The following is a 98,976-nucleotide window of genomic DNA, read 5'->3' as shown; positions in this document are numbered from 1 at the left end:
GCGCCTCATGTATCACTGTAGGGGGTAGAGCACTGTTTCGGCTAGGGGGTCATCCCGACTTACCAAACCGATGCAAACTCCGAATACCTACAAGTGCCGAGCATGGGAGACACACGGCGGGTGCTAACGTCCGTCGTGAAAAGGGAAACAACCCAGACCGTCAGCTAAGGTCCCAAAGTCATGGTTAAGTGGGAAACGATGTGGGAAGGCTTAGACAGCTAGGAGGTTGGCTTAGAAGCAGCCACCCTTTAAAGAAAGCGTAATAGCTCACTAGTCGAGTCGGCCTGCGCGGAAGATGTAACGGGGCTCAAACCATGCACCGAAGCTACGGGTATCATCTTTTGATGATGCGGTAGAGGAGCGTTCTGTAAGCCTGTGAAGGTGAGTTGAGAAGCTTGCTGGAGGTATCAGAAGTGCGAATGCTGACATGAGTAACGACAATGGGTGTGAAAAACACCCACGCCGAAAGACCAAGGTTTCCTGCGCAACGTTAATCGACGCAGGGTTAGTCGGTCCCTAAGGCGAGGCTGAAAAGCGTAGTCGATGGAAAACAGGTTAATATTCCTGTACTTCTGGTTATTGCGATGGAGGGACGGAGAAGGCTAGGCCAGCCTGGCGTTGGTTGTCCAGGTTTAAGGTGGTAGGCTGAGATCTTAGGTAAATCCGGGATCTTAAGGCCGAGAGCTGATGACGAGTGTTCTTTTAGAACACGAAGTGGTTGATGCCATGCTTCCAAGAAAAGCTTCTAAGCTTCAGGTAACCAGGAACCGTACCCCAAACCGACACAGGTGGTTGGGTAGAGAATACCAAGGCGCTTGAGAGAACTCGGGTGAAGGAACTAGGCAAAATGGCACCGTAACTTCGGGAGAAGGTGCGCCGGTGGAGGTGAAGCATTTACTGCGTAAGCCCCTGCCGGTCGAAGATACCAGGCCGCTGCGACTGTTTATTAAAAACACAGCACTCTGCAAACACGAAAGTGGACGTATAGGGTGTGACGCCTGCCCGGTGCCGGAAGGTTAATTGATGGGGTTAGCGCAAGCGAAGCTCTTGATCGAAGCCCCGGTAAACGGCGGCCGTAACTATAACGGTCCTAAGGTAGCGAAATTCCTTGTCGGGTAAGTTCCGACCTGCACGAATGGCGTAACGATGGCGGCGCTGTCTCCACCCGAGACTCAGTGAAATTGAAATCGCTGTGAAGATGCAGTGTATCCGCGGCTAGACGGAAAGACCCCGTGAACCTTTACTATAGCTTTGCACTGGACTTTGAATTTGCTTGTGTAGGATAGGTGGGAGGCTTTGAAGCGTGGACGCCAGTCTGCGTGGAGCCAACCTTGAAATACCACCCTGGCAACTTTGAGGTTCTAACTCAGGTCCGTTATCCGGATCGAGGACAGTGTATGGTGGGTAGTTTGACTGGGGCGGTCTCCTCCTAAAGAGTAACGGAGGAGTACGAAGGTGCGCTCAGACCGGTCGGAAATCGGTCGTAGAGTATAAAGGCAAAAGCGCGCTTGACTGCGAGACAGACACGTCGAGCAGGTACGAAAGTAGGTCTTAGTGATCCGGTGGTTCTGTATGGAAGGGCCATCGCTCAACGGATAAAAGGTACTCCGGGGATAACAGGCTGATACCGCCCAAGAGTTCATATCGACGGCGGTGTTTGGCACCTCGATGTCGGCTCATCACATCCTGGGGCTGAAGCCGGTCCCAAGGGTATGGCTGTTCGCCATTTAAAGTGGTACGCGAGCTGGGTTTAGAACGTCGTGAGACAGTTCGGTCCCTATCTGCCGTGGACGTTTGAGATTTGAGAGGGGCTGCTCCTAGTACGAGAGGACCGGAGTGGACGAACCTCTGGTGTTCCGGTTGTCACGCCAGTGGCATTGCCGGGTAGCTATGTTCGGAAAAGATAACCGCTGAAAGCATCTAAGCGGGAAACTTGCCTCAAGATGAGATCTCACTGGAACCTTGAGTTCCCTAAAGGGCCGTCGAAGACTACGACGTTGATAGGTTGGGTGTGTAAGCGCTGTGAGGCGTTGAGCTAACCAATACTAATTGCCCGTGAGGCTTGACCATATAACACCCAAGCAATTTGCGTCGAACGACCAGATTGCGGTGATTGTGAAGATGACACGAACCGAAAGTTTGCGTCACGAACGACACCTGAAACAGCTTGCTATCACATACCCTATTTGCTGAAGCGCGCCGTACGGCACGATTCGGTACCCGAATTTCTTGACGACCATAGAGCATTGGAACCACCTGATCCCATCCCGAACTCAGTAGTGAAACGATGTATCGCCGATGGTAGTGTGGGGTTTCCCCATGTGAGAGTAGGTCATCGTCAAGATTAAATTCCAGAAACCCTCATCGCTTACGCGTTGAGGGTTTTTGTTTAAGTAGAAGTCACCAAAATTCGCTGGAACGTTACCTGCTAACGGATCGGCAACAGAATTTCTTGACGACCATAGAGCATTGGAACCACCTGATCCCATCCCGAACTCAGCAGTGAAACGATGTATCGCCGATGGTAGTGTGGGGTTTCCCCATGTGAGAGTAGGTCATCGTCAAGATTGAATTCCGAAACCCCTCATCGCTTACGCGATGAGGGGTTTTGTCGTTATGGGTCATCAAATAAAGAAGCCCGCTCGGGCATTTGCTCCGAGCGGGCTGCTGTGATGCAGCGTCAATCAGCCAAACAGGCTGCGCACGTTACTCATTGCGCCATCTGCAAACCCCTGAAGAAACGCCTCGAATGCATCCCCCTCAGGCCCTCCCTCAACAGGGTCGGCAACAATCGTCCAGCTGGCGATGCAGGTATCGCCATCACCACTGGCTTCAACGGTCATTGCCGCCCACAGATTGCTGACTGGCAAGCTGGTGTGGATCAGTGACCAGGTCATATAAAGCGCCTGATCGTCCCTGGAGTTCAGTTGTTCGATGGCCACATTGCCATCCTTGAACAGCTTGTTGCGAACCGAGCCCGGACCTTCGCCAGTGACCTCAATGCTCTCCAGCGCCGGTATGAATGCCTGGAAGCCGCCGAAGTTGCCAACGACAGCCCACACGCTGGCCGCGTCACCGGAGACGTCCACGGTGGACACCACTCGGCACGCCACCGGGTTCTTGATAAGGGTGTCGGGTTTCAGATTGCTGTGAAGTGTGTTCATGTCGTTCTCCATTTATCTCAGTGGGTAATGGCTCAGATGAAGTCGATTTCTTTCAGGTAATCGCAGCCCCTGCGCAACAACGCCGGAGTTTTTTGCGGGTACTGTTCGCCCATGCGACGAATGCCGTTCAGGGTGTTGCGGTGCTCGATCATCGAGATGTCGCCGATGTCTTCTTCAAACCCGTCGAGGTAGAACCCCAGCACGCCAAACAGCGCGTTCTGGCTGTCGACGCGCCGGAGTTGCGCCTGCCATTGCTCGACGCTGACCAACTCGAACTGACGCCCTGCCTCGCGGAAGGCGTACACGTAGTCGCTCCAGCTCAAGGGCTCGGGGTTATGCAGATTGAACACCGCGTGTTCTGGCTGATAACGGCTGGCATGGAAGCCGATGAAGCGCGCCAGAAAGTCCACCGGCATCAGGTCGAAGTTGATGGCGAATGCCGGAACCTGACCCAATTGCAGCGAACCCTTGAGCATCAGCATCAAGCGGTTTTTCTGTGGCTGACACACACCGGTAACGCTGTTGAAGGCGATGTTGCCGGGGCGATAGATGTTTACCCAGGCACCTTGGTCCCGGGCACATTGCAGGATGCGCTCAGCCACCCACTTGGAGAGGTTGTAGCCGTTCTTGATGTAGATCGGCGGGGTCGCGGCAGCGGGTTGTTCAAGCACATTGCCGGCGGCATCGATGGCACTGCAGGCTGACAGCGTCGAAACGAAATTGAAGACCTTTTTACGGCGCCCCTCACACAGCTTGAGGCATTCAAAAACCGGGGCCACATTGTCTTTGATCAGGGTTTCATAGTCCTGAACATGGTTCACATTGGCAGCGTTGTGCACCAATGCACCAAACTCGAGATCCAGTCGTTCATACACGGCTTCACTGAGCCCCAACCGAGGCTTGGTCAGGTCTGCGGGATAGACCTTCACGCGACTCAGGTCAAGGTGATCCAGGCGGTTTTGCCGCAGGGCATGTTCGAAGCGCTGCTGCGCGCTTTGTCCAGAAGTCTCGCGCACCAGGCAGGTGATCTCGGTTGCCCCCCAGTCGAGCAGCGCTTCGACGATATGCACACCCAGGAAGCCGTTGGCACCCGTGACAATCACCTTATGAACATCACCCATTCTGCTGACAGGCAATGTAGCCAGCTGAAAGTCCGGGTTCGCATCCCGCAGGGCCTGAGCACTGAGGACTCCGGTAGAAGTGCCGTCACTGTCGATCAGGCTGGCGAGTGTCAGCACGGTAGGTGCTTCGATAAAACGATTGATGGGAATACTGCGCCCGAAGCGTTCACGAACGCCCAGCAACAGGCGCGACAGCAGGATCGAGTGGCCTCCGAGATTGAAAAAGCTTTCATCAGTCGAGATGTCGTCTGGCGGCAGTTCCAACAGCTCGCCCCATAGCTCCAGCAGCGCCCGTTCCTGCTCAGTCTCGGGTTGGCGACGAGTGTGCTGCCCGATAAAGCTCAGTGGTATTTCCAGAAGCGCTTTGCGATCGACCTTGCCGTTGCTGGCGAACGGCATGCCGGGCAACATCGTGTAGACGGCGGGATGCATGTAATCAGGCAACAGGCGTTGTACATGCGCCTTTAACGCCTGTTCGTCATGCTCAAGATACGGTTGAGCGAGAAACGCCAGAATTCGCCGCTGCCTGTCGATCACCACGGCGACCTGTCGATACAGCCCGCTGTCGCGCAGGCAATGCTCGATCTCTTCCGGCTCGACCCGAAAACCGCGAATCTTCACCTGATTATCACGGCGTCCGCTGAGGACGATGCCGTCAGCCGTCCACTTGGCCATGTCGCCGGTACGGTAGGCACGCATCAGTTGCCCATCCGGTTTCGTCAGCCACACATAACGCTCGGCGGTAAGCTCGGGGTTGTTTACATAGCCCAGGCACACACCGGGTCCGACGATGTACAGCTCCCCTTGAGTCTGCTCGGCCACGGGCTGCAGTTGCTCGTCCAGAATCCACGCCTGGCTGTTAGCGATCGGTCGGCCCAGATGCCGGTTGCTGCTGGACGAAGCGAACTCGCAGGCGGTAACCAACACTGTGGCTTCGGTGGGGCCGTACAGGTTGTGGAAATGACATTGGCCGGTGAGTTGCGCAATCACATGCGGCTCACAGACGTCGCCTCCGGTCATGACATGCTCAAGCCCCAGCGGCTGATCCAGCGGCAGGATGCTCAACAGCGCCGGAGGCAGGAATGCATGGGTGATGCCTTGTTGCAGCACGCGGACCAACTGCAACGGATCACGCCGCTGGTCTTCATCGGGCACCACCAGTTCGGCGCCACTGAGCCAGGTGGGAAAAATGTCGATGATCGACGAGTCGAAACTCAGCGTAGAGAATTGCAGCACCCGGCTGTGTTCGTTCAGGCTCACATGCTCGGCATACCAGGCGGTGAAGTGGCTGAGATTACGCTGGCTGAGCAATACGCCTTTCGGCTGCCCGGTGGTGCCCGACGTGTACAGCGCCATGCAGGGCGCATCCTGATCGGCAGCGGCGCATGTATGCGCTGAAGCTACGTCCTCGACAGGCACCGCCGCGATATCCAGCGCCGGAAACTCCGCAGCCGCCAGCGGGTGCGTGCCATCGTGCAGCAACAGCATCGCCCCCGAGTTTTCCAGAATGTACTGCTGACGCTGCACAGGCTGGCCGGGATCAAGCGGCAGGTACACCGCACCGCAACCCAGAATCGCGAGGATGCCGGCATACAGCTCGGCTGACTTGCGCAGGCAGATACCAATCACCGGAGGTGCGTCGGCTTTCGCGTGCGCCAGCAATGGCCGCAGCAAGCGCTGGATAGCCAGGCTGTGCGCGTGCAGTTGCCGATAGCTGAGCGTCTGGTTGCGAATGGTCAATGCAGGGCGTTCGGCAAACGTCAGCAGCGCCTGCTCCAGCCGCTCGGTGATGGGTGTTTCGGCCAGTTTCAGCAGGTGCGGTTGATCCGTCTGATTCAGGCGATGCTCGAACAGCAATTGATCAATCGCCTGCAAGCCATGCTGTCGATCACTCTGGGCCGATGTGACGCTTGTCAGACCGTTGAAATAGTCGTCTTCTCTGGATAACCGGCTGATCTGCAATGTCGCCAGATCCACCATGGCTGCGACAGTGGCATCCCGCAGTACGCGCCCGTTGCCTGATTCCTCGACCGGCAGCCACTCACGAACGATCAAGCGTCGAGCCTGGGCAGCGCCATGCCAGCACAGCAGCTCCAGCCGAGGTAACCCGTACTCCAGCGCATTGCCGAAACCGACCCGAAGGCGCAGATGCGTGCAGTGGCCGAACGCACTCAGGTGTTCCTGGGACAGGTACAGGCTGCCGTCTTCGATCAGCACGCCGCCATCAGGCATCGTCACCGCGTCCAGCGCCTGCTGATCAGACAGATGCCGCACGCCATGCCCGTGGTCCAGCAGCTCGGCATTCAGTTCACTCAAGGTCAGGCTGTGACCGATGAGCACAATCTCCAGGCGCTTCATTGCAGCGTCCCCTGCGCAGGCAGATAGTCCGCCAGCGCACGCTGTACACAAGGATCGTCCAGCATCGAGCTGTTCTTGAAGAAACGCACGATGTTGGCCACCAGTGGGTGATGGCGGTTGACTGGAAAACTCACTGCCCTGGTCTCTTCCCTGAGCGCGTGCTTGATGGTGTCCGGCACCTGCAGATGGTCGATCAGGGTGAAGTCGAAGCCATTCTGAATATCGTTGGTCAGGTATTGAGCGATGAAAACCGGCATGATGCGGGCGATGGATTCCCGGTCCTGTTGGGGAGCGGTGTGCCAGTAGATGCGTACCAGCCGCGCCCAGAAGCCCGAGTGACGCCCCTCGTCCAGCAAGTGGTCGGCCATCAGCCCCTTGACCGATTGCTTGACCGATTCGTCCTTGGCGAACGCCGCCACGTCATTGGTCACGGTGTTCTCCGCGATGGCGACACAGATCAGCTCCACTGCGCTGCGTAGATGCTCGGGGGCCAGAGCCAGTGCGGCGGGAATGGCCCGGCTGAGTTCAATCTCGTCCGGCAACTGGATAGGTTCTATGCCCGTCAGGGCGATGGTCTGTTGCATGAAGTCCATCGCGACCAGTGCGTGATAGTCCTCATCGACCACCACCGTCATCGCGTCATAGCGACAGGCAAACGGGAAGCGAATCGTGAAGTGGTCCTTGGCGATACTGCGCGCGGTCCTGTCAACGATCTCGGTCTCGAAGATCACCACATCATTGATGAACTTGTAGAGGCTCTGCACCAGCGCGTAATCGCGCAAATGCGCACACTCGCGGGTGAACGTGTCGCTGAGCACCAGCGGTTGGCGGCTGAGGGGGTAGATCAGTTTGTCATCGTTCTCGACCATCCTGCGTGGGCGAGTCCGAATGGTGGCGCGACCTTCCCACGCATCGATGAACGACATGTAGTCTTCTGCTTTCATGATGGCTTCCTTGTAAAGGCTTCAGGGTGTTGCGGGCGGGTCTTACGCGCTGGCCTGCACGAGCGGCGTTCGCATGCTCAGGCGCAGCGTGTCCCATAGCTGGACCCTGCTTTCCACAGCGGCGATGGCTGTCTGATAAACCTCTCGCTCGCGCTGCGCGTCGTCGGCAACCAGACGAGCCAGCAACTGCTCTGCTGCCGGACCGTGGTCCTCGGCGTCCACTTCGATGTGGCGTTCCAGGTAGTAGCGGAAGGTGGGTGCCTGGTGGGCGGTGATGCCCCAGTCATCGAGTATGGTCTGGAACATCTGCGGGATGACGCTCTCGCGTCCATGCAGAAAGGCCGCAGCAACGCTGTGTGCCGGCGCATGCAGGGCGATATCGAGCGTGTGTGTCACGAATGCCGTCGCCGCTTGCCCCGCGTCGACGTGTTGCAGTGCGGTTGTGTAACGCATGCCCTGTCTCTGCAGTTCGATGAAGCGCTCGATCTGTACCGTGCTCGCGCCAATCTCGCGCATCGCATCCAGGTACAGTTCGAAATGGCTGTAATGACCCGCGCCCAGTCGGTCATCGGACTCCTCACCCAGTACGATCTCGTTGATCAGGCGGGCAGCGGAAGCGTCTGTCGGCGGCAGCCACGGCAATTGGGTGCAGGTCAGCTCCTGTTGCAGGCGCTTGGTCAGCGACATGAAATCCCAGACGGCGAATACATGGGTCTCCATAAAGCGCCGGAGTACATCCAATGTCGTGATTTCTGCAAAGATCGGATGACGACCAAGTTCAACTTTCTTATGTGCGAGTCGTGTTTTTTCACAAGGCATAGTGACGGTCCTATTGAAAGAGGGCGGTAAGTAGCGCTGCAGTTTTCTACGATATAAACGTGTCGACAGTGCCGCGATAAAACGCAATGAAATGCCGGGTTAGAGGCGAACTCAGGCCTGAGTGTGAGGGGCCTGTTCGCCGCAAACACGCATCGGTTATTTCAATTCGAGACACCCTGTCGCGTTGGCTTTCCGAGCGCTGGCCCTTGTATATCGAGAGGTCTAGCCCGGTAAGCCGCGACATCACTGACGACGAAGAAAACTTAAAACAAACTTATCAAGGGCTGCAATCATTTTTTTAATAATATTTAATGAGCCGTTTTTTAAGCATGTAAGTTGCCATATAAAACGTGGTGAATACGTTTTACAGGCGCGCAGACAACCCTCCCGACTGATTAAGCCAGAATTATTAATAATGAGCGAATGCCTCGCCCAGCGTTGCCGATGTGCTGAATAATCAGGGTTCTGGTTTTTTTAATGGGCGAAGTTGGAAATGACTTCCAATGTCTGTGTGCCCCGTTCAACAACTCCTTATCCATTGAGTTCAGATGAACAGAGAACCGCTCCGATCCTGCGCGAGCCGTTCAGCCGTAGCCAGGGAACATCCTCCGGTTGGTTTCCTCAGCGCCACGGTCGAGTTTGCCTTATTCCGACGTTGGGCCATCCGGCAGATCAGGAAAATAGCGATAAAAACGCCATGCCGAGGTTGAGCCTGGCAATGTATCGAGGAGGTGTGAAGAGGAGGGCGGGAGGTGCAAGCGGCCAATCCGCAGACGTTGAGTCATCGCCTGCTGGATAGACCGTCTTGATGATTCAGGCGGGGTTTTTCTTCGCTGTGCGGGTCGGCTTGGCCTTGGTGGCCTTTTTGCTGGTCAGGTATTGAGTGACGGCTTGAACACCACGGTTGAGGTGATGCTGCAGTGCTTCGACACAGGGTTCGATCGCCTTCTGCTCGGCGAGCCGCAACAGCTGCCAATGGTCATCCTGAGAGAGCTTCCCCAGGCCCATGTCAGAAAGATTGAAACGCAGGAAGCGTTCTTCTTCGTTCAGGCCTTCTTCAACCAGACGCATGAGACGCTTGTTGTGGGTCTTGGCATACAGCGAGAGGTGGAACATCCGATTGAGTCTGCCGATCTGGCCGAAATCCGTCTCGACCTCAAGCTGCTCGATATAGCCCTTCGCCGTCGCCAGATCATCGGCGTCCAGCAATGGTATAGAAAGGCGCAACGCCTCGGACTCCAGGAGAATGCGCAAGGCATAGGCATCCACCGCGTCTTCGGTGATCAACGGTGCGACCACCGCGCCCTTGTGCGTCTCGACACGCAGCAGCGACTGCGCCTCGAGCTGGCGCAGTGCTTCGCGCACAGGCATGCGGCTGACGCCAAACAGCGTTGCCAGTTCCTGTTGGCGCAATGCCGTGCCGCTTGGCAGGCTGCCATCGATAATGGCGTTTCGCAGCTTTTCTTCAATCACGGTTCTGGCAAGGTGCGCCGGAGGCTGCTCATTGCCCAGTACGGAGCCCAGAAAGGCTTCTCTATCTGATTTGCGCATTGACCTACTTCTTCATCAACCCTGGCTGGACAACGTCCAATTAATCGCTTTGTTGCCGACAGACTAGCCAAGACTTGGCAGTCCGTCGCGAAAATACAAACATCATTATGTTTAGCGGCGAGCGCAGGACCGCGCTGCAGCCCGGCGAGCTCGACAAAATACGCGTCTATCTTAGCGCTCATCGACCTTACGTACCGAGTTCGCATTCATAGGTAACAGGAGTTTCACGTATTGTTTTTATGACATTGCGCTCTGAAACGACCGTTCCAGAGCGCAACAGTGACATGCTCGCGGCATAAGGCCGCAGGCGTGATCGTCTCAGCGCGTCAGGCGGCCGGAGACGAAGTGCTGAACGTCATTGAAGCCTGGCGTCGATGCATGGCCGGGTGTCACCAGCGAATCGATGAACGCTTCGTCTTCAGCGGTGATCTCCACCGTGAGTGCCTTGGTATAACCGTCCCACTGCTGCTCGGTCCTTGGTCCGACGATGGCTGAGGTCACGGCCTGATTGTTGAGCACCCAGGCAATGGCGAACTCGACAATGCCAACGCCTTTGTCCTGCACATACGCCTGAATTCGCTGCGCGATACGCAACGACTCCGTGCGCCATTCGGTTTCCAGCAGCCGCTTGTCCTGACGTCCGGCACGGCTCTCGCTGTCGGGAGCGATGTCCGGGGCGTACTTACCGCTGAGCACACCGCGGGCGAGCGGGCTGTAGGGCACGACGCCCAGGCCATGGTGTGTGGCAGCGGTGATCTGCTCGACCTCAGCCTGGCGGTTGACGATGTTGTACAGCGGCTGGCTGATGACTGGCTTGTCGACGCCCAGGCGTTGCGCGACGTTGACGATTTCGGCAATTCGCCAGCCGCGGAAGTTCGACACGCCCCAGTAGCGGATCTTGCCCTGCCGGATCAGATCGCCAATCGCCGACACCGTCACTTCCAGCGGCGTGTCGTGATCTTCCTAGTGCAGGTAATAGATATCCACATAGTCGGTATCCAGTCGCCGCAGGCTGTTCTCGATGGCATTGAACATGTGCTTGCGATTCAGGCCGGCCCGGTTGGGCACGCCGTCGGCCGGGCCGATGGCGACCTTGGTGGCCAGCACCCAGTCACTGCGCTGTGCCGCGATGGCCCGACCGACGATTTCCTCCGAGCGCCCGGCGTTGTAGACATCCGCCGTGTCGATGAAATTGATGCCCTGATCCCTGGCCTTGTCGATGATACGCAGCGACTCTTCGGCGCCGGTCTGCTCACCGAACATCATCGAGCCGAGTGTCAGTGCGGAAACCTTGAGGCCGGACTGGCCAAGGGTTCGATAATTCATGCTCAGCATCTCCTTGTTATTCAGGCGAGCTCAGGCAACCCCCACGCCGTGAGCGGGAAGTCGGCCAGCGAGCCCAGCAGCAGGTCCGCATGCTCGTACTGCTCGACCGGCATGTGCGAGTCCGGCACGGCCACGGCGTACATCCCGGCAGCCTTGGCAGCGGTCACACCGAACGGCGAGTCTTCGAAGACCAGGCAGTCGGCGGGCGAGACGCCAAGACGGCGGGCGGCGACCAGAAAGATGTCCGGGGCCGGCTTGGCAGCACCGACTTCCGGGTCGTCGGCGGTGACGACGGTGTCGAACAGTTCGAACCATGCGCGGTGCAGGGTGGTCTTGGCCTTGAAGTAATGCACCGACGAGCTGGTGCCCACGGCGATCGGAATATTATGCGCAGCCAGATGGCGGACCAGCGCTTCGGCACCGGGCATGGCTGCGGCGCGCGGGAAACGCTCTTCAAGCATGGGCTCCCTGACTTCGAGAAACTCGTCGATCGACATTGGCAGCTCCAGCGCCTTGATCACGTAGTCCGAGAAGTCCCGGGCACCACGGCCAATGGTGTGCTGCTTGACCGACCAATCGAAGGTGCGACCGTGGCGACTGGCAATCAAGTGGGTGACTTCGGTGTAAACGCCCTCGGTGTCCAGCAACAGGCCATCCATGTCGAAAATGACGGCCTTGATCGGACCTCGTTGTTTTTGCTGCTCGCTCATGTGATCACGTCCTGTTCGCAAATTCGTTTCAGCCTAACGTTTCCGGGAAGGCTGTGGCTAGGGTCTGTTTCAAAACCTTTCCACAGGATTGGCGTGCGCAACAAAAGGCACAAGGCCATGTCCAACGCGCCTACGGAACGGCGACGCGCCCACAGAAATGGCCATGAAGGCTGGGCTCACGGGATCCGCCGATGATAGTCTCTCGCGGCTTTCAATCGGCGCTGCCGGTCCCGGTACGACTTTCCCATCATCAGAACGGATATCTTTACGTCACTATGAATAAATCAGCAGGTATAGCGATTGGCGTCATCGTCGTAGCGGGCGCACTGGCTACGGCCGGTGCCTGGTACACCGGCAATCAACTGGAAGGCGCGCTGAACGACTCGATCAGCAAGACCAATCAGGAACTGGCCAAGTCGTTCAAAGGCACGGACACCAGCGTCAAGCTGGAAATGCTCTCGCTCGACAAGCACTTCTTCAGCAGCACGGCGCACTACCGCGTCGACATCCAGAACCTGTCCGATAGCACCCAGGGCGGCCAGTTTCTGTTCGTCGACCATATCGAGCACGGCCCCATTCCGCTGTCGCATCTGAAGACCCTGAACCTGCTGCCGGTCATGGCCCTGAGCAATTTCCAGATGGAAAAAAGCCCCAGCGCCGAGAAATGGTTCGCCATGAGCAAGGATGTGCCACCGCTCACGGGCCAGGCCAGCATCGGCTATGACCGCGCCACCAAAGGCACGCTGCAGATGGCCCCGCTGGAAATGACCGACGTCGACGGCACGTTCCGTTTTTCAGGTCTGGACCTGAATGCCGAGTCCTCGGCCAATGCGGAAAAATTCACCCTTGCGGGCAACATGGACAATCTGCAACTCAATGTCGCGTCGCCTGACGGCCCGGTCAGTATCGAAATCAAAGGCATGACCTTCGACACGGGTGGTACCAAAGGCAAGTCCGGTTTCTATCTGGGCCACACCAACATGAAAATCCAGAACGCGGGTTTCCAGGTGGTGGGCAAGCCACAGGTACAGATCCGCGATTTCACCAATACCAACCTGGTGCAGGAAGATGCCGGTAACCTGGCAGCCCAGATCAACTACGATGCCGGCATGATTGCCTACGCGGGCAAGGACGTCGGTTCTGCGCACATGGGCTTCAAGATCGCCAATTTCGATGTGCTGGCGACTCAGGCGCTGTATCAGTTGTATCAGGATAAAATCCTGCCTCAGCAGCAGGAGGCCGCGCAGGAGAAACGTCCGTTCCGCCTGGAGCTGAGCCCGGCTGATCAGGAGCTGATGAACACCCAGATGAAAACGCTGCTGGCAGCCAAACCGCACATCGAGCTGGAAAAACTCTCGCTCAAGACCAGCAACGGTGAAAGCCACATGCGTATCGCCGTGGACCTGGCCGATCCAGGCCCGCTCGATCAGCCTTCCGATGCGCTGCTCATGAAGAGCCTGGGCGAAGTCAACGCCAAGGTCGTCCTGTCCAAACCGATGATTCGCGATCTCGCGACCCAGCAAGCCATGCGTGAAGGCCAGACCGACCTCAAGGTCATCGCCGATCAGGCCAAGGCCGCTGGCGACATGGCCAGTGCCATGGCCGAGATGATGCAACTGGCCAAGGTCGACGGCGACAACATCGTCTCCGACCTGCATTACGCCAACCAGATGGTCGACTTCAATGGCCAGAAAATGACCGTGCAGCAGTTCATGAGCAACGTCATGGGCAAGGTCGGCGTGCTGGGTAACCAGTAAGCCGCCTGTAACACGGTCTGCTGTCAGGACGGGCCATTTGCCGTCCTGACAGCAGGCGCTGCTACTGAGTCAGGCCGCGCAGGGTGTCCGCCAGTTGCCGGGTACGCTGCGAGGTGCCCGCCGTCATGTCGCTGGAGCCTTCCAGTTCCGACAGCAGCCCCGTCAGCGTTCCGACCTCAAGGGACTGTTCCTCGATGTGCTGCGCCACCTTGCGAATTTCCTCGGCCAGACGCTCGATATCGGTGCCGATGTCGTTGGCGTTCTGCGACGTCTTCTGCGCAAGCTGGCGTACCTCATCGGCCACCACTGCAAAGCCACGTCCCATTTCGCCCGCCCGTGCAGCCTCGATGGCGGCGTTGAGCGCCAGCAGGTTGGTCTGCCCGGCGATCTGCTGGATCATCTGCACCACCGACTGAATGCGCAGGCTGGATTTGGCCAGCTCCCGCGAGCCCAGCACCACCTCGTCCGCCTGACTGACCAGGCTTTTGACGGTATTGCCCGCTTTGTCGATAACCGTTTCCTGCTGGGTGATGGTTTGCGACAGCTCGTCCATCGAAACATGCAGCTCGCCAGAGTAGTGGCGCAACTGAGCGGCGATTTCTTCCTGATCATGATGGGCCTTGACCAGCACATCGCCCAGGTCGCTCAGGCCACCGAACACCGGGCGGATCTGCTCGTCCAGACCGCTCGGGTCAATGGTTTGCACGAAGTTGCGCTGCTTAAACTGATCGATCTGCTTGACCACCACATGGCTCAGACCGGCCAGCTTCTTGATCTGCCGACGCAGAAAGAAGGCCTTGAACTCGCCGTAATAGGCGATGAAGTTATCGATGTAGTCGTCGCGGAACGGCTGCCCTTCGGGCACTTTGAAGAAGAACACGGCGGTGAGCGTCTGGTTGAGGTTCAACCCCAGAATCTCGCCAAAGGTCGAGAAGCCCACCACCGGCGTTGCACCGAACACGTCATTCATCCGGCCCAGTTCACTGCCGTTGTTCAGGCGCCGCAGGATGCAGTCGCTCAACAGGCCGAGCAGCGGCTTTCCGGACTTGCCCTGCAGAAAGCGCGCGAAGTCCTTGCGCGTGGTGTCGATCATGGATGTTCGTTTGACCATCACCAGCTCTTCGCCGGGCGCCACGTCGCAGAACAGGTGAACCCGCTCGCTTTCATAATCAATGCGCGCAATCGAACGCACAAACAGCTCCTCGCCTACCCGGATGGCGAACGAATACTGCGCCAGCTTGCCCTCCAGCTCATGCCGCTCGCACTTGAGCGCGTCACACAGCGCCGCAACCATCGTGGTGATCTCGCCTCTGGCATTGACCACCTGGCTGATGTAACGCTCCTCCAGGGAGGCCGTCAGCACGCTCAGGCTCAATGTCGTCGGCTCGAAGTTCTGGCTCTTGAAGACGCCGAAGCGCACGTTTTTCGCGCTCTTGAGAAACACCACCTGGGCATGATTTTCGTAGCTGCGTTTGCCGTCGTGAATCAAGGTCTTCTTGAAGTCGCCTTTGCCACCCGCAGAACCGCCGACGAACAGGCACGGAAAGCGCCCGGACTCATACAGCGCTTCCATGAAGAACGACTCCGACGCCGACAGCCCGTCGAACGTGACGTAGGCCAGCGTATCGCGGTGGTCGATGGGGGTGTTGATCTGCGTGCGCTTGATCGAATCGGTCAGGCGCGCAATGCGCTCACGCATCGACAGTCGCTTGCCCGCGCCGCGAATGTCTTCGCTGTGCAGCGGAATGTGCACCACCTCCGCACTCTTGATGACGCTTGAGTCGAACAGCGCGAGGACGATCCGGTCCCACTGGTTATCCGCCGCGCAGTACAGCGAATCATTGCCCGAGCACAGTTCGCCTGACGTTGTGCACAGGCTGATCTTCGCGTTGGGAAAGCGCGCAGCGACAGACTTGGCCACCTGATCGAAGTCGACGTGCGGCGAAACGAAACCGGTCAGATAGACCGGATCGAAGCTCAGCGCAGACAGCTTGGCGTTCAATTCTCGGGCGGACGTAATGACACTGATGGCGCCTTCGGTCCGCGATGTGCCGGCCCGAAAACGAGATAAAAGGCTCATGGTTAAACCCGTAAAGATAAAAAAGCAGAGGCCACGCGGAATATGGACCGATCCTTATTGATCGGCTGCCAACAGGTTCGGGTGAGCTTGAAGGGCGATGAATTTTGCCTATGCGTGCCGCTCAGGACAGGTGCAGCATCAACGCTCTGATGAGGGCAAGCGTCTGGCGATGCACTGAATCATAGTGATCATTGTGGCAATAGGGCCGTACTGACAAGGTGATGGAGTCGGCTGTCGCAGAGGACAGGTGCACATCGACCGCAGGGCTGCTCAGTACGTTGGGGAGGCGGGCTATCTGATCCTTGAGACGCGGGATGATCTTCTGCTCGTCGGCGCTGCCGGGCAATATCGCGGTCAGTTCGACACTGCGAAAGGCATTGCTGGAAAAATTGACGATCGTGTCAGAGAAGATCTTGTTGTTGCCCACCAGATTCAGCACGTTTTCCGGAGTGTTGATCGACGTAACGAACAAACCGATTTCGACCACAGTTCCGGTCACGCCCGCCGCCGATATCAGATCGCCGACCTTGAAGGGCCGCAGCACGATGATGAAACCACCCGCGGCCAGATTGGCCAGCAAACCCGACCAGGCCATGCCGATCGCCAGCGCCACGGCCGCCAGCAGTGCTGCGAAGCTGGTGGTCTCGATGCCGCAATAGCTCAGAATGGCGATCACCAGAATGATATTCAGCGTCACCGTGATGAACGAGCCGACATAGCGCAGGACCGTCGGATCAAACCGCTGCCGCGTCAGCGAGCGCTGCGCCATCCTGACCAGCACACCGATCAGCCAGCGGCCGACAATCCACAGCAACGCTGCGATCACCAACCTCAAAACAACAGTCGCTCCGTATTGCAGAACGATAGTGAACAGCGAGTTGATTCCGTCAGTGCCAATATTGATGACATTCAGCGCATCCATCACCGCTACTCCCGACTGCAGGGCTCGCCCGGCAGATGGCCTGACGAGCGGAGCCGTACATTGAAGGGCAAAGCGGGTTGGTGGCTACTGGTAGTTATGACTGGAGGCAAAGGGCCTTTACGGTGTCACGCGCAGCAGCGGCCAGCATCCACAGTGAATCGAGCGGGAGGCAAGGGCGGCGGTATTAAGCCTGATGAGTTATCGCTAAACTCGCCACCTCACAAGGACGACTCAAGGACCTGGTATGCCGCTCTCTTCTGACACCCTGCGCCGTACGCTGGTGACCTGGCTGTATGCCGTCGCAGTTGCGCATGTGCTGGGCAGTCTGGTGTTCACCTGGGCAGGCTTTTCCGGCTTGCTCGATGGCTATCTGACTAGCCTCGAGCAGGCGTTCTGGACCGAGGCGGTTCCCGCCGCTGCCCGCGCGCAACAGGTCTGGTGGATGGCGCTGTTTGGCGCAACCTTGCAAACGTACTCCGTGTACATGCTGGCGCTGGTGCACTTGGGCAATCGCCTGAAAAGCGCCATGCCCTGGGGTTGGCTGATTGCGGGCCTGCTGCTGTGGGCGCCTCAGGACATCCTGATTTCCGTACGTGGGGGCGTCTGGTCGCATGTGTGGCTCGATCTGGCAGCGCTGCTGGCCTTGTTGCCGCCGCTGATCTGGCTGTATCGCTATGATCGTCGCACTTCGGCTGTCCACTCGTCGAAGGAGCCTCGTCATGTCTGACCTGCCGCTGCTGTATCTGCTGGCGGGCAACGGCAGCAGTGCCGAATGGTGGGACGACGCGCTGCCGCATTTTCAGCAGCATCAGGTCGTGCCGCTGGAGCTGCCAGGCTTCGGCAACAATCCTCAGCCACCCTGCGAAGACCTCGCCGCCTACGCCGATGCGCTGTTGGCGGCGACCGTGAAGGGCAGCGCCATCGTCGCTGTGGGGGTCAATGCCTTGCTGGTCATGCATGCTTTGCAGCGCCAGCCCGGACACTTCTGCAGAAGCGTGCTGCTGGCCCCGGTGGGGGCTTTTCTGTGGCAGCGGCGCTTGCCTGCGCTGATGTCGCCGCTGCCCATTCGCAAGACCATTCACTGGCTGCTGGCCAACAAGCCCACACTGTTTGCGCACAAGTTTTCCAGGCAGAGCTGGCCTGCCGCGCACTACCAGCGCATGGGTTCCGGTTACGCTCGCTGCCGTGCTTTCGTGCCGTATTGGGACCTGTTGCGGGCCGACACCGCGCTGCCGCTGCTGGAGTGGGTGCAGGATCCGATAGAGCTGGTCTGGGGCGATCAGGACAAGGTCCTGGGCATCGAGCAGGCAGCCGCGTGGTCGGCCATTCTGGCGCGTGCCGACCTGACCATCAGCCTCAAACCGGGCTGGGGTCACTACCCGTGGATCGACGCACCGGCAGAGTTTGCGCAGTGGCTGGAGTCGGGCGAGCGTGGGTTCGTTGCGCACACCAAAGGCGGCCGTCTGCGTCTGGCGGCCATTGCCGGGCAACCGGTGCCCGAGGCACTGTCTCTGGAACAGGGCGGTGACTCGGCCTTGCCCGCGTTTCTGGCCCGTCAGCCTGACGCTATCTGGGCCGTGCGCTCGTCCAGCTTCGGTGAGGATCAGGCCGATGCGGCCAATGCCGGTCTGAGCAGCACTTTTCTTCGCGAGCCCAGCCAAAACGTACCCGCGCGTGTCGCAGAGCTACACAGCGCTGGCGTCGAAGAGGTGGTGGTACAGCGCTTCATCACGCCGGTGCTTTCCGGCATCGCTTTCGTGCGTCACCTGTCGGTCGAGCTGGAGTGGGTGGAAGGGCACCTGGAGTCGCTGGCCGACGGTCAGGCAAGCCCTGAGCGAGCGATCGTTTCCCGCCTCGGCGCGGCCTGGAGCAGCGGCGACTTCACGCCATCCCACGGTTTGACTGAGGAGGCGCTCTGGGACTTCCTGCAGGGCGTTCTGCGCGTATTCCACTACGTGCCGGGCGACGTCGAGTGGGCCTGGGATGGCCGCCAGCTGTGGCTGCTGCAGTACCGCCCGATCAGTGACTACGGCTGGCGCCGTCACCTGACCGCCGCCAATATTGCGGAGATCCTGCCGCCACAGCCCAGCAGACTGGTCGAGTACGCACAGCGGCGTGCCGCAGGCAGCATCCCGGCGATCATGGCGCGTTGGGATTCACGCGTGTTGCAGGACAACGAGCCATTTTCCGCACTGTTTGGCGCAGCTTCCTACATCAACAACGACCTGTTTCTCGCACGTCTGGCTGACTGGGGCATCGCCTCCAGCAGCTACGCCGATGAGGTCGGCGGCGCGACCCCGCATCTGCCGTGGCGCCCGCTGCGTCTGCTGCGCTCGTTACCCGTGTTTCTGCGGATGCAGCGTGTCGCGCGCGGCCACTTGTTGACCCTTGAAAAGCAACTGCACCGCTTCGACCGAGAGCTGCATGCCCTTACGGCCCAAGGTGCTGACGGCCAGCAATTGGCTGACTGGTTCACCCGTTTCTACGTATTCGTCGTGCAAGGCAACCTGTGCATCGCCACCTCGCTGGCCAGCAGCGGCGGAGACCTGCTGGGACGTCCGCCGACCGCTTACGACGATCTGGAGCACTGCCCGCACCGGCTGCCTTGGGAAACCGATCCCGCGACCCCGCGCCCTGCCGCCACTGACCTGCCTTTACAGGCCTTCCCGACCTGGCCGTGTTTCATTCGCATCGCCCACCGCGCAGGCCTGCCGGGCATGCGCGGCTACTACCTGCAAGTGCGCGAGTGGTATCGCGACAACCTGATGCGCCTGTTCTTCCGCCTGCATCACGCCATGCCCGGCGCCGACCGGGAACACTGGTTTGCGCCCCATCCAGACATTCGCAGCCGTGCCGGCAGCTTCTGGCAGGACGGCCGCGAAGGCACCGAGCAGGCCACCGGCTTCATGATTTATCCTGGCCAGGTCCAGGGCATTCTGGGTGACGACATCCTGCTGGAAGACACCCTCGACCCCGGACGCCACGCGCACTACCAGAACGCCCGCGCGGTGATCGCGCGCATGGGCGGACGTCTCTCGCATGGCTCGACATTGCTGCGTGAACTGCGCAAACCCTCGGCCGTGCTGCCGCAGGTTGATCTGGCGTGGGTGGGGCGCGAAGTGCTGTATGTGGATGGGGAGTTGAGGCTGGTGGAAGGGAGGGCATAAAGCCCGAGGGGAGTTATCCACAGCCAACCCGCACGCTTATTGAGCGGTGCGGGTGCTCAGCTGGCTACATCTGCGGGTCAGAGGCGCATGCCTTTGAACGGGTTCCAGCCTTGCTCGCCTTTCACTTCCTTGAGGTAGTAGGAGTAGTTGGCCGTCAGGGCGTACATCAGAGAAAACACGACGTTCAAGCCGGTGCCCAATGCTGCCGGAACCTCCATTCCGAGGATCCCGAAAAGCAGCGCTATAACGATGTTGACCGCGATAATGACGCCGATCAGCGCCAGATTTTTCTTCCACAGACCCAGCACGAAGAAGTAAATCGGACCGAAGAAAAACGCGATGATGTTAGCGCAGACAAGCAACTTCTTCTTGAAGTCAGGCAGCGCGTTCACTGCCGGCTTGAAGCGTGGATCGTTCGGCGCACCATACGTCTCGAAAAAATTGAAACGCTCTTGCCACTTGGCGCTGTGCTGGCCAGTGCTTTGGGTCTGATCTGTCGTGCTCATGGTTCTATTCCTTGTGTTCCGTGGGGTGACGTTTTCTTCCGGGAAATCCTGTATCTCTGACGTTGCTGCTTTTGTGATCGGCGAGCGATTGTATGAAGTTTCCAGGTGGCGTACTACGCAATTGCGCCCCGAGCTCTTCATGCCCGCCTCGACAAGGTATAGCCAAACGCTTACACGCGGTGGAGGGATTTGGCCATTTCCGATCTGGTCCTTCCTCCGTAGTATTGGATCCATCAAGTGGTGAACAGGAGTTCACCAGGATCAAGGATGATCGACCATCGCCTCGGAGGCAGCCGACAGGGAGTCGGGATGGTCTTGGAAAAACCCGCTTCGGCGGGTTTTTTGTTGGGCGCGATAAAGTCCTCGTTGAGCCCGGGCTATTTGCGTAGCGTCTTTCTCTTGCGCAGGCTTTCACGATGCACCTCGAGATCCTTGCGCCGCCGCATCTCCTGACGGATCTCCTTGCGTTCGGATCGAATAATCCTCCATTGCATGCGCAACTCCCGGCCGCGCTCGCTGTTGAGCGATAAAAGGCCCAGCAACGGGAAAAGCAGCCCCAGCACGTAAAGCATCAACTCAAAACGCCGCCAGTGCGCAGGGGCAGTGGGCAACACGGCAAAAAAGCAGCTCACCAGAATGGCCGCCAATATCCACATTCCGCAGGCATGCCCACGACTCATCATGATGCCGCCGAAACTCAAGACCAGTGATACGCCCATCATGAGCATCATTGACTGGCCCGTTCTCTCCGGCTCATTTGGAAAGTACGCATCGACCATCGCGCCTGCGGTAATGGCGAGAGAAAATATGCCCATGAAGATCGGAGTCAGAAAGGACAGCAGATAACGCGAGCGGAAAGCGGCAATGTGACTGCGGTAAATCACCATAGGCTCCGGCGAGGCCCGCTTGCTGCGAGATTGTTTACCCATTTTTCTTCCTTGGTTGGGTTCGGTGGTCAGTTGTCTTTGCTGATGGACTTACTCTCTGGTTTCAATAGGGACATATCGAAATGCCAGAGTGTCGGATTCGACGAAACCGATTGTGCTGGATGGCTATATGAATGCCGGAATACTTGAAAGTACGCAGACAAACAACATCAGTGCGGTCATGCCAGAAGTCACAAAGCTTCTGGCTCTGAGTTAGTCAGGTGATGTTCGTCACCTGCGTGTCCCGCCCCATACTGCGCAAGAACTTTCGCTGCTGCCTGAGCAACTCACGGTAGTCGATGCAGCGATAGTGCAGACCGTGGCGGGGTGCCAGGTCGGCGATGATGTTTGCCAGCGCCGGGTAGTGTCGATGACTCCAGCCAGGGAACAGGTGGTGAGTCAGATGAAAGTTCAGCCCGCCCACGGCATGGTGCAGCCAGCGTGGAGAGGTTTGCCAATCGCAGGTTGTCGCGAAGTTATGTCGATACCAGCCGTGTGGCATCAACGGGCTGCCTGATGGCTGATAGAACTCTGCTTCTGCCCAGTGCGTACCGAGCAGCAGAAATACCACCCAGAGAGAGGCGAGCATCTGGCTCACAAAGTACGCGATCAGCACCGTCGTCCAGCTGCCCTCGAATATCACCAGCGGCACTATCAGTACCAGCAGCAGATGGCATGCCTTACTGGCCAGAAATACCGCCCAGCCTTTGTTTCCCGGAAGTATTCTTTTGGCTTTGAGCGGCGTCTTTCCAAGACGGTCCGACCAGTCGAATATCCATGAGATGTAGGGCAGCGACAACGCTGCGACCATGGGCCAGTAAAGATGTTGATAACGCATGTGCTTACGCCAGCCCTGGAAGGGCGATTGTCGCAGGACGCCATTCTCCTCGGTGTCCAGATCGTAATGTTCAACGTTGGCATAGGCATGATGAAACTGCACATGCCTGACTCGCCAATAATCCGGATCAATCCCGAGCGGCAAGGTCATCAACCTCCCCACCAGCCGGTTTGCCCAGGCGGCTCGGAAAAAAGCATTGTGGGTGGCGTCGTGAAACACCATTACGTTGAGTAGCATGCCTGTCAGGACAAACAGGAAATAGCAGCCCACGAATGCCCACGCATTGTGTTGCATAAGGCTCGAGGCATAAAAACCGCCGCACAGCAGGATAAGGAGCAATGCCGTCACCTTTTGCCGAATGCTTGCGTAGCGATGGTCGTCTGCCAGGTAGGCGTGGGCCGCCTGCTTGAGGGCGTGATGAAACGGCTGTTCGCCATCGGCAGGAAATGACAGGGGGGCAAGTGACTCAGCCATGATGTTTTTCCACCGGATTTGCGGCTGGAAGGTTGTAGCCGCGAGAAGACACGGCCACCCATGCGCCGTGCAGGGCGAGGGCGACCATCGGCAATTGCCAGTAAGCCTGCGACCAGCCGTAATAACCCAGAAACAGCAACGCCAGCCCCAGGCTGACTATCAGCCAGACAGGAACACTCCAGGTCCTCGCTTCGGTCATTCCTCCCAGCGCCACCGAGCCCACCACAAGAAAGACGAACAGGACGACCTGCGGCCAGGTAATGTCGCTGTAGCCATAGCCGTATTGATAGATATAGCCCACCACCAGCGCGAAGAGCAGCAACGCGCCGCTGAAAATGCTCAAATCCGAAACGCGCGAGCGGGTCGGTTCGTTCGATTTTATCGACAGTCGCAGGTAATGCAGAAAAGGTACGTTGCTGGCCCAGAACGGGTTCGCGGAAGAGCGAGGCCCTCCGATTCCAAACGTGTAAGGCACATCGGGCAGCCTGGAAAATGTGCCGAACAGCTTGTCCCAGAAAATGAAAGTACCGCCGAAGTTCTTGTCTGAGTAGGCCCGGTCTTTGACGTGATGCACGCGATGATGGGTCGGAGTAACGAAAATCTTCTCCAGCACGCCCAGCCTGGGTGTCAGCGCATTATGGTTAAAGAACTGCATCGAGTAATGCAGGATCGACACTGCGACAAACACATGCAGGGGCACCCCCAGCACGGCCAGCGGAATGAAGAACGGAATCGAGGTGAGTGACGAATACCAAGAGTTACGCACGCCCAAGGACAGGTTGAAGTGCTCGCCCTGATGATGCACCACATGCACGGCCCAGAGTACGCCAACGTGGTGATGCAGGCGGTGCAACCAGTAAAAACAGAAATCCCAGGCCAGCAACGCGAACGCCCAGACCCATAGTGGCGGCCATGTATCCAGCAGGCCAAGGCTCAAGTACGTGGCGACAAATCCGTAACAGATGACTTCCAGGCCACGGAACAGCCACAGCATGAGGTGGCCGGAATTCAGATTGAACACCACGTCATGCCAGTCAACCGGCTTGCGCTGCATCCACTGCAGAATGACGGCCTCGCCTGTTACGGCCAGCAGCATGATGATGATCGGAATGGCCAGATCGCTCATTGCATATTCCCGTTGAGTGCGACTTGCCTGCTTCGGCCGAGCGCATCGACCAGCATACCCGCCACCAGTGCGAGCACGGCGCCACTGACCACGTCGATGAACAGATGACGGCGCAATTGCAGGATCGAATAGGCAATGGCGGCCACCCATAAGACAAACACTGCAGTACGCGCGCTACGCCTTGCTGCACTGATCCCCCAGACTGCCAGCACCATCAGGGCCATGTGCAGGGATGGCAGGCAATTCTGGGTCGAGTCCACATAGGTCAGTGCTGCCAGCAGTGTAGAGCTTAACGTTGTGCCCTCATCGACCGGGTAAACCATCGTTGTCGGCCACAGTAGATAGACCGTTCCGGCACCCAGTGCGGTAAGACGCATGGCGCGAGACAGCCAGCGCACCCGATCAAGCGGGGTCATCAGATAGCCCAGTGGAACAACCACGAAGAACGACAGGTACAGCCAGATTGCGTGGGGCGTGAATGCGATCATTCGGTCGAGCGGCGAGGGTGTCATGACCTGGCCGGTGCTCTGCAAATGGTCGGTCAGCGTATAGATCAGACCGACCGAACCCCAGCCAAGCAGCATGTGCCACAACCGAAACATCATTGGGTTGTTCATGCTTTTGCCTGCCGGACAATACGGCGTCGTTTTCGATCGAAGTTCGGCATCACGTTCTGCACCGTCAGTTGCCATTCAAGTTTGTCAGTGGCAATACCCTGTTGTGTGAACAGGGCGACAAGTTGTCTACGGCTGTGCTCCAGTTCGGTTTGCGTACAGTCTGCAATCAGCTGCAGCCGGGTTTTCGAAAGCTGAATCAAGCGGTAGTCACTGGTCAGTGGCAGTGCATTGGCAATTGCCCGACTGCACAGGTCGGCAAAGATAATCTGCATCTCACCGTGCTGGTCGGGCAGCGAAAGCTGATCGTCGCGGCGACCTTCTATTCGGGAAATTGCCATCGAATGCTGACCGCACGGGCAGGGCTCGGATTGCCTGACCAGTACATCATCCAGTCGGTAGCGTACGATAGGTTGGGTGCTGCGAGTGAAGTCGGTGATCAACGGCGTGAAGCGCTGCTCATCAAGCCACTGGGGCTCGATATGCACGAACTCTTCGTTCAAATGCAGTGTGCCATGAGAGCACGTGGCCGCCAGAAAACCTTCGGTTGCCTGATACACCTCGCCGACCTCGCGGAACACCGTGTTCAGCAACTGGCGATCCTGCGCATCCAGGACTTCGGCGACGGAGATCACTTTCTTTACTTCGAGTTGGATCTGCCCGTCCAGAACGGCCAGGGCCAGGGCGCGCAGCACCTGTGCTGGCGCAACGATAATGGTCGGCGCCTGTGCTTGTAAGCGAGGAAACTGCTCAGTGAACGGCGCGAACAGGTCATAAAAGGCCAGGCTCAGCCAGCGATTGTCGACGCTGTGGTACAGGTTATTGTCCGCACGTAAAAACAGCGCGACTCGCTCACCCGCGAAAATACCGTCTGGCAGCATCTTGGCAAGCATCCCGCCCGCCCAGATCTGCTGTTCCTGCGGGCTCACGACGAAAACGCTGCGCTGCCCTGACGTGCCCGAGGACAGCCCGACGCTAAAGCGGCCGATGCGTGGCGTGAAGTCGCGTTCGGCTTCGCCGCGCCTTGCGCAGGCCAGCAACTGATCACGTTGCAGACCTGCCGTGTTCATCTGGTCGAACTGCGTCATCATCAGCGCTTTGTCCATCAGCGGCCATTCGTTGAATGGCAGAGCGCTGTAAGCCCGAAAATAGGGACTTTTGGCCAGCACCCTATGTGCAAAGCGTTTCAGTTGCCTGTCCTGAAAATGCTCCAGTGCCTGGCGACTGGAAAAGCGCAGGCGACGCGCTCGCCAGTAGTGCCAGAGCGTCATCACCGGGATCATAAATCGCCCTCGTGGCACAATCGGATATCCACATGGCCTGCTGCCCACAACAGGTTCAGACGGTTCAGCGTCTGGTAGTAGGCCTTGCTGTCGTCCATCAGCACGTTGGCAAGCACAGAAGGCCCGCGCAATTCTTGATAGCTCAGCGGCGACCATGCGGAATCACTGGCCAGCAGTGTCCAGCCCTCGTCAGTGAGAATAAATGCCCCCAGGTGTCCGGCGGCATGACCTGGTAGCGGCACCAGAACAATCTGCCCGTCACTGCCCGGCAGTTCGTAGCCATGTGTAAACGGTGCCAGTTGCTCGGTCAGGCTGACCTGCTCAAAGCCCTCGACGAACTGCAACGCTGCCTCGAAACCTTCCGGAATCAGTCCCGGTACGAAGGCGCGCTTGAGTGCGGCGATGCCACGTAATGAGCGGGTTTTCTGCCAGCCTTCGCCCGAGCAGATAAAGTCGAAATGACTGAAGTCCCGCAGGCCGGCAATGTGATCGGCATGAAAGTGGGAAATGATCAGCGCCTGAATATCGTTGGCCGCGTAACCCGCATTACGCAGCTGATCCAGCAGCGTTTCACCCGCATCCAGGTATACCGGGGTAACCTGGCTGTAGATGCGGAACACCCCCGACCGGGTATGCTCCTGAAAATGGTTGGCGTAGCCGGTATCCCATAACCATCGGCGATCGCCGACCTCCAGCAGATACGCTCTGGACGGAAATTTGCAGACCCGCAGGCCGGCACCCTGCAATGCCATACAACCGATATGCGTGCAGTAACCCACTTCAAAGGTGGTAATGCTAGCCATGGGGCTTCACCGCATGAGACTTAAGCCACTCTCCCGTGAGCTGAACGCCTTCTTCCATCGAGTACCGAGGCCGGTAGCCCAGTTCTTCAATGGCTCGCGTCTGGCTCAGGGTCATATCGAAGTTCACCGCCGCCACACTGTATCGGGTCAGCACGGGTTCCTTGCGCGTTATACAGGCCAGAAGCTCGAGTGCCGTCGCCAGTGAGTGCAGCAATCGGTAAGGCACGCGCTGCACACGATAACGAATGCCGAGTTGTTCGTGCAGTAACAACTGCAAGGTATCCACCAGTCGCATGGGCTGATGATTGGTGACGTTGTAGGCGGCACCTGAAGACAAAGAATTGTTATGGCTGGCCAGATCCATGGCGTGCACAACGTTCAGTACAAACGTCAGGTCCAGTACCGCCTCACCACCGCCGGGCAAACGCAGCACGCCGCGGTCGCGTTCTATCTGGCCCAGAATCCGGGGCAGAATCACCCGGTCATACGGGCCGAACAAGCCACGGGGCCGCAGGATAATAAACGTGGTCTGTGGATAAAGCGGCACCAGCGCCTGTATGGATTGTTCTGCCTGGTACTTGCTGCTGGCGTAGTGATTGGCGAATCGTCGGGCACGGTATTGCTCGTCAATACACTCATGGTCTTGAAAGTCGAAATAGATCGCAGGCGTGGATATGTGCACGAAGCGCGAAACGCCGCAGCGGCCAGCTGCCTCGGCCAGCTTTTCTGTGACGACTACATTGGCCTCATGAAACTCGGCCTCGCTACCCCAGGGAGAAGACTTTGCCGCGCAGTGCCAGACCACGTCATTGCCGAGCATCAATTGCTCACATTGCTGTGCTGTAGCCCGGGTCAGATCCAGGGCGGTGAACGCCGCTCCTTGTTCTCGCAGCAGATTCCCCACTGCCGAGCCACGTCCGGTGGCATGTACCCTATGGCCTGCGTTCAATAGCCACTCTGCCGCATTGCGTCCGAGGCCACTGGTGGCGCCGGTCAGCATAACCTTCATGGCAGCAGCACCATGCCCGCCAATGTCAAACCGGCAGCGGTACCGATCAGCATCACGGGTTTGCCGGGTGTAAAGCGGCCGGTGGTAAAAGCAGTATGCAGCGCCGTCGGAATCGATGCCGAGACCTGATTACCGTGATAGCGATAAATATCCACCAGTACCTCAGGCCGTACTCCAAGCCTTTTCCGCATGTGCTCAAGCGAAAGATGGCTGGCCTGATGGGGGACCACGGTGGCGATCTCGGCAAGCGTCAATCCGCTCCTTTCCAACAGGCGTGCGAGGTAGCCCTCGATCAACGCGGCAGCCTGACGAAACAGCTGCTTGCCCTTCATATGGAACAGAAAGTCGCTGTCAGTCATGCCTGCACGTGGATTGCGGCGTGTACCGCCTGCTTGAATCTCACACAGGTCGCTGCCCTGTGGATAAGTCTCGGACAGGCTGCTCAGAATGCCGCTGCTGCCGTCACCGCGTTCGACAATGGCGCAGGCTGCTCCGTCGCCGAGGATCAGCGAGCTTTCCTCGTCATCCCAGTCGATACCGCGCGAAACGAGATCTGCCGACACGACCGCAATGCGTTTGTAGATCCCGGCATTGAGCAAGCCGGCAGCGACCTGTAGCGCCGTAATGAAGCCGACGCAACTGCTGTTGATATCAAAACCGGGCGTACCCGATGGCAGGTGGGCCGCTTTGAGAATCAATGCTGCCGTGCAGGGTAAGGCCTGCATGGGTACTGCCGAGGCCGAGATCAACAGATCAATCGAACCCGCCGGGATCTGCTCTCTTCTCAAGGCATCCTGAAGTGCTTGCGCTGCAAGTTCGGCCTGGCTGGCATCGAGTGTTGCGTGAAAACGGCAATGTACGCCGGAGCGCTTTTCGACATAACCCGCAGGCTTGTTCAATAACGTGTCCAGCGCAGACGAGTCCACTCGATTTGCGGGCACCGTTACGCCAGTCGCAATAATTTTCAGTGGCAGCAAGGCTGCGGGGGAGGAGGGCGCTGTCATTGGAGTCCTGGCTTCGCATCCATGTGGCAATTACCTGAATGACTGATTCAAATATAACGCTGGCTGAACACGGCATGGGTCGATGCACCGCGAACCCTCATGCTCGGCAAGAGGACGGTGTCATCGGTTATCTTTTCGGGTTAAAGACGCATGCCTTTGAACGGATTCCAGCCTTGCTCGCCTTTTACTTCTTTGAGGTAGTACGAATAATTGACGGTCAAGGCATACATCAGCGAGAAGGCCACATTCAAACCTCCCCCCAACGCGTAAGGAACCTCGGTTCCCAAAAGCGTGCATACCAGAAGGATCAAGGCGTTGGTCGCGAGCATTATGCCAATCAACGCAATGCCTTTTTTCCACAGGCCCAGCACGAAGAAGTAAATGGGGCCAAAGAAATACGCGATGACGTTGAAATTGATCCGCATTTTCTTCCTGAAGCCAGGAAGTGATTTGAGGCCGGCCTTGAACCGCGGGTCGTTCGGCGCACCATACGTCTCGAAGAAATTGAAGCGCTCCTGCCACTTGGCGCTGTACGTGCCAGTGCTGCGCGTCTGATCTGCTGTGCTCATGGTGCTGCTCCTGATGTTCCATTGGGGTGACGTCTTTCTTCCGGGAAATCCTGTGTTCTGGTGTTTTTCTGATCAGGGTGCTGAGTGTATGGAGTTTTCGGGTGGTGTACTACGCCGATGCCACTCGATTCTTCCGCTCTACACCGGCTAGGTATAGTGAAAGTCTTACACGGGGTGGAGTGATTTGGCTGTTTCCGACCTGACCCTTACTCGGTAGCATTGGATCCATCAAGTGGTGAACAGGAGTTCACCAGGATCAGGGATGATCGACCATCGCCTAGGAGGCAGCCGACAGGGAGTCGGAATGGTCTTGGGAAAACCCGCTTCGGCGGGTTTTTTGTTGGGGGTGAGAAAGTGTCCGTGGGCTTAGGCTATGTCCGGCGCGGGTGCCCCTGTGCAGGCGCCTTGGCTGATCGGCCTACCGCCTGGTTGCCCATTTTAAAAGCCTTCCCAGCCACCAGCGGCTGCGTGCCTTGCGAATCTCGTCTATATATTCGAAGGTGTAAGAGCGTTTGTGCTTCTTTTCCAGTGCCAGGATTTTTTTTAACATTCGGATAGAGTTTCTATACCAGTAAAGTAGATAAAGATTGATTAGCGCGATCCAAACACTGACCACAATAATATGTTGAACATGTCCCCAGATCATCGCAGCGATTCCGACTGCAAGGATAGCTCCACATAGTAAGTTCCCGCTTCTCGTACTGACATAGCTGTGCGTTATGCAAACTTTATTATTCTTGATCTCTAGATATAACTGGCTTGATGTTGCTTTTGTAAAGTAAATAAATAGAAATGTAACGAGCATCAGTAGGGCTGGAATCATTGCCCACGATAAAGCGTCCGTTGTGGATGTTCCGTATTCAGATTTTGCTATCAGATAAATAACGCTTGCGTTCATGAATAAGAGTGAAGAGAAAAGCCCCGTGAAAGAATGAATTGAAATCGCCGTAAAGCTTTCGCTCAGATAAACCAAGTATGTTGTGCGTATGAATAGAATAAAAAGACCCAGAGCTACTAGCCAGCAAACGCTAGATTTAAAAGTTGAAATTGTGACAAAAAAGGTGATCAAGGCGAACGAACTATAAAGTCCTTTTTTGATTAGCTCGGGTTGTGGAGTGATCATGTATTACTTCTCAGGTATTTGAGGTGTGGATACTCAGCTAGAGTTTTGACCTTTCCCCCTCTAACAGAAAGGAGAAAAAGCTGGCGTAATCTTCCCAATAATCAGGGAGTGTGGCAAATGCATTTGTGCTCAAATGCTCAACGTCGCCTGCATCACACCAGAACACTTTGATAAATTCAGAATAATGAGGCTTGCTGCAGGCTCGTCTAGTAAAATATAGTCTTTTCCCAGATTTATCGCTTTTCTAAGACGCGGTGTCTCTGCGATTATATTCAATGAATGAGTTTTGCTGAAAAAAGTCATGTTGACTAATTCCACCCAGTAACTTTCCACTATAAAATGCAGCTATTTTTTAAAGTCTTCAGGTAGCCTCACGGCCAGTGACCTTCTGTAGGCAGGTTCAGTGTAGTCAGGTTGCTCAGTGGATCGTAGTCGTAGGCCAGCGCGCCTTGCGGCGTGGTCTCTGTGATCAGCCGCCCCAGCAGGTCGTAGGCAAATTCCAGTTTCTCGGCGGCAACACCTAGTTTTCTGCCGGTGTCCGTCGGCTTGCGCTCGATTGACAGCAGTCGGTCGCCGTCATCGTAGGCGTAGTCCTGACGCGCATCGTCGTTGAGTTTGGCCAGCAGGCGACCAATCGGGTCGCGCTCCAGATGGGTGCTGCGCCGTGGCTGTTCGCCTTTCTCGCCGTAGCCGATTTCCTCAACCTGTGTCAGGTGCCCGCCGAGGTTGTAGCTGAAACGGCGGGTCAGGTTATCGATGCGTTTTTCTTCGATCAGGCGGTCGGCGTCGTCGTAGGCAAAGCGGTAGGTCGCATCGTTTTCGTTGGTCAGGGCGACGAGGCGAATGGCCTTGTCGTATTCGTAAGTGATGGTCTGGCCTTTGGCATCCTGACGCCATTTGGGCAGGCCACGGCCGTTGCGCAGCAGTTGGGTGGTCTGGCCTTTGCCATCGGTGTGGGTCAGGACCTGGCCCAGTTCGTTGTAGGTAAAGGTCTCGCTGGTGCCATCCGGATGGTTGATGCGCAGCACTTCGCCGTCGGGTTTGCGTTCCAGCGTGGTGGTGTTGTTCAGGGCATCGGTGACGGCCACCAGATGGTGGCGTTCGTCATAGCGGTAATAAGTGCTTTTACCCGAACAATCCTGAAAGCGCTGCACTTGCGCCAGGTTGTTCCACCACAGGTATTTGGACTTGAGCGTCGGATCGACGATGGTGTGCGGCAGGCCGTCCTCACCGTTGAGGTATTTGGTCTTGTGGCCCAGCGCATCGATCTCGGCCACGAGGTTGCCTTTGGCATCGTAGTTGGCCTTCCAGGTACTGCCATCCGGGTAATCGACCTGAGTGATCAGCGTCGTCAGGTGGTGGTACTGGTAGCGAATACTGCGGCCCAGCGGATCGGTCTCCTTGAGCAACCGGGCGAACTCGTCGTACTCGAACGCCAACTGGTTGCCATCGGGCAGGGTCAGCCCGGTCATGTTGCCGGTGTCGTCGATCTCGATGACGTAGTGATCGCCGTCGCTGGTCCAGTGCTCGACCACGCGAGGCTGGTCATCAATGGTTTCCCAGCGGTAGTAACAGTTCAGGCCCAAGGCGTTGCTGTGGCGGGTCATCACGCCGTCGGTATAGGAAAAGCTGCGAATGGAATAATGATTTCGGTGATGCAATAGGGTGGGAAGGAGGCTGAAGTAATATCAGCAGCCTCTCTTTCGACTTGATTTTTAAAGAGCTTTAACTTATATCTAAAAACTGCACTTTAAGAAGTTAATCTACTAACTAAAAGCTCTACTTTGATTTCTTCAAAATAAAAATCAGTTGGATCTTTTAGTATTTTTCAGTTTATAGCTCGCGAACTATTCGTAAACCCCGGCATCTTGTGCTTTTCCAATGAAAATATCAGCAAGACTACCCTGAATCTCTTTGCCGTCGCAAAGAAGCAAAAAGTCTCCATCTAAATCATCGGGAAAATGTACGCCATCCAAAGTTCCTAAAATCACAGATGCACTATCAAACATCACCACTTTAAAAAAATTTATTACATGAGATCTTTCAGTTTCATCCAGCAATGCTAGAGCGTTTCTAGCTCTAGCAAAGGAGTCTTTGCCATCATCGATAGGCTGGTTTAAAACCTCCTTATAACGGTTGAAATTCTCCTCGAACAGCTCATCATATATAGCACGCACAAAATTTTCATCTAACGACATAAGGACTCCGGCTAACGCATTTCTGGATACATGGATTTATTGAGTTGAATAAGTTCTTGTAGCTTTGTATTAGGCACTTCTGGGTAAACTCGTCTGAGTTCTTTAATGTCACGCGCCAAAACATCTTTTGCGCTCGTGAATGGTAGCCTTGTTGTAGGGTTTATTTTGCTGCGAGAGACTACTCCAAGGTTACCTTTTAAACTAGTGTGTCCGACTTTCGGCACCAGCATTGCTGGCCCAGTTGCAGGATCATAACCTTCGACCAAATCCTTCATCAAGTCTTTCTGACCCACATGATGAGAATCCAAGCCAAGTTTTTTGCCTTTCACAGCGCTTTTATTTGCTTTATGTGAACTGACTGTCCATTTATCACACGCTAGCCCTAGAGCATCAATCCAAGATTGCGTGTTTGGAGCATATTGGTAAAGATTTTCCCCGCCCAACAACCCAATCGGATCCTGCGTTATAAACCGCCCAATCTCCGGATCATAATATCTAAACGTGTTGTAATGCAGCCCCGTCTCGACATCAAAATACTGCCCCTGAAATCTCAGGTTTTGCTCGACCTCGTTCACCACTAGCTTTTCAACCGCACCCCACGCCCGGTACTTGGCCTGCCAGACGATCTGCCCTTCGGCGTCGGTCATTTCCAGCGGTGTACCAATCTGGTCGGTGTGGAAGTAGTAGACCTTGTTCTCTACCTCGCCTTCTTTTTCATCCACGCGTGCCAGCGGCGCATAGCTGCCGGGCTCGTAGAGGTACAGGCTGCTCTGTCCCGGACTTTCCTCACGCAGCATGCGCAAGCCTTGCCAGAGGAAGCGTTTGTGGTCGGTGTGGCCTTTGATCTCGGACTGTTTGGCGACGCGTCGACCCAGACTGTCGTACTGGTAGCTGCTGGTGCTTTCCACCTGCGTGTCAGCCATGGTCTCGGTTTTGACCAGGCGGTTTTCGCAGTCGTAGGTGAAGGTCTGCCAGCGCACGATGCCGACGACTTTTTCGATCAGGTTGCCCCAGGCGTCGTATTTGTATTCATGGTTCGCCCATTGTCTGAGGCGGTTGTCTTTGACGTGATCGAAGCGGCTGGTGTTGAAGTTGAGGCGGTTGGCCGCGGCGTCATAGCGGAATTCTTCGCCGTCGACCACGCGGCCGGTGTTGCGCGCCAGCAACTGGCCGTTGGCTTCGTATTCGTACTGGGTTTCACCACGCAGTTTGTCGAGGGTGCGGCTCAATTCGCCAGCCGGGTCGTATTCGTAGCGGCGGTGAATCGGGTTGTAGGCGTGTTCGACGTAACGCTCCGGCTTTATGAGCGGGTTCTGGATCTGTGACAGCTTTTCGGCGGGCAGGGTGGTTGCATACTGCCAGGCCTTGCGACCCATGCTGTCGTAACCGAAGCAACTGGTGAGCTTGCCTTGGGCGCGATAGATCTCGCGATGGAGATCGTCGCGCTCCATGTCGCTGATCAGCTGGCCTACAACAAGAGACATGTAGCACAGGTTCGCTCAGACACCGCTTCTTAAAGCTTCTGGCCTCGTTCTTTAAGAAGCGGCAGCCGAGCTCAACTGTAAAACCACCAAGTTTTTAAAAAGCAGTAATCCGACATACACGTCTAGCCGGATAGTACCCATTCACTACTGCCTAACAATTAATCATGCTGTATGCACAAAAAACAGCCCACTGCCTGAGCCATCTTTTTTCAAAAGAAGACATCCAACGGCATCAGTCAAATAAAATATATCTTTAAATGGCTCTGGGAAGTCTGAGGAGTACAGCTGCATTACAAACTCATACTCTTTCTGCAAGTCTGGAGGTAAAACTATTCCATTAGGTGGGGTATTCGTAAGCATTGAGAATACTGGATACTCATCATGGCCTACTTCTCTTTCTTTAAATTCCGTATGTGCTTTTGGAATTGATTCATTCGGACTGACTATTTCAGAATCAGAATTCCCCATAATTACTAGGGTATATCCACTCAATATCAGCTCTAGCTCAGAAGTATCGCCACTGTACGTAACGTTATCGAGAAAATAATCAGAGCGACTGTAAGTTGAAAAGATATACAGTACACCTTCCTTGGGGATCGAGCTGAAGCCAGAAATTTTTTTGAGGTTAGCGCACTCTATAGTGGCAACTAACACAAGACTTTCTCCGTCTGGATTGGTCGGCCAGGCATTTAATTTTACTGAGCCGCCACCTATGATAATGCTAGAGCGCTCAGCGTTATCTGATGAAATAATTTCTTTAACCAGAACCATATTTGATTACCCACACCCATTGAGACTGCTATGAAACTTCTTGGCCATTCTTCTTAACTCTTTCACTCTAGACTTAGGAACCCCACTCTTCCGTAGCGCGCCTGAAGTGATGTCTAGCTCACGCTTTACAGATGATGCAAATTCATTCCTACCCAAACCTTGGCTCTCACGTATTTGCGCCTCATGCCAATGAGTGCCACCAATACCTCTTGTATCTTTCATTGGGCCTCTAGTGTGATGATCTAGATCCAGCGCAATAGATGGATTTCCTGGAAGCCTGGTACTCTTCTCCGCAAGATTCTGCTGGACTAGATATTCGTGACGGAGGAGTTCGTGAGCTTGTAAACCATCTCCAACGTGAGTTGACCCGTTAAGTCCTCCATAGGTACCTAATTCAAAAAGCGTAGCTAAACCTTGCGGATCAATCCAGCCGATTGCACTTGGAGCATATTGGTAAAGGTTAAACCCACCCAACAACCCAATCGGATCCTGCGTAGTAAACCGCCCAATCTCCGGGTCATAATACCGAAACGTGTTGTAATGCAGCCCCGTCTCGACATCAAAATACTGCCCCTGAAACCGCAGGTTCTGCTCAACCTCGTTCACCACCAGCTTCTCAACCGCTCCCCATGCCCGGTACTTCGCCTGCCAGACGATCTGCCCTTCGGCATCGGTCATTTCAAGCGGTGTACCAATCTGGTCGGTGTGGAAGTAGTAAACCTTGTTTTCTGCCTCGCCTTCTTTCTCATCCACACGGGCCAGCGGCGCATAGCTGCCGGGCTCGTAGATATACACGCTGCTCTGGCCCGGACTTTCCTCACGCAGCATCCGCAGACCTTGCCAGAGAAAGCGTTTGTGGTCGGTGTGGCCTTTGATCTCGGACTGTTTGGCGACTCGCCTGCCCAAACTATCGTATTGGTAGCTGCTGGTGCTTTCCACCTGTGTGTCGGCCATGGTCTCGGTTTTGACCAGGCGGTTTTCACAGTCGTAGGTGAAGGTCTGCCAGCGTACGATGCCGACCGTTTTCTCTATCAGGTTGCCCCAGGCGTCGTATTTGTATTCGTGGTTCGCCCACTGTTTGAGGCGGTTGTCTTTGACGTGATCGAACCGGCTGGTGTTGAAGTTGAGGCGGTTGGCCGCGGCGTCATAGCGGAATTCTTCGCCGTCGACCACGCGGCCGGTGTTGCGCGCCAGCAACTGGCCGTTGGCTTCGTATTCGTATTGGGTTTCGCCGCGCAGCTTGTCGAGGGTGCGGCTCAGTTCACCGGCCGGGTCGTATTCATAACGGCGGTGAATCGGGTTGTAGGCGTGTTCGACGTAGCGCTCTGGCTTTATGAGCGGGTTCTGGATCTGCGAGAGTTTTTCCGCGGGCAGGGTGGTTGCGTACTGCCAGGCCTTGCGACCCATGCTGTCGTAACCGAAGCAACTGGTGAGCTTGCCTTGGGTGCGATAGATCTCGCGATGGAGATCGTCGCGTTCCATGTCGCTGATCAACTGGCCATCGAGGTTGAGCTGATGCAGGTGGCCGCTGCCGTAATACAGATGATTCAGATGCTGGCCTGTCGGAAGGGTCAGCGTGGTCAGGTTGCTCAGTGGATCGTAGTCGTAGGCCAGCGCGCCTTGGGGTGTGGTCTCTTTGACGAGGCGGCCGAGCAGGTCGTAGGCAAATTCCAGTTTCTCGGCGGCAACACCTAGTTTTCTGCCGGTGTCCGTCGGCTTGCGCTCGATTGACAGCAGTCGGTCGCCGTCATCGTAGGCGTAGTCCTGGCGCGCATCGTCGTTGAGCTTGGCCAGCAAACGGCCTATCGGGTCGCGCTCAAGATGGGTACTGCGCCGTGGTTGTTCGCCTTTATCGCCGTAGCCGATTTCCTCGACCTGTGTCAGGTGCCCGCCGAGGTTGTAGCTGAAACGGCGAGTGAGGTTGTCGATGCGTTTTTCTTCGATCAGACGGTCTGCGTTGTCGTACACGAAGTTGTAGGTGGCGTTGTTTTCGTTGGTCAGTGCCGTTAGGCGAATGGCCTTGTCGTACTGGTAGACAACGGCTTTGCCCTTGGCGTCCTCGCGTCGGGTTTGCAGGCCACGGGCGTTGCGGGACAACCGCGTTATCTGGCCTTTGCCGTCGGTGTGCGAAAGCACCTGGCCGAGCGCGTTATAGGTGAAGGACTCAACGCTGCCATCGGGATGGTTGATGCGCAGCACTTCGCCGTCGGGTTTGCGTTCCAGCGTGGTGGTGTTGTTCAGGGCATCGGTGACGGCGATCAGATGACCGCGATCGTCATAGCGGTAATAAGTGTCTTTGCCTGAACAGTCCTGAAAGTGCACAACCTGAGCGAGGCTGTTCCACCACAAGTATTTGGATTTGTAGGTCGCATCAATGATGGTGTGTGGCAGGCCATCTTCACTGTTGAGGTATTCGGTCTTGTTCCCCAGTGCGTCGGTTTCGACCAGAAGATTGCCTCTGGAATCGTAACGGGCCTTCCACGTGCTGCCATCAGGGAAAGTCGTCTGGGTCACCAGCGTGGTCGCCAGATGATGCTTGTAGGTGATCTTGCGCCCTAGCGGGTCGGTTTCTTCGATCAGTCGTGAGAGGTGGTCGTACTTGAGTGCCAGCCAATTATCGTCGGGCAACGTAACAGGAAAGGTGCTGAAAATATCAGCACTCTCCTATAGTCTAGATTTTTAAATGGCGTATAACTAATTTACGTAAGGTTTTAAGAGAGGCTTTAAATATGCAATATATATTAGCGGGCCCCTGCCTGCTTGATTGTCGTGCAGTGCGTTGTAGAAACAGGATGTCATCACGTTTTTAATAATGCATGGCAACACCCGGTTAATATTAAATTGCTGGGCTCGACAAGGTTTTGTCGAGCATTTTTAAGTTATCAATTCATAGATAGATCTTAGTTGCTTAGCATAAAGTTTAGATTTGGGTATTCTGATTTTTTTTAAGTAAGAGTCGAGTGCTTCTGGATTTTCTTTAAGAATGTATAACTCAAGAAGATATATGTTCAGAAAATTTCTATAAAATGGAAGGGTTTCTACTAGAGTATCTTCTTCATCTTCCTCATGTTTACCCTCCTGCTGATTCTCGGTGCCTTCGATTTCTTTCAGTTTAGTAAGTATGTATAGTTCACATAAATGCTTGTCGTTAGCTATTTTTTTTAGATCTTCTATAGTTGCATTTGCGGCATTTATATTTTCAATATCATACTCCAAGAGTATATCAGACACCCTCTTCTCATTCACGGCCAGCCCTAGCTTAAGAGCAATGTGAGAAAGAAGACTCGAATAAGTTTCTCCCTCGACCCAATCCCGGACCTCCTGCAAGCTTATCATTTGACCCATGTGTCTAGCCCCTTAATCATATCTACCAACCTATATCCCGTATGCCTAAATGTATCGACTGACTCGTGGGCCCATGGAGTTAAAGCATCAAGATTTCCTGCCTGATGTACTCCGTCCCCTCCGACTCGCTGAGGTATATCTCTATGATGCAGTTCCATAGAAACGTCTTTAATTTCAGGTTTGCCGGTTTTTCTATTTATAACCTCAACCTTCATTCTTGGCGCTTGACCTTTTGTCATGCGCGCCATGTTAGCTGGTGAGTATGTTTGAGTTGGATTCTTTGCTTCGGCTTTCCAGTGGTTTTTACGAGCCGTGCTCCAACATTCCCATCCCCATGGATCTACCCATGTTGTTGGGTTTGGTACATATTTGTAAAGATTTTCCCCACCCAACAACCCAATCGGATCCTGCGTAGTAAACCGCCCAATCTCCGGGTCGTAATACCGAAACGTGTTGTAATGCAGCCCCGTCTCGACATCAAAATACTGCCCCTGAAACCGCAGGTTCTGCTCAACCTCGTTCACCACCACCTTTTCCACCGCGCCCCACGCCCGGTATTTGGCCTGCCAGACGATCTGCCCTTCGGCGTCGGTCATCTCCAGCGGCGTACCGATCTGGTCGGTGTGGAAGTAGTAAACCTTGTTCTCTACCTCGCCTTCTTTTTCATCCACACGGGCCAGCGGCGCATAGCTGCCGGGCTCGTAGAGGTACAGGCTGCTCTGGCCCGGACTTTCCTCACGCAGCATCCGCAGGCCTTGCCAGAGGAAGCGTTTTTGGCCGGTATGGCCTTTGATCTCGGACTGTTTGGCGACTCGCCTGCCCAAACTATCGTATTGGTAGCTACTGGTGCTTTCCACCTGCGTGTCAGCCATGGTCTCGGTTTTGACCAGGCGGTTTTCACAGTCGTAGGTGAAGGTCTGCCAGCGTACGATGCCGACCGTTTTCTCTATCAGGTTGCCCCAGGCGTCGTATTTGTATTCGTGGTTCGCCCACTGTTTGAGGCGGTTGTCTTTGACGTGGTCGAAGCGGCTGGTGTTGAAGTTGAGGCGGTTGGCCGCGGCGTCGTAGCGGAACTCTTCGCCGTCGACCACGCGACCGGTATTGCGCGCCAGCAGCTGGCCGTTGGCTTCGTATTCGTACTGGGTTTCGCCGCGCAGTTTGTCGAGGGTGCGGCTCAGTTCGCCGGCCGGGTCGTATTCGTAGCGGCGGTGAATCGGGTTGTAGACGTGTTCGACGTAACTGCCTGAGCAGTCCTGAAAGCGCACAACCTGAACGAGGCTGTTCCGCCACAGGTATTTGGACTTGAGCGTCGGGTCGACTATGGTTCCCCAGTAGCATGTTGCTGTGGCGGGTCACCACGTCTTCGGTGTAGGTGAGACGAAGCGCACTGAATCGCCATTACCATTGAACACCTCGCCGAGCTTGCTGTTGCTGTCGGTAGTACAGCTTGATGTGGTGTAAGCGATAGCACAGCGCTAATTCAAGAGAAAGTGGCAGCTGACTGAGACAAAGTTGGCAGTCATGCCGCGGTATACCTTATTAAAGAGCAATAGAGCTTTAGGTATATGTGGAGTATGTAGCAAACGCATCGTTACGACTAATAAATTATTTTTTACGCTTGCGGTATCTGTGCCTTTCGAGCTAATAACTAGCCATGCATAAAATGCTGGCTAGATTATTTTATTTTAAAGCTGCTTGTAATTTTCTAGATTTTAAAAATCTTAAATGCATCATTTTCATAATAAAACTTAAACGCATCAAAGTAATTCTCAACGCTTGGCTGAGATAATTGTTCATTAACATTTGATATTATATCTTCGATAATAGGTGTTTCTAGGGTTTCCTTCCAACCCTCACTTAATACTTGTGGAGGTAAGTAGTCTGTGGAGTCGGGCGGGAAATCGCGACTATCTAGTGAAAATGCCCCTTTGGTATCCAATGTCCACGGGGTGTCAGGAAGATAAAACCATGAGTCTGGCATCTCTGATATGTTTAAAATAACTTCTCTAATGCTATAAGTTTTCATCTTCACCTCAACATGCTGAGCTTTGCAGCTTTTTAAATCCACCCTGCTGGTTAGGGTGAAGGCTGTTCTGTACGGGGCCTGGAGCCTTATGTTGCGCTCTAGGCATCAATTCAATATCTTTAGGGCTTTGAGCATTATGATGCCACGAATGGTTTGGAGGGCTTCTATCACTGAAACCTCCTCTAGGACCAGGTTGAATGTGCTCTACTACTTCTGGAGGAAGAGCTGACTTCAGTTCGGGGTTTTTTAATGTTCTATTATATAGCTCCTCGTTAGCGTACTTGAAGTGCGTGCTACGTCCGGATCCATGAATTTCTGTAGGCATTTCTACGCTACTCCAAACGCTATATTGACTACTTGAAAGAGGGCGACCGCTTGCATCTAGCCCAGTCCATCCAAGCGGGTCAATCCATCCGTTGGTATTAGGGGCATACTGATAAAGATTAAACCCACCCAACAACCCAATCGGATCCTGCGTTATAAACCGCCCAATCTCCGGATCATAATACCGAAACGTGTTGTAATGCAGCCCTGTCTCGGCATCAAAATACTGCCCTTGAAACCTTAGGTTCTGCTCGACCTCGTTCACCACCAGCTTTTCAACCGCCCCCCACGCCCGGTACTTGGCCTGCCAGACGATCTGCCCTTCGGCGTCGGTCATTTCCAGCGGTGTGCCGATCTGGTCGGTGTGGAAGTAATAAACCTTGTTCTCTACCTCGCCTTCTTTTTCATCCACGCGGGCCAGCGGCGCATAGCTGCCGGGCTCGTAGAGGTACAGGCTGCTCTGTCCTGGACTATCCTCACGCAGCATGCGCAAGCCTTGCCAGAGGAAGCGTTTGTGGTCGGTCTGGCCTTTGATCTCGGACTGTTTGGCGACTCTTCGGCCCAGGCTGTCGTACTGGTAGCTGCTGGTGCTTTCAACCTGCGTGTCAGCCATGGTCTCGGTTTTGACCAGGCGGTTTTCGCAGTCGTAGGTGAAGGTTTGCCAGCGCACGATGCCGACAACTTTTTCGATCAGGTTGCCCCAGGCGTCGTATTTGTATTCGTGGTTCGCCCATTGTCTGAGGCGGTTGTCTTTGACGTGATCGAATCGGCTGGTGTTGAAGTTGAGGCGGTTGGCCGCAGCGTCGTAGCGGAATTCTTCGCCATCGACCACTCGGCCGGTGTTGCGCGCCAGCAGCTGGCCGTTGGCTTCGTATTCGTACTGGGTTTCGCCGCGCAGTTTGTCGAGGGTGCGGCTCAGTTCACCGGCCGGGTCGTATTCATAACGGCGGTGAATCGGGTTGTAGGCGTGTTCGACGTAACGCTCCGGCTTTATGAGCGGGTTCTGAATCTGTGACAGCTTTTCCGCAGGCAGGGTTGTGGCGTACTGCCAGGCCTTGCGACCCATGCTGTCGTAACCGAAGCAACTGGTGAGCTTGCCTTGGGTGCGATAAATCTCGCGATGCAGATCGTCGCGCTCCATGTCGCTGATCAACTGGCCATCGAGGTTCAACTGGTGCAGGTGACCGCTGCCGTAATACAGGTGGTTCAGATGCTGGCCTGTCGGAAGGGTCAGCGTGGTCAGGTTGCTGAGTGGATCGTAGTCGTAGGCCAGTGCGCCTTGCGGCGTGGTCTCTGTGGTCAGTCGCCCCAGCAGGTCGTAGGCAAATTCCAGTTTCTCGGCGGTGACGCCCAGTTTTCTGCCGGTGTCCGTCGGCTTGCGCTCGATTGAAAGCAGTCGGTCGCCGTCATCGTAGGCGTAGTCCTGACGCGCATCGTCGTTGAGTTTGGCCAGCAGGCGACCAATCGGGTCGCGCTCCAGATGAGTGCTGCGCCGTGGCTGTTCGCCTTTCTCGCCGTAGCCGATTTCCTCGACCTGTGTCAGGTGTCCGCCGAGGTTGTAGCTGAAACGGCGGGTCAGGTTATCAATGCGTTTTTCTTCGATCAGACGGTCTGCGTCGTCGTAGGCAAAGCGGTAGGTGGCGTCGTTCTCGTTGGTCAGGGCGACGAGGCGAATGGCCTTGTCGTATTCGTAGGTGATGGTCTGGCCTTTGGCATCCTGACGCCATTTGGGCAGGCCACGGCCGTTGCGCAGCAGTTGGGTGGTCTGGCCTTTGCCATCGGTGTGGGTCAGGACCTGGCCCAGTTCGTTGTAGGTAAAGGTCTCGCTGGTGCCATCCGGATGGTTGATGCGCAGCACTTCGCCGTCGGGTTTGCGTTCCAGCGTGGTGGTGTTGTTCAGGGCATCGGTGACGGCCACCAGGTGGTGACGTTCGTCATAGCGGTAATAAGTGCTTTTGCCCGAACAATCCTGAAAGCGCTGGACTTGGGCCAGGGTGTTCCACCACAGGTATTTGGACTTGAGCGTCGGGTCGACGATGGTGTGCGGCAGGCCGTCCTCACCGTTGAGGTACTCGGTCTTGTGGCCCAGCGCATCGATCTCGGCAACAAGATTGCCTTTGGCATCGTAGTTAGCCTTCCAGGTACTGCCATCCGGGTAATCGACCTGAGTGATCAGCGTCGTCAGGTGGTGGTACTGGTAGCGAATACTGCGGCCCAGCGGATCGGTCTCCTTGAGCAACCGGGCGAACTCGTCGTACTCGAATGCCAGCTGGTTGCCATCGGGCAGGGTCAGCCCGGTCATGTTGCCGGTGTCGTCGATCTCGATGACGTAGTGATCGCCACTGTAGTCGCGGCTCGAGGTGACGCGATGGTCCTTGTTGTAATGAATTTCCAGCTCGCGGCCCAGTACGTCGGTGACCCAGGTGGTGCGGGCCTCACGGTCGTAGCGGAAGTGGAAATGCTCACCATCGCTGGTCTGGTGTTCGACGACGCGTGGCTGGCCGTCGATGATTTCCCAGCGGTACTCGCAGGTCAGGCCCAGTGCGTTGCTGTGGCGGGTCATGACGCCATCGGTGTAACTGAAACGGCGCACGGAATCACCGTTGCGGTTGAACACCTCAGCGAGCTGGCCATTACTGTCGTAGTGGTATTGAACCAGCGTTTCGACTGCCTCGTTGTCGATGATGCGCTTGACCGAGGTCAGGCGCGTGGTCACTTCGTCGTAATGCAGGTGCACGCGGATCCCGCCCGTCGCGCTGATGTCGGTCAGCGTGCCTTGTTCGGTGCGGGTGAAATGCAGGAAGTGACCGAGGGCGTTTTCGATACGATCCAACGGAACCGGTTTGTTGTCGTCAGGCACTTCGCCGAAGTAGAAGAAGATGTTGTCCAGTGTCTGCAGCAGGTAGTGACCACCCTGTGTGCAGACCAGGTAAACCTGTTCGTGGGGGTTGTAGATGCGCTGGCCGGGCGCTATGTCCACGAACGGAACGGTGCGGCCCTGGTTGTCCGTAAGGTAGAGGAAGCTGCCGCGCTTGCGCAGGCTTTGCTCCCACGGCAGCACCCAGCCTTTGCCGAGTACGCTGTCGACATTCAGGTTGCTGGCGTAAAAACGCGACCATTCGATGGGCATCAGGCCGGGCAGGCTGAAGTCGATCTCATCCGGGATCAGCTTGCGGCCAGTCGTGGTATCGACCGGGTTGCCGCTCAGGCCGCCGATGGCACTGCGCATCACAGGCTCAACCACGTAGCGACTGCCCACTTCGCCGGCGACGAAACCTGCGGTGAACTTCAGGGCGCAGGGCAGCACTGCTTTCATGCCAGCCTGCGTTCCGGCCTTGAGCAACTGGGCGATACCACCTGCCGCACCCGCCACGGCCATCAGCACATCGACGGTAGTGCGCAACCAGCCTGGAATTTCGTCGTCCACTGGCAGATAGCGATACCTGCCGCCGCCGATGAATACGTTGTCGGAGCCGCCGGAGATGGTCGCGCCACAGGTCAGCTTGTCGCCTTTGCGCGCCGCCGCCACGCTGTTGATGAAGACGTTGGTCGAGCCCTCGGCAATCTTGACCGGCCCCGGATGTTTGTCGCAGGCACCAATGCTTTTTTCAACATGCGCTGCCTTGCGGTTGTTGATGTACACATTGGGTGAGGCCGTGATGATCGTGCCGGAAGGGGAGGAAAACATACTCCCTATCGCCTCTCCTGCGGCGGTGAGCAGGCTACCTCCGACGCCTGCTGCAAGTCCTGCCAGAAGAGCCACGCCGAACCCGCATGTGAAGGTTGCGATCGCCACCGTCGCAATGAGCGCAATACCGAGCACAGCCCCGATCAGGAAGCCCCCCAGGGCGCCGGTATGCGATATTTCGTCACCAAAGCGCGCGGCCTCGAACATGAGCGTTACTCCTGTTCGCTACCGTTGGCTGGAGAAGTGTCAGCCACGCGAGGCTGGAAACTGGCCAGCAAGTTTTCCCAGTCCTGGGTCTGCTCGGCACTGAAGTCCGTCTGGGACGTGGTCGAGAATACGATCGCTCGCTCAGGCTCGATCAGAAACGCCGCCTGACGTTGATAGTAAGGACGCCCTTCGGTCATGTAATACGCATCGATCTGGATACCTTCGAGAGGGGCCACGGTCGATAGCGAAACTGCTTTTCTGTTCAGCAGCGTGTAACCGCGCAGCTTGGACGAAAGCATCTTGACCTGGCGATCAACATAGGTTTTCAGGTGCTCGGAAGGTAGGAGAGTGTCTCTGGAGACCGTAATGCTCAGCGGGGCAGGCAGCGTCGAGCCCATCACGAACATGTTCACTGTGCGGTCCTGAAATCCCTCTGGCAGCTTGATACTGCCTTCGTGCAACTCGTAGTCCATGTGATAAGAATTCCTGAAATCAAAAAAGAAACAATCACTGTGCGGCGAGACCGCCCAGCATGCTATCGAAATCCGCCAGCCAGAGGCTGAGGTCCGGTTTGGTCGGATCGATCAGGCAAGAAATTTCCAACCACTGCAGCACATCCTTTCCGGCAAGGGGAACAAGCGCACCTACCAGACGTGCGTGTTGTTCTGCGCTGCCTTCTTTGAAGTGGAAATCCAGCGCTTTCGCAGTACAGCCCACCAGGGTGCAGTCCCGCCGACGAATAATACGGAGTTGAGGGTCGCGCTCACGAAAGGTCTGCACCGAGCTTTCGAAAAGTGCTTCCAGTGCCTCACCCTGCATTACGTCCCTGCGTTTGACAGACAACATGAGCGGCTCGCCTTTGTACTCAAGCATAACCTGGACATCACGAAACAGGGCGCCCTCAGGAAAGGCCAGATTAAAGCCACCAAAATTGAAACTGCTGGGCACGTCCTGCAATGGCGTGATCGGTTCTGGCTCAGGCTCGGGGACAGCTTCAACGACCGGAGCTTCCAGCGCCGCCTTGCGTGCTGCCTCCTCATCCGCAATACGTTTTGCGGAAATACGGTCGTAGAGACTTGTTCGTTCCATGCCCTGCGTTCTCACTTGTTGATGTCGACTCGGTCACCTTTGACGAAGGTGCTCTCGCCAAGAACATTGATCACTTTGCCTTTTATCTGAATGCCTTCCGGAGTGATCGAGATGCTGCTGTCGCCCACTTTGAGAAGGATGTACTGCTTGGCATCCACCTGAATGAATTGGTTGTCGACCTTTAGCGTAAACGATCCCTGCTGCACGTTCGTCACAGTATCTTTCTGGATGATTTCCGTATTTGTGCCGCCGACCGTCACCTTGCGGTTATTGCCCACCTCGTGCTTTTCATCCAGCTCGATCTCGGTGTCCATGTTGCGCTCGGCATGCATGATCACCTGTTCGGCACCGGCCTTGTCTTCAAAGCGGAAGAAGTTGGCTGTACCGCCATCCCCCTTGGCCGAACGCGTCAGGAAACCACTCTGGGTCTTGTTGGCAGGCAGCGACCACGGCGGCGTGTTCTGGCTGTTGTACAGACTGCCCATGACGAGCGGACGGTCAGGGTTGCCATCAAGGAAAACGACCACCACCTCGTCACCAACGCGCGGGATCTGGATACTGCCAAAACCGCCACTTGCGCCGGATTGAGCGACGCGGACCCAGCAGGAGCTTTTGTCGTTGTGCTCGCCTTTGCGGTCCCAGTGGAACTGAATCTTCACGCGACCCAGTTCGTCTGTGAAGATTTCTTCTCCGGGCGGGCCCACAACGATAGCGGTATGCGGACCGGAAATGACAGAGCGGTTGGTGGTGAGCTGTGGGCGGAAAACTATCTTCTTGCGTACGCAGGAGAAGGTGTTCCGGTAACTGGCTTGCTGGCCGTTGAGGTAATTGTTGTGGCCTTCGCTATCAATAAGAACGAGCAGAAACTGACGATCTTCAGGCGAGCCCTGATCGTGGTCGTAATGCTGCAGCAGTTCAAAGGTATAGCCAGGCTTCATGGCGCGACAGTTACTGGCCCCTCGAAAGCTCTTGCCCCTCAACTCAAGCGCTTCAACGCGCAAGCGCAACAACGCCTCACCTTCATCATAAGTGCCATGGGTGTACTGGCCGGGGAAGTCGTACACCTCGAAGTTCTCAACGTCACCCTGCTGGTTCAGACTGTTCATGGTCACTGGCAGCCTGTTGTTAGGCTGACGATAGTCGAACGTCTGAACCGCCATTTTTCCTGATTGCAGCCTGCGGTCGCCGTTCCAATCGGTGATGGAGTCGGCTGTCTCGGTAACAGATGCCGAATGGAAGCGTATCTGAGGCTGTTCCGGCAACGGCACCAGCGTGGTGGAGTCGTCGCAGATGATCATGGTGTGGCCTTCGGCGGTATGCTCGAAGTAATAGAACATCCCTTCTTCTTCCAGCAGGCGCTGGACGAAGTTGAAGTCGGATTCGCGGTATTGGGTGATGTAGGTATAGCGCTTGAGAGGCTTGCTCAGGCGAAACTCATGCTTGGAGAACGCGGTACACATCGCGAACACTTGGGTAACGACTTCCTCAACCGTATTCCCCTGGAAGATACGTGTGTCGAAGCGGTTCTTCAGCATCGAGAACCAGGGGTTGAGCGTTGCCGTGTATTTGGCCATGCCGCCGTCACTGCCACCGCTAGCAAAGCGCGTGAGATAGCCAGCGATGTAGCGTGGCGAGCCATCGGCCAGCTCGATCTCGATGACGACATGTTGGCCCATCATCGACTTCAGCTCGACTCCGGAGTCCTGGCACACCAATAGCAGATCAAATTGGTACGCACGCGAAAGACCTTCAGTCCCTCGGAAGGACTCCAGCAGCAGTTCCTGCTCAGGATTGGCGAGGTTCTTGAACTTGAAAAGGCGCCGGTTCTGCGGCGAAAGCATCGCGGCAAGGTCCATCAACATGTATATCTCCTTGAGGGCAGGGAGGCCAGCACCGCCGGGTTTAGCGGCTAACGATTACGAACTGACAAGTCACGGCTTAGGTCTGGTGCTTAAGTATCAATCATTTAGGGCATTGGATTGACATTAACCACGGGTGTGCAACGCGCCCTAAACCTCTGAAAATCTCGTAGGACCAGGGCTACAGACGCATTCCACATCTCGCAAATACTGCAGCGTGCGACCATAAATTAGTGTGAAAGTGCCACTAGCTCAGTAAAAATACCCTACATCTCTCACAAAACCGTTACAGTTCTTATCTTAAAGTATGAAAGGAAACACCGTGGTGCTGCGCCGTGTCAACCACAACCATGCGGCTCAGGCGTTGGCTGTGGTTCTGATGAAGACACGCTATCTATAGGCGTTTTGATTCCACCGAGCTCAGATACTTTTTAATGGGTAAATACTCAGTATTCACAATGGTTTAAGTGAAGACTCGACTGGTTGATGGCTTAACGGCATCATTGCGGTCTGTTTGGCAGATGAGAAAAATGAGCTTGCCTTGAAATTCAGCTCAAATATTCAGGTCTGACAGGCGACATACGCGCTGCCCAGACTACGCTGATTCGTGGTCACGCAAGGCACCGGTGCTAGCTTCCTTCAACCCAGGACTGTGATGTGTAAATGGACCTATTAGCCAATGTTCCTAGCTGGGATGACATCGAGCGAAACCTCGATGATAAATTCAATACGCTAAACCAAGGCTACAGCGATGGGCTGCAGAGCGCTCATGACAGCTGGAATGGCTTCACTCGGCGCGTCAGTACCGCCGCGACTCAAGCATTCGGCTACATGGGCAGCAATCGCATCGATTCGGTGAAAGCAGCCATGAGGCTCTCCCGCGATATTGTCGAGTCAGACCTCAAGCGCAAGTGGGCGTCTATCGAGATCGAACAGATCCTCCCGGTACTGCTGCAACTGGTCAAAGAAGTGGCGATGATTCTGGGCGGCAGCGTTGCGGTCGGCACCATTGCTGGCGGCGTTGCCGGGTCGTTTTTCTTTGGTGTAGGCGCCGTGCCGGTAGCAGCAGCGGGGGCGGGTATCGGGCTACAGGTTGGCAATCTGATCCTGTTGACGCTAGGCCTTGCATCTATCGCTGAGTATTTCTACCAAGGCCTACCCGCTTGCCTTGCAACACTGCAGGAAGGCTTTGCTACCGCCTGGCATGCTGACGAAGGCCTGAAACCCGAGGGCCTCGACCCTACCGGGGGTTCGGCATACGTAATGCAGGAGCGCATTGATCGTGCCGCTCAGCAACTGGCTAAAGGTCAGGAACAACTCGTACTGCTGCTCTTCACTGCCATCGTGACGTACTGGACACGTGGACAGGTCAAGGCAGGCCTTATGGGCAGCATGGATAGCATCGCAGCGCGCAGTACCAAGCTTCAGGCAGAGATTTCGAACAAGCAGTTTGCGAATTGGTTGGCGCGCAATCAGCAGGAGTTGTTGACTCTGCCTGAGTTGCAGGTTAATGGGCCGGCTCCGCTAAAGAACGTAGAACTCGATAATATGCGCGAGTACTATGCCAAACAAGATTCTGATTTTGTATCTCATGATACTAAACTTGAAAAAGCAAAAACGTTTGAGACGCAAGGTCTTTCTCAAAAAGAAATAACGGATTATCTTTCTACAGGAGATGGACAGCTTTACTTGGATAAGTTGCGAGCTGCAGCGCCAGACGCAACTACTGAAGAGATATTCAAACGTGCTGTTGGCCAAATTGGATCTGGAAGCACAATACCAAAAACAGTGGTGATGGATTCACCACTGGTCAAAATCGTGCCTGTAGGGAAAGAAGTTACCGACTACTCACCTTTTTTCACCACGATGGAAGAATTACAGAAAGCCAGTCAAAGCAAGTCTACACTTGCGGATTTTTTTGGCCTTCCCCTCACCAGTGAAGCATCGAAATATTCCGTATTCGAAATAACGCCAATAAAGCCGACCGAGGTTTTTGTTAACAAAGTCGCACCGACTACGGAATTTAGTGGAAGTATCGCAAGGTCTGGCAATGCTGTTCAAAGTATAGTAACGAATCGTGGTGAATGGTCCGCGCCTAGGTTAATTGGTGCAATAGATAATTAAGGGGTATACAAGTATGAATATTAATGCCTTGAAGTCGGCGGCTATAAAGCTTAGAGAGAAGCTTGATTTCTATAAGATTCATGACCCTGATGCTTCAATTTTATTATTGGATCTTGAAGATTTGCTTTTCCGAGCGGAACGAGGCCAAATAACAGAAATGGTAGAGCCACGAGATATCCCAGGTTACAAGCTTTTCACTGAAACACGTTTACAGTCATATAAAGATTTGGAGGCTGCTTACACAGATTTCTATATAGAGCTCATAGAGGCGCGAGAAACGGAAGCTTACAAAATGTTGGCGGCCAAGATGGCTAAGGACTGAAAGTTTCATGATTAGATAATTTTACAGCGTGGTTTCTAAGTGGTTACACAGTGAGGCGAAGATGTTTTTGTGCTTTCCGATGAATCACGCTCTTTTAATTGCTAAGGATCGGCGCGCGCGTAACCCCCAGTTTCCAATTTATATATCGGTAATTAATCAACTCATCTATGTCAAGGCGGTTTTCGAGGGTGTTGAGAAAGAAAAGTCGACGCTTCACGATTTGTCACTTGGCGCTCTAGGAGCTAATGAGTTTGAAGATACGGACTACGAGCTAGCTCGAGCCATTGTGGATGTGAGCTATATAGCGTCTCAATCAGCTAATGGGCTAAAAGTAAAGTTGCCCACAGGCATCTTATACCAAGATCCATTCGTTAAGCGATGATTCAGATGGGGGGAGGCTCTATGTCACCTGCACTGTTCAGATTTGGAGCGGCGGTATTCGTTTTCTTCATGACATTGGTCGGTGTTTTTTCAGTTTACTGGATGTGGGAACATGTACTTCCTCTGTATGGGCGTATATATAGAAATGCACCTGTCGTAGAAACTCCTTATCTTGCGTTCTGCCTACTCATGGTTCCGCCCGCCGTGCTGCTAATTATAATTGGAGGCTCTATAGCCGTATGGACAGGGAAGAAATTTGATACTCCAAATAATTCTTTTTTGGGGGCTTTCCAAAGTTTGATGCTCAAGATTTCTGTCAAGACAATAATCTATATTGTGCCCTCCATAGCTGTATTGACTACTATTGTGTTGCATGCTAGAGACTATACGCCGTGTCCAAAATTGCTTATTTCTGGTTCGGCATGGCAATTATTTTGGGTGAACGATGAGCGAGTTTGTTTTAAGCCGACGCGTTACATTAACGATGGCTGGCCCTGCAAGATGGTGGGCGACCAAGAATATTGTATGCAGGTAGACGGGAAGTGAACTTTAAATTGCAGCGGCCTTACATTTATTTTTCTTTGACAGCTAATGCTTTGATTTTTGGGCATAGTCTATTAAGTGGTGACGTCCATAATGATTTTATCTTTATAGTTAATTGTTCGTAAGAATGGCAGAAAATGAAGCTTGTTGTAGGCGCTTTTTGCACAAATTGATAGGCTTTATCTATGAGGTTGAATGGCTAAGGCTCTAAGGCAGTCATATGAAATTTAACGACACTTTTTTCAATCGCGACCTCATGCTCTCCTTGGGCACTGAGGAAACCTCCGGCCGTTTTTATTTATCGTTCCCGGTGAGCAATGGCTTGATCGATTACGAGGAGTATTACAAGATCGACAAAGCCAGCTTCGATCTTTTCCACACAGATCTCATTGCTGCAGATGCTTTCGCCACGACATGCCGCAGGAGAGAGCGGGATGATTTTTTGATCCAGAAGCCAGGAGCAAAGCGGGGAACGGCTATTTGGCCGTTAACAAGCGGTATAGACTCGGGCAACAGGTAGCAGCTTCCATACTGTTCTGCACCTTGAAAGATTATCCTGGAAGGACCCATGATCGACTTGAGAAGCCCCAACGACATGCTCGACCACTATGTTGAGCGCTACGATCATCTGCTGCCCGCACCTTCCGCGCAGCTACTTCAACGCATGGATTACATGCTGAAGCCTGATGCACCCAGGCTGCCGAGGGGCAAGCCCGATTGGATAGCATCACGGACGTGTACCCTCAGCGAAGAACAGGCGCTGGACCGTGCGAAGGGGTGCTTGCTCGGTATGGCCATTGGCGACGCGGTGGGCACAACACTGGAGTTTTTGCCTCGTGATCGTAGCCACGTTTTTGACATGGTCGGTGGCGGCCCTTTCAAGCTCAATCCCGGTGAGTGGACCGATGACACCAGCATGGCTCTCTGCCTTGCGGACACCTACCTTGCTAAAGGTGATTTCGATTTTTCTGATTACGCCGATAGGCTATGTCGTTGGTATAAGCAGGGCGAGAACAGTCATAACGGTAAGTGCTTCGATATCGGAAACGCTACTCGTGCTGCTCTGGAAGGACACTTGGCAAGCAAAGATGGCTGGTATGGCAACGACGATCCATCTACTGCCGGTAATGGGTCGATAATAAGATTGGCACCCACTGCAATATTTCGCAGGCACTCGCTATTCGCTACGTGGCGGCAAAGCGCCGCACAAAGCAGATGCACACACAGAGCAATGGAGGCTATAAGTTGCTGCGAGCTGCTCGGCGCCCAGTTGCATCTCGCCCTTAACGGCGCAGACAAAGAAGAAACCCTTTTTCCGATGATTCGCCCGTTACGACCGCGAGCATTGATCATCAACGCTGGCGAATACAAAGAAAAAACCCGCGACCAGATCCGCTCCTCCGGCTATGTCATCGACACACTCGAAGCAGCTCTGTGGGCTGTATGGAATACCGATAATTTCAAAGACGCCATCTTGCTGGCTGCCAACCTGGCTGATGATGCCGACAGCGTAGCCGCCACTGCCGGACAAATCGCAGGCGCGCTTTATGGGGTGTCAGGCATGCCGGAGGAATGGGTCAAGAACGTCGCATGGTCCGAGCACATTCACGGTCTGGCTCAGCAGTTGTTTGAGCGTGCGCCGCTGCATGATCCTTTGGGCGAGTCTATCGGCGACTGATAGGGAAACGCGCGTACTCTCTCCGAGGATCAGCTCACAGCTCCTGACTTATATCGCGTCTCAAGGAATCTGACCCAAATGCCCAAATCATGCCCGCAACACCTCTACAACAAAGCCTGGCTATTCGCATCCCATGCCCACGTCGGCCAAAAAATGACCGGTTCGGACCTTCCTTACACCACCCACGTGGCGATGGTCGCCAACGAGTTGATCTTCGCCCATCGCGAAGAATCTGTGGGCGCGCTTGAAATCGCCTTGCCCACAGCGTTGCTGCACGACGTGCTGGAGGATACGCCGGTAACTCAGGATGAGTTGGCTGAAGCTTTCGGTATGGAGGTCGCCTCAGCCGTGGCGTGCCTGAGCAAGAACCTGATCGTGCCGTTTTCCGAAGCGCTTTATTTCGCCGGGATCGCCAGTCATTCCAAAGAAGCTGCGTCGGTCAAGTTGTGTGATCGCATCACCAATCTGCAGTCAGCGCCGTCCACCTGGAAGAAGGCAAAGCGAGCGTCTTATCTGGTGGAGTCGGCGCAGATCCTGGCTGCCTTGGGGCATGCGAACGGGTATCTACGGCAACGGCTCATCGATACGATGGCGCGTTATCAGGCGCTTTATGTTGATGGCTTTGAAGGCTGAGTTATGAGCTCTCATCATTGTCGGATCGAGAACGGGAATCTCTGGATAGAGAGTCAGCGAGTCTGCCTTCCTTACCCGGCGGACACGTTTCTGCTGTTTAAGGGGATAGTGCTAATCAGGCTTGAATCCCCACCGGGCGAGGTCTTCAACCGGAACATCTTCGCTTTCTCGATGGCTGGCGAGGTGCTCTGGCAGATCGAGGAAAGCCCGCACGGTACGCAGGCGGACAAGCCGTTTATGAGTATTCACTGCGATGACAACGCTCATGTCATCGCAGATTGCTGGAATGGTGTGACCTACTCGGTGAATGCGGAGAATGGGAAGATTCAAGTTATCCAGTTCAACAAATAGCCGCGCTTCCGGCGTTTACCCTTTAGCTGACGCGCTTCGCGCCTCACCAACGCAACCCCTCAAACGGATTCCAGCCCTGCTCGCCTTTCACTTCCTTCAGGTAATACGCGTAATTGGTCAACTGGCCATACAGCGAATTAAACGCAAACCCCAGCGCAGAACTCGCCTCCTTGGCGTAGCGGAACTCAAACATGTCCATCACGATGTTCAGCGCGACAGAAACCACTATCATGATTGCGATAATGCACAGGTTCTTCTTCCACAGCCCCAGAATGAACAGGTAAACCGGCCCAAAAAAGAACGCGAAGAAGTTGAAGTTGATTTTCACTTTTTTCAAAAAGGGCAGTTGCTTGAGCGCAGGTCTGAACCCCGGTGCGCTTGGGCCGCCATGCGCATCAAAAAAGGCGAAGCGTTCTTTCCATTTGTCGCTGTAATGGCCTGATGCGTTTACCGGGTCTGACGTGTTCATTCTCTAATCCCTGATGTGTGTGAATCACGTGAATGGTCGTCCCCTGTTGCCGCGCTGGGTACGACGCAAAATACGGGTAAATCATGGGCACGTCAGTCGTAAAGACAGACTCGCCCTGTGGTGCATTTCCTGATGGTCTGTACGCATGTTCATACAGACCATCCTACGAACTGCCCTTACTGCTTAGGCTCTTTCGTACCGAGCACATCGCGAATGCTGTCCACGACGTTGCTGTCCTTGATGACGTCGTTCAGCCAGCCTTCCAGCGGCATGTTGCCCCACTTGATGGCGCGCTCGATGAGGTACGGGACGGGGCTTTGCGGTTCGGTGTTTTTGAAGAACTGTGCGATGCCGGCGAGCATGGTGAAGGCTTCGTCGCGTGTGGTCGGGGTGGTGCGCAGTGGTGCGGACGCGCTGTCCTGGCTGGCCTGGGTCATTACGGCACCTGCGGGTTGGTCGACGACGGTTTCGGGGGCGGCCTGAGCGGCGGCGGGGGCAGGGCTCAGTTCGATGCCGCGGTCCTTGAGCAGCTTTTCGGTCAGTTGCCCGGCGCGTTGCAGGATGTCGCTGAGGGTGACGAGGCTCGGCGCGTCGCGGCCGAACAGGGTGTCGGCAGTGGCCTGGAGCTGCTGGCAGGCGTACAGGCTGGCGGCGATTTCGCTGGCCTTGAGGCGCAAGTGGTCCGAGTCGGTGAGGACCACCGAGCGCTGGAAGATTTCGGCGTTGATCTTGCCTTCTTCAACAGCGGACTGCATGGCCTTGGGGTTTTGCAGCGCGAGGTTTTCAACGTGGCGCGACTCGTCGTAGCGCAACAGGCCAAAATTCTGCCCCTGCGTGATCGGCAGCCCGCCGACGACTTCGGTCAGCGTGGTTTTCAGCCAGGCCAGGCGGGCGGCACGTTCTTCTACGCCATCCTCTAAGGATGGGTACAGATCGTCCCAGAAATTTTGCAGGATCCGCTCGGCCACGGTCAGGCCAAAGGTGATGCCGACAAAGTGGTATTTGTGCGCCAGGGCTTCGCTGAGCCAGGCGACGAGCATCAGGTCCTTGCTTTGTTCGGCAAGGCCCTGTGCGGCCAACGTGATGGTCTGCTCCCAGTCCGAGGACTTGAGATCGGTTTGCCAGTCACCTTGGGTGAGGTAGTCGGGGTCTGCTCGACGAGCTTCCTTGACCTGATCGAACAGGGTGGAAAAGCTCAGGTCCTCGCCACTTCCCCCGTTGATGGGTGCCGTCAGATCGGCAAGCGAAAGGTCGTTGAGAAATTCAGACATAGTCAACTCTGATCAGAGGATAAAAGAACACCGTGCCTGGGCAGACACGGTGTTGAAGACGGGCCGCTTGCGCGACCCGATGTGTCACGGACTTATGCGAATACTTTGTTCGCAGTGCGGTCCCAGCCGCCAGTGACGTTACCGCCACCCTGGCCATCGGAACGGCTCTGCTGGGTGTAGGTGGTCTTGATGCGAGCGAAGTTGAAGCTGATTTCTTCAATCGGCAGATCGCTGACTGCGTTGTCTTCGCCTTTCTGGCTACCGCCAGCAACCGCCTTCACGGAAGACACAACCACTTCTTCCAGGTTGATGGTCAGGTAGGTCAGCTTGTCGCCGCCTGCACGGTTGACGTTCAGCTGGATCTTGGCGATGTGAGTGCCCTTGCAGCACGCTTCGAACAGCTTGGCGGAAGCCTTGTCCACAGACTTGCGGATGCTGAAGTCGCTCAGTGCAACGCGCTCGGACGAAGCACCGCCCGAAGAGCTTGCGGTCGCCGAGGTGGCCTGGGTAGCGCCGAACTCGTAGCCCAACACTTCGATCCAGTCCTTGTGCTTGTCGTCCAGAACTTCGCCTGGGATGCCATCGATTTGGATGTATGCGTCAAATGCCATTTTCTGCTTCTCCTTCTTCATTTAAAGCCGTGGCGTCTGCGGACAGAACACGGCCCTTTTGATTAACCTTCCTGAAACGATCAAGAAAGGTTCTCTTGCCACGGCCAAGGTTTCATAGGGACAACCCGGGCTTCGGTCTGCTTGCCAACGCGCGATCAATTGAGCGCGCGTACTTCGATCTCCACGCGTCGATTCGGCTCAAGGCACTGAATCAACTGCGCCCTTGGTTGCTGCATGTCGCATTTGACCAGAGGCTTCTCGCTGCCTTCACCGACCGCGTCCACCAGCTCGGCGGGCACGCCCTTGCCGACCAGGTAGGTCTTGATGGTCTGCGCACGCTGTTTGGACACCTGCATGTTGCTTTGCGGGTCGCCCAACTGGTCGGCGTGACCTGCAATCACGATCTTGCCGATGTTCGGTGTATTCAACAGCTTGCCGGCGATCGCGCTCAGCTGATTTTGACCTTCGGTTTTAAGGCTCTGGAAATCGGCACGACCAAAGGCAAACAGCGTGTCCGATTCCAGCGTGATCGTTTCGATAGCCTTCAACGACTGCGTCAACAGGCTGTTGATGTAATTACGCGAACTGGATGTCAGAAATGCGTTGTCGAGAATCCGCGGCACGTCCAGTTCGTGAATCTGATCGCTGTAGAAGTTGATCTGTCGGCTGGCGTACTCGTAATCCTGATTGGAGCCTGCCTCGGCATTCGCGGTGATGGTCTTGCCGGTCTGACGCGCAATGGCCGGATACCAGTAATCAGGCATCTTCGCTTTCAGGAACGCCGGGTCAGCCTTTTCACGTTGGGCGCGCGACAACATCACGTAAGTGTCCAGCGTGGCCTTGCCGAAGGCAGCGATGGATTGTGCGCGGTTATCCGGCGGCAGCGCCTTGGGCTCGACACTGTCCACACCGGTGACTGGCATCAGGTCCTTGGCATTACGCTGATAGACCTTGATCGTGGTCAGCAGGTAAAGCGAGCGCGTCAGGTTGTCTGCGGTCGGTTTGAGCATCACCGTTTCCAGACGGTTGAAGTAACGCGTGCGCAGCAGCGGCTCGACGTCATAGCCCCGGTAGAGACCCAGACGCAAGCGCAGTGGTACGCCTTCGTCGTGATGACGGTCGTAGTAAAGCGAGGTCCAGAAGCGCATGCGATCCAGCGTTTGCCACTCGGTGTACTGCCCGGTGGCCTTGCTGTCCTCGGCTGCGGCCTGAGCGAGTTCGCTGGAGATGGACTGGATGTTGTCCTTGTTGTTCCAGTACGACCAGCCCCACAGACTGCACAGCAGCAACGCCACAAGGCTTGCGCCACCGATCCAGGCGGCCTTGCGGCGACGCTCTCGGTGGTTGGTGGTGTACAGCGCCACCAGATGCTGATCGGGGATGATCACCTTGCGGAACAGGCTGTTGATGAACAGCGGGTGCGGCTGGACATTGCCATCGACAGCTTCCTGCTCGCTTTCCAGCTGGAATCGTTCGGTGACCTGGCGGGTGTGTCCGCCCATCTCGGGCTGATCGGCGTCCAGTGCGCTGGTGAAGTAGAAACCGCGCAGCATCTCGGCGCTTTGATACGGGTTGGCGCGCAGCAGAGCATCGACGAAAAGGAGCAGGCGCGGTTTCAGGGCTTCCAGCTCCAGCGGGAAGCGATACACCGCAGTGTCCTGACGAGTGACCTGGATGTCCTGAAGCACCAATTGCTGGTTGGCGATCTGTTTCCAGTAATTGATCAGTTCTTCCATCGCCACACCGAAGCGCTGGCCCCAGTCGGCTTGCTCGAAGCCCTTGTGCGGGAAGGTCTTGCCCATCACTTCGCCACGCGCCACATCGTCGAGCTGGCGATAGAACGGCACGAAGCCCGGGACCAGGTCGCACTTGGTGAACACCAGATACACCGGCAGACGCACTTCCAGCAGCGCGTGGGTTTCCTGAATGCGCTCGCGCAGACGCTTGGCGATGCGCTCCTGGTCCTCCACCGAGGACTGCAGGATGTCATGAATGCTGACGGTGACAATCAGGCCGTTGAGCGGTCTGCGCTGGCGATGCTGACGCAGCAATTGCAGAAAAGCGCGCCATTTGCCGGCTTCTTCCTGATCGTTCATGTAGCGACCGGCAGTGTCCAGCAGCACGGCTTCGGAGCTGAAGAACCAGTCACAATTGCGCGTGCCACCCAACCCGGCCACGCGTGCGCCTTCGCGCTCTGCGTAGGGGAAGTTGAGGCCCGACTGATAGAGCATGGTGCTTTTGCCCGCTGCGGGCTGACCGACCACCAGATACCAGGGCAGGGCATAGAGCGCGTCCTTGGAGTTGCTGCCGTTCGGCTTGTTGCTCTGCAGGCGCTCGAGGCTTTGCAGCAGGCGCTCGCGCAGCAGGCTGACTTCTTCACGGTCTGCCGGGCTGGCGTTGAGCACCGCCTGATCGGCGTCGTCACGCAGCAGGCCTTCCAGGTTCTGGTGCTGTGATACGCCTCGGTACAGCAACAGCACATAGGCTGCCGACAACAGCAGAAACAGGCCGATCCCCGTCAGCAGGCTGTTCATCGAGCTGAAGCCCAGGGCACGGCCGATGCTCCAGACGATAAAGATCGCCAGGAAAAAGCAGACCCCTAGAACGTAGGGCTGGTAGCGCAAAAAGTAGTATTTGATCTTGTTCATACGGGCTTCAAATCCAGCACATCGACAAAGCGGTCGATAACGTCATAAAGAGGGCGGTCAATGTCTGGAAACACATGGCCTCGGTGGTGTTCGTCGAACGCGTCGAAGGGTGCCAGTACGTCATAACTCTCCGAATGCTCACTCACGCCCGTCACCACCCGGTACACGCCGGAGGTGTTGCGGGATGCGAAGCAGAACAGCCGGGGGCGCATGAAATCATCCGCCAGAATGCTGATCTGCGGCACCGCCATGTTCGGCTCGATGCGTGTCAGCCAGTTGACCCACAGATCGGCTGTCGGGTTCTTCAAGCCTCGTTCTGCCGGCAGTGGCAGCGAAATACCAACGGGTGCCTTGGACGACGGGCGGCTCAGCGCCTGCAGCCGGGTGAGCACGGCGTTGCTGATGAACTCCGGGTAGGAGCTTTCCAGCGAGGTCGCGATGTCACGCAGGGTGAAGTTCACCAAAAACTTCTCATGCACACGCCTGAACAGCTCGAAGTCCTGCCCTTGCAAGGGTCGCAAGGCCCTGATGCGTTCGAACAGCACCGCCGTACTTTCGCCTTGCGCGGCCATGTGCAGCAACGGTTTGATCTGCCCGGCGAACAGTTCGCTCAGGGTGAACGGGTTCACAAACAGCCCGGCGTCACTGGACTTCACCGTTTGAAAGATGAAGAACGGATAACGCCGAGCGCTTGAGTCCCGGGAGCTGATCAAACCGCCCACCAGCCAGTTGCCGCTGCGTGCCCGGTAGCTGAAAAAGCACACGGGCAATCGGTCGAACAGCGTGCGCCAGTCTTCGCGGTGCTGCATGTCGGCGAGTGCGCCCTGCAGCCATGCATCGAACTCGCAGACATCGTCGCTGGCACCATGCAGGCTGACGAAATCTGCGCTCGCGGGCACTTTTCCGAAGCAGCCAATCATCGACCGCCCTCCAGATCCAGCATGTGCATCCTCACTTGGTCCGCCCATCGGTTGCGTTAAGCGCGCTCAGCGCCTTGACGTTTGCCAGGTCGGTCAGCTTCACGCCGCCATAGTTGCGTACCACCAGACTGACCGGCCCTTTGGCCGTGTTCCAGCTGAATCGCTGCTGGATGCCGTCGAGGTCAGCGACGCGTGCGCTGTCGTTCATGCGCAGCAGGCCCCAGCGGCCGGTGTAGTCGAACACGGTAATGCGTTCGCCGGACAGGGTGACCACATCCAGGCGTGCGCCTGGCGCTGTGGTAGTGCCAGGCCACGAGAAGCGGCTCCAGCTGGTCTTGCCGTTGCGGTAGTGCTGCTCCTGGCCATCCAGCGTGAAGATGATATCGGTGAAGTAGGCCGACGGCTCAAGCATGATCTCGAAACCGTTGTCGCGGTCCGAGAGGCTGGCGATGACTTCGCCCAGCGAACTGGCCTTGTCGATGTTGCTGACCATTTTCGGGTTGACCAGCGGCGCCGCCTTAGCCCCGCTGCCCATGCCGAGCCCTTCGCCATCGGACAGATTGCCGATTTCATTGCGTTTGAAGTTGGGCAGCAGGCCCGACTCCGGGTCGACGAAGCGCTGCAGGTCTTTCACCGAGGCCTCGTTGCGGCTGTCTGCAGCAATCGGGTACCGGTGAGCCATGACCTGCTCCCAGGGCTTGGCGACCTGTTTGGCCCAGGCTTTGGCGATCTGTTCGCCAGCCGGATCACGCAGCGTTTCCCAAGCGAACTGAATCGGCAGGCTGAACAGGCTTTGCAGCGAAGTGGAAAGCCCGCCCTGGCTGGTATCGACCGTGGTTTCAACGTAGTTACGCACGTTGGTGACTTCGCTCGGCTGCCCTTCGAGGGTTTCGCTGATCAACTGCTTGCTGCTCTTGCCGACATCCTGCGAGCGCTGGATGTTGTTCATCCGCACTTTGAGCTTGCGCAGCGCTGCCAGGTAGCGATCCATGATGGTGCTGTCGGCGCCTTCGGCGTTCTGTGTGGCGAAAACCCGCGATACAGGCTCGAAACGCTTGGCCAGACTGCCGTCATCCACCGCAGGCAGCGGCGAGACCAGTACGCTGGCCGCCGCTTCCTTGTTGTCGAAGATGCCGGTGACCTTGCCCCAGAAGCCATCGTCGCGCTTGACCCCGGTCTGTTGCGCCTCGCGAACTGCAGGGACGTCCCATTGCGTGTTGTCGTTGACTGAGGCCAGCAGCAGCTTGACCGGCGAATTGCGCACGTCACTGAGCAATGACAACTGCTGTGTGGCGTTGGCCATGTCGCTGAAGCGACGCACGCCCACGCTGTCGATCATGGTGTACCAGACCTTCGTGTAGTCACGCTTGTAACGGGACATGAACTCTCGGACGAAGTTGGCTTTCTGCACCACGCTGTCGCCGCCTTCACCGTCGAGCACCCAGTCCGATTCGTTACGCAGGTTGCCGGACACCAGCTTGATCAGCTCGGGCTTCACGAACTCTTCCCAGCCCTGACGGGTGAAAATCGCAGGCACAGCTTCCGAACCGTACAGCAACTGACGACCCGGCATCGGCACCAGATCATTCAGGCCGATAGCGGGGAACTGACGGCTGGACTCCAGTTGCAGGCGCAGGTATTCACGGTCCACCAGCGAGCTGGAGATCATGAAAAACTTCAGGCTCTTGCGGGTCTCGTCGATCAACTGCTCATTGCGCGGCATGGCAGGCGCGTCGCCGTTCTTGAGCAACTGTACGTAGACCGGCGAGTTATCCTCGATGACGTCGTCGCTGATCGGATTGGCCTCGCTGGAAATATCCGCCCAGGCCACCGGCAACGCCGCGTTGACGAACTCGGTTTCCGGGTGCGTGGTCGGCTGAGTCAGAATCAGATAAAGCTTGAGAGCGTTGTATGACTCGATGATGGATGCCACCTGCCGTTCATCGAGTCGTCCGAGCATTTCCTCCGACAGCGACAGACCGCCCGTGGTGGCCGACAATTCGGCCGCATCGTTTGCGGTGGCCGGGTTACGCAGTGCGGCGATGGCCTCGCTGCGTGTCTGGCTGGCCGTGTTTCTCGCGGCGCCGGTCAGGCGATTGGTAACGTCGCCGGTGCTGCGCGGAATGCTGCTCAGGCTGGTCGGACGGCCTGCAGCGACGTTGCGAGCGCCACGGTCCAGCAGTTTCCGGCCTTGCGCACGCGCCTTGCCGGTTTTGCTGTCGGAACCTGCGGGGGCGGCCCCGAAGCCATACTGCGGGTCCATGGTTTTGGCGAACTCGTTGAATTCACGCATCTGCAATTGCAGTTTCAGCGTGATCGGCTCCAGCGCCTGGGTACGCATTTGCTGCAAGTAGGCGGTCTGGGTAGCGAAGTAGATATCGTCACCACGGTACAGGCCGCCGCTGAGTTGCAGCGGTACGCCCTTGGTGCGGTATTTCTCGATGGTTGCCAGCTGATTGCGCAGCAGCTCCAGGCCCTGGCCCGAGGCAAGGCGTTGTGCCCGGTCCGGGGACTGCTCCAGTTCGTGCAACTGCTGGCTGATGTTGGCCAGCCACTCGCGGTTTTTCTGGAACGACAGGGCTTGCCAGCCGATGAAGGCCAGCCCGGCGAACAGCGCCGCAGCGATGACAATCGGGCCAATCGAGCGGTCGCGGCCATGCCGTGACTGGTACAGGGTCAGGTCACGGTCAGGGAAAATGACGCGGCGGAAGGTATCGGTGATGAAGTAACTGCGATCACTGATTTTCCGGTGTTCTTCTTCCTCTTCCTCCACTGCACCGTATGGCTTCGCCGGCCGCAGGACGAACGACTCTGAAAGCTCGTCTTCATACACCGGTGTCAGTTGCTTGTCGGTTTGCAGGGCGCTGGTGAAATACAGGCCGCGCAGCAACAACTGAGTACCGTTGACGTTACTGCGCGCGAAATGCTGCAGGAACTGCTCGAGTATCGTCGACAGCTCGGCAAAGTAGTTGGGGAAGTTCAGCAAAGCGCTGTTGGCGTCTGCACCCAGCGCGATGATCTGTGCATCGACGTGGCGGCTGACGTGCGCCTGCAGGTTTGCCAGCTTGCGATCGAGCACCGTACGCAGGCTTTCGGTGTTGATCTCGTTCAGCCCGAACGTCATGCCCAGCGGCTGCTGGCGCTCGTTCAGGTCCATGCCGTCGAAGGCCTGGTTGAAGCCGGGCAGTTGGTCGGTCTTGGTCAGCATCAGGTAGATCGGTGGATTGGCGTCCAGGCAATCGGTGTATTCCTCGATGCGCGTGACCAGGCGCGCACCCATTTCGTTACGTTCTGCGGAAGAGGCGGCCAACAGCTCCGGCAGGCTGACCACCAGCACCAGACCATTGACGGCGGCCTTGCTGCGCTGCTTTTTGAGCATGCGCAGGAACGCCGCGAATTCGCTGGCGGACTGATCATCGCGAAGGTAGCGGCCAGCGGTGTCGATCATCACGGCTTCAGGGCTGAAGTACCAGTCGCAGTGCTGGGTGCCGCTTTCCGTGTCATTGGCGCTGCTGGCAATGCTGGCCGACAGGCCGGAGCGGGTCAGCAACGAGGTCTTGCCCGCTGCGGACATGCCGATGACCAGATACCAGGGCAGATCGTAGAGCGCCGAGGAGCCGCCACCGCCTGCCGAGCGATCGGTGCGCAGCATGGCAATGGCATGCTTGAGGCGGTCGCGCAGCACTTGCTGATCACGGAACTCGCCGGTGGACTTCAGCGAGCGGTCAACTTCGATCTGAACCAGATTCTCGAGGTTGTGTTCGGTGCGAATCCGCCGGTATTGGCGCAGTACGATCAGCAACAGGTAGAAGGCGCTGATGATCGCCATCGCTTCGAGCGTGTAGCCTTGCAGCCAACTGATCCTTGGGGCGAAAAACCAGCAGACAGCCAGGCTGATCAGCCACAGTATCGGGACCAGGAACCAGAAACTTTTTAACAGGCGCAGTAATGTCTTCATGTCTTCCTGACTCGGTTACCTGATCGGGACTCAAGCATTGAACAGTTGGCTGATTTGTTCGGCCAACGCGGCCACGTCTTTGCCCAGCAACCAGTCAAGCGTCAGATAGACACCCAGGCATACGAGGGCGATGAGCACCAGGTAAAGCCATACCGGAACTTCATGGCGCAGCATTTGCGACACCTGGTCAGGCAATGCCCAGTCAGGCGACAGCGCCTTTGGCGTCTTGCGGTAGCGTGCGATGTCCTGGCCCAGCGTGTTGGCCAGGTAGCGCAACTGGTCCTTCTGACCCAGCCCGAATTTGCCTTCGAAACCCAGTGCCAGGCACAGGTGATACACCTCAAGCACATCCAGATTCTTTTTCACGTCGGCGCGCAGCAGTTCGATTTTCTCGAAGAAGCCTTCGCCGGCCAGGTGAACCCCGAAATAACGGAACTGCAACGGCTCCATTTCGAAGTGGCGACGCATGTCGTTGTCGCCCGAACGCAGCACGCTTTCATCAAGAAATGCGCACAGTGCGTACTGGGCGTCCTTGACCTGTTCGACGCTGTAGTTGGCGCTGCGCGCCTGACGCTCCAGGTTGGCGAAAAAGGTATCGACGCTGGATTCGAAGGCAGTGACCGAGATCGCCTGGCGGCCGCGACGGACAATCAGCGCCATGGTGATGAAGTCACGTACCAGGTCTTTGAGCGTAGGTTTTTCGGTTGCGGCCGTAGCGGCACCTTGCATCACGGCTTCAGTCATTTAAGCACCGCCAACAGTTCGAGCTTGAGATTGGTAAACGCGCTGGGCGCGTAGAAGGAAATGGCCTGGGCTTCCATCATGCGTTCGTACACCCGGCCATGCGGCTCGATGGAGAAGTAGTGGTTGTCCAGACGCACCGGAATGGCGTTTGGCAGGCGCGTCGAGTGGTTCAGCGTGACGCCCGGCATGGCGCTGTTGACGACCACTTCGATGTCTTCCGGTGACCCGACCTTGAACGCACGCGGTACCAGTTCCAGCAGGCTGGAGCCGGGCATGTCGGCATGCACCGAGATGTAAAAATCGGCTTCGGTAAGACGCGGGTCCAGCAACTGGCCCTGCCAGTACGAAGGCCGTACCTGACTCAGGTTGATGACGATGCACTGGTTCGGAATCACGTTTTCAAGCAGCAGACGAACCAGTTCGTCGAGCTTGACCAACGAGGCGGCCGGGTCCTGATGATCGTAATCGGGAATGTCGGTGAGCTGAGTGTCCAGCGAGAAGGTCAGCAAACCACCCGCCAGCTCCGCCAGAAACAGATACAGGCGCTCTGGGTGCAGGCGTGGGTGCGCCAGCAGGTGAGCCAGTTGCGGGTAGGCGCGGTTGACCGTATTCAGCAGCCAGAACAAGGTGACGTCGCTGGAGCCAAACTCGGCGATCTGGTCAGCACGCTCGCGGCGGCGGCCTGAAAGCGCCTTGCTCTTGGCTTGCAGCACGCTGATCAAACGCCTGCCGAGGCCGACCAGCGTCTCGTGGGTGCCCACGTGCAGCGTCGGGTGCACAAAATGCGCATCCAGGTTGAAGCCGCCGATGCTGTTGCGTGCCAGTCGGGCAATCGGGCAGTAGCTGTAGCCATCCAGACTGTCGCCATCGACCAGCATCACCACGTTCAGGCGCAGGCTGGTGATTTCGTTTTCCAGATCGCCTTCGTTGAGGTCCGGCAGGGTGTCGAACTGTTTGCGAAAGCGTCGCGCGCTCTTCTGTTCCTGGCCGTCTTCAACGTAATTCAGGCCAAAGGGCTCAGGCAGTTTGAGCGCCGCGTAGACCTTGATTTCTCCGCCTTTGAGCAGGTTTTTCAGGTCACGGGCGGCAGGCAGCGGGTCGTGCTGCGGCGCGTCGTAAAGGCTGCCGTCCGGGAACACCAGCTTCAGACGCTTCAGTTGCAGGGAGCCGGTCGCCAGCGCTTCGACGTCGACTTCCAGCGTTTGCACGCCCCAGTGAAAGGGCGTGGAGCGCAGCGTCGACTCAGCAAGCTGATGTTGATGAAACTCATCCTGATATTGGAAATGTTGCGGCAAAAGGAACATGCCTTCCGACCACATCACGCGGCTTTGTTTACTCATTTGGCGCCTTCCAACAGAGAATTGAATTGTGAGTCAGCCGCCTTTTTGGCAGCACTGCCGGCCGAGTCCTGAACCTGCTGGACAGCTGCGTCCTGCGCGCGCTCGGTCATACTTTTACTGGCGGGTTGTTCGGGAATCGAATTGGATTTGTTGAACTGCTCTTCAGTCTTGAGTTTGTTCAGCACGTCCACACCACGCACCGCGAGGATGTAGTTGTTATCCACCAGCACACGCACGCCGTCGGACGAGAACCAGATACCGTCCTTGCGCAGCGTGTTGGCGTCGAACGCGACCTTCCAGCGGCTGTCGACGTCGGTGCGGAAGAACGCCGCGATGCCCACATACGAGGCATTCGGGTTCAGCGGCCATTGATCGGTCTGGCCCATGCCAGGCAACAGAATCAGCTCTCGGCTTTCGACCAGCGTGTTGCCCAGAGCCTTTTGCGGATCATCCCAGAGGGTGTCGGCGTTGATCGACTCGAAGCGCTCCAGAGAGGACAGCTGATAAACGCGCACCACCACCGATAGCGGTTTGCCGTACTCATCAGGGTTGAGCTGGTTGCCGCCGTCAGTCGTCAGGATGACCTTTTCGTTGTCACCAAACATCATGTCGCCAGCCCAGGTGTCATCCATGCGCTTGGCGACACGGTCTGTCACGCCGCAGGCGGACAGAGCCATCATCATTGCCAGAACAGCCAGGCACCTTGCCAAGGCTGGCTTCGAGGAACAATTGCCTTGAAGTCTTTTATTCATTACGTCTTACCTATGGGGTGATCGATCAGGTCAGGGTGTAAGCGAAGTCGCCATCGCTGCCCAGGTCGATGGTCAGGCTCTGAATCGGCTTGTCCTGCGCCATCCGCTCCAGCACCCGCTGAGCGAGCTCCGGCATGAGGGTCTTGGACAGAATGTTGTCGATATTGCGTGCGCCGCTGTCGACTTCCGTGCAGCGCGACGCGATAGCCTTGATCAGCGCCTCGTCGTAACGCAGCACCGCCTGATGATTGCGCTCGAAACGCTTGCGAATGCGCTCCAGCTTCAGGCCGACGATGCGTTCCAGAATCGCGTCCTGCACCGGGTAATACGGCACGATGGTCAGGCGCCCCAGGAAGGCCGGTTTGAACACCTGATTCAGCTCGTCGCGCAGGCCTTCCACGATGTCATCGGGGGTCGGCTTCTGCTCGGTGTTCAGGCACCACTGCATGATGCGATCAGTACCGGTGTTGGAGGTGAGGATGATCACGGTATTGCGGAAGTTGATCTCGCGACCTTCGCCATCGTCCAGCACGCCTTTGTCGAAGACCTGGAAAAACAGCTCGAGCACATCCGGGTGGGCTTTCTCCACCTCGTCGAGCAGCACCACGCTGTAAGGCTTGCGGCGTACGGCTTCGGTGAGCACGCCACCTTCGCCGTAACCGACGTAGCCAGGCGGTGAGCCTTTCAGGCTGGAGACGGTGTGGGCTTCCTGGTATTCGGACATGTTGATGGTGATGACGTTGCGTTCGCCGCCATACAGCGTGTCAGCCAGGGCCAGTGCCGTTTCGGTCTTGCCGACACCGCTCGGGCCCAGCAGCAGGAACACACCGATCGGCTTGTTCGGGTCTTCCATGCGGGCACGGGAAATCTTGATGCGCTTGCCGATCTCTTCGAGCGCGTGGTCCTGCCCCAGCACGCGTTCGCCCAGCAGCGCAGGCAGGCTTTGCACGGTGTCGATTTCGTCGCGCAGCATCTTGCCCAGCGGGATGCCGGTCCAGCCGGAAATCACTTCGCCAATCGTGCCGCCATCGACCAGTGCGTGGACCAGCGGTTGCTCGCCCTGCACGCTGGCCAGTTCGGCGCGTACAGCGGCAATCTGCCCGGCATCAGGCTCGCCGCTTTGCGGAACGCTGAGTGCGCCAAGCTTTTCGACTAGCTCCAGCTCGCGCTTCCACTGTTGCTCCAGCGACTCGCGGGTCTCCTGTTCGGCTTTCAGCTCTTCATGCAGCGCTGTCAGACGGCGAGCGTGGTCGCTGCCCTTGGCGGTTTCCTGCTCCAGTACGGCGATTTCTGCGTTCAGGTTGTCGATGTGACGCTTGCAGTCCTCCAGCGCTCCCGGCTGTGCCGATTGGCCCAAGGCAACACGTGCGCAAGCGGTGTCGAGCACGCTGACCGCCTTGTCCGGCAGCTGGCGGCCAGTGATATAGCGGTTAGACAGGCGCACGGCCTGTACCAGCGCTTCGTCCATCACGGTGACCTTGTGGTGTTCCTGCATCTTTGCCAGCAACCCGCGAAGCATGTGGATGGCCTTGTCTTCGTCAGGCTCTTCGACTTTCACGACCTGGAAGCGTCGAGCCAGTGCGGCATCCTTCTCGAAATACTTTTTGTACTCGGCCCAGGTGGTGGCGGCGATGGTGCGCAGCTCACCGCGTGCCAAGGCAGGCTTGAGCAGGTTGGCGGCATCGTTCTGCCCGGCTTGCCCGCCCGAACCGATCAGCGTGTGGGCTTCATCGATAAACAGAATGATCGGGTGCAGGCTGCGTTTGGTTTCTTCGATGACCGACTTGAGGCGGTTTTCGAACTCGCCCTTGACCCCGGCACCGGCCTGCAACAGGCCCAGATCCAGCGTGTGAATGGCGACGCCCTTGAGCACCGACGGCACGTCGCCCTGCACGATGCGCAGCGCCAGGCCCTCCACCACGGCTGTTTTACCGACGCCAGCTTCACCGGTCAGGATCGGGTTGTTCTGGCGGCGGCGGGTCAGGATGTCGACCATCTGCCGCACTTCGAATTCGCGTCCCAGCACCGGGTCAATGCGACCATCGCGAGCGCTCTGGGTCAGGTTGACGGTGTACTGGTCCAGGGCTGGCGTCTTGCCGTTGCCTTTGGTGGTGGCGCCCGTGCTGGCGTCCGCGTTCGCCAGTGGCTTGCTCAGCTTGGTCTCGGGGCTGCCCTCGACCAGCGCGCTCATGTTAAGGCGCAGGTCGTCAGCGTTGATCTTTTCCAGCTCCGGCGCCGAGCCGATGACCACGCGACGCAGTGCATCGTCATCCAGCAAGGCCTGCACAAGATGGCCGGTACGGATCTGCGACTGACCGAATTCGATCGATGCCAGCACCCAGGCCTGCTCGATCATGCGCGTGATGTGCGGCGAGAGCGCAGGTGTCCGCGTGTTGCCTTTCTTGAACGTCCCCAGCGCGGCGACCAACTGTGCCTGCAGGCGGTCAGGCACCACATCGTAGTGGCGCAGGATCACTGGCAGATCGTTGTCGTTGTTATCGAGCAATTGCAGCAGCAAGTGCTCGACTTCAACGTCGTAATGGTTCTCCGACAGGCACAGCGCAGCAGCGCTTTCAGTGGCAGTGCGGCTCGTTTCGTTCAGCTTGGCGAACAGGGACTTCAGGTTCACAGGGAGACCCCATCAAAAGGAATATGGAAAACGGCGCAACGGGAAGGCTCCACGTCGACACCGGGGCGTTTGAGCCAGCCAAGCCAGCCCAGCGATACATTGCCTTGGCGACCCAGGCGGGCCACGGGTACAGCTTCGCGCTTGAGCTTCGGCGCAATCTGGAAGTCCAGTTCGGCACCGATGTAAAAACGCACCAGTTCAACAAGCTTCTGGTAATCCTCGGTGCCCGGCTGAAAGCGCTGGTATTCAGCCAGTTCCAGAGGGCCCATTTCGATACGTACACACGACTGATAATCCCAGACGCGATTGCCGGCCACGGCGCTTTGCCCCAGCACGGCATTCTTGCGGCCCAACTGCGTGCACTGGCTGCTGTCGAGCTTCAGCCAGCGTCCGGCGAACTGCTGGATCTTGAACGGCAGCGAGAAGTAAAAACTCAGCATGACCTCAAGGTTCAGGGCGTTGCGCGGCTTCTGCGCGAACATGCCCGAGAAGTAGCTGAACAGTTCGCGGCGCAGTGGGGACTCGCCCTTGTCGAATTTCTGCTTCAGGCCTTCGGGACCGAACCCCACCAGGTTGAGCAGATAACGGTCGAAGTTCGAGGTGCCGTTGCGCTCGTACTCGATGTAAAACTTGTACTTCTGCCACGCCTCGTAAAACAGCGTGGTCATGCGATGCGAAAAAATATCCAGAAACGCATGTGCTGCGTCGTCTCGATACTGAATATGTCGGTCGATCAATAGCTCGGTGTACGGGCGCGGCAGCACGCCCGAAGGACCGACCAGGCCCATGAACGTGACCTGTACTTCGGACAGCGGCAAACCTGCCGCCGAGAGCTTGCCTTCGCGTTCGAACTGCAGGTCGCTGACTTCACTGGCCGGGAAGTTCAGCGACAGCTGCGAACGAAAGCGCAGAGGGTCTTCGTGCGGCCTGGTTTCCAGGTCCATACGCCCGTTCCTGCTGTAGTGCAGGCGAAGCAAACGCACCAACTGGAAAAATTCGAATCGGTGCGGCTCAGCCCTTGCCTGGTCGATCAGACCAGGGGTTGATCGCCTGTTCGCGGGGGCCATTGGACCACTCTCTTTTCGCGCTGCAAGGTGCGAAGGGTTAATTGGGTAAAGCTGTTCATCGAGCAGTACTGACCAAAGAAGTGATCAAGCACCATGCCGAACAGGAACACGCCGCTGCCGGTGTACTGGCTTTCATCGAACTTCAGCGTGATGCCGACGCCGCGCACGAAGTTCGGCCGCGGATGGCCGATGCGTGCCACGACCGGCTCGCTGCTCACCGAAACGATCCCGTTGATCTGTTTGCGGATCGCCGACACGTTGCGGTAGTTGTAAAGCGACAGCAGTTCCAGCAGCACCTCGCGCCCCTTGGAAACCAGCGACATGTGGTTGAGTGACAGGTGCGAAATAAGCCGCCAGATCACGCCGTTGCCCAGCGGCACGCGCACCGTCGCCGTCGGCTTGCGCAGGCAGCGGATGTCCTTGATCACCGAGTTCGACGGAATATTGAAATCGCCGCGCTCGCCGCCAAAAGGCAGCATCAATGGCAGATCGCGATTGCTGCACGTCAGACGGATACTGAGCGTGTCGTTGTTGGAATCGATCAGCTCCAGATCCCGATCCACGACGCGGATGAACATGTTCGAGCCATCGCTTTGCCGGCTCTGCGTAGGGCGGCGCCGAGCGATCCAGAAACTCTGCCCCGGGCCTTGATCGCCGCGTGGTTCGAAGAACGGGTGGCAGGTGCCGACCTGATCATTGCCATTGATCTTCTTCACCCGCCGCACGCGATCGATCGAAACCACTTCGGCGGAGCTTTGCAGGCGCACATCCGGCGTGACAGCGTATTCATGCTGTACGTGGGTCAGCTTGATCGGCTCGGCCTGCTGGCGGAACAGGTTGATGATCGGCGTGCAGTTGAGCTTGAAATTGTTGCGGCTGACGTTCTGCGTCAGGCGTGCCAGACGGTCTGTCAGGTCGTAGTCGGAAAAGTAGAAATTGATCTCCACTTTGCCGATCTCTTTGCCCGCCAGAATGCGCGCAAAGCCCGACAAGTCGAAGAACATGAACTTGTCCGGGAAGGTGAAGTACTCGTGCAGCAATCGATAACCCAGAAACGAACGCTCCGAGTAATCCACCAGCCCTTCATCCAGACCGTAACCGACAGATTTCAAGGCACCGGCTGGCAGCACCACTTCGCGAGTGCGGCCTTCGTCTTCGAAGGACAGCGTGGCCTTGGCCAGGTTGTTGAACATCAGCTCATACAGTTGATGCATGAGCGTGCTTTCGCCATCGAGGAAGAAGCGCAGGCTGTCCATCTCCATCTTGCCGAACAACACGTCGGAGGTGGCCGTCAGACCAATGCGCAGACGCGCAATCAGGTCTGCGCTGTGGCCGTTGAACGCCGAGCGTTCCATTTCGATGAACGATGCGCTCTGCACAGCTATCGGCCATAACTCGACCGGGTAGCACGTCCGGAACTTGCACACGATGCCATCCACCGGATTGGCGTGCAGTTCGGTGTGTCGCGCCACACGATAGGACTCGGTGACCTTTTCCTGCTTGCCCATGTTGAACTCGACGATGGACATCGACGGGGTAGGGCGCAGGTAATGCGGGTACAGCACCTCGAGGAACGACTCGACGATTTCCGGAAACTCATCATCGAGTTTCTTGTGCACGCGCGCCGACAGGAACGAGAACGCCTCGATCAGGCGCTCGGTGTGTGGGTCCTCGCAGTTGTCGCCCTCAATCAGCAGTCGCGAAGCGATCTTCGGATATTGAGCGGCAAATTCCTGGCCCAGAAAGCGCAGGTGCGAGAGTTCCTTCTCGTAATAGGGCAGCAGATCGTCGAGCATCAGTTGAGGTTCTGCACTTTGTATTCCTGAGTGTTGACCTGCAGCACGGCGTCAAAAGAAACCTGACGCGAAATGTCCTGCAGACGCAGTACTGCGTCCACACGAAAAGTCAGCATGCGTTGGCCGGTCTGTTGTGCAAGCAACTGGACTTTCACGCTGCGAAAGCGTCGGTCGCCCACCGAGATGGCCTTTTCCAGCTGGCGCTGGATCAAAAGACGGTCTTGTGGGTCGAGCACGCTTCTACTGGTGAAGTCGGGCATACCGTAGTCGAGGATGGTGCCGCTCAGATTAGCGAAACCTTCCAGCTCGCCAGCGACCAGAGACTGGCGAGTGTTCACCAGAATCTCCAGGTCACGAACGATGCTGGCCTTGTAGTCGGCCAGCGAGCTCAATCGTTGCGATGACGATTCCACGGACTGATGCGGACGATCGTCGAGCAATCGATCCAGCAATGAAGGCAACAGCTTGTGTTGACTACTCATGTTGCCTCCCTGGCTCAGTGTTGGATCAGCCGCGAGTCGATTGCGGCAATTCGGCGACCAGACGCAGCGATGCCGTCAGTTCATCCAGTTGGTAATGCGGACGCAGGTAAGTCACGGCCTTGTAGACGCCAGGCTTGCCAGGAACTTCGAACACTTCGGCACGCGCTTCGCGCAGCGGGAACTTGGCCTTGGCTTCCTGGCTGGCGGTGTCATCCAGCAACACGTAGCTGGACAGCCACTTGTTGAGGAACAGCTCGACATCCTTACGCGATGCAAAACTGCCGATCTTGTCGCGCATGATCGCTTTCATGTAGTGAGCGATACGCGAGGTCGCGAAGATGTATTGCAGTTGCGCCGACAGACGCGCGTTGGCGTTGGCAATGTCGGTGTTGTACTGCTTCTGCTTCTGGGTCGACTGGGTGCCGAAGAACGCGGCGTAGTCGGTGCCTTTGCAGTGCACCAGCGGAATGAAGCCGAGGTCCGAGAGCTCTTTTTCGCGACGGTCGGTGATGGCGATTTCAGTCGGGCATTTGAGCGCGATTTCACCGTCATCGGTCTTGAAGGTGTGCGTCGGCAGTCCTTCGACCAGACCACCGCCTTCCACACCACGGATCGCCACGCACCAGCCGTAGCGCGAGAACGCATCGGTCACGCGGGTGCCCAGCGCGTAGGCAGCGTTCATCCACAGGTATTTGTTGTGGTCACGGCCATCGACGCTTTCGACGAAGTTGAATTCTTCGACAGGCGTGGTATCCGGGCCATACGGCAGACGACCCAGCACGTGCGGCAGAGTCAGGCCGACGTAGCGGGAGTCTTCAGAGGCGCGGAACGACTTCCACTTGGCGTATTCGACGGTGTCGAAGATCTTCGCCAGGTCGCGAGGGCCGGCCATGTCGGTGAACGAGTCCCAGCCGAACAGCTCAGCCGATGCAGCCGAAATGAACGGCGCGTGGGCGGCGGCTGCCACGTGGGAGATCTCTTCCAGCAGGTACATGTCTTCCGGGCTGCGGTTGAACTCGTAGTCACCCAGCAGCATGCCGAACGGCGCACCACCGAAGGTGCCGTACTCTTCTTCGTAGATCTTCTTGAACAGTGCGCTCTGGTCGAATTCGGACGAAGCCTTGAGGTCACGCACGAGGTCTTTTTTCGACGCGTTGAGCAGGTGAATCTTCAGCGTGGTGCTGGTCTCGGTCTGGTCAACCTGATATTTCAGGCCGCGCCAGGAGGCTTCCAGTTGCTGGAATTCACGGGCGTGCATGATTTCGTTCATTTGCTCGGAGAGCATCGAATCGATCTCGGCGATGCGCGCGTCGAGCACGGCAATCAGGTCCTTGCTCGGCGTCATCTCGCCTTCAAGTACCTGGGCCACCAGTTCGCCGATCAGATCGCGGGTACGGGTGCGCTCGGTTTCAGAGCGTGCCACGCGGCTTTCGGAAATGATGCTGTCGAGCAAGGAAGATTGCGGGGCGAAGTTTTCTACTTCAACCAGAGCGCTGTCCTGCTGAGTCACGGGTTGCTTATCGGTCATCGTCAGGCTCCTCTTTACTCTTTGCTGTCGGTGGCAGGAGCGGCGGCTTCACGGCCGAATTCCTTGCCCAGGGTTTTCAGCTTTTCAGTGTTCTGCAACACATCCATCAGCAGCTCTTCAAGCTTGTCGTTGCCACCCATCTTGTTACGCAGGTCAGCCAGCTTGTTACGCACTTCCAGCAGCTTGCGCAGCGGCTCGACCTGACGAACGACGTTCTGCGGCTCGAAGTCTTCCAGCGCATTGAAGTTCAGCTCGACACCGAGTTGGGTGCCGTCTTTTGCCAGGGTGTTGTCGACGCGATACGCCAGGCGCGGCTTGATGCCTTTCAGGACGCCATTGAAATTGTCGCGGTCGATGAAGATGAACTTGCGATCCTTGAGCTTGGGCAGCGGCTCCAGCGGGTTGCCGGAGAAATCGCCCAGAACGCCTACAACGAATGGCAGCTCTTTCTTTTCCTGAGCATCGCCGATGTCCACGTCGTAAGTGATATGGACCCGAGGCGCGCGAACGCGGTCAAGTTTGTGCTGGGTACTTTCCTTCTTCGCCATCGTCATCTCCTGTGCGAGCAACTCGCTGCAAGTCGTTTGCGTACCGGGCCTGTGGCGGGCCGGGCGCGATTAGAGTCCTTCAATCGTCAGCAGCAGACGCTGACGGATTTCATCGTTCATTTCCAGAATGTTTTCGTGTCCGACCAACTCTTCGAAACTGGTATTGCCAGCAATCTGCGTACTGTTGCGAATGACCGATTCATCCGGCAGCTCGGAGCGCACCGGTGAGCTGATCACACAGAACGGCAGGTCGCCGAAGTCTTTCAATCGCTCGAAACTGACCGGGAAGCGCAGCCCTTCGAACAGGCGGCTCATGCCCGGCGACTTGCTCAGGCAGTAGAACAGCACCAGATAATGCACTACATAACGATACAACTCGGCGCTGCTGCGATTCGGGTCTTTGATGACCTTGCGAAACTGCGCCAGATCGAACGAGTTGAAGCCCACCACCCAACGCACCGGACTGGTGATGCGAATGGTCTGCCCGCTTTGTGACAACACCATGTCGTATTCGAGCGGGAACAGCTCGGGTGTCGTGCTGATCAGGTTCAGGGGCACTTCCAGTTCATTGACCAGCTTGAACGGCTCTGCCGAAGCAATGCGGTCATAGAGCTCCTTGAGCTCTTTGAAATGGTGCTGAGTCTCGCGGCCGCTGCTGCGCTGCGCGCCCTGCAGGTATTCACCGAAGAATGTCTGCGGGCGTATCAACAGCGCGAGGGTCGACAGATAGTCGGACGCCTGCACCTTGAGCGCGTCGGAGATAGCGCGCGTCTGCTTGCGCAGCTTGATCAATGCTTCTATATCGAACGTCTGAGTCATCGGTACATCGTCCTTGAACCCTTCACGACCGTTTCCCGGATCAGACCGGGGACGGGGAAAAGTTGCGAATTTCTCGACTGCACACCTGCTCATGAAGTGGTTTTGCCATGTGTGTCACTGCGAGACACACCGCCACAATGAGGGAGGAGTTCGTGCTGGCATATAGATGTCGTCTAGCCAGCAGTGTGGTCTATGGCACTATTTTTAGTAGGAAAGTTCCTACAGACGGTAGATATTTTCTCGGTTTCGTTACAGTAAGCAATGATGCCTATGAGCCATCACCGTATTTGATTGTACCCTTAATATAGCTGTAAGTATTGATTTTAAAGGGCTTTGCGGGTGTATTTGGATCCGATAATGGGCGTAAATTAAGCTTAGAAAGATGAACTTATTTGCAGGTTTTCAGGTTTCTGAAGCGGGTAAATGTACAGACTCGCCTTATCAGGCGATTTTTCCTGGATGAGGAGTGATGGCACTGCGAGCGCTCAGGCGGACGGATTCAGGTGGGTCGACGCAGGTCAGGCGGGCAGCTTTGTTACATCAATTTGCAAATCAGGGTATAACGCCGCCAGCGCCCTCACGCTTGTACTTGAGCAACGGTAGGGCGCATGCACGCAGACGCCAGAGGCGTTTTGCCTGACGGACCTTGTGCGCGCTAAGGACAGCCGGCGGCGACGCACCTCTATGAGCCTTGCCTCATGAAAATCTACAAGCTCATTGCTGTACTCATCCTGCTCCCTTTGGGCCTGAACCTCATCGGTGCGTGGCAGTTGCAGCGCAGTGTCGAAAACACTGAGCGCCTGGTCGAGATCCAGGCCGACCTTGCGCACGCACGTCCCTATTTCGAAAGGCTCGCCAGGTCGCCCGACGCCCTCACGCGAACGATGGATATAGACGGAGAAAACATCACCCTCAAGGAGGCTCTGTCGCGTCTTCATGAGGCAGAACAGGGTCTCGACTTCGTAGTGGTGCTGGGCAGTGTCACCACATGGCTGGCACGCGCCGTCATCGCGCTGTGCCTGCTGGCGGCTCTGGTCGGCGGCGCCGGGCTGGCAGGGCTCAACTGGGCCGCCGCGCGTGCACGTCAATCCCGCGAGCGATTGCTGCACACCTTCAGCAGGGTCAGGCGGATTCTGCCCTTCGTTCTGGTGGGGCACATCGTTGCCATGGGCGCGGCGGTGTCGGCAATCCTCTGTTTCGAAGCCCTGGGCCTGTGGCATGTGGGGCGCATGTCCGCGGGCGAGCTCAAGTTGATCATCGTCGTGCTGATGCTGGTCGCTGCATGCCTGTATTCGATCTGGCGGATGGGCAAGCAGTTGGGCGTCATGCTGCACATGTTCGAGCCCACCGCGATGGAGGTTCTGGGGCAGCAGGTCACGCCTGAAGAGGCCCCGGTGCTCTGGGCCTATGTGCGCGATCTGGCCGAACGGCTCGGCGCGCTGTCGCCTGATCACATCGTGCTGGGCATGACCGAAGGCTTCTACGTCACCTCGAGCGACGTTTCCCTTCTGCCGTCCGACGCCGTGCTCAAGGGTCGAACTCTGCATGTGCCCATCCTGTACCTGGGGCTGATCGATGCGGCTGAAACCAGCGCAGTGATTGGTCATGAACTGTCGCATTTTGCCGGTGAGGACACCGAGTACAGCCTGCGCTTTCTGCCGATCTACGACGGCATCGGTCGCAGCCTTGGGGTGATCGCTGAAAACATGGTGGTCAGCGGGTGGTTGCAGCGCACCATTCTGCGTCCGGCTTTCATGCTGGGCGTGTATTTCATGGAAAGCTTCGATCAAGCGGTCAATCACTGGAGCCGCGTGCGCGAGCTGGCCGCCGACGCCGCGGGGGCGAGCCTGGCTGGCAACGCGTCGGCGGCCTCGGCGCTGGTGCGCATCTCGGCCATTGACCCGCTTTTGCAGGAGCGGATCTACACGCACATTACACGGGCCACCAACCCAAGGCGCGGGGAGGTGTTCACCAAGGATCTGCCGAACAGCGTGCTGCACGAACTGGCCGGCAAGACATTCACGCTGCCTGACGAAGAAATGGCCGTCCAGCTGCCGCACCCCTCGGATACGCACCCTTCAAACGGCGAACGTATCGCCGCGCTGCAGGTTGCTGCCGACGAGGCGATCCGCAGCGGCACCCGGCCGGTAGTGGCGGCCCAGGCCCGCGCGGCGATGGACCATTACTTCAGCAATCCCCAGGCACTGCGCATTCGTCTGACCGAGGACTTCATCAAGCATCATGTCGCAAATGATGCTGAGGTGGTGACCGAACTGCGTGCCCGCGCGAGAACGGTAAGCGGTGATGTCGTTCTGCATGAGGGCGCTCGCCTGCGGGGGCTGTTGCTAACGCTATTCCTCGCCCCTCTGCTGGGGCTGGGTATTTATCTGATAGCCGAAGCGCTGTCATTTCCCCAAGGGCTGGCCGAGAAGCGCAACTCTATGCTGATAGCGGGCGGTATCTTGACGGCGTTCATGCTGATGCTGCTGCCATTTGCGCTGCGCATGTGTCTGCGTGCTGACAAGACCGCTCTGCTTCTCACGCCCGATCACTTTGTCTTCGCAAACCTGAAGTCCCCCGTCCCGATCCAGCACATCGCTGATTTTGAGCTGAATGTAGCCTATGGCACGTTTCTGACCCTGCATCTGCAAGACGATGCGCCTTTACCCGAGCGAGTCTCACGTTCGTTCTCTGCACCGAACGCAAAAGTGTTCAGGAAAAAACGCCGGGTACTCCTGGCGCTGGCGCGGTTCAGCCGGGACGGCAAAAAGCTCAAGCCAGACGAGCTTGGTGAGTTGATTGCGGATTACGTCAACGCGGGTACTGCGCGACACTTGCTCCAAGAGCGCTTCGAGCAGGGCAAGCGTTAAGCGGATGGCTGTGAACGGGGCAGCGTAAGGCGCGCAGCTTTCCTGCAGGCAACAAAAAACCCGCTGAAGCGGGTTTTTCCAAGACCATCCCGACTTCCTGTCGGACGCCTCCGAGGCGATGGTCGATCATCCTTGATCCGGATGAACTCCTGTTCACCCCTTGATGGATCCAATACTACGGAGCGCGAGCCAGGTCGGAAATAGCCAAATTCCTCCAGCGCGTGTAAGCCTTTCGCTATACCTCGCGGGGTCAGCTTCTAACGGCCCTTTGAGGAGCGGGAAATCTGGCGTCAGGAAAAATCTTGAAGCGGTTTGCCTGCTGACGGCAAAAAACGCAGGCAATAAAAAACCCGCCGAAGCGGGTTTGTACCAAGACCATTCCAACTCCCTGTCGGCTGCCTTCCCGGCGATGGTCGATCGTCCCTGATCCTGGCGAACTCCTTGTTCGCCAGTTGTTGGATCCAATACTACGGCTCTGACGGCAGGTGCAAAATAGCCATTCGCTTCATTGCGTGTAAGCCTTTGGCTATACAGGTGTCCGTTTTTGCGGATTCTCAGGTGCACGGCCATGCATCGGGAACGTAGAAAAAACCGGTGAAACTGCTGTGCCAGAGCGCCGCAGGCTTGTTTCAAGGTGAGAAATTCGCGGTTACTTCACAATAGCGCTGCTGGGCGTTTTTACTGTCCTCGTCGCGATTTCTGGCCGCACGTTTGGTCCACTCACGGCACTCTTCTCTGAAATTGACCGCTGCCGCCTTGCGACACTCGCGCCGTTCGAATGAACGAATAGCGAAGTTTTCGCAGACGCTGTCGCCATCGATCGTGTTGCCGTAGACCCGCCACTGCGCGCGATAGCGGTTTCTGCCGTCCGCTTCGCGGATGGAGGCCGTCGCTACGCTGTAAGGCTTGGAAGAACGCGCAGAGTTGCGTGAAGCATTGGCCTTGAAATCGGCCATGTAGTCGGCAGACACCATGCCTGTTGCCGGTTCCGCCTGAGCGGGGCGATGAAGCTGGCCGAATCGACAGTTCGCCACCGCCTCATCGATGACGTTGCCGTTTTTCATGCAGTCATCCAAGGGCTGCACAGGGGCGGGCGGCGCCACAGTGGCCGCGATCGGTACAAGCTCCGCGGTTTTTCGAATGTGTGTGGGCGCAGGATCGGCGGCGGCTACGGGCTGCGCCTCGGCCTCGACTGTCCGGGTTTCAGGTATGGACTGCACAACAGGCGGTACTGCCAGTGCTTTGGGGTCTCTTGCATGTGAGGTGATCAGTCCGGCCACGCAGGCTGCAGCAATAAGGCACGCCAGCCACAGGCCATAAGGGCGTGAGCGGCGAGGCGCATCGACGCGCTTGCGGCGTGGATGCGAGCCCAGCACCACATCGACCTGACCGGGCACGAGGCGCTGAATGCGGATGATCCCGTCGTCCTCGGGTTGCTGTATGGAATCCATTCCTGCTCCTGATCAAGCAATGTTCGGTGGTGATATTACAATGATATCGGCCGGTGGGTAGAGTTTCTGCAACGCTTTGGTGCTATGTGCATCCGGCCTGGCGCGTTAAGGTTGAGGCCGTTTTTTGACTGATGGATGGACCGCGAATGCACCAGCGTCTCGAACAGGTATTCGGCTACACACAGTTCCGGCCGGGGCAGGAGGCTGCCATCAGTGCGGTACTGGCCGGACGCTCGGCTGCGGCGATCTTTCCGACTGGCTCGGGCAAGTCGCTATGTTACCAATTGCCTGCCTTGATGTTGCCGCATTTGACGCTGGTGGTGTCGCCGTTGCTGGCGCTGATTCAGGATCAGCTTGCCTTCCTGCACCGCCATGGCATTTCGGCGGCGAGCATTGATTCGGCGCAGAGCCGCGACGAGATCGCTGACGTGATGGCGCGCGCACGCTCCGGCGAGCTGAAGATTCTGATGATCTCGGTCGAGCGCCTGAAGAACGAGCGCTTCCGCAATTTCATCGCCCAGGTGCCGATTTCCTTGCTGGTGGTCGACGAAGCGCACTGCATCTCGGAGTGGGGACATAACTTCCGCCCCGACTACCTGAAATTGCCGGACTACCAGCGCGAATTCAACATTCCCCAGACATTGCTGCTGACCGCCACGGCGACTCCGCAAGTCATCATCGACATGCAGGACAAATTCGCCATCGCCCCCGAGGATGTCATCACCACCGGTTTCTACCGCGCCAACCTGCACCTGTGGGTCAAGCCGGTCAGCGGACGAGACAAACGACGCCGGCTGGTGGAGTGGCTCAATGAACGTCGCGGGCAACCGACCATCGTTTACGTGACCCTGCAAAAGACCGCCGAACATATCGCCGCGCACCTGGAACAGAATGGCCTGCCCGCCAGCGCCTACCATGCCGGGCTGCCCAACGATCAGCGCGAGTCGATCCAGAAGCAGTTCATGGGCGGCCGTCTGAACTGCATCGTGGCAACCATCGCGTTCGGGATGGGCATCGACAAAAGCGACATTCGCAACGTGGTGCATTTCGACCTGCCCAAATCCATCGAGAACTACAGCCAGGAAATCGGTCGGGCAGGGCGTGATGGTGCTGCTTCGGATTGTCTGGTGCTGGCCAACCGCGACAGCCTCAACGTGCTGGAGAACTTCGTGTACGGCGATACGCCGGAGCGCGAGGGGATTGCCCGTGTGCTGGAAGACCTGCTCGGGGCGCGTCATGACGGGCAGTGGGAGTTCCTGTTGGGGCCGCTCGCCGACCTCAGCAACATTCGTCAATTGCCGTTGAAGACCCTGCTGGTGCAACTGGAGCTGCGCGGGATCATTGCGCCGCGTTACGCGTATTTTGCCGAGTACCGCTTCAAGTTTCTGCTCCAGCCGCAAGACCTGATGGCGCGTTTCGAAGGGGAGCGACGCGAGTTCGTTCAGGCCCTGATCGACACCTCAAACCGGGCACGGACCTGGGCCACCGTCGATTTCGAGGCGATGTACCAGCAATACGGCGCCGAGCGCGAGCGGGTGGTCAAGGCGCTGGATTACTTTCAGGAAAAAGGCTGGATCGAGCTTGAAAGCAAACAGATGACCGAGGTCTACAGCCTGTTGCGCAGCGACTTTGATGCACAGGCCCTGAGCGTCGAATTGCACGATTATTTCGCTCATCACGAAGCCACTGAAGTTGCGCGCATTCACACCATGCTGGACGTGTTCGCCAGTGACCAGTGCCTGACCCATCGGCTGGCGCGGTACTTCGGTGATCACAATGCGCCTGAGCGTTGCGGGCATTGCTCGGTCTGCCTCGGCGAAGTCGCCCACTTGCCCGAACCACCCGCGCTGGAGCCCTTGGCGAATCGGGACTTTCAGCAACTGTGCAGCGAGTTTATCCACAAGCACCAGGACTACACCGGCCAGCGGCCCAGCGCCGACTGCCTGACGCGTTTTCTATGCGGTATCAGCGTGCCGCTGTTCACCAAGCTCAAAGCCCGCGCCACCACCGGGTTTGCGGTGCTGGAGGACTATCCGTACGCACAGGTCAGGACGTGGGTGCAGGCCATGGCTGGTAACTGACTACGCGCACAAAGTGATCTGACCAGGGTGGCGACGCTCTGCATCCAGTCCAGAGCCTGCGTTGCGACAGACAAAATGAAAACCGGCCGCTCAAGAGCGGCCGGTTTTTATGCTTCAGCGACTGACGGTGGTATCAGTCACGATGACGGCGATGGCCGTGGTGCTTCGGGCGATGGCCATGGTCACGGCCACCACGATAACGACGATCGTCGCTGCGGCTTTCGTTGCCCATGTAGTTGCCGAGTGCAGCACCGCCGCCGCCACCTACCGCCGAGCCGACCAGGCTGCCGGTGTTGCCGCCGACGCTGCGACCCAGCACGTTACCGCCCGCTGCGCCCAGACCGCCGCCAATGGCTGCTTCTGTGCGGTTGCGACGATCTGCGCCTACGGCGCCACCGGCTGCGCCGCCGACACCCGCGCCAATTGCTGAACCAGTGCTGCCGCCGACCTGCTGGCCGACGACCGAACCGAGTACCCCACCCAATGCTCCGCCTACGCCTGACTCGAGGTTGCCTGCAGACGCTGCACCGCCGATCAAGGTAAGAGACAACAACAGTATCGAGGAATACTTCATGTATGGAATCTCATAGGGATGACGCCGCGATCTTGGTGTCAAGTGAAGAATGTAGCAATGCAATTCCGACGAGTAACACGATTGCCACACAAACTGCTAAGTTATTGTTTTGGCTAAGGAACTTAAGTCGAAAAAGAGAGTCTGAGGTTACTTGCAAAAGGCCCGCTTCCAGTGAAGCGGGCCTTTTTTGTGGGCGTCTTTCAGGGACGTCAGAGGATGCGTGCCGACTCTGCCGAGCGCTCGAGGCGAATGGCAACGAACTTCGATGTCGGCGTGCTGCTGCCATCACCCACGCTTTCCAGCGGCACCAGCGGGTTGACCTCTGGGTAGTAGGCGGCAGCCTGACCGGCCGGGATATCGAACGGCAGCAATGTGAAGCCTTTGACGCGGCGCTCGCGGTTATCACTCCAGATCGAAATCAGGTCTGCCTTCTGCCCCGGCTGGAAGCCCAGACGGATGATGTCGGCTTCGTTGACGAACAGCACGTCACGCTGACCTTTGACGCCGCGATAACGGTCGTCCAGGCCATAGATGGTGGTGTTGTACTGATCGTGCGAGCGCATCGACTGCATGATCAGGTCCGGGATCTGCCCGGTCGAGCTGACGTGTTCATTGATCAGAGTCAACGGCAGCGCGTTGGACTTGAAGTTGGCGCGGGTCGACGCAGTGTTCCAGCGACGTGCGCCAGCAGCGTTACCCAGGTAGAAGCCGCCCGGGTGCTTGACGCGTTCGTTGAAATCCTTGAAGCCGGGGATGGTGTCGGCGATCAGGTCACGAATACGGTTGTAGTCCTCGACCAGCCACAACCAGTCCACAGGCGCCTTGCCCAGCGTAGCGTTGGCGATACCGGCGATGATCGCCGGCTCGGAGCGCATTTGCTTCGAGGACGGCTTCAACTGGCCATTGGAAGCGTGAACCATGCTGAACGAATCTTCCACGGTGACGGCTTGTGGGCCGTTGGCCTGGATATCGATGTCGGTACGGCCGAAGCACGGCAGGATCAGTGCGTCCTTGCCGTGGAACAGGTGGCTGCGGTTCAGCTTGGTGCTGATCTGTACGGTCAGGTCGCAATTGCTCAGGGCTTCGGCAGTGCGATGGCTGTCCGGGGTGGCTTGAGCGAAGTTGCCGCCCAGCGCGATGAACACCTTGGCGCGACCTTCGGCCATGGCGTGAATGGCTTCGACGACGTTGTGACCATTTTCGCGGGGTACTTTGAACTGGAAGCGTTTTTCCAGAGCATCGAGCAGGAACACCGGTGGGCGCTCGTTGATGCCCATGGTGCGGTCACCCTGCACGTTACTGTGACCGCGCACCGGGCACAGACCGGCACCCGGACGACCGATGTTGCCGCGCAGCAGCATCAGGTTGGCGATTTCCTGGATGGTCGGTACCGAATGACGGTGCTGGGTGATACCCATCGCCCAGCACATGATCACGTTCTTGCCTTTGGCGTACATGCGTGCCGACTGTTCGATGTCGCTCAGCGGCAGGCCGGACTGCTCGACGATGGCGTCCCAGGACGTGTCATCGATGGCGGCCAGGTATTCGAGTACGCCTTCGGTGTGTTCGTTGAGGAACGCGTGATCGAACACCGAAGGGGCGTTGTTGGCCTGCGCCTCGCGCTCCCATTGCAGCAGGAACTTGGCCATGCCGCGCAACAGCGCCATGTCGCCACCCAGGGCAGGGCGGAAGTAGGCGGTGTTGGTCGGGCGGTCGCCGTTGGTGAGCATCTCGACCGGGTGCTGCGGATGCTGGAAACGCTCCAGGCCACGCTCTTTGAGCGGGTTCACGCACACTACCTGGGCACCGCGCTGTACTGCTTCACGCAAAGGCTCGAGCATGCGCGGGTGGTTGGTGCCGGGGTTCTGGCCGAGGACGAAGATGGCATCGGCGTGTTCGAAATCCTCGAACGTGACGGTGCCCTTGCCGACGCCGACGCTTTGCGACAGTGCTACGCCACTGGCCTCGTGGCACATGTTCGAGCAGTCCGGGAAGTTGTTGGTGCCGTAGGCGCGCACGAACAGCTGATACAGGTATGCCGCTTCGTTGCTGGCGCGACCCGAGGTGTAGAACTCGGCCATGTTCGGGCTGGGCAGGTTCTTCAGGTGCTTGGCGATCAGCGCAAACGCGTTGTCCCAGCTGATCGGCTTGTAACGGTCGGTTTCCGCGTCATAAGTCATCGGCTCGGTCAGACGGCCCTGATACTCGAGCCAATAATCGCTCTGCTCCATCAACGAGCTGACGCTGTAGCGGGCGAAGAAGGCCGGGTCGACACGGCGCTTGGTCGCTTCCCAGTTCACCGCCTTGGCGCCGTTCTCGCAGAACTTGACCATGCCGCTTTCCGGCGAATCACCCCAGGCGCAGCCCGGGCAGTCGAAACCGCCGTTCTGGTTGGTCTTGAGCATCATGCGCAGGTTCTTCAGCGCGTTGTCACTGCCCAGCCAGTGTTGCGTCACGCTGATCAGTGCGCCCCATCCGCCTGCCGCACCTTTGTACGGCTTGTAGCGAGGGGTTGGTGTCTTGTCGGCTTGATGATGAGTGCTCACGCTTGAATCTCCATCGCAGGGCTATAGACCCGCGGCGCACTGTGCTGCGGCAGGTGAATTAAATTGAGGTTATGACGGCGGGCCCATTGCAGGGCCAGGCCGGTGGGCGACGACAGGCTGACCAGCGTATGGATGCCGGCGCGCAATACTTTCTGAATCAGTTCCAGGCTGCAGCGGCTGGTCACGATGGCGACGCCGCCGGCCAGGGGGATGTCCTGGCGGATCAAGGCGCCGATCAGTTTGTCCAGCGCGTTGTGGCGGCCGATGTCTTCACGGCCCAGCAGCAACTGGCCGTTGCCGTCCATGAACACCGCCGCGTGCACAGCGCCGCAATGGCGGCCAAGCGGCTGGAACTCGCCGATGCGCTGACGCAGGCCTTCCAGCCACTCGATCGGGGGCAGGGGCGCGCCGGGCAGGGCCTTCAGATCAGGCAATGCCTGCTCGACGGCTTCAACGCCACACAGTCCGCAGCCGCTGGTGCCAGCTAACTGTCGGCGCTGCTGCTTGAGTTCCCAGAACGCGCGGCTGGCGATCTCGACCTCGGCCTGCATCGCCGAGCCGCAACCGCTGAGTTTGAAGTCGTAGATTTCGTCATGCGAGGCAATGATGCCGCTGCCCAGGCTGAAGCCGACGATAAAGTCTTCCAGATCGGTCGGGCTGACCAGCATGACCGCCTGGCTGATGCCGTTGTAGGCAATCGCCAGTGCCACTTCTTCAGCAAGTTCGTTGCGTGCAGAGGCCGTGCCCTCGAGATTCGAGTAGCTGTAGGACTGGCTTGCTTCGGGGGCTGGCGTAGCAAAGGACGCCGAGCTGACCTTGCGCGTAACGGGCATGGGCTGAAATACCGGCAGAATGACATCTGCAAGACTAGGCCCGTTATGTGAAATCGTCTAATCGCTAGTGCTGATGCCCCGATAGATGACGTCGATCAACGCCCTAGCGCGGTATTTCGGCTACCAGCGCAAAACAGGCTTCGGCCAGTGCCGAGCGCGGCGCACTGCGGCGCATGATCAACCCCAGCCGGGCCAAAGTCCGGGAGTCGGCAATCGGATGCAGGCGCAAATGTTCGGTGAGCGTTTCCAGTCCGCCATCCAGCGGCATGATCGCGCAGCAAAAACCGCCATGTACGGCTTGCAGCAACTGATGAACGGCATCGGTTTGTATCAGCGGGTTGGGTTGCAGGCCGCGGCTATGGAAGTTGTGATCGATCGACTGGCGAAAATGCATGCCGCTGGTCAGCATGCCCAGTGGCAGCTCGACCAGATCGGCCCAGCTCAAGGGATCGTCGCCAAACGAAAAGTGCCGACGGTCGTACAGCAGGCCCATGCGCGTGTCGTCCAGGGGCAGCGAATCGAAACGCTCGTTGTCCAGCCGCTCCAGGTACGAGACGCCCAGGTCGATACGATTGCTCGCCAGTTGTTCCAGCACTTGCTCGGAGCTGAGTGACGACAGCTCGAAGCGCAGATTGGGGTGCAGCTGGTGCAGTCGGTGCAGCAATGGCAGCGGATCGAAGCTCGACAGCGGCACCACGCCCAGGCGCAACGTCCCGACCAGATGACCGCGGCAGGCGGCCGCTTCAGCCTGCAGACCGTCGTAGGCAGCCAGTACCGTGCGTGCCCAGGCCAATACGCGTTCGCCTGGTGCGGTGAAACCTTCGAAGCGCTGGCCGCGATTGACCAGTGGCAAGCCAAGCTCTTCTTCCAGATTGCGCAGGCGCATCGACAGCGTCGGCTGGGTGATGTTGCAGCGCGCAGCCGCCTGGCCGAAGTGCCTCGTCTCGTCGAGGGCGATCAGAAATTTAAGTTGCTTGATGTCCATGTTCACTCCGATGAGCCGTCCAGACAGCCGATTCTACGCGCTCAGGCTGAACGATGGTCGGGCTACGTTGGTCGGAAGCCTGCAGCCCTTTATTTACAAGGGCTACACTCATCACGCTATTCCTCAAACCTACTTACGGAGAACCAGAAAATGAGTCTGATCAGTTTCATCAAGGAAGCAGGCGAGAAAATTCTGGATGCACTTCTGCCAGATAAAGCCAACGCCGATGAGTTGCTGAGAAAGCATATCTCCGAAGTCGGTCTGGGCAACCCCAATGTGCAGACCGAAGTCAACGGCAGCACTGTCACCGTGAAAGGCCAGGTCGCCAATCAGGAGGAGAGGGAAAAGATTGTCGTGACGCTGGGTAATATTCATGGCGTGGATAAAGTCGACGACCAGATGACTGTTGCGGGCGGCGAGACTTCTGAGTCCGAATACGTCGAAGTGATGCCGGGCGACACCCTCAGCGCTATTTCCAAGCGCGTGTATCACGATGCCAACCAGTACCAGAAAATCTTTGAAGCCAACAAGCCGATGCTCAAGAGCGCGGACAAGATCTATCCGGGTCAGAAGCTGCGCATTCCGAAGTGATCTGAGGACGCTGCCCGCCTTTTCAGGCGGGCACACGGCGTTACTTACAATCCCTTGCTCAGCTCCCGATAGTCGTCCACTGCGGCGAACTCTTCGGTGTCTTTCGGGCCTTTCTGGCTGTTGGGCTGGCTGACTGCCAGCAAATGAGCTACACCGAAGTGTCGAGCGCTGCGCAGTATTGGCAGGGTATCGTCGATAAACAGGCTGCGTGCCGGGTCGAACGCTGTTTCGGCCTTCAAAGCGTCCCAGAAATGCTGGCTTTCTTTGGGAAAGCCGTAATCGTGAGAGCTGATAAGGCGTTCGAAATAAGGCGCCAGCTCGATTCGCTCCATCTTCAGCGACAACGAATCACGGTGCGCATTGGTGATCATGATCACCCGCTTGCCGGCTTTTTGCAGGGCCGCGAGAAACGTCTCGGCGTCCGGGCGCAGCGCAATCATGTGAGCGATTTCGCGTTTCAGGTCGCGGACCGACAGGTTAAGCTCGGTGCTCCAGAAATCCAGGCAGTACCAGTTGAGCGTGCCCGCGTTGTTTTCGAACAGCGGTTTCAACTCCAGCCAGGCCATGGCGAAACTGACGCCATGCAGTTCGGCGTAGCGCTGCGGCAGGTGCTGCATCCAGAAGTGTTCGTCGTAATGCAGGTCGAGCAACGTGCCGTCCATATCCAGCAGGACGGTATCGATTTCGCTCCAGGGCATGGAAAGCATTCTGGCCTCGTCAAGGGGTTGATAGCGGGTAAGCATATCCGACACAGACATCGGGAAAAGCTCGGTATAGTACCTCGTTCATGTAAAGGAGCCTGTCATGCGTCAGAAACCTACCGTACTTGCCCGCGCAATCGTCGCCAGTAGTCGTCTGTTCCGCGTTGAAGAGCTGCAATTGCGCTTTGCCAATGGCGTCGAGCGGACCTATGAGCGTCTGGCCAGCAAAGGCACGGGCCCCGGGGCGGTGATGATCGTGGCCATGCTCGATGCCGATCACGCTGTGCTGATCGAAGAATATTGTGGCGGCACCGATGCCTACGAGCTGTCCCTGCCCAAGGGCCTGATCGAGCCGGGCGAAGACGTGCTGGCGGCTGCCAACCGTGAACTCAAGGAGGAGGCCGGTTTCGGTGCGCGGGAGCTGGAACTGTTGACCGAGCTGTCGCTGTCCCCGGGCTACATGAGCCAGAAAATTCAGGTGGTGCTGGCCACCGACCTTTACGAAGAGCGGCTGGAAGGCGACGAGCCCGAGCCGATCCGGGTCGACCGGATCAACCTGCGCGAGTTGTCGAGCCTTGCCCAGAATGCCCAGTTCAGCGAAGGCCGGGCGCTGGCCGCGCTGTACCTCACACGTGACCTGCTGACCCAGCGTGGATTGTTCCAGCCATGACCGATTCTCTGCACAACCTGCCACATCCGCTGCTCGCCCCGGTGATTGAACTGACGCGACTGGCGGGCGAAGTGATCCTGCCGTTCTGGCGCGCCAATGTCACCGTGACCACCAAGACCGACGACTCGCCGGTGACCGCCGCTGATCTGGCCGCCCATCAGGTGCTGGTCGAGGGCCTGCAGGCGCTTGACCCGGACATTCACGTGCTCTCCGAAGAGGACGCGGATATCCCCCTCAGCGAGCGGGCAGGCTGGGAGCGCTGGTGGCTGGTCGATCCGCTGGACGGCACCAAGGAGTTCATCTCCGGCAGTGAAGAGTTCACCGTCAATGTCGCGCTGATCGAGCGTGGCCGCGTGGTATTCGGCGTGGTCTCGATGCCCACCAATAACCGCTGCTACTTCGGCGGCGCGGGGCTGGGTGCCTGGCGCAGTGATAGCGTCGACCACATCCAGCCGATCGCAGTGCGCAACCAGCTTGGCGAAGGGCAGACCTTTACCGTGGTCGCCAGCCGCCGCCATTCCAGCCCGGAGCAGGAGCATTTGCTCGCCGGCCTGTCGAACGGGCTGGGTCATTTGCAACTGACCAACATCGGCAGCTCACTGAAATTCTGCCTGCTGGCCGAAGGCGCCGCCGACTGCTACCCACGCCTGGCCCCGACCTCGCAATGGGACACCGCTGCGGCGCAGGGCGTGCTTGAAGGTGCAGGAGGCGAAGTGTTGCAACTGGACGGCCAGCCGTTCAGCTACCCGGCCCGCGAATCGCTGCTCAACCCGTTCTTCCTGGCCCTGCCCGCCAACGCCGAATGGCGCGACAAACTGCTGGTGCTGGCGCAGTCCTGAGGCCGGCTTCAAGGCCTCTGCCCGGCGGGCGTAGGAGCGAACCGGGCGACGCTTCGCTTGCTCGCGAAAGGGCCGGTGCATCCACAGCAAATCCAGTGTTTGAAACGACGCCTTCGCGAACAAGTTCGCTCCTACAAAAGCGCTGAGACGCTTGGCTGAGACAGCTTCACCAGTGCAAAAGCGCATGGCCTGTTCTTCGCTGATGCAGGGGCGGCCGCGTTCTTGTGGGAGCGAGCTTGCTCGCGAAGGCGATTGTTCAAGCGATGAGTTTTTGCGGATTGCACTGGCCTCTTCGCGAGCAAGCTCCCACAGGTCTGCGTCCAGTGCATCAACTACGCGCAGCCTCACCGGTGCAACACGAACTGCCCGACAAAGCACACGGCGTGTTCTTCGCTTGATACAGGTATGCAGGGTCAGGCGCGTTCTTGTGGGAGCGAGCTTGCTCGCGAAGGCGATTGTTCAAGCGATGAGTTTTTGCGGATTGCACTGGCCTCTTCGCGAGCAAGCTCCCACAGGTCTGCGTCCAGTGCACTAACTGCACGCAGCCTCACCGGTGCAACACAAACTGCCCGACAAAGCGCACGGCGTGTTCTTCGCTGTCCTGCTCGCTGATGCAGGTGTGCAGGGTCAGGCGGGCGCGGCCTCGGCGTTGGTAGGTGGCGATGAATTTTTCCCACTGCGCCAGCTCGGGCGCGTCGCAGTGGGCGATGGCGTCGCTGCGTACCGGCAGTGGATAACTGATCTGTCCGTCCTGAATCACGATATGCCCATCGGTGATCCCGGCCTCACGCAGTCGCAGGTGCAGCCAGCCCCAGCCCGCCAGTACTGCGCCGCAATACAGGCTGCCGCCGAACAGCGTGCTCTTGTGGTTGACGTTGGGTGCCAGCGGCAGGTGCAGGCGCAGGGACTGGTTGTGCCAGTCGATCACGCGCATGCCCATCTCGCGGGTCAGCGGAATGTCGTGGTGCAGCACCTGCTCCAGTGCGTGGGCGGCGTCATGTTCAGGCTCAATCGTTGTCATCGGAAGCTCCGCTGCTGTCGCCAAACGTCAGGCCGTGCTTGCGCAGTTTGTCGTGCAGGGTCTTGCGCGGCACACCCAGCGCTTCCGCCAGACTGCGCACCGAGCTGTGCGGGCGCGCCAGTTCGGCGGCGATCAACGCGCGCTCGAAGCTTTCCACCTGATCGCTCAGCCCGCCGCCCGGCGGTGGCGCCTGTTCTGCATCAGCGCCTTCCAGCTCCAGTTCCAGACCCAGCGCAAAACGCTCGGCAGCGTTTTGCAGTTCCCGGACGTTGCCCGGCCAGTTATGCCGCAACAGCAGCGCGCGCTGGCCCGGCTTGAGTTCGTGCTTGGGGATGCCGTGGCGCATGCTCGCGGCATCGGCGTAATGTTCGAACAGCATCAGCGCATCTTCACCCCGTTCGCGCAACGGCGGGATGCGCAGCGAGGCCACGTTCAGGCGGTAATACAAGTCCGCCCGGAAGCGGCCCTGATCGGCCGCGTGCCGCAGGTCTTCCTTGGTCGCGGCGATGATGCGGATGTCCAGCGGGATCTGCTGATTGCTGCCCATTCGCTCGACCACGCGTTCCTGCAGCAGGCGCAGCAGCTTGACCTGCACGTCCAGGCTCATGCTTTCGATTTCATCGAGGAACAGCGTGCCGCCGTTGGCAAACTCGAACTTGCCGATACGCCGCTTCTGCGCGCCGGTAAAGGCCCCTGGCTCGTGGCCGAACAGCTCGCTTTCCACCACCGATTCAGCCAGCGCGCCGGCGTTGATCGCCACGAACGGGCCGCTGCGGCGGTTGGACAGATCGTGCAGCGCGCGGGCGACCACTTCTTTGCCTGCGCCGGTTTCGCCGAGGATCAGCACGTCGGCTCGCGTCCCGGCCAATGCGCCGATTTGTTCGCGCAGACGCAGGATCGGCGGCGACTGACCGATCAGGCGTGTGCTCAGTTGTTGGCGATCACTCAGGGCCAGGCGCAGGCTGCGGTTATCCAGCACCAGACGGCGCAGCGCCAGGGCACGGCGCACACTGTCGAGCATGGCGTCGCTGGCGAAGGGCTTTTCCAGAAAGTCGTAGGCCCCGGCGCGCATGGCCTTTACCGCCAACGGTACATCGCCATGCCCGGTGATCAGCAGCACCGGCAGGTCGGGGTCCTGCGCGTGAAGCTGGTCGAGCAGTTCCAGGCCGTCCATGCCCTGCATGCGAATATCGCTGACCACCACGCCCGGCCAGTCGCGGCCGATGCGCTCGGCCAGCCCGGTCGCTTCGGGCAGCGACAGAACGTTCAGGCCAGCCAGGTCCAGCGTCTGGCGCAGGGCCTGACGCAGGTGCGAATCGTCGTCGATCAGCACCACCTGAATCTGGCTGTCGATGGCTGTGTCCGAACTCATGCAGAAAGGTCCTCTGGCGGTTGAAGATTGGCTCCGGAAGCACCGGCCCGCAGGCGCAGGGTCAGCAGCGCACCGCCGCTGGGATGGTTGGCGAACAGCAACTCGCCGCCCAGCGCGCGCATCAGCGTATCGCAGATGGCCAGACCGAGGCCAAGGCCCTGGGTGCGGGTCTTGGTCGTAAAGAAGGGCTCGCGGGCCCGCGCCAGTGCTTCCTGGGAAAAGCCGGGGCCGTTGTCACGAATGTACAGGTTAACGCCCTCGGCGGTCTGCTCGACACTTATCCACAGCCTGCGTGGTGGGCCTTTTTCAGTGAGGGCGTCCAGCGCGTTGGCGATCAGATTGCCGAGCACCTGACGCAGACGGGTTTCACCGGCCTGCACCCAGATCGTGGCGTCCGGCAGGTCACGGATCAGCTCGACTTCCATGGCGCGCCGCCGCTTGGCCAGCAGCGCCAGCGCATCTTCCAGCGCCGGTTGCAGTGCCACGCTTTCAGGGGCGTGGCGGTCGCGACGGGCGAAGGCGCGCAAGTGCGCGATGATCGAGGCCATGCGCCCGGTCAGTTCGCTGATCAGCTTGAGGTTGCCGCGTGCATCCTCGGTGCGCTGATGATCGAGCAGCACTTCGGCGTTTTCGGCGTAACTGCGGATGGCGGCCAACGGCTGATTCAGCTCATGGCTGATACTCGCCGACATGGTGCCCAGCGCCGTCAGTTTGCTGGTCTGCACCAGTTCGTCCTGGGCCTGCACCAGCTCCTGCTGCGCCTGTTCGCGCTCCAGCACTTCCTGACGCAGCCGGCTGTTGAGCCCCTCCAGATCGCTGGTCCGCTCGATAACCCGCATCTCCAGCTCGCGGCGCGCCTTGGCCTCGAAAGCGATGCGATCCAGATAATGACGACGACGCTGCATCATCAGGCCCAGCAACAACATCAGCACCAGCAGCGCTGCGCCGCCAATCGCTACCACTGTGCGCACCTGACGGTCGACAAGGGCGCGAGGCGCGAGGATGTTGACGTTCCAGCCGGTTTCTTCGATGGCTTGGGTCTGAGTCAGCCAGGCGTGTTCATCGATTCTCAACGGGCGCGGATCGCGGGTCGGATAGGACTGGATCGCGACGATGGCTTTTTTCTCGTCATCGGTCAGGTCGCGGGTCGCCCGAAAGCGCCATTCGGGGTTGGAAGTCAGAATCACCACGCCGTTCTGGTCGGTCAGCAGCAGTTGTTCGGGCGTCTTGCCCCACAGGGTTTCGGTGTGGTCCAGATCGACCTTGACCACCAGCACGCCGATGATCCGCTCACCGTCACGCACCGGGCCGGCGAAAAAGTAGCCACGTTTGGCAGAGGTCGTGCCGAGGCCGAAGAACCGCCCGGTTCTGCCCGCCCGCGCATCGATGAAATAGGGCCTGAAAGAGAAGTTGCGGCCAATGAAGCTGTCCTTCTGATCCGAGTTCGAAGCCGCCAGGGTCAGTCCATTTGCGTCCATCAGGTACATGACATCGGCACCGGTCTGGCGCGTGATTTCGCTGAGCAGACGGTTGGCGTTTACCAGGGTAGGTGTATCGCCCGGCGCCGCCAGTGCAGCGCGCAAGGCAGGCAGGTCGCCGAGGATCTGCGGCAGGGTTTCGTAACGGTGCAGGGTGCCGAGCAGGTTGGCGACGTACAGGTCCAGGGTCTGACGGTTCTGGTTGGCCAGCACGTTGCGGTAATAACGTTCGGCCAGGTGTTCAAGCGGCCACAGCAACGGCGCGAGGCAGAGTGCCAGAAGGGCGAGGCTGCGCCAGCGAGGGCGGCGCGGCAGTGCGGGAGTCATGGTCATCGATTGGCCGTCGCCGAAGGGTTGGCGATGCCTGCTGGCGATCACGCCGTCGCAGGCAACAGAAACACCCGGTCGATCCTGACGTGGGCATCAGGCGCGTATTATGCCCGCCGCCGGCTTGTCAGGCACCCGGACATTGCGCCGGGCGGCCTTTGGTGGCGGGTTCAGGGAAACAGGTCGGCTTCTTTCAGGCGCTTGCCTTGCTGATCCTTGGCCGACAGGTTGGGCTGGCCGTCGAACTGCCAGTCGATGGCCAGATCCGCATCGTCCCAGGCGATGCAGCGTTCGGCCGAAGGCGTGTAGTAGTCGGTGGTCTTGTATAGGAACTCGGCGTGTTCGCTGAGTACCACGAAACCATGGGCAAAGCCTTCCGGAACCCACAGCTGACGGGCGTTTTCAGCGGACAGCTCGACGCCGACCCACTGGCCGAAGTTCGGCGAGCTGCGGCGAATGTCCACGGCCACATCCAGCACCTTGCCGACCGTGACGCGCACCAGTTTGCCCTGGGCATTTTCGATCTGATAATGCAGCCCGCGCAGGACGCCGCGCTGCGAGCGGGAGTGGTTGTCCTGCACGAATTCACGGGTTAGACCGGTGGCCGCCTGAAAAGCCTTGGCGTTGAAACTTTCATAGAAAAAGCCTCGCTCATCACCGAATACCTTGGGTTCGAGAATCAGGACTTCCGGCAATTTTGTTACGACTACGTTCACGTGGCTTCCCCTGCAATGTTGAATAAGTCGTGGCGACTCGACAGTCTGCCCTGAGGCGCGCCTGCCGAGAAGGGTGCTGATCAGGCAATCAGGTCTTTAGGCTCGGTAAAGCCCAGTCGTTCGCCCTGATAACTGCCGTCCTGAACCCTGCGGCACCAGTCCAGGTTATCCAGGTACCACTGCACAGTCTTGCGCAGCCCGGACTCGAAGGTTTCTTCGGGCGTCCAGTCGAGCTCCTTGTCGATCTTGCTGGCGTCGATGGCGTAACGCTGATCGTGGCCCGGACGGTCGACCACGTAGGTGATCAGGTCGCTGTACTGAGCGACGCCTGCCGGGTGCTGCGGGGCGAGCTCATCGAGCAGCGCGCAGATACCGCGCACAACGTCGATGTTTTTCTGCTCGTTGTGGCCACCGATGTTGTAGGTCTCGCCGACCTCACCTTCGGTCACCACCTTGAGCAGGGCCCGCGCGTGATCCTCGACGTACAGCCAGTCGCGCACCTGCAGGCCATTGCCATATACCGGCAGCGGCTTGCCCGCCAGGGCGTTGAGAATCACCAGCGGGATGAGCTTTTCCGGGAAGTGGAACGGCCCGTAGTTGTTGGAGCAGTTGGTCACCACCACCGGCAGGCCATAGGTGCGGTGCCAGGCGCGCACCAGATGGTCGGACGCAGCCTTGCTCGCCGAGTAGGGTGAGCTGGGCGCATAGGGCGTGGTTTCGGTGAACAGATCATCGACACCGTGCAAGTCGCCATACACTTCATCAGTGGAAATATGGTGAAAACGGAACGCTTGGCGCTGCGCTTCCGGCAGTTTCAGCCACCAGGCGCGTGTGGCTTCCAGCAGGCTGTAAGTGCCGACGATGTTGGTCTGGATGAACTCGGCCGGGCCATCGATGGAGCGGTCGACGTGGGATTCAGCCGCCAGGTGCATGATCGCCTGAGGCGCAAAGCGCTCAAGCACCGCACTGACGCGGGCCTGATCGCAGATATCCGCCTGCACGAACTCATAGCGGGTGTCGGTCGCAATCGACTGCAGCGATTCAAGGTTGCCCGCGTAGGTCAATTTGTCGAAGTTCAGCACTTCGTGTTCGGTGTTGTTTATCAGGTGGCGGATCAGTGCAGAGCCGATGAAACCTGCGCCTCCGGTAACGAGTATTCGCATGAACTGACCTTCTTGTGTGTTCTGGAGTAATGCAGCATAGCGCTTGAGGGCGTATGGCATGATCGGACCATTAAACCCGAGCAGCAGGTCGAATAAAACTCCGGGTAGTTTACGCGCCGGGTGCAGGTGCGGATTGGTCGCGCAGCACAATCCCCCTATAGTCAATGCCCCTATAGTTGCGCGACTGCCCCTCACGCCTTGCTCGACGAGCCTGGGCCTGACAACAAGAACGAGGTTCTTTATGCCGCTTGCCACGCTTATCCGCCGATCCAGTCTGCCTTGCCCCGAGGTCAGCGTGGACCAGGCTTTGCAATTGCTCTCTGAGCACTACGGGCTGAGCGGCACGCTGAAAGCGTTGGGCAGCCAGCAGGATCGCAACTTTCTGCTGGATACCGGCACGCGGCGTTATGTGCTGAAAATCTGCCACGGGGCGTATTCGACCACCGAGCTGAACGCTCAACACGCTGCGCTGCATCATCTGGCCGGCCACAGTGCATTCAAGGTGCCGGGCGTGATCCGCGCCAATGGCACCGAACAGTTACTGTCGGTCGACATCGACGGGCAGGCGGTGCATGTACGCCTGCTGGAGTTCATCGACGGGCAATCGCTGGGGCATGTCGAGCATCTGGGGCGTGACATCGTGGTCGAGTTGGGCGAGCTGTGTGCCCATGTGGATATCGCGCTGGCCGATTTCGACCACCCCGGTCTGCAGCGCATCCTGCAGTGGGACCCGCGCCACGCCCACGCATTGATCAAGCACCTGCTGCCGGTGATCAAGGATGCCGACGCCCGCGCTTGTCTGATCGAAGCGGGCGAGCAGGCTCATCGCCGTCTGTTGCCATTGATTGCGGCACTGCCGATACAGGCGGTGCATCTGGACATCTCCGAGCACAACGCGGTCTGGCGGCGCGAGGCGGGGCACCCGTGGCACTTGCAGGGGCTGATTGATTTCGGCGATCTGCTCAGTACCTGGCGAGTGGCTGACCTGTCGGTGACCTGCGCGGCGCTGCTGCACCATGCCGAGGGCGATCCGCTGTACATCCTCCCGGCCATTGCCGCCTATCACGCCCTCAATCCGCTGAAGATCGAGGAATTGCAGGCGCTCTGGCCGCTGATCGTCGCTCGATCCGCAGTGCTTGTGCTCAGCAGCGAACAACAGGCCAGCGTCGAGCCTGGCAATGCGTATATCCAGGCCAACCTTGCCGGTGAATGGAACATCTTCGATGTCGCCACTTCGGTGCCGATGGCGCTGATGGAAGCTGCGATTCTGCGCGCGGTGGGTCTGGACCTGCCGCCTGCCGAACAACCTGCCTATTCGCCGTTGTTGCCTAGCCTTTCGGGGTTTCAGCCGGTGCTGGTGGATCTGGGCGTGCTCAGCGAACACTTCGTGGCAGGCAACTGGGAGCAGAGCGGCATCGATGAATATCTGCTGTCGCAAGCGGCCGGGGACAATGGGCTGGCGGCCAGTCGGTTCGGTGAATACCGTCTGTCACGCACCTTGCCTGATTGCGCCAGCGAGCCGGAGACCTTTGCGCTGCACGTCGAACTGCATGTGCCCGCAGCAACGCCTCTGCATGCGCCGTTCGATGGCACCTTGCGGCTGACGGCCGATGCTGCGGTGCTGTTGGTCGGCGAGCGCATCAGTTTGAAGCTGTGGGGTGTGTTGCCGGAGGCTTCGCTAGCGGGTCAGGTGGCGGCGAGCACGTTGATCGGGCAGGGCGGTGGTTCGCTGTTGCTGCAATTGTGCACCGAGCCAGACCTCAGCCCGCCGCTGTTCACTACACCGGCCTGGGCAGATGTCTGGCGTGCAGTGTGCCCGTCGCCGTCGGCGCTGCTGGGTTTTGATTGTGACGCGCCAGCGTTGCAAGACGCCGCGCAATTACTGGCGCGCCGTGATGCCAGCTTTGCCCGCTCGCAAAAGCACTACTACCAGGCCCCGCCGCAGATCGAGCGGGGCTGGCGCAATCACCTGATCGACATGCAGGGCCGCTCCTATCTGGACATGCTCAATAACGTCGCGGTTCTCGGTCATGGCCATCCGCGCATGGCCCACGAGGCGGCGCGGCAGTGGTCGCTGCTCAACACCAACTCGCGCTTTCACTATGCAGCGATCGCCGAGTTTTCCGAGCGCCTGCTCAAGCTGGCGCCCGAGGGCATGGACCGCGTGTTTCTGGTCAACAGCGGCACCGAGGCCAACGACCTCGCGATCAGGCTGGCGTGGGCTTACAACGGTGGCCGCGATATGCTCAGTGTGCTGGAGGCGTATCACGGCTGGTCGGTGGCGACCGATGCTATTTCAACCTCGATCGCCGACAACCCGCAGGCACTCAGCACCCGCCCGGACTGGGTGCATCCGGTCACCGCGCCCAACACCTATCGCGGGCCTTTCAGGGGCGCGGACAGTGCGCCGGAGTACCTGCGCAGTGTCGATCAGGCCCTTGCCACGCTGGCTGAGCAGCAACGGCAGGTGGCGGGTTTCATCTGCGAGCCGGTGTATGGCAATGCGGGCGGGATTTCCTTGCCGCCGGGGTATCTGCAACAGGTGTATCAGAAGGTCCGCGCTGTGGGTGGCGTGTGCATTGCCGATGAGGTGCAGGTGGGTTATGGCCGGCTGGGTCATTACTTTTGGGGCTTCGAAGAGCAGGGCGTGGTGCCGGACATCATCAGCATGGCCAAAGGCATGGGCAACGGCCATCCGCTAGGCGCGGTGATCACCCGCCGCGAGATCGCCGAAGCGCTGGAGGCCGAGGGTTATTTCTTCTCGTCATCCGGTGGCAGCCCCGTCAGTTGTCGGATCGGCATGGCGGTGCTGGATGTCATGGAGGAGGAAAAACTCTGGGACAACGCGCGAATTGTGGGTGATCACTTCAAGGCGCGGCTGCAGGCCCTGGCCGACAAGCATCCGCTGGTGGGCGCGGTGCACGGCATGGGGTTTTATCTGGGCATGGAACTGGTCCGCGACCGCCACACCCTGGAACCCGCTACAGAAGAAACCGCCCGCCTGTGCGAGCGCCTGCGTGAACTGGGCATCTTCATGCAGCCGACCGGCGACTACCTGAACATCCTGAAAATCAAACCCCCGATGTGCACCACCCGGCGAAGCGTGGACTTTTTCGTCGACAACGTATCGAAGGTGCTCCACGAACTGGAATAGAGGACGCAGAGCGTCCAGAACGGCATACCCACGCGGAGCATGAGTACGATAGGGGTTGGCCGGACATTATCGTCATACCCGGATCTGCTTTTGATTCTGGCCGAAGGCCGTAGGAGCGAACCGGGCGACGCTTCGCTTGTTCGCGAAAGGGGCCTCCGCGTCACACCCAGCTCGTAGAAATGAGCCCCGTCATGGGTATTAAACAGATTAATATCGGTAAAATTCGAAAATTAATGCGCTCCAAACATTTTTTTTGCTTTTAATACCGATTTATATCCGCTATAAAGGCGTTCATAATCGTCATCGCCTGTCTGCTATGGTGATAAGTCCTTTGCAACCGCCCCTGGAGATATTTTCATGAGCCGTATCGTTTCTGTCGCTGCTACCCAGATGGCCTGCTCCTGGGATCTGGAAGCCAACATCGAGACCGCTGAAAAGCTGGTACGTGAAGCTGCCGCCAAGGGCGCCCAGATCATTCTGATCCAGGAACTGTTCGAAACCCCGTACTTCTGCCAGAAGCCGAACCCGGACTATCTGCAGTTGGCGACTACCCTCGAATCCAACGTCGCAATCAAGCACTTCCAGAAAATCGCCAAAGAACTGCAGGTCGTCTTGCCGATCAGCTTCTTCGAGCTGGCAGGGCGTGCGCGTTTCAACAGCATCGCGATCATCGACGCAGACGGCAGCAACCTGGGCATCTACCGCAAGAGCCACATCCCGGACGGCCCCGGCTACCACGAAAAGTACTACTTCAACCCGGGCGATACCGGCTTCAAGGTCTGGCAGACCCGTTACGCGAAAATCG

Annotated in this window: 75 protein-coding genes, 3 rRNA genes and 3 pseudogenes (2 of these 81 cut by a window edge); 21 read left to right on the top strand and 60 right to left on the bottom strand. The window is 57.7% G+C overall.

Going from position 1 to position 98,976, the window contains the following annotated elements; translation table 11 throughout:
- The 3 genes from JOE39_RS18995 to rrf (JOE39_RS18985) form a co-directional block, all read left to right on the top strand.
- Positions 1 to 2,070 (top strand): 23S ribosomal RNA (locus tag JOE39_RS18995); it begins 824 nt to the left of the window's first position.
- 158 nt (positions 2,071 to 2,228) lie between these two features.
- A 5S ribosomal RNA gene (gene rrf / locus JOE39_RS18990) occupies positions 2,229 to 2,344 on the top strand.
- Positions 2,345 to 2,451: 107 nt separating this feature from the next.
- Positions 2,452 to 2,567 (top strand): 5S ribosomal RNA (gene rrf, locus JOE39_RS18985).
- Between the two features lie 117 nt (positions 2,568 to 2,684).
- Here rrf (JOE39_RS18985) and JOE39_RS18980 read toward each other — a convergent pair.
- The 7 genes and pseudogenes from JOE39_RS18980 to JOE39_RS18950 form a co-directional block, all read right to left on the bottom strand.
- On the bottom strand, positions 2,685 to 3,164 hold the full coding sequence (locus tag JOE39_RS18980) for an SRPBCC family protein (protein ID WP_003384661.1): 480 nt from the start codon (positions 3,162 to 3,164) through the stop codon (positions 2,685 to 2,687).
- A 32-nt stretch (positions 3,165 to 3,196) separates the two neighbouring features.
- On the bottom strand, positions 3,197 to 6,643 hold the full coding sequence (locus tag JOE39_RS18975; RefSeq protein WP_057445188.1) for a non-ribosomal peptide synthetase: 3,447 nt from the start codon (positions 6,641 to 6,643) through the stop codon (positions 3,197 to 3,199).
- Positions 6,640 to 7,587, bottom strand: a complete 948-nt coding sequence (locus tag JOE39_RS18970; RefSeq protein ID WP_057445186.1) for a diiron oxygenase — start codon at positions 7,585 to 7,587, stop codon at positions 6,640 to 6,642. Before JOE39_RS18970 ends, JOE39_RS18975 begins: the two co-directional genes overlap by 4 nt.
- 42 nt (positions 7,588 to 7,629) lie before the next feature.
- A complete protein-coding gene (locus tag JOE39_RS18965; RefSeq protein WP_004415199.1) occupies positions 7,630 to 8,406 on the bottom strand; it encodes a DUF3050 domain-containing protein in 777 nt (258 codons plus the stop codon).
- 813 nt (positions 8,407 to 9,219) lie between these two features.
- Positions 9,220 to 9,957 carry a GntR family transcriptional regulator gene (locus JOE39_RS18960; RefSeq protein WP_003343737.1) on the bottom strand — a complete coding sequence of 246 codons (738 nt, stop codon included), beginning with the start codon at positions 9,955 to 9,957 and terminating at the stop codon, positions 9,220 to 9,222.
- 318 nt (positions 9,958 to 10,275) lie between these two features.
- Positions 10,276 to 11,283 (bottom strand): annotated as a pseudogene (locus JOE39_RS18955) (aldo/keto reductase).
- A 20-nt stretch (positions 11,284 to 11,303) separates the two neighbouring features.
- A complete protein-coding gene (locus JOE39_RS18950; protein WP_016569314.1) occupies positions 11,304 to 11,993 on the bottom strand; it encodes an HAD-IA family hydrolase in 690 nt (229 codons plus the stop codon).
- Between the two features lie 275 nt (positions 11,994 to 12,268).
- On the opposite strand from JOE39_RS18950, the gene JOE39_RS18945 reads away from it, so the two are divergent.
- A complete protein-coding gene (locus JOE39_RS18945; RefSeq protein WP_017279061.1) occupies positions 12,269 to 13,750 on the top strand; it encodes a YdgA family protein in 1,482 nt (493 codons plus the stop codon).
- A 61-nt stretch (positions 13,751 to 13,811) separates the two neighbouring features.
- Here JOE39_RS18945 and JOE39_RS18940 read toward each other — a convergent pair whose 3' ends face one another.
- A complete protein-coding gene (locus JOE39_RS18940) occupies positions 13,812 to 15,830 on the bottom strand; it encodes an FIST N-terminal domain-containing protein (RefSeq protein ID WP_210078454.1) in 2,019 nt (672 codons plus the stop codon).
- Positions 15,831 to 15,951: 121 nt separating this feature from the next.
- Positions 15,952 to 16,752, bottom strand: a complete 801-nt coding sequence (locus JOE39_RS18935; RefSeq protein WP_004404877.1) for a mechanosensitive ion channel family protein — start codon at positions 16,750 to 16,752, stop codon at positions 15,952 to 15,954.
- Positions 16,753 to 16,996: 244 nt separating this feature from the next.
- Here JOE39_RS18935 and JOE39_RS18930 point away from each other — a divergent pair, with 244 nt between their 5' ends.
- On the top strand, positions 16,997 to 17,479 hold the full coding sequence (locus JOE39_RS18930) for a cell division protein (protein ID WP_134943284.1): 483 nt from the start codon (positions 16,997 to 16,999) through the stop codon (positions 17,477 to 17,479).
- Positions 17,472 to 19,919 (top strand): PEP-utilizing enzyme, encoded by a 2,448-nt coding sequence (locus JOE39_RS18925; protein ID WP_210078456.1) that lies wholly within the window; start codon positions 17,472 to 17,474, stop codon positions 19,917 to 19,919. The genes JOE39_RS18930 and JOE39_RS18925 overlap by 8 nt, the downstream gene beginning before the upstream one ends.
- A 77-nt stretch (positions 19,920 to 19,996) precedes the next feature.
- Here the strand turns inward: JOE39_RS18925 and JOE39_RS18920 are convergent, their stop codons facing one another.
- From JOE39_RS18920 to JOE39_RS18810, 24 genes and pseudogenes are all read right to left on the bottom strand, one after another.
- Positions 19,997 to 20,425: a DUF2628 domain-containing protein gene (locus tag JOE39_RS18920; protein ID WP_003424322.1), complete on the bottom strand. Its 429-nt coding sequence runs from the start codon at positions 20,423 to 20,425 to the stop codon at positions 19,997 to 19,999.
- Positions 20,426 to 20,802: 377 nt separating this feature from the next.
- Positions 20,803 to 21,354 (bottom strand): hypothetical protein, encoded by a 552-nt coding sequence (locus JOE39_RS18915; RefSeq protein ID WP_210078458.1) that lies wholly within the window; start codon positions 21,352 to 21,354, stop codon positions 20,803 to 20,805.
- A gap of 214 nt (positions 21,355 to 21,568) precedes the next feature.
- Complete coding sequence (locus JOE39_RS18910) at positions 21,569 to 22,663, bottom strand: fatty acid desaturase (RefSeq protein ID WP_210078460.1); 1,095 nt, start codon at positions 22,661 to 22,663, stop codon at positions 21,569 to 21,571.
- On the bottom strand, positions 22,656 to 23,789 hold the full coding sequence (locus JOE39_RS18905; protein WP_210078462.1) for a sterol desaturase family protein: 1,134 nt from the start codon (positions 23,787 to 23,789) through the stop codon (positions 22,656 to 22,658). Before JOE39_RS18905 ends, JOE39_RS18910 begins: the two co-directional genes overlap by 8 nt.
- Positions 23,786 to 24,406 carry a phosphatase PAP2 family protein gene (locus tag JOE39_RS18900; RefSeq protein ID WP_210078464.1) on the bottom strand — a complete coding sequence of 207 codons (621 nt, stop codon included), beginning with the start codon at positions 24,404 to 24,406 and terminating at the stop codon, positions 23,786 to 23,788. The genes JOE39_RS18905 and JOE39_RS18900 overlap by 4 nt, the downstream gene beginning before the upstream one ends.
- The gene (locus tag JOE39_RS18895) at positions 24,403 to 25,686 is read right to left on the bottom strand and encodes a F390 synthetase-related protein (RefSeq protein ID WP_004404860.1); all 1,284 of its coding nucleotides are present in this window, start codon (positions 25,684 to 25,686) and stop codon (positions 24,403 to 24,405) included. Before JOE39_RS18895 ends, JOE39_RS18900 begins: the two co-directional genes overlap by 4 nt.
- Positions 25,683 to 26,489: an MBL fold metallo-hydrolase gene (locus JOE39_RS18890; RefSeq protein WP_057445180.1), complete on the bottom strand. Its 807-nt coding sequence runs from the start codon at positions 26,487 to 26,489 to the stop codon at positions 25,683 to 25,685. Before JOE39_RS18890 ends, JOE39_RS18895 begins: the two co-directional genes overlap by 4 nt.
- Positions 26,482 to 27,498: an NAD(P)-dependent oxidoreductase gene (locus JOE39_RS18885; protein WP_057445178.1), complete on the bottom strand. Its 1,017-nt coding sequence runs from the start codon at positions 27,496 to 27,498 to the stop codon at positions 26,482 to 26,484. Before JOE39_RS18885 ends, JOE39_RS18890 begins: the two co-directional genes overlap by 8 nt.
- The gene (locus JOE39_RS18880) at positions 27,495 to 28,502 is read right to left on the bottom strand and encodes a 3-oxoacyl-[acyl-carrier-protein] synthase III C-terminal domain-containing protein (protein ID WP_210078466.1); all 1,008 of its coding nucleotides are present in this window, start codon (positions 28,500 to 28,502) and stop codon (positions 27,495 to 27,497) included. The genes JOE39_RS18885 and JOE39_RS18880 overlap by 4 nt, the downstream gene beginning before the upstream one ends.
- Positions 28,503 to 28,642: 140 nt before the next feature.
- Entirely contained in the window at positions 28,643 to 29,071 is a 429-nt protein-coding gene (locus JOE39_RS18875; protein WP_004404851.1) for a DUF2628 domain-containing protein, read from the bottom strand.
- A gap of 418 nt (positions 29,072 to 29,489) precedes the next feature.
- Positions 29,490 to 30,194: a hypothetical protein gene (locus JOE39_RS18870; protein WP_024649822.1), complete on the bottom strand. Its 705-nt coding sequence runs from the start codon at positions 30,192 to 30,194 to the stop codon at positions 29,490 to 29,492.
- A gap of 389 nt (positions 30,195 to 30,583) precedes the next feature.
- Positions 30,584 to 31,855: pseudogene (locus JOE39_RS18865) on the bottom strand (type IV secretion protein Rhs); the annotation flags it as partial.
- A 186-nt stretch (positions 31,856 to 32,041) separates the two neighbouring features.
- Complete coding sequence (locus JOE39_RS18860; RefSeq protein WP_003384023.1) at positions 32,042 to 32,392, bottom strand: hypothetical protein; 351 nt, start codon at positions 32,390 to 32,392, stop codon at positions 32,042 to 32,044.
- An 11-nt stretch (positions 32,393 to 32,403) separates the two neighbouring features.
- On the bottom strand, positions 32,404 to 33,816 hold the full coding sequence (locus tag JOE39_RS18855) for an RHS repeat-associated core domain-containing protein (RefSeq protein WP_348635362.1): 1,413 nt from the start codon (positions 33,814 to 33,816) through the stop codon (positions 32,404 to 32,406).
- Between the two features lie 222 nt (positions 33,817 to 34,038).
- Positions 34,039 to 34,647 carry a DUF1963 domain-containing protein gene (locus tag JOE39_RS18850; RefSeq protein ID WP_003397046.1) on the bottom strand — a complete coding sequence of 203 codons (609 nt, stop codon included), beginning with the start codon at positions 34,645 to 34,647 and terminating at the stop codon, positions 34,039 to 34,041.
- A 6-nt stretch (positions 34,648 to 34,653) separates the two neighbouring features.
- Positions 34,654 to 36,129 (bottom strand): RHS repeat-associated core domain-containing protein, encoded by a 1,476-nt coding sequence (locus JOE39_RS26580; protein ID WP_348529908.1) that lies wholly within the window; start codon positions 36,127 to 36,129, stop codon positions 34,654 to 34,656.
- A gap of 123 nt (positions 36,130 to 36,252) precedes the next feature.
- Positions 36,253 to 37,161, bottom strand: a pseudogene (locus JOE39_RS26575) (type IV secretion protein Rhs); the annotation flags it as partial.
- A 360-nt stretch (positions 37,162 to 37,521) separates the two neighbouring features.
- Positions 37,522 to 37,992, bottom strand: coding sequence for a hypothetical protein (locus tag JOE39_RS18840; RefSeq protein ID WP_003318831.1), 471 nt, complete (start codon positions 37,990 to 37,992; stop codon positions 37,522 to 37,524).
- Complete coding sequence (locus JOE39_RS18835) at positions 37,980 to 39,257, bottom strand: RHS repeat-associated core domain-containing protein (protein ID WP_161421712.1); 1,278 nt, start codon at positions 39,255 to 39,257, stop codon at positions 37,980 to 37,982. Before JOE39_RS18835 ends, JOE39_RS18840 begins: the two co-directional genes overlap by 13 nt.
- Positions 39,258 to 39,697: 440 nt before the next feature.
- The gene (locus tag JOE39_RS18830; RefSeq protein ID WP_080272567.1) at positions 39,698 to 40,018 is read right to left on the bottom strand and encodes a hypothetical protein; all 321 of its coding nucleotides are present in this window, start codon (positions 40,016 to 40,018) and stop codon (positions 39,698 to 39,700) included.
- A gap of 7 nt (positions 40,019 to 40,025) precedes the next feature.
- The gene (locus JOE39_RS18825) at positions 40,026 to 44,237 is read right to left on the bottom strand and encodes an RHS repeat-associated core domain-containing protein (protein WP_210078470.1); all 4,212 of its coding nucleotides are present in this window, start codon (positions 44,235 to 44,237) and stop codon (positions 40,026 to 40,028) included.
- Between the two features lie 5 nt (positions 44,238 to 44,242).
- Positions 44,243 to 44,710 carry a DUF1795 domain-containing protein gene (locus JOE39_RS18820; protein WP_003318825.1) on the bottom strand — a complete coding sequence of 156 codons (468 nt, stop codon included), beginning with the start codon at positions 44,708 to 44,710 and terminating at the stop codon, positions 44,243 to 44,245.
- Between the two features lie 34 nt (positions 44,711 to 44,744).
- Positions 44,745 to 45,326, bottom strand: a complete 582-nt coding sequence (locus JOE39_RS18815; RefSeq protein WP_210078472.1) for a DcrB-related protein — start codon at positions 45,324 to 45,326, stop codon at positions 44,745 to 44,747.
- 11 nt (positions 45,327 to 45,337) lie between these two features.
- Positions 45,338 to 47,188 (bottom strand): type VI secretion system tip protein VgrG, encoded by a 1,851-nt coding sequence (locus JOE39_RS18810; protein WP_003394197.1) that lies wholly within the window; start codon positions 47,186 to 47,188, stop codon positions 45,338 to 45,340.
- Positions 47,189 to 47,848: 660 nt separating this feature from the next.
- Between JOE39_RS18810 and JOE39_RS18805 the strand changes: the two genes are divergently transcribed.
- The 8 genes from JOE39_RS18805 (at position 47,849) to JOE39_RS18770 (ending at position 53,217) form a co-directional block, all read left to right on the top strand.
- On the top strand, positions 47,849 to 49,309 hold the full coding sequence (locus tag JOE39_RS18805; protein WP_032660048.1) for a DUF6861 domain-containing protein: 1,461 nt from the start codon (positions 47,849 to 47,851) through the stop codon (positions 49,307 to 49,309).
- 13 nt (positions 49,310 to 49,322) lie between these two features.
- On the top strand, positions 49,323 to 49,631 hold the full coding sequence (locus JOE39_RS18800; protein ID WP_017279074.1) for a hypothetical protein: 309 nt from the start codon (positions 49,323 to 49,325) through the stop codon (positions 49,629 to 49,631).
- Between the two features lie 79 nt (positions 49,632 to 49,710).
- Positions 49,711 to 50,013, top strand: a complete 303-nt coding sequence (locus JOE39_RS18795; protein ID WP_245227492.1) for an immunity protein Tsi6 family protein — start codon at positions 49,711 to 49,713, stop codon at positions 50,011 to 50,013.
- Positions 50,014 to 50,033: 20 nt separating this feature from the next.
- Positions 50,034 to 50,558 carry a hypothetical protein gene (locus tag JOE39_RS18790; protein ID WP_050511450.1) on the top strand — a complete coding sequence of 175 codons (525 nt, stop codon included), beginning with the start codon at positions 50,034 to 50,036 and terminating at the stop codon, positions 50,556 to 50,558.
- A gap of 217 nt (positions 50,559 to 50,775) precedes the next feature.
- Complete coding sequence (locus JOE39_RS18785) at positions 50,776 to 51,075, top strand: hypothetical protein (RefSeq protein ID WP_032660055.1); 300 nt, start codon at positions 50,776 to 50,778, stop codon at positions 51,073 to 51,075.
- 48 nt (positions 51,076 to 51,123) lie between these two features.
- Entirely contained in the window at positions 51,124 to 52,233 is a 1,110-nt protein-coding gene (gene tri1, locus JOE39_RS18780) for an ADP-ribosylarginine hydrolase Tri1 (protein ID WP_210078474.1), read from the top strand.
- Between the two features lie 78 nt (positions 52,234 to 52,311).
- Positions 52,312 to 52,866: an HD domain-containing protein gene (locus JOE39_RS18775; RefSeq protein WP_024692888.1), complete on the top strand. Its 555-nt coding sequence runs from the start codon at positions 52,312 to 52,314 to the stop codon at positions 52,864 to 52,866.
- Between the two features lie 3 nt (positions 52,867 to 52,869).
- Entirely contained in the window at positions 52,870 to 53,217 is a 348-nt protein-coding gene (locus tag JOE39_RS18770) for a hypothetical protein (protein ID WP_245227491.1), read from the top strand.
- A 43-nt stretch (positions 53,218 to 53,260) separates the two neighbouring features.
- On the opposite strand, the gene JOE39_RS18765 is transcribed toward JOE39_RS18770, so the two are convergent.
- The 16 genes from JOE39_RS18765 to JOE39_RS18690 all read right to left on the bottom strand — a co-directional run bounded on the left by JOE39_RS18765 (position 53,261) and on the right by JOE39_RS18690 (position 74,799).
- Positions 53,261 to 53,686, bottom strand: coding sequence for a DUF2628 domain-containing protein (locus JOE39_RS18765; protein WP_016569290.1), 426 nt, complete (start codon positions 53,684 to 53,686; stop codon positions 53,261 to 53,263).
- Between the two features lie 176 nt (positions 53,687 to 53,862).
- Positions 53,863 to 54,957 carry a type VI secretion system protein TssA gene (gene tssA / locus JOE39_RS18760; RefSeq protein ID WP_003343647.1) on the bottom strand — a complete coding sequence of 365 codons (1,095 nt, stop codon included), beginning with the start codon at positions 54,955 to 54,957 and terminating at the stop codon, positions 53,863 to 53,865.
- A gap of 92 nt (positions 54,958 to 55,049) precedes the next feature.
- The gene (locus JOE39_RS18755; protein WP_003318810.1) at positions 55,050 to 55,568 is read right to left on the bottom strand and encodes a type VI secretion system tube protein Hcp; all 519 of its coding nucleotides are present in this window, start codon (positions 55,566 to 55,568) and stop codon (positions 55,050 to 55,052) included.
- Between the two features lie 155 nt (positions 55,569 to 55,723).
- Positions 55,724 to 58,216 carry a type VI secretion system membrane subunit TssM gene (tssM, locus tag JOE39_RS18750; RefSeq protein ID WP_003318809.1) on the bottom strand — a complete coding sequence of 831 codons (2,493 nt, stop codon included), beginning with the start codon at positions 58,214 to 58,216 and terminating at the stop codon, positions 55,724 to 55,726.
- A complete protein-coding gene (gene tagF / locus JOE39_RS18745; RefSeq protein ID WP_032660069.1) occupies positions 58,213 to 59,136 on the bottom strand; it encodes a type VI secretion system-associated protein TagF in 924 nt (307 codons plus the stop codon). The genes tssM and tagF overlap by 4 nt, the downstream gene beginning before the upstream one ends.
- A 31-nt stretch (positions 59,137 to 59,167) precedes the next feature.
- Positions 59,168 to 63,094 (bottom strand): type VI secretion protein IcmF/TssM N-terminal domain-containing protein, encoded by a 3,927-nt coding sequence (locus JOE39_RS18740; RefSeq protein ID WP_210078476.1) that lies wholly within the window; start codon positions 63,092 to 63,094, stop codon positions 59,168 to 59,170.
- 30 nt (positions 63,095 to 63,124) lie between these two features.
- On the bottom strand, positions 63,125 to 63,838 hold the full coding sequence (gene icmH / locus JOE39_RS18735) for a type IVB secretion system protein IcmH/DotU (protein WP_003318805.1): 714 nt from the start codon (positions 63,836 to 63,838) through the stop codon (positions 63,125 to 63,127).
- Positions 63,835 to 65,178 (bottom strand): type VI secretion system baseplate subunit TssK, encoded by a 1,344-nt coding sequence (gene tssK, locus JOE39_RS18730; protein ID WP_003343637.1) that lies wholly within the window; start codon positions 65,176 to 65,178, stop codon positions 63,835 to 63,837. Before tssK ends, icmH begins: the two co-directional genes overlap by 4 nt.
- The gene (gene tssJ / locus JOE39_RS18725; protein ID WP_004415260.1) at positions 65,175 to 65,930 is read right to left on the bottom strand and encodes a type VI secretion system lipoprotein TssJ; all 756 of its coding nucleotides are present in this window, start codon (positions 65,928 to 65,930) and stop codon (positions 65,175 to 65,177) included. Before tssJ ends, tssK begins: the two co-directional genes overlap by 4 nt.
- A gap of 25 nt (positions 65,931 to 65,955) precedes the next feature.
- On the bottom strand, positions 65,956 to 68,559 hold the full coding sequence (gene tssH, locus JOE39_RS18720; protein WP_210078478.1) for a type VI secretion system ATPase TssH: 2,604 nt from the start codon (positions 68,557 to 68,559) through the stop codon (positions 65,956 to 65,958).
- Positions 68,556 to 69,626, bottom strand: coding sequence for a type VI secretion system baseplate subunit TssG (gene tssG / locus JOE39_RS18715; protein ID WP_003318236.1), 1,071 nt, complete (start codon positions 69,624 to 69,626; stop codon positions 68,556 to 68,558). Before tssG ends, tssH begins: the two co-directional genes overlap by 4 nt.
- A complete protein-coding gene (gene tssF, locus JOE39_RS18710; protein ID WP_074908688.1) occupies positions 69,590 to 71,422 on the bottom strand; it encodes a type VI secretion system baseplate subunit TssF in 1,833 nt (610 codons plus the stop codon). The genes tssG and tssF overlap by 37 nt, the downstream gene beginning before the upstream one ends.
- A complete protein-coding gene (gene tssE / locus JOE39_RS18705; RefSeq protein WP_003318239.1) occupies positions 71,422 to 71,904 on the bottom strand; it encodes a type VI secretion system baseplate subunit TssE in 483 nt (160 codons plus the stop codon). Before tssE ends, tssF begins: the two co-directional genes overlap by 1 nt.
- A gap of 25 nt (positions 71,905 to 71,929) precedes the next feature.
- Positions 71,930 to 73,432: a type VI secretion system contractile sheath large subunit gene (gene tssC, locus JOE39_RS18700; protein ID WP_003343625.1), complete on the bottom strand. Its 1,503-nt coding sequence runs from the start codon at positions 73,430 to 73,432 to the stop codon at positions 71,930 to 71,932.
- A 14-nt stretch (positions 73,433 to 73,446) separates the two neighbouring features.
- Positions 73,447 to 73,980 carry a type VI secretion system contractile sheath small subunit gene (gene tssB, locus JOE39_RS18695; protein WP_003394251.1) on the bottom strand — a complete coding sequence of 178 codons (534 nt, stop codon included), beginning with the start codon at positions 73,978 to 73,980 and terminating at the stop codon, positions 73,447 to 73,449.
- Between the two features lie 69 nt (positions 73,981 to 74,049).
- A complete protein-coding gene (locus JOE39_RS18690) occupies positions 74,050 to 74,799 on the bottom strand; it encodes a hypothetical protein (protein WP_002551426.1) in 750 nt (249 codons plus the stop codon).
- A gap of 698 nt (positions 74,800 to 75,497) precedes the next feature.
- On the opposite strand from JOE39_RS18690, the gene JOE39_RS18685 reads away from it, so the two are divergent.
- The gene (locus JOE39_RS18685; RefSeq protein WP_003394254.1) at positions 75,498 to 77,669 is read left to right on the top strand and encodes a M48 family metallopeptidase; all 2,172 of its coding nucleotides are present in this window, start codon (positions 75,498 to 75,500) and stop codon (positions 77,667 to 77,669) included.
- A gap of 629 nt (positions 77,670 to 78,298) precedes the next feature.
- Here the strand turns inward: JOE39_RS18685 and JOE39_RS18680 are convergent.
- On the bottom strand, positions 78,299 to 79,120 hold the full coding sequence (locus JOE39_RS18680) for a hypothetical protein (RefSeq protein WP_024664478.1): 822 nt from the start codon (positions 79,118 to 79,120) through the stop codon (positions 78,299 to 78,301).
- A 146-nt stretch (positions 79,121 to 79,266) separates the two neighbouring features.
- On the opposite strand from JOE39_RS18680, the gene JOE39_RS18675 reads away from it, so the two are divergent.
- Positions 79,267 to 81,201: a RecQ family ATP-dependent DNA helicase gene (locus JOE39_RS18675; RefSeq protein WP_210078480.1), complete on the top strand. Its 1,935-nt coding sequence runs from the start codon at positions 79,267 to 79,269 to the stop codon at positions 81,199 to 81,201.
- 133 nt (positions 81,202 to 81,334) lie between these two features.
- Here the strand turns inward: JOE39_RS18675 and JOE39_RS18670 are convergent, their stop codons facing one another.
- The 4 genes from JOE39_RS18670 to JOE39_RS18655 all read right to left on the bottom strand — a co-directional run bounded on the left by JOE39_RS18670 (position 81,335) and on the right by JOE39_RS18655 (position 86,139).
- The gene (locus JOE39_RS18670; RefSeq protein ID WP_003318246.1) at positions 81,335 to 81,775 is read right to left on the bottom strand and encodes a glycine zipper domain-containing protein; all 441 of its coding nucleotides are present in this window, start codon (positions 81,773 to 81,775) and stop codon (positions 81,335 to 81,337) included.
- A gap of 209 nt (positions 81,776 to 81,984) precedes the next feature.
- Positions 81,985 to 84,321, bottom strand: coding sequence for an FdhF/YdeP family oxidoreductase (locus JOE39_RS18665; protein WP_003413652.1), 2,337 nt, complete (start codon positions 84,319 to 84,321; stop codon positions 81,985 to 81,987).
- The gene (gene fdhD / locus JOE39_RS18660) at positions 84,318 to 85,154 is read right to left on the bottom strand and encodes a formate dehydrogenase accessory sulfurtransferase FdhD (protein ID WP_003394268.1); all 837 of its coding nucleotides are present in this window, start codon (positions 85,152 to 85,154) and stop codon (positions 84,318 to 84,320) included. The genes JOE39_RS18665 and fdhD overlap by 4 nt, the downstream gene beginning before the upstream one ends.
- A gap of 103 nt (positions 85,155 to 85,257) precedes the next feature.
- A complete protein-coding gene (locus tag JOE39_RS18655; RefSeq protein ID WP_003394270.1) occupies positions 85,258 to 86,139 on the bottom strand; it encodes a LysR family transcriptional regulator in 882 nt (293 codons plus the stop codon).
- A gap of 150 nt (positions 86,140 to 86,289) precedes the next feature.
- Between JOE39_RS18655 and lysM the strand changes: the two genes are divergently transcribed.
- Positions 86,290 to 86,730, top strand: a complete 441-nt coding sequence (gene lysM / locus JOE39_RS18650; RefSeq protein WP_003318251.1) for a peptidoglycan-binding protein LysM — start codon at positions 86,290 to 86,292, stop codon at positions 86,728 to 86,730.
- A 44-nt stretch (positions 86,731 to 86,774) separates the two neighbouring features.
- Here lysM and yrfG read toward each other — a convergent pair whose 3' ends face one another.
- On the bottom strand, positions 86,775 to 87,437 hold the full coding sequence (yrfG, locus tag JOE39_RS18645; RefSeq protein WP_003384128.1) for a GMP/IMP nucleotidase: 663 nt from the start codon (positions 87,435 to 87,437) through the stop codon (positions 86,775 to 86,777).
- 97 nt (positions 87,438 to 87,534) lie between these two features.
- Between yrfG and nudE the strand changes: the two genes are divergently transcribed.
- Both nudE and cysQ read left to right on the top strand, forming a co-directional pair.
- Positions 87,535 to 88,101 (top strand): ADP compounds hydrolase NudE, encoded by a 567-nt coding sequence (gene nudE / locus JOE39_RS18640; protein WP_003372295.1) that lies wholly within the window; start codon positions 87,535 to 87,537, stop codon positions 88,099 to 88,101.
- Positions 88,098 to 88,940 carry a 3'(2'),5'-bisphosphate nucleotidase CysQ gene (gene cysQ / locus JOE39_RS18635; protein WP_003318255.1) on the top strand — a complete coding sequence of 281 codons (843 nt, stop codon included), beginning with the start codon at positions 88,098 to 88,100 and terminating at the stop codon, positions 88,938 to 88,940. Before nudE ends, cysQ begins: the two co-directional genes overlap by 4 nt.
- A 547-nt stretch (positions 88,941 to 89,487) precedes the next feature.
- On the opposite strand, the gene JOE39_RS18630 is transcribed toward cysQ, so the two are convergent.
- The 5 genes from JOE39_RS18630 to rfbB all read right to left on the bottom strand — a co-directional run bounded on the left by JOE39_RS18630 (position 89,488) and on the right by rfbB (position 95,017).
- A complete protein-coding gene (locus tag JOE39_RS18630; RefSeq protein WP_210078482.1) occupies positions 89,488 to 89,961 on the bottom strand; it encodes a YiiD C-terminal domain-containing protein in 474 nt (157 codons plus the stop codon).
- Complete coding sequence (locus tag JOE39_RS18625; protein WP_003394281.1) at positions 89,948 to 91,333, bottom strand: sigma-54 dependent transcriptional regulator; 1,386 nt, start codon at positions 91,331 to 91,333, stop codon at positions 89,948 to 89,950. Before JOE39_RS18625 ends, JOE39_RS18630 begins: the two co-directional genes overlap by 14 nt.
- The gene (locus JOE39_RS18620) at positions 91,330 to 93,138 is read right to left on the bottom strand and encodes an ATP-binding protein (RefSeq protein WP_032623468.1); all 1,809 of its coding nucleotides are present in this window, start codon (positions 93,136 to 93,138) and stop codon (positions 91,330 to 91,332) included. The genes JOE39_RS18625 and JOE39_RS18620 overlap by 4 nt, the downstream gene beginning before the upstream one ends.
- 170 nt (positions 93,139 to 93,308) lie before the next feature.
- Positions 93,309 to 93,854 carry a dTDP-4-dehydrorhamnose 3,5-epimerase gene (rfbC, locus tag JOE39_RS18615; RefSeq protein WP_210078484.1) on the bottom strand — a complete coding sequence of 182 codons (546 nt, stop codon included), beginning with the start codon at positions 93,852 to 93,854 and terminating at the stop codon, positions 93,309 to 93,311.
- Positions 93,855 to 93,934: 80 nt separating this feature from the next.
- The gene (gene rfbB, locus JOE39_RS18610) at positions 93,935 to 95,017 is read right to left on the bottom strand and encodes a dTDP-glucose 4,6-dehydratase (protein ID WP_003394287.1); all 1,083 of its coding nucleotides are present in this window, start codon (positions 95,015 to 95,017) and stop codon (positions 93,935 to 93,937) included.
- Positions 95,018 to 95,258: 241 nt separating this feature from the next.
- On the opposite strand from rfbB, the gene JOE39_RS18605 reads away from it, so the two are divergent.
- Both JOE39_RS18605 and aguB read left to right on the top strand, forming a co-directional pair.
- Complete coding sequence (locus JOE39_RS18605) at positions 95,259 to 98,171, top strand: aminotransferase (protein WP_210078486.1); 2,913 nt, start codon at positions 95,259 to 95,261, stop codon at positions 98,169 to 98,171.
- Positions 98,172 to 98,528: 357 nt separating this feature from the next.
- Positions 98,529 to 98,976, top strand: the 5' portion of a protein-coding gene (aguB, locus tag JOE39_RS18600) for an N-carbamoylputrescine amidase (protein WP_210078488.1). Its footprint extends 431 nt past the window's final position; only the first 448 of its 879 coding nucleotides appear in the window; its start codon is at positions 98,529 to 98,531; its stop codon lies off the right edge, out of view.

Origin of the sequence: Pseudomonas sp. PvP100 (genome assembly GCF_017833055.1) — a bacterium.
Taxonomy (GTDB): domain Bacteria; phylum Pseudomonadota; class Gammaproteobacteria; order Pseudomonadales; family Pseudomonadaceae; genus Aquipseudomonas; species Aquipseudomonas syringae.
This window is presented reverse-complemented; position numbering and strand designations above follow the sequence as displayed.

Bases quoted from the DNA above. Each gene is read 5' to 3' on its own strand.
- JOE39_RS18980 (WP_003384661.1), bottom strand. From the start codon at position 3,164: ATGAACACACTTCACAGCAATCTGAAACCCGACACCCTTATCAAGAAC.
- JOE39_RS18975 (WP_057445188.1), bottom strand. From the start codon at position 6,643: ATGAAGCGCCTGGAGATTGTGCTCATCGGTCACAGCCTGACCTTGAGT.
- JOE39_RS18970 (WP_057445186.1), bottom strand. From the start codon at position 7,587: ATGAAAGCAGAAGACTACATGTCGTTCATCGATGCGTGGGAAGGTCGC.
- JOE39_RS18965 (WP_004415199.1), bottom strand. From the start codon at position 8,406: ATGCCTTGTGAAAAAACACGACTCGCACATAAGAAAGTTGAACTTGGT.
- JOE39_RS18960 (WP_003343737.1), bottom strand. From the start codon at position 9,957: ATGCGCAAATCAGATAGAGAAGCCTTTCTGGGCTCCGTACTGGGCAAT.
- JOE39_RS18950 (WP_016569314.1), bottom strand. From the start codon at position 11,993: ATGAGCGAGCAGCAAAAACAACGAGGTCCGATCAAGGCCGTCATTTTC.
- JOE39_RS18945 (WP_017279061.1), top strand. From the start codon at position 12,269: ATGAATAAATCAGCAGGTATAGCGATTGGCGTCATCGTCGTAGCGGGC.
- JOE39_RS18940 (WP_210078454.1), bottom strand. From the start codon at position 15,830: ATGAGCCTTTTATCTCGTTTTCGGGCCGGCACATCGCGGACCGAAGGC.
- JOE39_RS18935 (WP_004404877.1), bottom strand. From the start codon at position 16,752: ATGGATGCGCTGAATGTCATCAATATTGGCACTGACGGAATCAACTCG.
- JOE39_RS18930 (WP_134943284.1), top strand. From the start codon at position 16,997: ATGCCGCTCTCTTCTGACACCCTGCGCCGTACGCTGGTGACCTGGCTG.
- JOE39_RS18925 (WP_210078456.1), top strand. From the start codon at position 17,472: ATGTCTGACCTGCCGCTGCTGTATCTGCTGGCGGGCAACGGCAGCAGT.
- JOE39_RS18920 (WP_003424322.1), bottom strand. From the start codon at position 20,425: ATGAGCACGACAGATCAGACCCAAAGCACTGGCCAGCACAGCGCCAAG.
- JOE39_RS18915 (WP_210078458.1), bottom strand. From the start codon at position 21,354: ATGGGTAAACAATCTCGCAGCAAGCGGGCCTCGCCGGAGCCTATGGTG.
- JOE39_RS18910 (WP_210078460.1), bottom strand. From the start codon at position 22,663: ATGGCTGAGTCACTTGCCCCCCTGTCATTTCCTGCCGATGGCGAACAG.
- JOE39_RS18905 (WP_210078462.1), bottom strand. From the start codon at position 23,789: ATGAGCGATCTGGCCATTCCGATCATCATCATGCTGCTGGCCGTAACA.
- JOE39_RS18900 (WP_210078464.1), bottom strand. From the start codon at position 24,406: ATGAACAACCCAATGATGTTTCGGTTGTGGCACATGCTGCTTGGCTGG.
- JOE39_RS18895 (WP_004404860.1), bottom strand. From the start codon at position 25,686: ATGATCCCGGTGATGACGCTCTGGCACTACTGGCGAGCGCGTCGCCTG.
- JOE39_RS18890 (WP_057445180.1), bottom strand. From the start codon at position 26,489: ATGGCTAGCATTACCACCTTTGAAGTGGGTTACTGCACGCATATCGGT.
- JOE39_RS18885 (WP_057445178.1), bottom strand. From the start codon at position 27,498: ATGAAGGTTATGCTGACCGGCGCCACCAGTGGCCTCGGACGCAATGCG.
- JOE39_RS18880 (WP_210078466.1), bottom strand. From the start codon at position 28,502: ATGACAGCGCCCTCCTCCCCCGCAGCCTTGCTGCCACTGAAAATTATT.
- JOE39_RS18875 (WP_004404851.1), bottom strand. From the start codon at position 29,071: ATGAGCACAGCAGATCAGACGCGCAGCACTGGCACGTACAGCGCCAAG.
- JOE39_RS18870 (WP_024649822.1), bottom strand. From the start codon at position 30,194: ATGATCACTCCACAACCCGAGCTAATCAAAAAAGGACTTTATAGTTCG.
- JOE39_RS18860 (WP_003384023.1), bottom strand. From the start codon at position 32,392: ATGTCGTTAGATGAAAATTTTGTGCGTGCTATATATGATGAGCTGTTC.
- JOE39_RS18850 (WP_003397046.1), bottom strand. From the start codon at position 34,647: ATGGTTCTGGTTAAAGAAATTATTTCATCAGATAACGCTGAGCGCTCT.
- JOE39_RS26580 (WP_348529908.1), bottom strand. From the start codon at position 36,129: ATGGAACGCGACGATCTCCATCGCGAGATCTATCGCACCCAAGGCAAG.
- JOE39_RS18840 (WP_003318831.1), bottom strand. From the start codon at position 37,992: ATGGGTCAAATGATAAGCTTGCAGGAGGTCCGGGATTGGGTCGAGGGA.
- JOE39_RS18830 (WP_080272567.1), bottom strand. From the start codon at position 40,018: ATGAAAACTTATAGCATTAGAGAAGTTATTTTAAACATATCAGAGATG.
- JOE39_RS18825 (WP_210078470.1), bottom strand. From the start codon at position 44,237: ATGTTCGAGGCCGCGCGCTTTGGTGACGAAATATCGCATACCGGCGCC.
- JOE39_RS18820 (WP_003318825.1), bottom strand. From the start codon at position 44,710: ATGGACTACGAGTTGCACGAAGGCAGTATCAAGCTGCCAGAGGGATTT.
- JOE39_RS18815 (WP_210078472.1), bottom strand. From the start codon at position 45,326: ATGGAACGAACAAGTCTCTACGACCGTATTTCCGCAAAACGTATTGCG.
- JOE39_RS18810 (WP_003394197.1), bottom strand. From the start codon at position 47,188: ATGTTGATGGACCTTGCCGCGATGCTTTCGCCGCAGAACCGGCGCCTT.
- JOE39_RS18805 (WP_032660048.1), top strand. From the start codon at position 47,849: ATGGACCTATTAGCCAATGTTCCTAGCTGGGATGACATCGAGCGAAAC.
- JOE39_RS18800 (WP_017279074.1), top strand. From the start codon at position 49,323: ATGAATATTAATGCCTTGAAGTCGGCGGCTATAAAGCTTAGAGAGAAG.
- JOE39_RS18795 (WP_245227492.1), top strand. From the start codon at position 49,711: ATGAATCACGCTCTTTTAATTGCTAAGGATCGGCGCGCGCGTAACCCC.
- JOE39_RS18790 (WP_050511450.1), top strand. From the start codon at position 50,034: ATGTCACCTGCACTGTTCAGATTTGGAGCGGCGGTATTCGTTTTCTTC.
- JOE39_RS18785 (WP_032660055.1), top strand. From the start codon at position 50,776: ATGAAATTTAACGACACTTTTTTCAATCGCGACCTCATGCTCTCCTTG.
- tri1 (WP_210078474.1), top strand. From the start codon at position 51,124: ATGATCGACTTGAGAAGCCCCAACGACATGCTCGACCACTATGTTGAG.
- JOE39_RS18775 (WP_024692888.1), top strand. From the start codon at position 52,312: ATGCCCAAATCATGCCCGCAACACCTCTACAACAAAGCCTGGCTATTC.
- JOE39_RS18770 (WP_245227491.1), top strand. From the start codon at position 52,870: ATGAGCTCTCATCATTGTCGGATCGAGAACGGGAATCTCTGGATAGAG.
- JOE39_RS18765 (WP_016569290.1), bottom strand. From the start codon at position 53,686: ATGAACACGTCAGACCCGGTAAACGCATCAGGCCATTACAGCGACAAA.
- tssA (WP_003343647.1), bottom strand. From the start codon at position 54,957: ATGTCTGAATTTCTCAACGACCTTTCGCTTGCCGATCTGACGGCACCC.
- JOE39_RS18755 (WP_003318810.1), bottom strand. From the start codon at position 55,568: ATGGCATTTGACGCATACATCCAAATCGATGGCATCCCAGGCGAAGTT.
- tssM (WP_003318809.1), bottom strand. From the start codon at position 58,216: ATGAACAAGATCAAATACTACTTTTTGCGCTACCAGCCCTACGTTCTA.
- tagF (WP_032660069.1), bottom strand. From the start codon at position 59,136: ATGATTGGCTGCTTCGGAAAAGTGCCCGCGAGCGCAGATTTCGTCAGC.
- JOE39_RS18740 (WP_210078476.1), bottom strand. From the start codon at position 63,094: ATGAAGACATTACTGCGCCTGTTAAAAAGTTTCTGGTTCCTGGTCCCG.
- icmH (WP_003318805.1), bottom strand. From the start codon at position 63,838: ATGACTGAAGCCGTGATGCAAGGTGCCGCTACGGCCGCAACCGAAAAA.
- tssK (WP_003343637.1), bottom strand. From the start codon at position 65,178: ATGAGTAAACAAAGCCGCGTGATGTGGTCGGAAGGCATGTTCCTTTTG.
- tssJ (WP_004415260.1), bottom strand. From the start codon at position 65,930: ATGAATAAAAGACTTCAAGGCAATTGTTCCTCGAAGCCAGCCTTGGCA.
- tssG (WP_003318236.1), bottom strand. From the start codon at position 69,626: ATGGCCCCCGCGAACAGGCGATCAACCCCTGGTCTGATCGACCAGGCA.
- tssF (WP_074908688.1), bottom strand. From the start codon at position 71,422: ATGCTCGACGATCTGCTGCCCTATTACGAGAAGGAACTCTCGCACCTG.
- tssE (WP_003318239.1), bottom strand. From the start codon at position 71,904: ATGAGTAGTCAACACAAGCTGTTGCCTTCATTGCTGGATCGATTGCTC.
- tssC (WP_003343625.1), bottom strand. From the start codon at position 73,432: ATGACCGATAAGCAACCCGTGACTCAGCAGGACAGCGCTCTGGTTGAA.
- tssB (WP_003394251.1), bottom strand. From the start codon at position 73,980: ATGGCGAAGAAGGAAAGTACCCAGCACAAACTTGACCGCGTTCGCGCG.
- JOE39_RS18690 (WP_002551426.1), bottom strand. From the start codon at position 74,799: ATGACTCAGACGTTCGATATAGAAGCATTGATCAAGCTGCGCAAGCAG.
- JOE39_RS18685 (WP_003394254.1), top strand. From the start codon at position 75,498: ATGAAAATCTACAAGCTCATTGCTGTACTCATCCTGCTCCCTTTGGGC.
- JOE39_RS18680 (WP_024664478.1), bottom strand. From the start codon at position 79,120: ATGGATTCCATACAGCAACCCGAGGACGACGGGATCATCCGCATTCAG.
- JOE39_RS18675 (WP_210078480.1), top strand. From the start codon at position 79,267: ATGCACCAGCGTCTCGAACAGGTATTCGGCTACACACAGTTCCGGCCG.
- JOE39_RS18670 (WP_003318246.1), bottom strand. From the start codon at position 81,775: ATGAAGTATTCCTCGATACTGTTGTTGTCTCTTACCTTGATCGGCGGT.
- fdhD (WP_003394268.1), bottom strand. From the start codon at position 85,154: ATGCCCGTTACGCGCAAGGTCAGCTCGGCGTCCTTTGCTACGCCAGCC.
- JOE39_RS18655 (WP_003394270.1), bottom strand. From the start codon at position 86,139: ATGGACATCAAGCAACTTAAATTTCTGATCGCCCTCGACGAGACGAGG.
- lysM (WP_003318251.1), top strand. From the start codon at position 86,290: ATGAGTCTGATCAGTTTCATCAAGGAAGCAGGCGAGAAAATTCTGGAT.
- yrfG (WP_003384128.1), bottom strand. From the start codon at position 87,437: ATGCTTTCCATGCCCTGGAGCGAAATCGATACCGTCCTGCTGGATATG.
- nudE (WP_003372295.1), top strand. From the start codon at position 87,535: ATGCGTCAGAAACCTACCGTACTTGCCCGCGCAATCGTCGCCAGTAGT.
- cysQ (WP_003318255.1), top strand. From the start codon at position 88,098: ATGACCGATTCTCTGCACAACCTGCCACATCCGCTGCTCGCCCCGGTG.
- JOE39_RS18630 (WP_210078482.1), bottom strand. From the start codon at position 89,961: ATGACAACGATTGAGCCTGAACATGACGCCGCCCACGCACTGGAGCAG.
- JOE39_RS18625 (WP_003394281.1), bottom strand. From the start codon at position 91,333: ATGAGTTCGGACACAGCCATCGACAGCCAGATTCAGGTGGTGCTGATC.
- JOE39_RS18620 (WP_032623468.1), bottom strand. From the start codon at position 93,138: ATGACTCCCGCACTGCCGCGCCGCCCTCGCTGGCGCAGCCTCGCCCTT.
- rfbB (WP_003394287.1), bottom strand. From the start codon at position 95,017: ATGCGAATACTCGTTACCGGAGGCGCAGGTTTCATCGGCTCTGCACTG.
- JOE39_RS18605 (WP_210078486.1), top strand. From the start codon at position 95,259: ATGCCGCTTGCCACGCTTATCCGCCGATCCAGTCTGCCTTGCCCCGAG.